Source organism: Saccharothrix stipae, from assembly GCF_054781895.1.
Genome location: NZ_BAAGTN010000001.1, coordinates 1 through 113911, shown reverse-complemented (window position 1 = coordinate 113911; position 113911 = coordinate 1). Strand labels below are relative to the sequence as shown.

At 72.2% G+C, this 113911-nt stretch carries 96 protein-coding genes and 3 pseudogenes (1 of these 99 cut by a window edge); 50 read left to right on the top strand and 49 right to left on the bottom strand.

Translation table 11 applies throughout. The features are described from left to right. Together ACYVLT_RS00495 and ACYVLT_RS00490 are read left to right on the top strand one after the other, a co-directional pair. Nucleotides 1-879, top strand: the 3' portion of a protein-coding gene (locus ACYVLT_RS00495) for an acyltransferase domain-containing protein (RefSeq protein WP_461118039.1). It extends 66 nt beyond the left edge of the window; the window shows 879 of its 945 coding nt (coding positions 67-945); the start codon falls outside the window, past its left edge; its stop codon occupies nt 877-879. Between the two features lie 151 nt (nt 880-1030). After that, nucleotides 1031-1864 carry a hypothetical protein gene (locus ACYVLT_RS00490; RefSeq protein WP_461118038.1) on the top strand — a complete coding sequence of 278 codons (834 nt, stop codon included), beginning with the start codon at nt 1031-1033 and terminating at the stop codon, nt 1862-1864. 204 nt (nt 1865-2068) lie between these two features. Here ACYVLT_RS00490 and ACYVLT_RS00485 read toward each other — a convergent pair whose 3' ends face one another. The 5 genes from ACYVLT_RS00485 to ACYVLT_RS00465 all read right to left on the bottom strand — a co-directional run bounded on the left by ACYVLT_RS00485 (nt 2069) and on the right by ACYVLT_RS00465 (nt 6672). Next, a complete protein-coding gene (locus ACYVLT_RS00485; RefSeq protein ID WP_461118037.1) occupies nt 2069-2554 on the bottom strand; it encodes an SRPBCC family protein in 486 nt (161 codons plus the stop codon). Next, nucleotides 2547-2924 carry a metalloregulator ArsR/SmtB family transcription factor gene (locus ACYVLT_RS00480; RefSeq protein WP_461118036.1) on the bottom strand — a complete coding sequence of 126 codons (378 nt, stop codon included), beginning with the start codon at nt 2922-2924 and terminating at the stop codon, nt 2547-2549. The genes ACYVLT_RS00485 and ACYVLT_RS00480 overlap by 8 nt, the downstream gene beginning before the upstream one ends. After that, nucleotides 2914-3345: an SRPBCC domain-containing protein gene (locus ACYVLT_RS00475; RefSeq protein WP_461118035.1), complete on the bottom strand. Its 432-nt coding sequence runs from the start codon at nt 3343-3345 to the stop codon at nt 2914-2916. Before ACYVLT_RS00475 ends, ACYVLT_RS00480 begins: the two co-directional genes overlap by 11 nt. Nucleotides 3346-3449: 104 nt before the next feature. After that, nucleotides 3450-6527, bottom strand: a complete 3078-nt coding sequence (locus ACYVLT_RS00470; protein ID WP_461118034.1) for a BTAD domain-containing putative transcriptional regulator — start codon at nt 6525-6527, stop codon at nt 3450-3452. A gap of 4 nt (nt 6528-6531) precedes the next feature. Further along, nucleotides 6532-6672 carry a hypothetical protein gene (locus tag ACYVLT_RS00465; RefSeq protein ID WP_461118033.1) on the bottom strand — a complete coding sequence of 47 codons (141 nt, stop codon included), beginning with the start codon at nt 6670-6672 and terminating at the stop codon, nt 6532-6534. A 182-nt stretch (nt 6673-6854) separates the two neighbouring features. On the opposite strand from ACYVLT_RS00465, the gene ACYVLT_RS00460 reads away from it, so the two are divergent. Beyond that, nucleotides 6855-8657, top strand: a complete 1803-nt coding sequence (locus tag ACYVLT_RS00460; protein ID WP_461118032.1) for a Crp/Fnr family transcriptional regulator — start codon at nt 6855-6857, stop codon at nt 8655-8657. 90 nt (nt 8658-8747) lie between these two features. On the opposite strand, the gene ACYVLT_RS00455 is transcribed toward ACYVLT_RS00460, so the two are convergent. Next, nucleotides 8748-9971, bottom strand: a complete 1224-nt coding sequence (locus ACYVLT_RS00455) for an FAD-binding protein (RefSeq protein ID WP_461118031.1) — start codon at nt 9969-9971, stop codon at nt 8748-8750. Between the two features lie 114 nt (nt 9972-10085). Between ACYVLT_RS00455 and ACYVLT_RS00450 the strand changes: the two genes are divergently transcribed. Continuing rightward, on the top strand, nt 10086-11699 hold the full coding sequence (locus tag ACYVLT_RS00450; RefSeq protein ID WP_461118030.1) for an outer membrane protein assembly factor BamB family protein: 1614 nt from the start codon (nt 10086-10088) through the stop codon (nt 11697-11699). 104 nt (nt 11700-11803) lie between these two features. Here ACYVLT_RS00450 and ACYVLT_RS00445 read toward each other — a convergent pair whose 3' ends face one another. Then, complete coding sequence (locus ACYVLT_RS00445) at nt 11804-12829, bottom strand: ArsR/SmtB family transcription factor (protein WP_461118029.1); 1026 nt, start codon at nt 12827-12829, stop codon at nt 11804-11806. A 249-nt stretch (nt 12830-13078) separates the two neighbouring features. On the opposite strand from ACYVLT_RS00445, the gene ACYVLT_RS00440 reads away from it, so the two are divergent. After that, the gene (locus ACYVLT_RS00440; protein WP_461118028.1) at nt 13079-13630 is read left to right on the top strand and encodes a peptidase inhibitor family I36 protein; all 552 of its coding nucleotides are present in this window, start codon (nt 13079-13081) and stop codon (nt 13628-13630) included. Between the two features lie 161 nt (nt 13631-13791). Here the strand turns inward: ACYVLT_RS00440 and ACYVLT_RS00435 are convergent, their stop codons facing one another. Both ACYVLT_RS00435 and ACYVLT_RS00430 read right to left on the bottom strand, forming a co-directional pair. After that, entirely contained in the window at nt 13792-14571 is a 780-nt protein-coding gene (locus ACYVLT_RS00435; RefSeq protein WP_461118027.1) for a class I SAM-dependent methyltransferase, read from the bottom strand. After that, nucleotides 14568-14780 carry a hypothetical protein gene (locus tag ACYVLT_RS00430; protein WP_461118026.1) on the bottom strand — a complete coding sequence of 71 codons (213 nt, stop codon included), beginning with the start codon at nt 14778-14780 and terminating at the stop codon, nt 14568-14570. The genes ACYVLT_RS00435 and ACYVLT_RS00430 overlap by 4 nt, the downstream gene beginning before the upstream one ends. A 307-nt stretch (nt 14781-15087) precedes the next feature. Between ACYVLT_RS00430 and ACYVLT_RS00425 the strand changes: the two genes are divergently transcribed. Then, nucleotides 15088-16107, top strand: a complete 1020-nt coding sequence (locus ACYVLT_RS00425; protein ID WP_461118025.1) for a Gfo/Idh/MocA family protein — start codon at nt 15088-15090, stop codon at nt 16105-16107. Nucleotides 16108-16152: 45 nt separating this feature from the next. After that, nucleotides 16153-17058 carry a M20/M25/M40 family metallo-hydrolase gene (locus ACYVLT_RS00420; protein ID WP_461118024.1) on the top strand — a complete coding sequence of 302 codons (906 nt, stop codon included), beginning with the start codon at nt 16153-16155 and terminating at the stop codon, nt 17056-17058. Between the two features lie 22 nt (nt 17059-17080). Here the strand turns inward: ACYVLT_RS00420 and ACYVLT_RS00415 are convergent, their stop codons facing one another. The 8 genes and pseudogenes from ACYVLT_RS00415 to ACYVLT_RS00380 form a co-directional block, all read right to left on the bottom strand. Further along, nucleotides 17081-18631 (bottom strand): right-handed parallel beta-helix repeat-containing protein, encoded by a 1551-nt coding sequence (locus ACYVLT_RS00415; RefSeq protein ID WP_461118023.1) that lies wholly within the window; start codon nt 18629-18631, stop codon nt 17081-17083. A gap of 38 nt (nt 18632-18669) precedes the next feature. Then, the gene (locus ACYVLT_RS00410) at nt 18670-19029 is read right to left on the bottom strand and encodes a NucA/NucB deoxyribonuclease domain-containing protein (RefSeq protein WP_461118022.1); all 360 of its coding nucleotides are present in this window, start codon (nt 19027-19029) and stop codon (nt 18670-18672) included. Beyond that, complete coding sequence (locus ACYVLT_RS00405) at nt 19026-19586, bottom strand: hypothetical protein (RefSeq protein ID WP_461118021.1); 561 nt, start codon at nt 19584-19586, stop codon at nt 19026-19028. The genes ACYVLT_RS00410 and ACYVLT_RS00405 overlap by 4 nt, the downstream gene beginning before the upstream one ends. A 25-nt stretch (nt 19587-19611) precedes the next feature. Next, nucleotides 19612-20487, bottom strand: a complete 876-nt coding sequence (locus ACYVLT_RS00400) for an LLM class flavin-dependent oxidoreductase (protein ID WP_461118020.1) — start codon at nt 20485-20487, stop codon at nt 19612-19614. A 161-nt stretch (nt 20488-20648) separates the two neighbouring features. Beyond that, nucleotides 20649-21332, bottom strand: a pseudogene (locus tag ACYVLT_RS00395) (endonuclease I family protein); the annotation flags it as partial. 90 nt (nt 21333-21422) lie between these two features. Beyond that, nucleotides 21423-21764, bottom strand: a pseudogene (locus tag ACYVLT_RS00390) (DUF6359 domain-containing protein); the annotation flags it as partial. Nucleotides 21765-21976: 212 nt separating this feature from the next. Next, complete coding sequence (locus ACYVLT_RS00385) at nt 21977-22513, bottom strand: hemerythrin domain-containing protein (RefSeq protein WP_461118019.1); 537 nt, start codon at nt 22511-22513, stop codon at nt 21977-21979. Further along, nucleotides 22485-23192: an alpha/beta hydrolase gene (locus ACYVLT_RS00380; protein WP_461118550.1), complete on the bottom strand. Its 708-nt coding sequence runs from the start codon at nt 23190-23192 to the stop codon at nt 22485-22487. Before ACYVLT_RS00380 ends, ACYVLT_RS00385 begins: the two co-directional genes overlap by 29 nt. Before the next feature lie 158 nt (nt 23193-23350). Here ACYVLT_RS00380 and ACYVLT_RS00375 point away from each other — a divergent pair, with 158 nt between their 5' ends. Then, nucleotides 23351-23998 (top strand): HemK2/MTQ2 family protein methyltransferase, encoded by a 648-nt coding sequence (locus tag ACYVLT_RS00375; protein ID WP_461118018.1) that lies wholly within the window; start codon nt 23351-23353, stop codon nt 23996-23998. After that, the gene (locus ACYVLT_RS00370) at nt 23982-24173 is read left to right on the top strand and encodes a CDGSH iron-sulfur domain-containing protein (RefSeq protein WP_461118017.1); all 192 of its coding nucleotides are present in this window, start codon (nt 23982-23984) and stop codon (nt 24171-24173) included. The genes ACYVLT_RS00375 and ACYVLT_RS00370 overlap by 17 nt, the downstream gene beginning before the upstream one ends. A 57-nt stretch (nt 24174-24230) precedes the next feature. Here ACYVLT_RS00370 and ACYVLT_RS00365 read toward each other — a convergent pair whose 3' ends face one another. From ACYVLT_RS00365 to ACYVLT_RS00350, 4 genes are all read right to left on the bottom strand, one after another. Continuing rightward, nucleotides 24231-25823, bottom strand: coding sequence for an RCC1 domain-containing protein (locus ACYVLT_RS00365; protein ID WP_461118016.1), 1593 nt, complete (start codon nt 25821-25823; stop codon nt 24231-24233). 307 nt (nt 25824-26130) lie between these two features. Beyond that, nucleotides 26131-27129 (bottom strand): iron-containing redox enzyme family protein, encoded by a 999-nt coding sequence (locus tag ACYVLT_RS00360; RefSeq protein ID WP_461118015.1) that lies wholly within the window; start codon nt 27127-27129, stop codon nt 26131-26133. Beyond that, nucleotides 27126-28199 (bottom strand): carboxylate-amine ligase, encoded by a 1074-nt coding sequence (locus ACYVLT_RS00355; protein WP_461118014.1) that lies wholly within the window; start codon nt 28197-28199, stop codon nt 27126-27128. The genes ACYVLT_RS00360 and ACYVLT_RS00355 overlap by 4 nt, the downstream gene beginning before the upstream one ends. Further along, complete coding sequence (locus tag ACYVLT_RS00350; RefSeq protein WP_461118013.1) at nt 28199-29707, bottom strand: FAD-dependent oxidoreductase; 1509 nt, start codon at nt 29705-29707, stop codon at nt 28199-28201. Before ACYVLT_RS00350 ends, ACYVLT_RS00355 begins: the two co-directional genes overlap by 1 nt. A gap of 61 nt (nt 29708-29768) precedes the next feature. Here ACYVLT_RS00350 and ACYVLT_RS00345 point away from each other — a divergent pair, with 61 nt between their 5' ends. Both ACYVLT_RS00345 and ACYVLT_RS00340 read left to right on the top strand, forming a co-directional pair. Beyond that, on the top strand, nt 29769-30209 hold the full coding sequence (locus ACYVLT_RS00345; protein WP_461118012.1) for a DUF6098 family protein: 441 nt from the start codon (nt 29769-29771) through the stop codon (nt 30207-30209). A gap of 90 nt (nt 30210-30299) precedes the next feature. After that, complete coding sequence (locus tag ACYVLT_RS00340; RefSeq protein WP_461118011.1) at nt 30300-30779, top strand: hypothetical protein; 480 nt, start codon at nt 30300-30302, stop codon at nt 30777-30779. A gap of 13 nt (nt 30780-30792) precedes the next feature. Here ACYVLT_RS00340 and ACYVLT_RS00335 read toward each other — a convergent pair whose 3' ends face one another. Further along, the gene (locus tag ACYVLT_RS00335) at nt 30793-32799 is read right to left on the bottom strand and encodes a neutral/alkaline ceramidase (protein WP_461118010.1); all 2007 of its coding nucleotides are present in this window, start codon (nt 32797-32799) and stop codon (nt 30793-30795) included. 168 nt (nt 32800-32967) lie between these two features. Between ACYVLT_RS00335 and ACYVLT_RS00330 the strand changes: the two genes are divergently transcribed. Together ACYVLT_RS00330 and ACYVLT_RS00325 are read left to right on the top strand one after the other, a co-directional pair. Continuing rightward, on the top strand, nt 32968-34476 hold the full coding sequence (locus tag ACYVLT_RS00330) for an SMI1/KNR4 family protein (protein ID WP_461118009.1): 1509 nt from the start codon (nt 32968-32970) through the stop codon (nt 34474-34476). 9 nt (nt 34477-34485) lie between these two features. Continuing rightward, complete coding sequence (locus tag ACYVLT_RS00325; protein WP_461118008.1) at nt 34486-35448, top strand: GlxA family transcriptional regulator; 963 nt, start codon at nt 34486-34488, stop codon at nt 35446-35448. Here ACYVLT_RS00325 and ccsB read toward each other — a convergent pair. The 5 genes from ccsB to ACYVLT_RS00300 all read right to left on the bottom strand — a co-directional run bounded on the left by ccsB (nt 35430) and on the right by ACYVLT_RS00300 (nt 38441). Next, nucleotides 35430-36308, bottom strand: a complete 879-nt coding sequence (ccsB, locus tag ACYVLT_RS00320; protein ID WP_461118007.1) for a c-type cytochrome biogenesis protein CcsB — start codon at nt 36306-36308, stop codon at nt 35430-35432. The genes ACYVLT_RS00325 and ccsB overlap by 19 nt on opposite strands. After that, entirely contained in the window at nt 36301-36681 is a 381-nt protein-coding gene (locus ACYVLT_RS00315; RefSeq protein ID WP_461118006.1) for a hypothetical protein, read from the bottom strand. The genes ccsB and ACYVLT_RS00315 overlap by 8 nt, the downstream gene beginning before the upstream one ends. A 69-nt stretch (nt 36682-36750) precedes the next feature. Then, on the bottom strand, nt 36751-37632 hold the full coding sequence (locus ACYVLT_RS00310) for a M56 family metallopeptidase (RefSeq protein ID WP_461118005.1): 882 nt from the start codon (nt 37630-37632) through the stop codon (nt 36751-36753). Beyond that, nucleotides 37629-37946: a BlaI/MecI/CopY family transcriptional regulator gene (locus ACYVLT_RS00305; RefSeq protein WP_231648311.1), complete on the bottom strand. Its 318-nt coding sequence runs from the start codon at nt 37944-37946 to the stop codon at nt 37629-37631. Before ACYVLT_RS00305 ends, ACYVLT_RS00310 begins: the two co-directional genes overlap by 4 nt. Nucleotides 37947-38033: 87 nt before the next feature. Further along, nucleotides 38034-38441 carry a VOC family protein gene (locus tag ACYVLT_RS00300; RefSeq protein WP_461118004.1) on the bottom strand — a complete coding sequence of 136 codons (408 nt, stop codon included), beginning with the start codon at nt 38439-38441 and terminating at the stop codon, nt 38034-38036. Between the two features lie 79 nt (nt 38442-38520). Here ACYVLT_RS00300 and ACYVLT_RS00295 point away from each other — a divergent pair, with 79 nt between their 5' ends. Then, a complete protein-coding gene (locus ACYVLT_RS00295) occupies nt 38521-41022 on the top strand; it encodes an nSTAND1 domain-containing NTPase (protein ID WP_461118003.1) in 2502 nt (833 codons plus the stop codon). Next, nucleotides 41019-42470 carry a hypothetical protein gene (locus tag ACYVLT_RS00290; RefSeq protein WP_461118002.1) on the top strand — a complete coding sequence of 484 codons (1452 nt, stop codon included), beginning with the start codon at nt 41019-41021 and terminating at the stop codon, nt 42468-42470. Before ACYVLT_RS00295 ends, ACYVLT_RS00290 begins: the two co-directional genes overlap by 4 nt. Before the next feature lies 1 nt (nt 42471). Here ACYVLT_RS00290 and ACYVLT_RS00285 read toward each other — a convergent pair whose 3' ends face one another. After that, nucleotides 42472-43284, bottom strand: a complete 813-nt coding sequence (locus tag ACYVLT_RS00285) for a GntR family transcriptional regulator (protein WP_461118001.1) — start codon at nt 43282-43284, stop codon at nt 42472-42474. Nucleotides 43285-43463: 179 nt separating this feature from the next. On the opposite strand from ACYVLT_RS00285, the gene ACYVLT_RS00280 reads away from it, so the two are divergent. Genes ACYVLT_RS00280 through ACYVLT_RS00260 form a run of 5 tightly spaced genes read left to right on the top strand, consistent with a single transcriptional unit; the run spans nt 43464 to nt 49401 of the window. Continuing rightward, a complete protein-coding gene (locus ACYVLT_RS00280) occupies nt 43464-44723 on the top strand; it encodes an extracellular solute-binding protein (protein WP_461118000.1) in 1260 nt (419 codons plus the stop codon). Nucleotides 44724-44725: 2 nt separating this feature from the next. Beyond that, a complete protein-coding gene (locus ACYVLT_RS00275) occupies nt 44726-45679 on the top strand; it encodes a carbohydrate ABC transporter permease (protein WP_461117999.1) in 954 nt (317 codons plus the stop codon). Next, entirely contained in the window at nt 45676-46497 is an 822-nt protein-coding gene (locus ACYVLT_RS00270) for a carbohydrate ABC transporter permease (protein WP_461117998.1), read from the top strand. The genes ACYVLT_RS00275 and ACYVLT_RS00270 overlap by 4 nt, the downstream gene beginning before the upstream one ends. Nucleotides 46498-46515: 18 nt before the next feature. Further along, entirely contained in the window at nt 46516-48000 is a 1485-nt protein-coding gene (locus ACYVLT_RS00265) for a beta-N-acetylhexosaminidase (RefSeq protein ID WP_461117997.1), read from the top strand. A gap of 18 nt (nt 48001-48018) precedes the next feature. Beyond that, complete coding sequence (locus ACYVLT_RS00260; protein WP_461117996.1) at nt 48019-49401, top strand: cellulose binding domain-containing protein; 1383 nt, start codon at nt 48019-48021, stop codon at nt 49399-49401. On the opposite strand, the gene ACYVLT_RS00255 is transcribed toward ACYVLT_RS00260, so the two are convergent. Beyond that, entirely contained in the window at nt 49353-50159 is an 807-nt protein-coding gene (locus ACYVLT_RS00255; protein WP_461117995.1) for a 5-formyltetrahydrofolate cyclo-ligase, read from the bottom strand. The two genes, ACYVLT_RS00260 and ACYVLT_RS00255, sit on opposite strands and share 49 nt — an antisense overlap. A 10-nt stretch (nt 50160-50169) precedes the next feature. Further along, nucleotides 50170-51336, bottom strand: coding sequence for a helix-turn-helix transcriptional regulator (locus tag ACYVLT_RS00250; protein WP_461117994.1), 1167 nt, complete (start codon nt 51334-51336; stop codon nt 50170-50172). 207 nt (nt 51337-51543) lie between these two features. On the opposite strand from ACYVLT_RS00250, the gene ACYVLT_RS00245 reads away from it, so the two are divergent. Genes ACYVLT_RS00245 through ACYVLT_RS00230 form a run of 4 tightly spaced genes read left to right on the top strand, consistent with a single transcriptional unit; the run spans nt 51544 to nt 55175 of the window. Further along, nucleotides 51544-52119 (top strand): bifunctional DNA primase/polymerase, encoded by a 576-nt coding sequence (locus ACYVLT_RS00245; protein WP_461117993.1) that lies wholly within the window; start codon nt 51544-51546, stop codon nt 52117-52119. Continuing rightward, nucleotides 52116-52484 carry a hypothetical protein gene (locus ACYVLT_RS00240; protein ID WP_461117992.1) on the top strand — a complete coding sequence of 123 codons (369 nt, stop codon included), beginning with the start codon at nt 52116-52118 and terminating at the stop codon, nt 52482-52484. Before ACYVLT_RS00245 ends, ACYVLT_RS00240 begins: the two co-directional genes overlap by 4 nt. A 31-nt stretch (nt 52485-52515) precedes the next feature. Next, nucleotides 52516-53778, top strand: a complete 1263-nt coding sequence (locus ACYVLT_RS00235; protein ID WP_461117991.1) for an MFS transporter — start codon at nt 52516-52518, stop codon at nt 53776-53778. Next, nucleotides 53775-55175: a pyridoxal phosphate-dependent decarboxylase family protein gene (locus ACYVLT_RS00230; protein WP_461117990.1), complete on the top strand. Its 1401-nt coding sequence runs from the start codon at nt 53775-53777 to the stop codon at nt 55173-55175. The genes ACYVLT_RS00235 and ACYVLT_RS00230 overlap by 4 nt, the downstream gene beginning before the upstream one ends. 50 nt (nt 55176-55225) lie before the next feature. Here ACYVLT_RS00230 and ACYVLT_RS00225 read toward each other — a convergent pair whose 3' ends face one another. Then, nucleotides 55226-55771, bottom strand: a complete 546-nt coding sequence (locus ACYVLT_RS00225) for an EF-hand domain-containing protein (RefSeq protein WP_461117989.1) — start codon at nt 55769-55771, stop codon at nt 55226-55228. A gap of 226 nt (nt 55772-55997) precedes the next feature. Here ACYVLT_RS00225 and ACYVLT_RS00220 point away from each other — a divergent pair, with 226 nt between their 5' ends. Continuing rightward, complete coding sequence (locus ACYVLT_RS00220; RefSeq protein WP_461117988.1) at nt 55998-56792, top strand: SDR family NAD(P)-dependent oxidoreductase; 795 nt, start codon at nt 55998-56000, stop codon at nt 56790-56792. 220 nt (nt 56793-57012) lie between these two features. Here the strand turns inward: ACYVLT_RS00220 and ACYVLT_RS00215 are convergent, their stop codons facing one another. Both ACYVLT_RS00215 and ACYVLT_RS00210 read right to left on the bottom strand, forming a co-directional pair. Next, nucleotides 57013-58374, bottom strand: coding sequence for a glycoside hydrolase family 43 protein (locus ACYVLT_RS00215; RefSeq protein WP_461117987.1), 1362 nt, complete (start codon nt 58372-58374; stop codon nt 57013-57015). Nucleotides 58375-58438: 64 nt separating this feature from the next. Beyond that, nucleotides 58439-59911 (bottom strand): family 43 glycosylhydrolase, encoded by a 1473-nt coding sequence (locus ACYVLT_RS00210; protein WP_461117986.1) that lies wholly within the window; start codon nt 59909-59911, stop codon nt 58439-58441. Nucleotides 59912-60407: 496 nt separating this feature from the next. Between ACYVLT_RS00210 and ACYVLT_RS00205 the strand changes: the two genes are divergently transcribed. From ACYVLT_RS00205 to ACYVLT_RS00155, 11 genes are all read left to right on the top strand, one after another. After that, complete coding sequence (locus ACYVLT_RS00205; RefSeq protein ID WP_461117985.1) at nt 60408-60623, top strand: MbtH family protein; 216 nt, start codon at nt 60408-60410, stop codon at nt 60621-60623. 141 nt (nt 60624-60764) lie between these two features. Continuing rightward, nucleotides 60765-66578 carry an amino acid adenylation domain-containing protein gene (locus tag ACYVLT_RS00200; protein ID WP_461117984.1) on the top strand — a complete coding sequence of 1938 codons (5814 nt, stop codon included), beginning with the start codon at nt 60765-60767 and terminating at the stop codon, nt 66576-66578. Beyond that, the gene (locus tag ACYVLT_RS00195) at nt 66575-69745 is read left to right on the top strand and encodes an amino acid adenylation domain-containing protein (protein ID WP_461117983.1); all 3171 of its coding nucleotides are present in this window, start codon (nt 66575-66577) and stop codon (nt 69743-69745) included. Before ACYVLT_RS00200 ends, ACYVLT_RS00195 begins: the two co-directional genes overlap by 4 nt. Then, nucleotides 69742-71079, top strand: a complete 1338-nt coding sequence (locus ACYVLT_RS00190) for an FAD-dependent oxidoreductase (RefSeq protein ID WP_461117982.1) — start codon at nt 69742-69744, stop codon at nt 71077-71079. Before ACYVLT_RS00195 ends, ACYVLT_RS00190 begins: the two co-directional genes overlap by 4 nt. Further along, nucleotides 71079-71756 (top strand): DUF6875 domain-containing protein, encoded by a 678-nt coding sequence (locus ACYVLT_RS00185; RefSeq protein WP_461117981.1) that lies wholly within the window; start codon nt 71079-71081, stop codon nt 71754-71756. Before ACYVLT_RS00190 ends, ACYVLT_RS00185 begins: the two co-directional genes overlap by 1 nt. Further along, the gene (locus tag ACYVLT_RS00180; RefSeq protein ID WP_461117980.1) at nt 71753-75007 is read left to right on the top strand and encodes an amino acid adenylation domain-containing protein; all 3255 of its coding nucleotides are present in this window, start codon (nt 71753-71755) and stop codon (nt 75005-75007) included. The genes ACYVLT_RS00185 and ACYVLT_RS00180 overlap by 4 nt, the downstream gene beginning before the upstream one ends. After that, nucleotides 75004-76341 carry an MFS transporter gene (locus ACYVLT_RS00175; RefSeq protein ID WP_461117979.1) on the top strand — a complete coding sequence of 446 codons (1338 nt, stop codon included), beginning with the start codon at nt 75004-75006 and terminating at the stop codon, nt 76339-76341. Before ACYVLT_RS00180 ends, ACYVLT_RS00175 begins: the two co-directional genes overlap by 4 nt. Continuing rightward, entirely contained in the window at nt 76338-80771 is a 4434-nt protein-coding gene (locus ACYVLT_RS00170) for a non-ribosomal peptide synthetase family protein (protein WP_461117978.1), read from the top strand. Before ACYVLT_RS00175 ends, ACYVLT_RS00170 begins: the two co-directional genes overlap by 4 nt. Nucleotides 80772-80773: 2 nt before the next feature. Next, nucleotides 80774-81769: a class I SAM-dependent methyltransferase gene (locus tag ACYVLT_RS00165; protein WP_461117977.1), complete on the top strand. Its 996-nt coding sequence runs from the start codon at nt 80774-80776 to the stop codon at nt 81767-81769. Between the two features lie 109 nt (nt 81770-81878). Then, entirely contained in the window at nt 81879-82757 is an 879-nt protein-coding gene (locus tag ACYVLT_RS00160; RefSeq protein WP_461117976.1) for a bile acid:sodium symporter family protein, read from the top strand. A 184-nt stretch (nt 82758-82941) separates the two neighbouring features. Further along, nucleotides 82942-85227, top strand: coding sequence for a PQQ-dependent sugar dehydrogenase (locus ACYVLT_RS00155; RefSeq protein ID WP_461117975.1), 2286 nt, complete (start codon nt 82942-82944; stop codon nt 85225-85227). 54 nt (nt 85228-85281) lie between these two features. Here the strand turns inward: ACYVLT_RS00155 and ACYVLT_RS00150 are convergent, their stop codons facing one another. Together ACYVLT_RS00150 and ACYVLT_RS00145 are read right to left on the bottom strand one after the other, a co-directional pair. Next, nucleotides 85282-87552 carry a catalase gene (locus ACYVLT_RS00150; protein ID WP_461117974.1) on the bottom strand — a complete coding sequence of 757 codons (2271 nt, stop codon included), beginning with the start codon at nt 87550-87552 and terminating at the stop codon, nt 85282-85284. A gap of 70 nt (nt 87553-87622) precedes the next feature. Further along, nucleotides 87623-88015 carry a GNAT family N-acetyltransferase gene (locus ACYVLT_RS00145; RefSeq protein WP_461117973.1) on the bottom strand — a complete coding sequence of 131 codons (393 nt, stop codon included), beginning with the start codon at nt 88013-88015 and terminating at the stop codon, nt 87623-87625. Between the two features lie 133 nt (nt 88016-88148). On the opposite strand from ACYVLT_RS00145, the gene ACYVLT_RS00140 reads away from it, so the two are divergent. Continuing rightward, nucleotides 88149-88856 (top strand): hypothetical protein, encoded by a 708-nt coding sequence (locus ACYVLT_RS00140; RefSeq protein WP_461117972.1) that lies wholly within the window; start codon nt 88149-88151, stop codon nt 88854-88856. A gap of 600 nt (nt 88857-89456) precedes the next feature. Here the strand turns inward: ACYVLT_RS00140 and ACYVLT_RS00135 are convergent. Continuing rightward, complete coding sequence (locus ACYVLT_RS00135) at nt 89457-91613, bottom strand: ATP-binding protein (protein WP_461118549.1); 2157 nt, start codon at nt 91611-91613, stop codon at nt 89457-89459. Nucleotides 91614-91868: 255 nt separating this feature from the next. Further along, nucleotides 91869-92420, bottom strand: coding sequence for a TetR/AcrR family transcriptional regulator (locus ACYVLT_RS00130; protein WP_461117971.1), 552 nt, complete (start codon nt 92418-92420; stop codon nt 91869-91871). 93 nt (nt 92421-92513) lie between these two features. Here ACYVLT_RS00130 and ACYVLT_RS00125 point away from each other — a divergent pair, with 93 nt between their 5' ends. Continuing rightward, nucleotides 92514-92990, top strand: coding sequence for a DoxX family protein (locus ACYVLT_RS00125; RefSeq protein ID WP_461117970.1), 477 nt, complete (start codon nt 92514-92516; stop codon nt 92988-92990). Between the two features lie 13 nt (nt 92991-93003). Here the strand turns inward: ACYVLT_RS00125 and ACYVLT_RS00120 are convergent, their stop codons facing one another. Further along, nucleotides 93004-93375 carry an STAS domain-containing protein gene (locus ACYVLT_RS00120; RefSeq protein WP_461118548.1) on the bottom strand — a complete coding sequence of 124 codons (372 nt, stop codon included), beginning with the start codon at nt 93373-93375 and terminating at the stop codon, nt 93004-93006. A gap of 221 nt (nt 93376-93596) precedes the next feature. On the opposite strand from ACYVLT_RS00120, the gene ACYVLT_RS00115 reads away from it, so the two are divergent. Next, nucleotides 93597-93944 (top strand): VOC family protein, encoded by a 348-nt coding sequence (locus ACYVLT_RS00115; protein WP_461117969.1) that lies wholly within the window; start codon nt 93597-93599, stop codon nt 93942-93944. Between the two features lie 4 nt (nt 93945-93948). Here the strand turns inward: ACYVLT_RS00115 and ACYVLT_RS00110 are convergent, their stop codons facing one another. From ACYVLT_RS00110 to ACYVLT_RS00095, 4 genes are read right to left on the bottom strand one after another with little or no spacing between them, the layout of a single operon-like run. Next, nucleotides 93949-94446 (bottom strand): SRPBCC family protein, encoded by a 498-nt coding sequence (locus ACYVLT_RS00110; protein WP_461117968.1) that lies wholly within the window; start codon nt 94444-94446, stop codon nt 93949-93951. Further along, nucleotides 94443-94796, bottom strand: a complete 354-nt coding sequence (locus ACYVLT_RS00105) for a metalloregulator ArsR/SmtB family transcription factor (RefSeq protein ID WP_461117967.1) — start codon at nt 94794-94796, stop codon at nt 94443-94445. The genes ACYVLT_RS00110 and ACYVLT_RS00105 overlap by 4 nt, the downstream gene beginning before the upstream one ends. A gap of 29 nt (nt 94797-94825) precedes the next feature. Next, nucleotides 94826-95911, bottom strand: a complete 1086-nt coding sequence (locus tag ACYVLT_RS00100) for a M20 family metallopeptidase (RefSeq protein ID WP_461117966.1) — start codon at nt 95909-95911, stop codon at nt 94826-94828. Nucleotides 95912-95948: 37 nt separating this feature from the next. Beyond that, nucleotides 95949-97337, bottom strand: a complete 1389-nt coding sequence (locus ACYVLT_RS00095; protein WP_461118547.1) for an MFS transporter — start codon at nt 97335-97337, stop codon at nt 95949-95951. Between the two features lie 147 nt (nt 97338-97484). Here ACYVLT_RS00095 and ACYVLT_RS00090 point away from each other — a divergent pair, with 147 nt between their 5' ends. Both ACYVLT_RS00090 and ACYVLT_RS00085 read left to right on the top strand, forming a co-directional pair. Next, nucleotides 97485-97826: a hypothetical protein gene (locus ACYVLT_RS00090; RefSeq protein WP_461117965.1), complete on the top strand. Its 342-nt coding sequence runs from the start codon at nt 97485-97487 to the stop codon at nt 97824-97826. After that, nucleotides 97823-98059: a DUF6343 family protein gene (locus ACYVLT_RS00085; protein ID WP_461117964.1), complete on the top strand. Its 237-nt coding sequence runs from the start codon at nt 97823-97825 to the stop codon at nt 98057-98059. The genes ACYVLT_RS00090 and ACYVLT_RS00085 overlap by 4 nt, the downstream gene beginning before the upstream one ends. A 54-nt stretch (nt 98060-98113) precedes the next feature. On the opposite strand, the gene ACYVLT_RS00080 is transcribed toward ACYVLT_RS00085, so the two are convergent. From ACYVLT_RS00080 to ACYVLT_RS00070, 3 genes are all read right to left on the bottom strand, one after another. Continuing rightward, complete coding sequence (locus tag ACYVLT_RS00080; protein WP_461117963.1) at nt 98114-98983, bottom strand: isocitrate lyase/PEP mutase family protein; 870 nt, start codon at nt 98981-98983, stop codon at nt 98114-98116. A gap of 83 nt (nt 98984-99066) precedes the next feature. Then, nucleotides 99067-100515: a flavin-containing monooxygenase gene (locus tag ACYVLT_RS00075; RefSeq protein ID WP_461117962.1), complete on the bottom strand. Its 1449-nt coding sequence runs from the start codon at nt 100513-100515 to the stop codon at nt 99067-99069. A 40-nt stretch (nt 100516-100555) separates the two neighbouring features. Then, complete coding sequence (locus ACYVLT_RS00070) at nt 100556-101182, bottom strand: cysteine hydrolase family protein (RefSeq protein ID WP_461117961.1); 627 nt, start codon at nt 101180-101182, stop codon at nt 100556-100558. Between the two features lie 380 nt (nt 101183-101562). On the opposite strand from ACYVLT_RS00070, the gene ACYVLT_RS00065 reads away from it, so the two are divergent. The 3 genes and pseudogenes from ACYVLT_RS00065 to ACYVLT_RS00055 all read left to right on the top strand — a co-directional run bounded on the left by ACYVLT_RS00065 (nt 101563) and on the right by ACYVLT_RS00055 (nt 103191). Then, complete coding sequence (locus ACYVLT_RS00065) at nt 101563-101829, top strand: hypothetical protein (protein WP_461117960.1); 267 nt, start codon at nt 101563-101565, stop codon at nt 101827-101829. Between the two features lie 186 nt (nt 101830-102015). Continuing rightward, nucleotides 102016-102192 (top strand): hypothetical protein, encoded by a 177-nt coding sequence (locus ACYVLT_RS00060; protein WP_461117959.1) that lies wholly within the window; start codon nt 102016-102018, stop codon nt 102190-102192. A gap of 110 nt (nt 102193-102302) precedes the next feature. Beyond that, a pseudogene (locus ACYVLT_RS00055) lies at nt 102303-103191 on the top strand (IS5 family transposase). Between the two features lie 9 nt (nt 103192-103200). Here ACYVLT_RS00055 and ACYVLT_RS00050 read toward each other — a convergent pair. Beyond that, nucleotides 103201-104376: a serine hydrolase domain-containing protein gene (locus ACYVLT_RS00050; protein ID WP_461117958.1), complete on the bottom strand. Its 1176-nt coding sequence runs from the start codon at nt 104374-104376 to the stop codon at nt 103201-103203. A 383-nt stretch (nt 104377-104759) separates the two neighbouring features. On the opposite strand from ACYVLT_RS00050, the gene ACYVLT_RS00045 reads away from it, so the two are divergent. Then, nucleotides 104760-105725: a pentapeptide repeat-containing protein gene (locus ACYVLT_RS00045; protein WP_461118546.1), complete on the top strand. Its 966-nt coding sequence runs from the start codon at nt 104760-104762 to the stop codon at nt 105723-105725. A 94-nt stretch (nt 105726-105819) separates the two neighbouring features. Here ACYVLT_RS00045 and ACYVLT_RS00040 read toward each other — a convergent pair whose 3' ends face one another. Next, entirely contained in the window at nt 105820-105990 is a 171-nt protein-coding gene (locus ACYVLT_RS00040) for a hypothetical protein (RefSeq protein WP_461117957.1), read from the bottom strand. A gap of 55 nt (nt 105991-106045) precedes the next feature. Next, entirely contained in the window at nt 106046-106519 is a 474-nt protein-coding gene (locus ACYVLT_RS00035) for a cupin domain-containing protein (protein ID WP_461117956.1), read from the bottom strand. Between the two features lie 569 nt (nt 106520-107088). On the opposite strand from ACYVLT_RS00035, the gene ACYVLT_RS00030 reads away from it, so the two are divergent. Then, nucleotides 107089-107334 carry a hypothetical protein gene (locus ACYVLT_RS00030; RefSeq protein WP_461117955.1) on the top strand — a complete coding sequence of 82 codons (246 nt, stop codon included), beginning with the start codon at nt 107089-107091 and terminating at the stop codon, nt 107332-107334. A 52-nt stretch (nt 107335-107386) separates the two neighbouring features. Further along, a complete protein-coding gene (locus ACYVLT_RS00025; RefSeq protein ID WP_461117954.1) occupies nt 107387-108646 on the top strand; it encodes an MFS transporter in 1260 nt (419 codons plus the stop codon). A 227-nt stretch (nt 108647-108873) separates the two neighbouring features. Here ACYVLT_RS00025 and ACYVLT_RS00020 read toward each other — a convergent pair whose 3' ends face one another. After that, entirely contained in the window at nt 108874-111045 is a 2172-nt protein-coding gene (locus tag ACYVLT_RS00020) for a putative bifunctional diguanylate cyclase/phosphodiesterase (protein ID WP_461117953.1), read from the bottom strand. A gap of 314 nt (nt 111046-111359) precedes the next feature. On the opposite strand from ACYVLT_RS00020, the gene ACYVLT_RS00015 reads away from it, so the two are divergent. The 3 genes from ACYVLT_RS00015 to ACYVLT_RS00005 all read left to right on the top strand — a co-directional run. Next, nucleotides 111360-111779 (top strand): hypothetical protein, encoded by a 420-nt coding sequence (locus tag ACYVLT_RS00015; protein WP_461117952.1) that lies wholly within the window; start codon nt 111360-111362, stop codon nt 111777-111779. Between the two features lie 253 nt (nt 111780-112032). Beyond that, a complete protein-coding gene (locus tag ACYVLT_RS00010) occupies nt 112033-112392 on the top strand; it encodes a tetratricopeptide repeat protein (protein WP_461117951.1) in 360 nt (119 codons plus the stop codon). Nucleotides 112393-112848: 456 nt separating this feature from the next. Next, a partial coding sequence (locus ACYVLT_RS00005) for an alpha/beta hydrolase family protein (RefSeq protein ID WP_461117950.1) occupies nt 112849-113911 on the top strand: 1063 nt, incomplete at its 3' end.

Genomic DNA, 113911 nt, shown 5'->3' with positions numbered 1-113911 from the left:
CTCGCCGGCGACCGGCCGTCGGCCCCGCTGCCCGCCAAGGCCGACGCGACCGCGATCCTCGACCGGCTCGCGGTGCCGCCGGACGACGCCGCCGAGATCATGGCGGGCTGGCCGGACCCCGGCTCTCCACTGTGGACTCCGGAGCTGCGCTGGCTGCTCGACCGCTCGACCGCCCTGGTCCGCGCCGATCTCGGGGGCCACGGCTGGCTGCCGCCGGGTCCGGAGCTGCCGCGCGAGCGCGGTCCCGCCTGGCGGCACCTCTACGTGTACGCGTACCTGGCCCTGGTCGACGTCGTGCGGGCGTACCACCGCGACCACGGGATCACCGACGCCGTGTCGTGGGCGACCCTCGCCGACCTGGGCCGCAACCTCGCGGTCGATCGGCGGATGCGCGGCGAGGGCTGGCCGATCATGCAGAGCTGGCTGACCCTGCACGCGCGCGGCGGCGTCTACGAGCTGGGCCGGTTGCAGTACCAGCGCGGCAGCACCGCCATCGGGCTGCACATCCCCGATTCGGGGCCGATGACCCCGGAGGCGGTCTCGGCGTCGCTCGACGAGGCCCGTGCGTTCTTCCCGCGCCACTTCCCAGACGAGCACTACACCGCGTTCTCCTGCGGCTCGTGGTTGCTGGACCCGCAGTTGCTGGAGTACCTGCCCGAGGACTCCAACATCGCCCGCTTCCAGCGGAGGTTCGAGCTGGAGCCCTACGAGGAGCCGGAAGGGCTGGACGCGGAGGTCGAGGTCCGGCGGTTCGTGTTCCGCACCCTGAGCACGCCGCTCGACCAACTGCCGCGCCGCACCGTGCTCCAGCGCGCGATCGTCGACCACCTGAAGGCCGGCCGGCACTGGTACTGGCGCACCGGCCGCTTCCCGATCTAGCGCAAGACCGGCACCGATCGGACGGCCCGCGCAGCCGACGACCACGGGCATCGTGGCCACAACCGGATGACAACCGCACGACAACCGCGCGCGCAGACGCTGGGGACGGTCAACCGGCCACCATCTCCAGAAGGAGTCTCCGACAATGTCAATGCGTGGTATCGGACGGTTACTGGTCGCGGTCGGGGTGATCGCCGCGGCTGCCGTCACCGGGTCCACCCAGGCGGGCGCGAGCCCCTACGGTGGGACCTTCGCCTCCTGCTCCTCGTCGTCGAACCTGACCGAGAAGTTCTGGATGAACATGTCGTGGTCCTCGTTCGTGGCCAAGGACGACGAGTACTTCGCCGACGGCCTGCGCGTCACCCAGCTCGACATCGAGGGCAACGACATCACCGCGACGTGGAACCCGGGGTCGGGCACCCAGCGGGTGCACTGGGACATGTCCCTCGACCGGTTCGAGGAGCTCGACGACCAGTACTTCGCCCAGGGCCTGCGCCTGGTCGACGTGGACGTGGACGACGGCGACTGGGCGGCGGTCTGGCGGCCCGGCTCCGGCGCGCAGTACTGGCGGTCGGGCATCCCGTCCTGGACCGACTTCAAGAACCAGGACGACGTGTACTTCGACCAAGGGCTCCGGCTGGTCGACGTGATCATCACCGCGGACGACGACATCACCGGGGTGTGGCGCGGTGACCAGGGCACCGGCGGGCAGCTGTGGAGCTCGGGCGTGATCGGTACCGGGGTCGACGCGAACAACGACAGCGCGTTCGACAGGCTCAACCGGGCTCGCAAGCAGGCGGGTTACGAGCTGCGGATCCTCAAGACCCACCCGGACGACCGCTACATGATGGGAGTGTGGAGGTACCGGGGCGGCACGTTCAACCAGGCCACGGAGCTGTTCCTGCCGAACGCGACGGCGGTGGCGAACATGCGGGCCTACTGCCTGGAGCGCGGCATGCGCCTGGTGACGGTGGACGCGAGGTAGCGGCTTTGCCGGCGGCACGGCCCGGGCGATCCGTCCGGGCCGTGCCGCCGCGTCGGTCCGGTTCGGGTGGGTCGGTCCGGGCCAGGCGGGTCGATCAGGGTCAGGTCGGTCGGTCCGGGCGTGCGCGGGGCGTCGACGGCACGGGGTCGAGGGTCGGGGAGGCGGTGCCCGTGGCCGCCTTCGCGGTGGACCAGCGGCCCGCGTTCACCGGGTCACCGCCGCTGCCGGCGCGGGGACGCCGTTGCGGTCGCCGCTGTTGGGCGCGCCCTCGCCGGTGGTGATCCGGCCGCGCAGGCTGGAGCCGACGTAGAAGCTCCACGCGTTGGCGCAGACGTCGAAGCACTCGAAGTCGGGGACGAGGCCGTGGTGGGTGAAGCGGAGCTCGGTCCGGCCGTCGCGCTCGGTGATGTCGAACGTGACCGCGGTGCCCTCCCACTCGGCCTGGTCCTGCACGAAGCTGAAGTGGTTCTCCAGCACGAGCCAGGCCACCTTGCGACCGGGCACGGCGTCGGTCACCCGGATCCGGGTGCGGTGCAGGTCCTGGTAGTGGTAGTCGAACTCGGCGCCCGGTCGGTCGGTGGCGCCCTCGATGTCCTCCGACCACCAGCTCCGGACGTCGGTGACGGCGTCGTAGACCTCCGCCGCGGTCTGCTCCACCGTGAAGGTGGTGGTGAATCCGTGCTCAGCCATGGTGTCCCCGGGTTCGGTCGGGTGGGTCCGCAGCGGGTGCGCCGCGGTCGAGGTGCTCCTTCAACGCGCTGAGCGGGCCGTCCCAGTCGCGGGCCAGCGCGGCGAGGTACTGCTGGGCGACCTGCATGGGCGCCGAGCGCAGCCGGAACCGCACCCGGCGCCGCTCCCCCGGCTCCGCCGTCACCAGGCCGGTGTCGGCGAGCAGGGCGAGGTGTTTCGCGATCGCCTGCCGGGTGATGGGCAGGCGATCGGCCAGGTCGGTGGCCGTGGCCGGACCCCCGGCCGCCAGCGCGGCCAGGATCGCGCGGCGGGTCGGGTCGGCCAGGGCGGTGAAGACCTGTTCGGCGACGGCCTCGACGTCAGGCGGCATCGACGTAGTCGACCAGCTCACCCAGCTCGTTCGTCCAACCCACGGTGTGGGCGTCGTAGGCCTTCTGGTGCAGGTCGTCGGGGAGTTGGGCGAACCCGGTCTCGACGACCTTCAGGCGGGTGCCCTCGCCGAGCGGTTCGAGCGTGAACTCGACGTAGGTGCGGCGCGGGTCGTCCTCGGGCATCTCGAACAGGCGCCAGGTGTAGGCGAACACGGTGGGCTCCTCCACCCGCTCCACGCGCAGCTCGGTCGACTGCCCGTCGGACCAGCTGAGCCTGGCGGAGCCGCCCGGGCGCAGGTCGATCGTCGCCTCCTGGCCGAACCAGGTGCCCAGACCCTCGGCCGTGGTGAGCGCCGCCCACACCTTGGCCGGTGGTTGGGCGAACTCCACGGTCCGCTCGATGCGGTCCGGAAAAGCCATGTCAGCCTCCAACGAGTAGCAACCGTTCAGTTGCGACTCTAGGGAAACCGATCGGTTGCGTCAACCGCGCGGGCGGCGGCGGGACAAGACGGTCGTCGTGGTGGCTAGGAGCCGGCGCGGACCAGCGCGATGGCGTCGGCGCGGTCGAGGGCCACGCCGGTGGCGTACGCGAGGTCGTAGGCGGCGTCGCCCACGTCGGCGCGCAGGCGGGCGGCGAGGCGGGCGACCTCCGGGTTGCGGGCGTCGGGCGCGCCGCGCAGTTGTTCGGCCGCGCCGAGCACCTTGGCCGCGTGGGTCGGGTTGCCGTGGTGGGTGTGCCGGGCCGCCTCGGCGACCGCCACCGCGGCCAGCACCGGCATGTCCTTGGCCGACATGGCGTGCTCGACGGCCGCGCCGATCGCGTCCGCGGCCTCCTGCCGGTCGCCCCGCTCCACCGCGAGGTGCGCGTGCGAGGTCATGATCCGCGCGTGGAACTGGGGCACCACCAGCGGCTCGTCGACGATCGACGTCAGGGCGGCCTCGTACTGCCGTTCCGCCTCCGCCAGGTCGCCCTCGTACCGGGCCAGGTCGCCCAGCACGAGCCGGGCGAACGCGACGGCGCGGGCCGACCACGGCTGCGCCGTCGGCCTGGTGAGCGCCAGGCAGTCCGCGCGTGCCCGGGCCACCTCGCCCACCTGCACGTGCGCGGTGGCCAGCAGGATGCGTTCGTGCGCGGCGTCGTCGTCCGGGTCCAGCTCGGCGAGCAGCCGGATCGACTCGTCCAGCGCCGCCGTGGCCGCTTCGGGCTCGCCGAACACCAGGTGCGCCTCGGCCACCTGGGTCAGCGCCTGCGCCAACGCGAACCGGTCACCCACCTCGCGCAGCCCGGCGATCGCGGTGGCGAGGTCGTCGCGCGCGCCGCGCAGGTCGCCCTCGTTCTCCCGCACCGCGCCGCGCACCAGCCACAGCGCGGCCCGGGTCCACGGGTCCGGCACGTCCAGCCGCCGATCCACCGCCGCCAACGCCCGCTCCGCGTCGTCGAGGAACAGCTCCAGCATCGGTTCCAGCAGCACGAGCACCGGGTGCTCACCGGTGGACTCGGCGGCCAGCACGGCCAGCTGCGCGATGTGGTCCTCCAGGCCGCCGAAGCCGCCCGAGACCGCGTTGTTGACCAGCAGGAACGCCGACGCGACCTGCCTGGCGGTGGTCGGCGCGCCACCGGGCACGGCCAGCGCCAGGCGCAGCCACGGCACCGACTCGGCGCGCTTGCCGCGCATGGTCCAGTACATGCCCATCGCGGCGGCCAGCCGCACGGCGGTGTCGGCGTCGCCGTTGTCGGCGGCGAAGTGCAGGGCGGCGATCAGGTTGTCCCGCTCGGCGTCCAGCCGGGCGATCCAGGTCAGCTGGTCCTTGCCGCGCAGGTGCGGCTCGGCGGTCTCGGCCAGGTCGCGGAAGTACGCTGCGTGCTCCGCCCTGGCGGCGGCCACCCGGCCACCTTCGGCCAGCCGTTCCAGGCAGTACTCGCGGATCGTCTCCAGCATCCGGTAGCGGCCGTCGACCACCTGCACCAGCGACTTGTCCACCAGGGCGGTGAGCAGGTCGAACGCGTCGCGGCCCGCGAGCCGTTCGGCGGCCTCCAGGTCGAGGCCCGCCGGGAACACGGCCAGCCGCTCGGCGAAGTCCCGCTCCGCCGCCGACAGCAGGTCCCAGCTCCACGCCACCACCGCGCGCAACGTCCGGTGCCGCGGCATGGCGGTGCGGCTGCCGCCGGTGAGCAGGCGGAACCGGTCGTCCAGGCGGGCGGCCAGCTGTTCGACCGACAGCGCGCGGAGCCGGGCGGCGGCCAGTTCGATCGCCAGCGGCAGACCGTCCAGGCGGCGGCACACCTCGGCCACGGCGTCGGCGTTGTCCGGCGTCACGGCGAACCCGGGCCGCACCGCCGCGGCCCGTTCGGCGAGCAGCCGCACGGCCGCGTCACCGTCCAGCGGCGGCACCGGGCTGACCACCTCGCCGTGCACGCCGAGCGGTTCACGGCTGGTGGCCAGCACCCGCAGCCGCCGGCACCGGCCGAGCAGCTCGTCGGCGAAGCGGGCCGCCGCGTCGACCAGGTGCTCGCAGTTGTCCAGCACGATCACGGCCTCGGTGCGCGACAGCGCGTCCACCAGCCGGGTCATCGGGTCGGCCTGCGCCACCGCGCGGTCGACCGAGCGCTGGTCGCGCAGGCCGAGCGCGCCGAGGACGGCGGGCGCGACGTCGTCCGGGTCGGTCACCGACGCGAGTTCGACCAGCCACGCGCCGCCGGGCAGCCCTCCGGCGACCGTGGTGGCCAGGCGGGTCTTGCCCGCGCCGCCGGGTCCGACCAGGGTGACCAGCCGGTGGGCGGCGAGCTGCCCGGTCACCCGTTCGACCTCGGCGGATCGGCCGATCAAGCCGGTCAGCGGCGTGCGCAGGTTGCCGGCGCGCGGCTGGTCGGCGGGCTCGGCGCGGAGGATCTCCCGGTGCGTCGCCCGCAGTTCGGGTCCGGGGTCGGCGCCCAACTCGTCGGCGAACCGGCGGCGGATGTCCTCGTAGGCGGCCAGGGCCTCCGCCGGGCGGCCGGTCGCGACGAGGGCGCGCAGCAGCAGGGCCTGGAGCCGTTCGCGCAACGGGTGGCTCGCGGCCAGGTCGGTGAGTTCGGCGACCAGGTGCTCGGCCCGGCCCCGGGCCAGGCCGGCCGTCGCGCCGTCCTCCAGCACGCCGAGCCGGGTCTCGTCCAGACCGGCGACGTAACCGACCGCGAACGGCGCGCCCGCCGCGTCGGCCAGCGCGGGCCCGCGCCACAGCGCCAGCGCCTCCGACGCCAGCCGCCCGGCGGTCGTCGGGTCACCGGCGGCCAGCGCGGTGCGCGCCTCGCGGGCCAGCCGGTCGAACCGGAGCGCGTCGACGGCGTCGGCGGGCAGGTCCAGCCGGTAACCGCCGTGCGCGGACCGCAGCACGTCGACGGGCAGGGCGCGGCGCAGGCGGGACACCAGCGACCGCACCGCGGCCACCTCGTCGGCCGGCTTGTCCTCCGGCCACAGCGCGTCGGCCAGCTCGTCGGTGGTGACGACCCGGCCGGCGGCCACCGCCAACCGGACCAGCAGCGCGCGCACCCTGGCGCCACCGACCTCGACCGCCGTGCCGTCCGCCGTGACCTCCAGCGGCCCCAGCACCCCCACCCGCATGTGATCACTGTGCCACGCCTGCCACGGCACGGCCGCGCAGGCCACGGGCCATTTCCGCGCAATCCTCACGTACCCGGCCGAACACGTCCCGGAAGGCAAAAAACTTGCCCGGTTTTCCGCATTTTTGCGGATATCCGTCGGACATCCGACCATTCGTAACGTAACAATGTCAGGTATGGGCTAACGAATGTCCGGAGCAACCGATATCGCCGCTATGGACGAGGATTCCACTCCGGCGGCACGAGTCCTCGCGTCCGAACGCCGGAAGACGGCGTCCGAACGCAGGAAGCGCGCCGTCGCAGACCGAGCAACCACCTGGGGTGCCGGATGAACAGCCGAATGGTCGAACTCGAAGCAGTCCTGGCCCGGTCCGCGCCGGACCGGCAGGCCGCCCGCCGCCTCGCGGTGGACCTGGCCCGCTCGCTGGACGCGCTCAGCGCGCGCCGCGACGTGGACCGCCTGCTGCGCTGCGCCGCGGGGCTGACCCGGATCGGCTCGGCCGACGCCGCGGACGCGCTGCTGATCGCCATGCTGGCGCTGGTGGACCCGACCGGCCCGGAGGCGTCACGGGTGCGCGACCAGCAGGCGTTGGCCTCGGTGGCCCGGGGCCGGCGGGAGCCGGGCACGATCGCGCCGCGCCAGGTGCGGCGCCGGGCGCCGAGCGCCGCGTTCGGCCGGGGCGCGACGCTGCGACAGGTGGTCGGCGACTTCCTGGACCCCGTGCCGGTGGCCGACCCGGTCGCGGTCGGTTCGGTCGCGGTGGCGGTGGAGCCGGCGAAACCGAGCGAGACGGGCGCGCTGGAACTGGCGTTACAGCGCAACGCGGCGGTCCTCGGCTCCAACCACCCGCAGACGTGCGTGCTGCGGCTGAACCTGATGTGCGCGCGGTTCCGGATCGCCCGCGACCACGGTGACGCCGAGGAGGTCTCCGAGTCGCTGACCGACCTGCGTGACGCCACCGACCGGGCGCTGAACGTGCTGGGCACGCACCACCCGCGGGCGCTGGTGGCCCAGGCCAACCTGGCGTCCGCGGAGTTCGAGCTGGCCAGGGTGCGCCGGTCCGCCGAACGGGCCCGGCTCGCGCTGCCCAGCCTGCGGTCGGCCGCCGACCGCACCGCCACCCGCCTGGGCGCCGACCACCCGCACGCGGTGATCGCGACGTCGAACCTGGCGTCCGCGGAGCTGGAGCTGGCCCACCTCGACGGCACCCGCGCCCAGGCGCAGCGGCTGGTGGACGTCGTGCGCGACGCCTCGATGCGGGCGGTGCCCGCGCTCGGCGCGGACCACCCGGCGGTGCTCGCGTTGGACGAGCAGCGGCGGGCGTGCGAGGCGTTGCTGTCCGGGGTGGGTCCCGACCCGTCGTTCGAGCGCGGTTACGCGTCGTTCGCCGACGCGGGCCGGTCGCTGGCCACGACGAAGCCGAGCACGCCGTCGGTGCGGCAGAGCGTGACGACGCCGGAGTGGCCGCAGAGCACCCTGCTGGCGCGGCTGCGGGAGAGCAGCAGGCAGGAGCTGCTGTCGCTGGGCACCACCGTCCGCTACGCCGCCGACCGGGAGATCATCGTCCAGGACGCCACCGACACGCACGTGTTCCTGCTGCTCGAAGGCGTGGTGAAGGTGCTGGTCAACGACGCGAGCGGGGACACCGCGGTGCTCACCGTGCGGGTCGCGGGCGACCTGGTCGGCGAGCTGGCCGCGCTGGACCACAAGCCGCGGTCGGCGACGGTCGTGACCTGTGGTGACGTCACCGCGAAGCTGATCACCAGCGCCGAGCTGCACGGGTTCCTGCACCGCCGCAACGACGGGTTCGTCGAGCTGATCGGGGTGATCGACGACCAGCTGAGGTGGGCCAACCGGCGCCGCCGCGACTTCCTGTCGCACACCGCCGCCGAGCGGGTCGCGCGCGTGCTGGCCGAGCTGGTCGGCGCGCACGGCAGGCAGGAGGTCGGCGGGTGGGTGCTCGGCATCCCGCTGACCAAGGTGGAGCTGGCCTCGATCGCCGGGATGAAGCCGCGCACCGCCGAGAAGGCGTTCGCCGACCTGCGCAAGGCCGGCGTGGTGGTCAGCCACCTGCGGCGGGACGTGGTCGTGCCCGACCTGGAGGGCCTGCGGCGGTTCGCGCGCCTGTGAACGCACCTGTTCGTCGGCCCGGTGGCCGGGCGAGGCGTCGGCGCGGGCCGCCGCCGGGTATTCGTCGGACGGTCGCCGCGCGGTGCGGGCTTATCCGGTAAACCAACCGTCGACGAGGGGGTTGCGGAATTTGCCTGCGGGGTCGAGTCGGCCGCGCAGCGCGGCGAACCGGGCCCAGTGCGGGTAGCGCTCGCCGGGGTCGGCCAGCTCGAACACCTTGCCCCAGTGCGCCCGCGGCCGCCACGGGCTCAGCGCCGCCTCGACCTTGCGGAGCACGGCGCGCACGGCCGCGTCGTCCGGGTGCCAGGTGAAGTGGAACGCGACGCTCGGCCGGTCGTGCACCGGGCTGAGCCACTGGGTGTCGGCCGCGATCGTGCGGACCTCGGAGGTCAGCAGCACGGGCCGGACCTCCGCGGCCAGGTCGTTGAGCGCCCGCAGCGCGTCGGCCGCGTGCTCGCGGGCCACGAAGTACTCCGACTGCAGCTCACGGCCGACGCTGGGGGTGAAGTCGGCGCGGAAGTGCGGCAGCCGTTCGTGCCAGGGACCGGGCACGCCGAGCTGGGTGGTGCAGTGCGGGGTGGGCTGGCCGGGCACGGGGTGCACCGGCTCGGTGGCGGCCCTGGCTCCGGTCCAGGCCAGGTCGTGCCTGGTGTCGGTGGTGCGGTGCTTGGCGAACACGTGGGCCACGCCCTGCCAGGTGGTGAAGGCGCTGACGCTGTAGGCGCTGGAGAAGACGGCGTCCACGTTCTCGACCAGGGTGTCGAAGGGCATGTCCTGGTAGACGCGCTGCTCGACGTCGAAGGTCGGGACGACGTCCAGCTCGACCGCCACCACCACGCCGAGCGAGCCCAGCGACACCACGGCGCCGTCGAAGTCGGCGTCCCCCCTGCTCAGGGTGATGAGTTCGCCGTCGGCGGCGACCAGGTCGAGCGAGCGGACCAGGCCGGCGAGCGACGGGATGTCGTTGCCCGAGCCGTGGGTGGCGGTGGCGCACGCGCCGATGATCGTGATGTGCGGCAGCGACGGCATGGCGGGCAGCGCGAGGCCGGCGGCGTGGAGCCGCTCGGCCAGCCGCGCCAACCGCGTGCCGGCGCCCACCCGGACCGCGCCGTCGCGCACCTCGAACACCTCGGGCATCCGGTCCAGGCTGATCAGCGTGCCGGTGGTGTCGGCGATCGTGCTGAACGAGTGACCCGCGCCGACCACGCGCGCCGACTCGGCGGACCTGACCGCGTCCCGAACCTCCTCGACCGAGGTCGGGTGTGCGGTCCGCGTGGCGGAGAAGGTGAAGTTGCCTGCCCAGTTGGTGCTCACCGGCCAGATTCTGCCCCATGGCGGGCGCCGTCCGGCCCGGGCGAGGTGTGCTCGTCGTGGCACCGGGCGGAACGGATCGCCGGCCGTTCCCGTCCCACGCCCGGAGGTGCCGGGATGTCGCGCTACTTGGCGTTGGTGGGTGCGTTGTGCGTCGGGTGCGGTCCGTTCCTGTCGGGCGGGGTGCCCCGGCCGGAGGTGGACGCCACCGTGATCGCGCTGGCGGTGGGGCTGGTGCTCGCGGCGGCGTTGGCGGTCGGTGGCGGGCGTCGGACACGGGTGTTCGCGGCGGTGTCGGGCACGGGGCTCGCGGTCGCGGTGTGGTGGCTCCTGGTGTCGGACGTGGTGACCGGTCTGACCGGTGACGACCTGCCCGTGATGGCGGTGGGGGCGCTCGCCGTCGCGGTGGGTGCGGTCGGCTTGGCGGTCCGCTCGGGGGACGACCCGCGACCGACCGGTTCGGCGCAGCCCGTGTCGTCGGCCGGACAGCGGTGGCGGGTCCGGCCGGTCGGTGTGGTGGGGGTGGTCGTGGTGGTGGTCGCGGCCGTCTTCGCACCGGTGGCGGCCGACGCGGTGGTCGTCCGGTCCGAGCCGCGCGACGCCCGCGACTTCGCGCCGGAGCCGGTGGCCGAACGGCCCGGCGGCCGGCAGTGGGCGTGGCAGCCGCCGGCCGACGTGGTAGACGTCGTGCCCGCGTTGCACGGGGTCGCGGTGGCGATGCGCGACGGCTCGGTGGTGGCGTTGAACGGCTCCGACGGGCGGGTGGAGTGGCGGTACGCGCGGCCCGGGGCGGTGGTCGGCAAGCTGGTGGCGTCGATGGACCGGCGGACGGTGGCGGTGTCGTTCGGATCGCTGCGCGACACCAGGGCGCAGTCGGTGGTCGTGCTGGACGCGGACACCGGCTCGCCGCGCTTCGAGGTGGTGGTGCGGTCCGTGCTGATCCAGGCCGACCAGCTCATGCCGGGCTCGCGGACGTTGACGACGCGCGACCACGAACTCGTCACCGGCTACGACATCGTCACCGGCGAACCGCGGTGGCGGTGGTCGCCGCCCGCCGGGTGCACGTCGTTGTTCGGGCAGGTGGTGTGGGGTCGCACGACGGTGCTCGTGCCGGTGGAGTGCGCGGACACGTTGGGCGTCACGGCGCTGGACGAGGAGACCGGTCGGGAACGGTGGCGGCACGAGGTGCCGCGCGGCGACTCGGGCGGAGAGCGGCAGGACATCCGGTTGCGCGCCACGCCGGACGGTTCGAGCGTGCTCTTCCAGACCTTCGGCGCGCAGGACACACCCGACGCGGTGCCGTACGGCCTGCTGGACGCCGAGACCGGCCGGGTGCTGGTCAGGCCGGAACGACCGTGGACGATCCGCACCGACGCGGGCGTCGTGCCGTTGGCGGAGGAGCAGGAAGGGGGTCGGAGCACCGAGATCCACGCGCTCGACCCGGCCACCGGCGCCACCACGCAGCTCTCGGTCGAAGCCTGCCCGCAACGCTCGGCCGACCTCACCACCAGGACCGACTACGTGCGCGCGTGCGAGGACAACGGCCGCGAGCTGACCGTCGTGACGCAACCACTCGACGGCTCACCACCCACCTCGACCCCGGTCCGCCTGGACGGCTCCGGCTCGCGCACCACCCGCGCCCTCCGCCTCGTGGCCGCACCCGGCGCCATCGTGATCGCCCGCACGGCCTCCGGTGGCACCCCGGCACCGGTGGTCGGTTTGCGGAGCTGAGGGCCACGAGTCCGGCGGCGTACCTGCCGCCCGGCCGCGCGTGCCGAACTCCGGGAAGTGCCCGGTGAAGCGGCCGCGCCACGGCGGTCGACGATCCCGGCTCCTCACCACGGCGCGGTCGGGCCACTCGTTGCGTCGAGGCTGTTGTGGTGCAGCAATCGGCGCCCCAACGGCGTGAGCGTGTGCAGCACAGCCGGTCCGTGCCGGTTGGTGGCGATGAGGTCGGCGGCACGCAGGACGGCCGCGTGGCGGCTGGCGGCGGCGGGTGAGATGCCCAGGACCCGAGCCAGTTCCGTGGTGCCGGCGCCATCCCCGATGCTGTCGAGCAGGTTCGCGCGGTTGTGACCGAGCAGGTTGCGGAGGGCGGACCGGCGGTGGCCCGCGGTCGCGTGCGGCCACCGGTGCTCGGCGGCGATCGGGTAGATCAGGACCGGGGGCAGTTCCGGGTCCGCCAGGCTCACCGGCGAGTCCTCGCAGAAGAACGACGGGACCAGGCGCAGGCCACGTCCGCGCAGGTGCAGGTCTTGCGACACGTCGTAGCGGACCAGCAGGACCGGTGGTTCCCACCGCATCAGCGGGCGCAGGCCGTTCAGCATGCCCTCCACGCCACCCGAGGTCAGGTCGCGGACCCGCTGGGCCAGGTCGGCGTCGACAGCGGCTTTGACGATGTCGTCATAGGGGCTTATCGCGGCGCTGTGGTAGTCGCGCAGTCGCGTGACCACGTGTCCGAGGGCCGTGGCGCTGTCGGTGATCAGGGGGCGCAGCCTCGACGGCGCCGTCGGGCGCCCGCGGGTGGCCAGGAGGTCGAGTTCGCGGACCAGGCGTCGGCGAGGAGTGCTCATGATCGCTTCAAGACCCTCGTCGAGCCCGGAGCGCCCTGCGTCGGGGGTGAGGAAGTCGGGGAAGTACGGGCCGATGGGCGCCAGGCCGCCCAGCAGTCGAACGGCCGGGCCGATGTGGCTGTGCCACCTCGGATCGCGGCGGACATGTCCCGCCCAGTGGCGCGCGAAGGCCGGTTGGTGCTTCGAGTGGAGCTTGAAGTTGCTCAACAGGATTTCCCAGAACGCGTCGGCGCCCGCGGCGATGGTGGTCCGGGCGATGTCCTCGGCGGTGAAGTGGATGCGCAGCATCACAGCCCCCCAGGCTGTCTCGAACGGTACCGGCGGACCGGGCGTCGTGCCCTTCAAGACCTCCACCGACGGCGGTGGATACCGGATCCGCGGTGGCCCTCACCGGACACGTCGAGGGGAATGCGCTGACCACGGCTATTGCGCTGGAGGTCAACGGCCTGGTTCCGAGCGGAAGGGCTCACGGATGATTTCGACCGTCGTCGACGAGCCGTGAGGGGCACGGTGGAACGACGACGAGGGGGAACAGCGATGTTGAGAAAGATCCAACTCGTGGTGACCGCGGTCGCCCTCGGTGTGCTGACGGCCGTGGCACCGGCCGCCGCCACGAGCGACGAGAGTCTGCTCGGGAGGCAGGCGACCTCGACCGCGGAACTGCAGGCACAGGTCGACCTGCAACTGGAGGTGGCGCCGGGCGGCACTCAGATCTCGGCGAACGAGGTCAGCTACGACGGCGGGCGGTTCGTCGTCACGTTCGCCGAGCCCGGGGTGCGTGCCCTGGGCTCACCGGACTGCCCCAGCGGGTGGTTCTGCTTCTACGAGTACACCGGGTTCGGGTACCCCCGGGGCAAGCTGAGCGACACCGGGTGGCAGGACCTCGGGGCGTACGGCTGGCACGACCGGACCGCTTCGGTGCACAACAACACCGGCACGGCGGTCGACTTCGACAACCACACCGTCGGCGGGCACGAGAACGACGTGTACCTGTTCTGCGTGGGCGCCCGGTCGTCGGACTCGGACGTGTCGCCGCACCGGGATCGAGCGGACCACGTGTACCGCTACTCCAGTTTGACCACCTGCTGAGCGACCCGCAGGTCGGGGTGCCAGGGGTCGTCCTTCGGGCCGACCACTGGCACCCGTCGGGTCGGAACCCGCCCGACACCACCGCGCGGACCGACGAGGTGTCCGCGGTGGACGCCAGGGCCGCTGTCCGACGCGAGATCGTGGGCGCCAGGGCGCCGCGGTCAGCGTCGAGGTGATGCGGGCCGGCGCCCGTGCACGGAGTAGACGACCGGCGAGGTGGCCAGGAACCGCTCGTCGGCGAGCAGCTCGCGCACGGCGGCGAGTTGTCCGTCGCTCATGCCCGCCCCGATCAGCTTGTCCCGCAACATGTGCGTGGTGTGCGCGAGCAGCCGCACGCCCGGCGACCCGGCCCGCCACGTGTGCACGACCACGCGCGGGTCCACGTCGACCAGCCCGGCCTCGGCCATGGCACCGGCCGCCTTGCGACCCCACGCGCCGTCCACGCCGTAGGCGTCGAACACGCTGTCCCTGACCGCCAGGAACGTCTCGTACAGCGCCGCGGCCTCCCGGTCGGGCGCGCGCAGCACCGGGCTGTAGGAGTTGTCGAACTCGTCCACCTGCAACCACCCGCCCGGTTTCAGGGCGGAGACGAGCTTGCGCAGCACGGCGTCGCGCTCCGGCAGGTGCCGCAGCACCAGCCGCACGTGCACCAGGTCGAACGCGGCGTCAGGCAGCGGGTCGCACACGATGTCGTGCCGCAGCACGGTGAGCCGGGGCGCGGGCGGCACCTGTTCGGGCTGCACGTCGGTGGCCAGCACCCCGGCGCACCGCGCGGCCAGCCAGTGCGCCACGCTGCCGCCGCCCGCGCCGACGTCCAGGCACCGCCAGCCCGACCGGATCCCGGTCTGCGCCAGCCGGGACAGGGTCACCGGGTCGTAGGCGGCGGCCAGGCAGCGGTGCTGCTCGGCCACGTGCGCCCGGTCGAACACATAGGTGGTCACGTCCACCGCCCGGTGCCGCGGGTCTCGGCACGGCCGGCCAGCCGGGTGAGCAGGTCGAGCCGGCGCGCCGGGCCGGCGGGCGCCACCCGGTCGCCGCGCCGGTCGCCCAGCTCGCACCGCCGGCCCGCCGCCTCGCGGACCAGCCCGGCCGGCTGCGGCACCGATTCCAGGGGTTCGCGCCCGCGCGGGCGCTTGCCGTTCTCCCCCACTTCCACAATGTGCCGTCGCGTTATCGGCCACAATTCCGGGAAAATCGCCGATTGCGTCAAGAATGGCACGGTCAGCGCACTCACCTCCGCGGTCACCGCTTCCGGATCCGAGCGTATGGCAGGTCACGGGGCCGGCGTCGGGGCACCGGGCAGTTCACTCTTCCTGGTCAACTCGCCCACGCCGAGTTGACAGGCCTTCGCGCTTGGGACAGCGTCGGGGCCATCAATTGAGAGCGGACATCGCTCATTCCCGATGCCTTCGAGACCGGACGAGACAAGACGGGGCTCACTAGTGCGCACACTCGTCGTGGGACTGGGCCGAGCCGGTGCGGACGTGCACCTGCCGGTGCTGGCCAGGGCGCGGACCTCGCTGCGGCAGCTGTTCGACGACCGACCGATCGTGGCGTGCGACCCGCGGCGGCTGCCGGTGGAGCGCCCGGGACTGGCCATGGTCGGCAGCCTCGCCGAGGCCGCCACCCTGCTCGACCCGGGCGACACGGTGGCGCACCTGTGCACACCGCCGTCCCTGCGCGCCGAGGTGCTGGCCGAGCTGGCCGAACGCGGCTTCCGCAACGTGATCGCGGAGAAGCCGCTGGCCGCCGACACCGACGACCTGGCCCGGGTGATCCGGCTGCGCCGCAAGCACGGCCTGCGGATCGCCGTGGTCGAGCCGTGGTTGACCAGCACGCTCACCGGGCGGCTCACCGAGCTGCTGCGCGGCGGCACGCTCGGCGAGCCGAAGTCGATCTCGATCGTGCAGAACAAACCGCGCTTCCGCCGGTCGATGACCGGGCCGAACCACCTGACCGCGTTCGACGTGGAGCTGCCGCACGGCGTCGGCCTGGCGCTGCGGCTCGCGGGCAGCGCGCGGGTCACCCACGCGGCCGGGCACGACCTGACCGTGGGTGACGTGGTGGTGCCCCGGATGGGCGGCGCGCGGATCGGCCTGCGGCACAACAGCGGGGTGCGCACCGAGATCAGCTCGGACCTCACCTCGCCCGTGCGGGAACGCCGCATCACCGTGGAGTTCGAGCGGGGCAGCGCGGTCGGCCACTACGCGGTCAGCGACGACGACGACCACTCGCAGCTCACCGTCACGGTCAACGGGCGGCGGGAGCACGAGGTGCTGCGCGACGACTCGCTCACCGAGTGGATGATCCGCGCCTACCGGCTGTTCCACGCGGCGGGCGACCAGCACTCGCGCGGGTTCGCGTTCGCCACCGACGTGGTGCAGCTACTGTCGGTGGCCAAGAACATCTGCGCCGAGCCCGTGGTGCCGGCCGCGCGTGGTGAGGCGCCCGGCCCGGTGGCCGCACATGTCCGCTGAGCCGGAGCCGGTCGAGGCCGGTCGCGCGACGGCCGGGCTGGTGCGGTGATCGGGGAGGACCGCGACCTGCTGCTGCGGCTGCTCGACCTGCCGACCGCGGGCCCGTTGGAGACCACCGACGACGTGCGCCTGTGGGACGCCGTGCACCTGTACTCGGAGGCCGCCGAGGGCTTCGGGATGCGCACGGTGCACCTGGGTCCGGCGCGGGCGGCCGACGTGCTGCGGCACGACGTGCCGGCGGTGGTGCGGGAGGCGATCGCCGCGGACCCGTGCTTCCTGGAGTGCCAGCCGAGCCTGGTGCTGCGGGTCGGCCAGTCCGGGCCGGTGGTGATGTTCAACGTGCACCTGGACACCGTCGCGCCGTTCGAACCGGCCGGGTTCGACGGCGTCCGGTTCCACGGTCGCGGCGCGATCGACGCCAAGGGACCCTCGGTGGCACTGCTGGCCGGTGTCCGCGCCGCGATGACCGACCCGGCGGTGGGGCGGGACGTGAGCGTGCTGATCCAGGCGGTGTCCGGTGCGGAGGGCGGCGCGATGGGTGTGTTCGGCACCCGTCCGCTGGTGGAGGCCGGCTACCACGGCAGCCTCAACCTGTTCTGCGAGCCGACCAGCCTGCGCTACCTGCCCCGTTCGACGGCCGCGATGACCGCGTCCGTGCAGGTCCGCGGCGAGGACGCGGTCGACGACCACCCCGCCCCGCCACCACAGGACGTGCCGCTGCTGGACGGCGTCGTGCCGCGATGGCCCGCGCACGAGCCCGCGTTCACCTGCGACGCGATCTGGCCGGCCGACGTGCCGGGCGCGCACACCGCCATCCTCGGCCCCGGGTCGCTGGAGGACGACAACGCCCACGCACCCGGCGAGCACGCCGACGTCGCCGACCTCGACCGGTTCGCGGACGTGGTGCGGGACATCGTCGTGCGGTTCGCCCGGACCGGGGGAACGGCCTGAGCGCTCCAGCCGCACTCGGTTCTCAGGGGATGACCACGGCCGTTCCGCCCACGTCCTGACCGTAGGCGGTCCACGCGGCCCAGGTGTGCCGGTAGCTGCCGTTCCAGGCGAATCGCCTGGCGTTCAGGCCGCCGTCGGCCGCCGGAATCCGGTAGTCGTTGCCGATGAACAGGTTGTCGCCCTCGGCGGTGAAGGTCCCGCCCCAGTACGGCGGTCGGTCCGCCCGCTGGTCGCTGACCACGCCGGCCAGGCCGAGGCCGAAGTCGTTGGCGCACCTGGTGAGGTCGACGGTGTTGTCGGCCACGCGGAGGTGTTGCAGGTGGAGTTCGCGCCCCCGCCGTTCCTGGCCGCCGATGGCGTTGTGGTTGCGGCTCACGACGTTGTTCGAGACCACCACCCGGACCGACGAGTTGATGTCGATGCCGGCGCCGTCGGGCAGACCGGCCACCGCCTGGGGTCCTCGGCGGCCGAGCAGGTCGCAGCCGTTGTCGGTGACCGTGTTGCCGGAGATCCGGCCGCTGCTGCTGATCTCGAAGCGCACCCCGTCGGCGGAGTTGCGGACGATGCTCGAATTCTGGAACCGCAACGAGTCCACCACTGCCGGATCACCGGCCTGGCCGTCGGCCCACAGGCCGATGCCGAAGTTGTCGTGCACGTTGGCGCGGTCGACCACGCCGGTCGCTCCGTTGGTGACCTTGATGCCACCGGACTCCCAGTCGCTGACCCAGTACAGCGCCTGGGCGTTGTTGTGGTCGATCTCGACGTCGGTGATGGTGAAGTCGCGACCGCGGTTGACGCCGCCGCCGAGCTGACCGTTGTAGGACGACCGACCCGCCGTGAACGACGCGTCGTTGCCGCTCACCTTGAACCCGAGCGCGTGGTTGTAGCTGGTCTCCACGCTGAACACCGTCCACCGGTGGCCGAGTTCGAGCGCGCCGAGCTGGCTCGGTGACGCGAAGTGCCGCACCCCGAGATCGCGGATCACCACGTCGGTCGCGCCGCCGACGGTGTTCGCCGCCGGGGTGCGGCTGATCTGCATGGTGGCCCCGACCGGGTTGTCGCGCACGTAGACGCGGTTGGCCGCGTAGTCGGCGTAGAAGCCGCCGGGTCCCAGCTGCTCCAGGCCGGCGACCCGGAGCAGTTGGGTGCTGTTGCGGAACACGTCCTCGAACTTGTGGCAGAGGTTGGTCGAGAGGTTCTCGCACTGGCCGTTGCGGTCCTCGTACGACGGCGGCAGGAACCCGCTGGCGTACCAGTTCGCGCCGGAGGCCACCCAGCCGGTCATCGCCCGCGCGCCGGAGAGCATGGTGCCCAGCGTGGGCGACGGGCCCGCACCCCACAGCGTGTCGCCGGTCTTGAGCGTCAACGGCGCGGGCAGTCGGTAGAGGCCGGCGGCGAGGCAGTACGTCGTTCCGGCCGGGTTCGCGTTCACCGCACTCTGGATGTCGGCGCCGAGTGGGACGCCCACTCCCGAACAGGTCGCCGCCGCCGGCGGGGCGGCCTGGCTCGTGGTGCTCCCGAGGAGCATGCCGGCGGCGAGCGCCACGACCGTGGTCATGCCGCGATAGCGCATGTGTTTCATGATCCCTCTCAGGACGTGGGGTGTGGTTCCTACCTGATGTGGACGTAGAACGCGTCACCGTCGAGCAGGTGCTCGGTCCGCAGGAACGCCTGGTAGATCTCGCCCGCCTTCTTGTTGTGGGATCGGCTGATCGCTGCCGCGGCGAAGTTCCACATCGTGTTCTCGTCGACCAGCGCCGCGTTCTCGTAGGTGGTGGCGAACGGGTACTCGTCGCACTCCCGAGGCGTGCCGGGGACCGAGGTGGCGTAATTGACCCCCCAGTACTTGCGGCAGACGGTCTGGGTCTTGCGGCGTGAGCCGCGGATCTTGTTGTTCGGGTCGTGGTCGCCGAAGAACCGGTGCAGCGGAGCGCCGTCTTCCTCACGGCCGGGAGCTTTCTTGCCGTTCACGTTGGGCCTGGTGAGGACGATGTCGAGCTGGGCTGCGCGGATGAGAGGAAGTCGAACCGGAAGTTGCCCCGACCGACCTCGACCTCCACGCCGTCCTTGATCACCCGGTAGGAGTAGGTGTATCGGTCGCCCCAACACGCCTCACGCGTGCCGCGCGCCACCACGACGGACTCCACGAACCGGCCGTAGAACGCCGCGCAGTGCTTGGCGCACAGCGCGGTATGCCCACCGGCCACCTTGGGCGTGTTGCCGAAGCCGCAGTTGCCCAGGTCGATGCGCTCGGGCGAGTACCCGAGCCGGAAGTCGTCACCCGCCACCAGGCCGTGCCGCTCCAGGATCGGCCGCACCACCTCGTCGGTGGTGCCGGGGAAGCTGGTCGACTCCAACACCGCCAGGGTGCCCGGCCGCAGGTGGTCGGACACGGCACGTGCGGCGGCACGCACCGCGCCCAGGTCGGGTCGGGCCGGGTCGATGTCGTACCCGGCCACCGCCATGCCCGCCGCCTCCAGCGGCAGTGCTACGTGGCCCACCCCGACCACGACCAGGTCGAAGGACACCCGCGACCTCTCCACCACACCGCTGTCAGGACAACGTCGGCAACACGTCCGCGGCCACCGTGTCGAGGATCGCCTCATCACCCGCGAACGGACCCTCCGCCCGCGGCCACGGTGCCAGTACGTCCGTGAAACCCAACTCGCCCGCACGCCCCAAGAAGTCGCGATAGCACTCGACGCTCGACAACGAGAACACCGGCGCCGCATCGGTCTGCAGGAACCGCCGCACCCCCGCCGGGTCACGCGAACCGGCGGCCAGCGCCTCGTCGAACCGGGCCGACAGCTCGGCCAACGACGTCCACCACGCCTCCAGCGAGTCGCGCGCCGTACCCAGGGTCACCCACCCCTGACCGTGCTCGGCCGCCAAGGCCAACGCCTTGGGCCCGTTCGCGGCGAGCACGAACGGCACCCGCGGGCGCTGCACGCAACCCGGCGCGTTCCGCGCACCCACGGCCGAGTAGTACTCCCCCGCGTAGTCGACCCGGTCCCTGGTCAACAAGGCGTCCAACAACTCCACGAACTCCGCGTACCGGCGCGACGGGCTCGCCACCCTGGTGGTGCCGCCGAACACCTCCACGTCGTAGCCGCCCACCCCACCCGCCCCGACACCCACCGTGAGCCTGCCGTCCGACAGGTCGTCCAGCCCCAGCACGTCCCTCGCGAACGGCACCGGGTGGCGGAAGTTCGGCGACGCCACCATGAAACCCAGCTCGATCCGCGACGTCACCAGCGCCGCCGCGCCCAACGTCGGCACCGAGCCGAACCAGGTGGCGTCCACCAGCGGGCCCCAACCCACGTGGTCGAACGTCCACGCGTGCGCGAACCCGTACGCCTCCGCCGCCTGCCACCTCGGCTTCGCCTCGGCCCAGCGGTACTCCGGCAGGATCGTGATCCCAGCCCTCATGTCGCCCCCTCATCGCACAAGCACTGTGTTCATCCGAACAGAATGCAAGTGAGTGGTCAACACCCGATACGGTGGTCCGGTCCCCCGCGAACCGCGAAACGCCTGTCCCCGACCCTCCGAACCGAGGTCGAGGACAGGCGTCCGCCGCCGAACCCGCGCACCTAGCCCCAGATCGACGCCGCCCACTCCGGGTGGTCGATGAACGGGTTGCGGTTGCGCTGGTAGCTGTCGTAGATCACCTGGTTGCGACGCTTCTCGAACGCGTCCGGCGGATCCTGCGCGTTCCACTGCAACAACACCGACAACCTGCCGTGGTACGGCGCGGTGCCGTTGCTGACGCTGTTGTTCATCTCCAGGTTCGGGTAGCCGTCGCCACCCTCGTACCGCACGGCCATGTAGAACAGCATCCGCGCGACGTCGCCCTTCACCGCGTTGCGCGGCTCCCACGAGTCGGCGTCGGTGTAGTTGCCGGGCGCCTCCGCCACCGGCGAGCCGCCCAGGTCGAAGTCCTTGTTGCCCCGCGTCGCGTTCACCGACACGTCGGTGGGCCGCAGGTGGTGGATGTCGGTGCCCGGACCGGTCGCCGTGCCGAAGTCCCCGTGCGACTTGGCCCAGACGTGCTCCCGGTTCCAGTCGTCCGGGTCACCACCGTTGGTGGTCTTGCCCTGCGAACGACCGGTGTACAGCAGGATCACGTTGGCGCTGTTGTCCGGATCCTGGTCGGTGACCTTCAACGCCTCCCACACCTGGTCGTACGACAGCTTCGCGTTGGTCCGGATGATCCCGTTCAACGCCGTCTTCAACGACGCACCGGTCTTGCCGAGGGCGTTGCGGTAGTACGTGTCGTCGTAGCCGCCGCCCGGGGTGGACGTGACCGTGGACGTGGCGGTTGAGGTGGACGTGGGCGACGTGCCCGCGTTGGCGAACGCCGTCGGCGACGTGAGGCCGGGGTGGGAGAAGTAGGCGTTGAGCGGACCGGTGACGTCGATCCGCGCGCCGAGCAGGCCCGGGTTGCTCCGCAGGCCCCACTGGGCCCGGAACGCCGACGTGATCTGCACGTAGATCATCTGGCTGGTGCTCGTCTGACCGGGCGAGTCGGCCAGCGCCAGCGCGTAGTCGGACGGGAAGCCGGACCTCACCACCGTGGTCGTGGCGGTGGGCTGCCCGACCACGTAGCCGCGGACGGTGGCGGACGCGCCGTTCTGCTGCCCGACGGCCTGGGCGACGGTGATCGGCGTGGCGCCGGCGGCCGCGGTGGGGATCAGCAGGGCCGCCACCACGGCGACGACGGAAACGACAACGGCAACGGGATTCAGCAGGGGGCGTACTCGCACGATGGGGTGTCTCCTCCCGGCGCGGCGGCGCAGGGTGGCCGCACGCAGGCAGGATCGCACGAAAAATCACACGTCAGAGTGAATGATCAACGAACTTTCGTCACGAGACGAGATCGCTCTTTAGTCAACACTGAAGCTATTAAAGGGACCGCTGGTCAAGGTGCGTCCGACACGGTGGTGGCGCGCGTGATCAGTTCCGCGTCCGTCGGGCCGAGCCGCCCGGTCAACGCCGACAGCACGTCCGCGATCTTGCGCTCCTCGTAGGTGAAGTGCGTTTCCACCAACGCGGCCACACCGTCCAACTCCCTCCGCAGCACCGCGGGGTCGGCGTCGCCCAACTCCCCCAGCGCCCGCAGCGCGTCGGACACGATCCGGTGATCACGACCGAGCTCGTCCAACACCGGCCGCAGCTCGGGGTGCTCCCGGGCCAGCACGGGGAACACGCCGTCGTCCTCGGCGGTGTGGTGCCGCTCCAGGGCGGCGCAGAACGACAGGCAGTGCGACCACAGGTCGGAGACCCCGACGCCCTCGGACAGGCCGTCCCTCAAGGCTTCCAGCCGCTCGCGCAGCGCGATGTGGGCCTGCACCAGCTGGTTGCCGAACGCCACCAGGCGCGACGACGGTTCGATGGCGTGCTCACCTCCGGTTCCGCCGTCGATCTTCTCACGCGGGCGCGGGCACCCGTTCCGCATTCCGCGCCCAAGCGGCGAGCCGCGGCGCGAGCAGCCGGTACACCTCAGGGTCCAAGCCCATCCCGGTGTGCGTGCTGTTCACCTCGACGCAGTCCGCACAGGGGTCCGCGCACAGCTCCCAGGGCGCGATGAGGTCGTTGCGCGAGAACACCGCGATGGCAGGCACCCGCAGCGGCTGCGCCATGGCGGCGGAGTTGGTGTCGTAGCACGTGCCCGCGAAGCAGTCCTCGGTCAGCAGTCCCGGGATGCCCGCCCGCGACAGCCGGGCCAGCGTCCGCGCCACCCGCACCACGCTGGGGTGCGCGCCGAGCTGGTCGAGCACCGGGCTGGCGAGCATCACCAGGCCGCGCACCAGTTCCGGCCTGCGCACGGACAGCAGCCTGGCCAGGCCGCCGCCGCGGCTCTGCCCGAACAGGACGACCGGGCCGCCGGTCGCCTCGACGTGCGCCTCCAGCCTGCGTTCCAGGCGGTCGACCAACTCCGACGTGCAGCCGACATTCAGACCGATGCGCGCGCCGATCGGCACGTAACCGCGCTTGCGCAGCCAGGTCCTGGTCAGGTGCAGGCTCCGGTCGCCGAAACCGAACCCCGGCACCAGCAGGACACCGAGCCCGCACCCTTCCCTCGGGTCGACGGCGCGCCACGCCTGGTGCGCCAGGAGTCGGGGAATGCCGAGCATCGCCACCAGGACCTGTTCCCGCGCCACCGCCCGAGTCGCCTCGACCACGCCCATCCGACCTCCCGCATCAAGGACCACCTGGATTCCCCGGTCCGCAGCGGTCCATTCCTGTCGGCTCGGCCTCGTTTGCGGGGCGAAGCGCCGGGAACCACAGTCCTATGTGGTTGTGGAGGCCGCCGGGCGTGTACCGGCCCCAAGAGGACACGTGGTTGATGGCCGAGGCGCTGGAAGAGGCCGGGATGCCGCGCGGCGGGCGGGTGCTGGACGTGTGCACCGGCACCGGCGCGTTGGCGATCGCGTCCGGGTTGGCGGGCGCGGGCGAGGTCACGGCGGTGGACCTGAGCAGGCGCGCCCTGGCCGCCACCCGCGTCAACGCCCGGTTGCGCGGTCTGTCGGTGCGGCTGAGACGCGGTGACTTCGGTGATCTCGTCGGCGAGGAGGAGTTCGACGTCGTCACGGCGAACCCGCCCTACGTGCCGAGCGCCACGGTGCCGGCGCGGGGCGCCGCACGGGCCTGGGACGCCGGGCTGAACGGGCGTTCCGTGCTCGACCGGCTGTGCGCGGTGCTGCCGTTGTTGTTGGCGGACAAGGGCATGGGGCTGATCGTGCACTCCTCGCTGTGCGATCCGGACATCACCCTGCGGCAGTTGCGCGGTGGTGGGTTGAAGGCGTCGGTGGTGGCCCGCCGCACGATCGCGTTCGGGCGGGTCATGCGCGGACGCGCGGACTGGTTGGCCCGGCGCGGCCTCATCGACGCCGACCAGGCGCACGAGGAGCTGGTGGTGGTCCGTGCCGACGCCGCGTGAGGCCAGGGTGGTGACCGTCGTGCCGGGTGAACCGGTGCTCGTGGAGGGGCCCGTCGAGGTGCGGACGGAGGACGGCGAGGTGGTGTGCTCGGACCGGTTCGTCGTCGCGGTGTGCGCGTGCCGCCGCAGCAAGCGTTACCCGCTGTGCGACACGAGCCACCGCAAACGACGTTGACCGCGCTCGCCGGGAAACCCGGGGTCGGGTCCGGCGGTTCGGCCTGACGGACGTGCCTCAGCCCGGGACGACCGCGAAGTACCCCAGGCCGCCGGCGGCGACGTCCGAGGCGTGGTCGACGAGGGTCCGCACCGGCGTGCTCGACTCGCAGTTCTCCCGCACCGCGGACGAGGAGCAGGAGCCCGGGGTACCGGTGCCCAGGTTGCCCGCCTCGTCGTTGCGGCCCCACGCCCACACCGCGCCGTCCGAGCGCACCGCGTAGGCCGTCTGCGCACCGGCCGCGATCGCGGTGATCCTGGTCGTGCCCGGCAGCGGCAACGAGACCCGCACCGGCGTGCCAGGCGGGCAGTCCTCGGTCGGGCAGACGCCGTCGCCCAGGTTGCCGAAGGCATCGGTGCCCCACGCCCACACGGTGCCGTCGGACCGCAACGCGTACGCCGTCCAGTCGGAGGCGGCGATCGCCGTCACCTCGGTGAGGCCGACCACCCAGGTCGGGTCGCCCTGCTGCTCCCAGCCCCACATCCAGACCGTGCCGTCGGACTTCAGCGCGTACCCCGTCTCCACACCGGCGGCCACCGACGTCACGCCGGACAGCCAAGGACGGCGGGACGGCGTCGCGCCGTACCGCAGCCGACCGCCCCACGCGTGAACGCAGTCGGCGACGCAGCCGGGCGGTGTGGCGAAGAAGCCGGCCAGGTCGACGATGAGGTCCACCGAGCCCGCGTTGTTGTACAGGGTCATCCGCGCGTCACGGCCCAGCCCGACCACGGCGCCGTTCGACGTGTCCCGGCCCGGCGGCAGGTTCAGGTTCGACGTGCTCGGCCTGGCCGTGCCGACCGGGTACGCCGAGACGTACGTCGCCTCGGTGACGTTCGTGCCGGTCAGGTTCACCACGGCGGCGGCCGCGGTGGTCGGGATCCGCGCGGAGGAGGCGACGTCCCTGGTCCAGCCCGCTCGGAGGGGGTCGTGGAGGGTGCGCGTGTCGGCGGCGCGGACCGGCGACAGCGGGTAGAACCGGTGGCCGCGATCGGTGGCGTAGTACCCGGCCAGGTCCGCGAGCAGGTGCGTGCTGCCCGCGTGGTTGTACAGCCGGACGGGGCGGTCGGCGCCCAGCGCGACGGTCACGAGGTTCGGGCTGGTCTGCCCCGGTTCAAGGTTCAGGTTCGACACGACCGGCCGGGCCGCGTCGGACGGGTGCGCGATCACGTGCGTCGACGCGGTCGGCTCGGTGCCGGTCAGGGTGAACGTCACCGCCGTGGCCGTGGCCGGCACGCGCGCGGACAGGTCGACCTCACGAGTCGTCCCCGGCCCGAGCGCGGTGGTCGTGCGGGTGTCCAGCACCCGGGTGGGCGACGACGTGGTGAACCGCGACGCGGGGTCTGCGGTGTAGTAACCCGCCAGGTCGGCGAGCAGGTGCACCGCGCCCGTGTGGTTGTGCAGGTACAGCCGCGGCTGGTCCGGTCGCAGCGGGACGGTGACCTGGTTGGCCCTGGTCTCGCCGCGCACGAGGTTGAGGTTGGAGACCTCCGGCACCTCGTGCTCGTCCGGCGACACCCGGACGTGCGTGGCCGCCGTCGGAGCGACACCGGTCAGGTTGAGCACCACCGCGCGCGCCGTCGCGGGGACCTTCGTGGTCAGGTCGAGCGTCATCCGGCCCTGGACCGGGCCGACCGTGCCGCCCGGTGCCGTCCCTGGTGTCCAGCACCCGCAACGGCGGCCTGGGCACGAAGGCGAGGCCCTCGTCCGCGGGCGCACCGGCGGACACCGCCGCGCCAGCCGGATCGCCCTGCGCCATCACGGCCGGATCCGCCTGCGCCGCCACGGGTTGGACCCCGAACACGGCCGACACGCACACCAGAAGCACGATTCGCCAACGCATGGCGCTGCCCCCCACGTCCCCCACTTCGAGGTGGACCAGCCTATGGCGTGGGTGGGGAACTGGGTACGCCCAGCAGCACTAGAGCGGCAGGCGCAACGCCGTCCGCCCCTCCTTCCAGGCGCCCAGCAGGTGGTCGCCCAGCCGTTGCTCCAGCAGTTCCGTGGCCTGCACCCCGAACACCACCGACTCGGTCAGCTCCGGCTCGCGGGCCAGCAGGTCGCCGATCACGTCCCGGCGCATCACCTGTTCGTGCACCGCGTCCGCCTCGATGTGCTCGGTGAAGAACTCCACGCAGTCGGGGTGCGCGTCCAGCCGTTCCAACGCCTTGGCCATCCGGGTCGCGCTCGGCGCGGTGGTGATCTCGGCCGCGGCGAAGTGCCCCACCAGCGAGCCGCGCAACGAGCGGTGCAGCCCGCACAACGACATCAGGTTCACCGTCGCCAGCACCACGGCGGGCGCGTGCTCCAGGTACCGCAGGTAGCCTTGGTCCAGGCCGGCGCCGACGAGCAGGTCGGCGAACAGCCGGGAGTGCATGCGGTCGCCGCGCCCGCCGCCGAACTCGTCGAACTCCACGGCCACCAGCGCCGCCTTCGCGGTGCCGCGCAGGCGCGGGATCACCCACGCGTGCGGGTCGGCCTCCTTCAGGTGGTAGATCGAGCGCAGCGCCATGTACTCGCGCATGTGCCACCACTCGCCCTCGTCCTTGAGGAAGTGGCTCACGCCGACACCGTCGACCGGCTCGACCAGCAGTTCGTCCAGCACGCCACCGATGTCCGCGCCGCCGGGCACGTCGGCCCGCAGCGCGTCCAGGAACACCCGCTCCAGGCCGGCGCGCAGGCCCAGCAGCCCCGGATCCCACTCCCAGTCGTCCGACACGCCTTCGAAGCCCTGGTAGTGCAGCTCGTAGCAGACGTGCAGGGCCAGTTGCAGGTCTTCGCCGTACGGGTCCGCGGCCACGTGCGACGGCAGACCGACGGCGGGCGGGTCGCCGCGCAGGGCGTCCAGGACGGCGGCGGACAGGGGGCCGCGCGACGCGGGGAGGACGGCCCGGTCCAGAGCAGGGTCCACGGTGGTCATGCCCGTGGACTACCCGTTCCGGCCGGTGTGCACGCGAGCAGGTCGACGGCGGCCTCGGGTGAGCCCGCTCTCAGTTGCCGTTGCGCGCCCGTGCCGTTCTCCAGCACGCCGCGCACCAACGCGCGGACGAGCTCGCGGTCGTCGCCCAGCGCGTCGGACACGTGCTCCAGCAACGCCTCCACCAACTCGACCGCGGGCACCTGCCGTGCGGTGAAGGGGTCGACGCCCGGACCGGACAGCCCGTGCCGGGCCGCCGACCACACCGCGGCCGCCAGCACCTGCTCGTCGGGCTCCGGTGCGGCACCGGCGAACCTGGCGGTGTCGACGAGGGCGTTGGTGAGCGCGGCCTGGAGCAGCGCGTCGTCCACCGTCGCGGCGGTGTCCGCCGCCCGGACCTCGACGGTGGGGTACCGCTGTGACGGCCTCGCCAGCCAGAACGTCTGGTTCGCGTCCACCAGCGCACCGCAGTCCACCAGTCGGGCCACGCGCGCGTCGTGCTCGTCGGCCGTGCGGCAGAACGGCGGCACGCCCGAGCCGGGGAACGGGGCCTGGTGCATCATCCGCCAACTCGCGTACCCGGTGTCGCGGTCGCGGTCGAACGGCGAGTTGCCACCCAGCGCCAACAGCGTCGGCAACCACGGCCGCAGGTGGTTGACCACGTGCACCGCCGTCTCCCGATCGGGCACGCCGACGTGCACGTGGCAGCCGCAGCACTGGTAGTCCCGCACCTGCGCGCGGTAGATCGCCTCGATCCGCTCGAACCTCTCCCCCACGCTCAACGCCGGTCGCGGGTCGGCCAACGGCGGTGAACCCGACGCGACCAACCACAAGCCCTCGGCGCCGGCCGCCTCGGCCAGCGCGCGTCGGCCCGCCACGAGTTGGTCGCGCAGCTCTTCCAGCCCCGCGCACACACCGGTGGCCAACTCCACCTGCACGCCGCTCAGCTCACGGTGGACGTGTGCGCCCGGGGGCAGGTCGCGCACGCGTGCCACCACGTCCGCCGCACGCGCCACCGGACGACGCGTCGACGGATCCACCAGGAGGAACTCCTCCTCGACACCGAGGGTCATCAGGCGGGATCGCGGCGGGGCAGGGGCTTGGTCGCCGGCCCTTCGAGCACCGCGCCGTCCACGTCGAACCGCGACCCGTGGCACGGGCAGTCCCAGCTGCGCTCGGCGGAGTTGAACCGCACCAGGCAGCCCAAGTGCGTGCAGCGCAACGACACGCCGTGCACGCCGCCCTCCTCGTCGCGGTACACGCCGGCCTTGCCCGTGCCGTCCTTCACCACCCGCGCCTCGCCCACCGGCACGTCCGCGACCGTGTCTACCTCGGCCGACTTCAGCCGGTCACCGACGAGGTCCACGGCCACCTTCGCGTTCATCTTCGCCAGCTTCGGCGTCGCGCCGGGTGTCAGCCGGTGCGGGCTGAACCGCGCGGTCAGCGGGTTCTCCCGGCCCACGACCAGGTCGGTCAGCAGCTCGGCGGCCATGGTGCCGTTGCTCAGGCCCCACTTCATGAACCCGGTCGCGCCGTACAGCGTGGTGGAGCCCGGGAGGTACGGACCGATCATCGGCAGGTTGTCGTAGGACGTCGGGTCCTGCGCGGACCAGCGGTGGGTGACCTCGGCGACGTCCCAGCGCTCGGCGGCGAACTTGGTCAGCTCCTCGTACGGCTCGCCGGGCGACGAGCCGGTCGCGTGGCCCTGACCGCACACGATCAGCAGGTCCCCGGAGCGCGACAGCGACCACGACGGGCTGCCCGCGCTGATGGACAGCCCGGTCGGCGGCGTGCCCGACGCGAGCCGCACCGCGATGCAGTAGGACCGGATGGGCTCCAGCCGGGCGAAGTACAGGCCGCGGTCCAGGATCGGGTAGTGCGTGGCGACCACGACCCGTTCGGCGACGACCGTGCCCTGCTCGGTGTGGACCCGGCTCGGCTTGCCGTCCTCGATCCGCAGCACCCGGCTGCCCTCGTAGACCCGGGAGCCGTCGCCGTCCACGGCCTCCGCCAGGCCACGCACGTACTTCACCGGGTGGATCAGCAGCTGGTCGTCCAGCCGCACCGCGCCCGCCACCGGGAACGGCACGCCCATCAGCTCACCGCCGTCGCGCACGACCGGCAGCCCGGCCCGGCTCGCGGCCTCGGCCTCCTGCTCGACCGCAGGGAGTTCCCCCTCGTCGAACGCGTACGTGTAGGCGGGCATGCGGCGCAGGTCGCAGGCGATGTCCAGTTCGGACACCAGCGCGGCCACCCGTTCGACGGCGGCGGCGTTGCCGGTGGCGTAATCGGCCGCCGCCTCGGCGCTGTGCTTGCCCAGGATCTTGGAGTACACAGTGGACTGCAGGGCGGTCACCTTGGCGGTGTTGTTGCCGCTCACGCCGCCGCCCACGCGATCGGCCTCGACCACCGCCACCCGCAGGCCCGCGCGCTTGAGCAGCAACGCGGTGGTGATCCCGGTTATCCCGCCGCCGACCACCGCCACGTCCACCGTGGTCTCTCCGGTGAACACGGGGAACCGGCCGTGCGGGATCGCCTCGGACCACAGCGAGTGGCGGGCGGTCGTGGTCGCTTGCGTCATGCTTTAGCTGGTACCCGCACCATTCGTGTTCGAACCTCCGCCGACGCGGTAACCCGGACCCATGCGCACCTTCGCCGATCTCTCCGACTTGGTCACCTTGGTCGAGGACCGCGCGCCCGCGCGCGAGCTGTACGTGCGCTGGTCGCAGGGGCCGGACGCGGACAGCGACCGGTGCAGTCGCGACGGGCTGAGCGGCGTGCGGCTGCCCGGCCTGTCGGCGAACTCGCTGGCGGTCGAACCCTGGTGGGGTGGCAGGCCGCTGCGGCTCTGGGTGGCCCGCCGCCTGCACGACTACCGCCACCTGCGGGAACGCCGCGGACCGGGCACGCGACCGTGGGTCTTGGCGGGCGTCGAGGTGGGGCGTGGGCCGGACAACGAGCCCCTGGTCGAGTGTCGTCAACCGATCGGGTGGATCGCCGACGACGTGCTGACCGAGTGCGAACGCCTGGTCGACGAACACGCCGCCACCAACTGGGGCTCACTGGACCGCGAAGGTTCCTGACGCGACAGCGTTGTCCCCCAATGGAGTGACAAGCGCGCGACCGGCCGCAGCGTAGCGTGAGAGGCCCTCTGGAGACGGGAGGCCCCCGACGTGTCCATCCTCCTGAACAAACCCAGTCCGAGCGATGCCATCAAGTCCTCGACGCTGAACCTCACCAAGTGGGCCACGTACCTCGTCACCACCATCGGCGGCCTCACGGCTGTCATGGGCGTGGCGGCGGAGGTGAGCACCAATCAGGACAACCAGCAGGCGGCCGCCGTGGTCGACGAGGATCCGTTCGGCTTCAACGACTCCCAGCGGCTGGTGATCATCGTGGCGTTGGTCGCGTCCCTCACCATCGTGTACGCCGCCGACCTGATGGCCCGCGCCGTGGCCACGTCGCGGATAGCGTCCTCTCCTGTACACGCCTTGACCAACATCCCCGCCGCCAGCACGGGCACCGAGCCCAATCGGGTCAGCGGCTACGTCGTGGCCATTCGGTCCGGTGACAGCGCGATGCTCTTCCACGACTGGGACAACCCAGGAAACGGCGGGGTCTGGGTCCTCCCCCAGGACATCGACTTCGATTGAGCACGCCGGCCGCTCAGCCGACGGTGAAGGTCCTGGTCGTGCCGCTGAACGGGGTGATCGCGCCGGTCCAGCCGCTCTTCCAGTCGCCGTGGTGCACGATGCGGTACGTGCCCGCCGGGGTGTCGGCCGGGATGGTCCACGTGATCGTGGCGTTCGAGTTCGCCACCCCCTCGCGCTGCCAGCGGTACCGGGTGGACCAGTCGCCGTCGTCGGCGTGCCGCTGCCACGTGCCGCCGACCAGGCGCTGGACCTCCAGGAACGTGCCGTTGCGGTGGAGGTCGTTCTTCGGGTGCCCGGTGACGAACACCGCCGTGGCGGTCTGCCCGCGCGCGTAGGTGGCGGCGGGCTGGGTGAGCACCTGGCCGAAGGAGTGCCACGGCGCCTTGTCGTCGAACACCACCCCGGTCTGGAGGTTGATCTCGGTGAACGGCGGCTTGGTCGGCGTCGCACCCGGCGCGAGCGGTGTGCCGGCGCGCAGGGACGCGGCGAGTGCGGCGAACTCCTGCTGGTAGGCGGGCAGCGTGTGGCGGCCGAACAGCGTCGAGCCGCCCTCGTACTGCTGGAGGTCGTACTCCTCCGGTGTGGTGACGTACTGGCTGTAGTCGTTGGCGTAGCCCTGCACCAGCACGTTCTCCAGCGGCACACCGGCCTCGGCGGCGACCGCGCGGCGGATCCGCAGGCCCGCCACGATCGTCACCTCACCGGGCACGGCGACCAGGTGCAGCGGTCCGATCTTCACGATCTGCAACGGCAGCACGTTCGGCGTGGCCTGCACCAAGCCGGTCGGCACCAGCGAAGCCTTCGGGTACTGGCAGTCCCGCAGCCACTGCGGCACCTCGACGTCCAGCGGCTCGAACAGGGCCTTCAACGGGCTCGTCATGCCCTCGCGGAAACCGGGGATCGCCGGACCGTCCTCCACGCTGCCCGCCATCGTGGACGCGCCGACCACACCCGGGCACGTGGTGCCCGGCCGCCCGTCGGTGGTGTACCGGCCGTCGACGGTGACCGCGGCCATGTCCACGAACCGCATCCGGTAGTCCACCGACCCGGTCACCGGCGTCTGCGGACCGGCGAACACCTGCTGCGCCTTGCGGTTCTGCCGCTCGCCGATGATCCGGGTGTTCTCCACCTCGTCCTCGGTCGGGCCGGATCCGGGGCGCAGGTTCAGGTTCGGCGACATGTCGCCCGCGTTGGTGTTGGGGAACGCGGCGACGAAACCCGGCCGGTCCTCCAGGTACCGCACGCCCCGGTCGTCGTGCTCCCACTGGTAGGACGCATACCCCTTGTTGTCCGGGCTGATCAGCGTGTTCTTGTTGGTCATCGACGTGTTGTGGGTGGCGAACCAGCTGATCGCGCCGACGTCCGCGCCGTTGCGCCGCAACCGCAGCACGGTCATGGCCGGGTCGATGGCCAGCGGGAAGTGGCCCTTGTCCGGGTTGCGCTCGAACGCGACCCGCGAGCGGTTCACGCTGGCGTCGGTCAACTCGCCGCGACCAAGGGACAGCTGCCCCGGCTGGAGGTCCTCGTGCGCCCGCACGACCGATTCCGTGATGCCGTCGGTGATCGCGGCCAGCGTCTGCGGCTGCATGCCGAGGATCGAGAGGTTGTAGGCGAGGTTGTGCGAGTAGCCGCCGGGTCCGGCGTGCGTGTGGGTGGCGGACAGCAGCACGTTCTCCCGCGTGTAGAGCGTGCCGTAACGGGCCTGGAGCTTGGCCAACACCTCTTCCTGTACCGCCCGGAAGATCATCGCGAGGTCGGCGCTGACGTACGCGACGCGCTTGCCGGTGGCCTGGTCGACCACCACGTACGCGCGTGAGCGCTGGCGCTGGTGGATGCCGGTGGTCTTCTGGTCGAACGCCGAGTACCCCATCATCCCGTTCTCGGCGGCCGGCCCGGTGACATCGGAGATGCCTCGACCCACCAGGTACGGCTCCGGCGCGGCGTCCGCCACCGGCAGTCCGACCACGACCAGCGCGCCGACCAGCGCCGTTGCCGCCAACGACCGTCGAGACACCCGCATCCGCACTCCTAGAGCCGTGATACGCGAAACGTCTTCACCTTACTCGACGGTAGGTGATCCAGGCCACTCCGGCAAGCCGTTGCCGGGTGCCGCGGCTCGGGCACGGGCGCAGCGGGACTCCGGGCGTCAGCGGGCGTCGCCAGGATTCCGACCCGATCTTGGGGGAATGTGGACGACGTCATCGTGGATCTGTGCCGCGCGCTGTTCGGGAGAGCCGGGGGGCGGTGGCGGCAGATCGTCTACCGGGCTTCCTTCAGCGAGGGCGCCATCTCGTCGCGGGCGGAGTTGGACGGCGACGGGAAGCTCCGCCGGGATCCGGACCCATTCGGCGACGGCCCGGGGAAGGCGTTGTTCGAGCGCTTCGGCGACGCGGCACTGGAGCTGCGGGTGAACCCGGACAACACCTACGAGGCCGTGGTGGTGCAGGGCATGTCCCAGCACACCGCGACCTTGCCACCCAGCTACGTGCGGGTGCTCGACCCGGCCCGCAGGCCGACGGCGCCGCCGCTGCCACCCTCCGCGCTCCCCCCGGCCGGTGACCCGGCGCGGGTGCCGGACCTGGTCGCCGAGTACGCCGCGCTGTTCGAGTCGATCACCGGCACCGCACCGCGGACCGAGCCGCCCGCCACCGAGCAGGCGCTGGTCGAGGTCGAGGAGCGGTTCGACGTCGTGCTCCCGGCCGACCTCCGCGCGCTCTACCTGCTCGGGAACGGCACCGGCGAGCCGCCCGGGCCGTTCGGTCTCCCGCTCCTGCCCTTGGACCGGGTCGAGGGCGCGCGCAGCGCCATGGAGTGGACCGGCGGTTTCCACGACTTCCACCCGGACGAGTGGGCCGGGGAGGTCGTGTACGACGGCCCGGCCGACGCGGTCCGGACCGGTTGGTGGCACCCCGGCTGGGTGCCGGTCGCGAGCAACGGCCACCTCTTGTTCGTCGTGGTCGACCTGGCGCCGGGACCGACCGGCCGACCGGGACAGGTCCTGCTGGCCGACACCCAGGACGGGCACCTGCGGTACCTCGCTCCGTCGGTCACCGCGTGGCTGGAACAGGTCCTCGACCGGTGCAAGGCGGGGGAATACCGGCGGCTGCCCGACGACGCCGGGTTCGTCCCCACCTGGCTGCGCCCGCCCGACACCGAGCTGCGCCTGTCGTTGGGCGGGACGGACCTCGCCACCGCGCCGGCGCCGACCGAGGACCTCGACGAGGTGCGGACCGTGACGCTGGTCGACGCGACCGGCGCCGACCTGACGCCCCTGGCCGCGCTGCCCCGCCTGCGGCACGTGTCGGTGACCGCCTCGGACATCGACCTCACCCCCCCTCGCGGGGCTGCCACTGCGCTCGGTGCGCATCCGCGGCGGCGCGGTGGTCGAGGTGCCCGCCTGGTCCGACCTGGTCGAACTGGAACTCGGCGGCGCGACGGCGACGAACCTCGGCTCGCTGCCCTCGGCCGCGTACCTCGTGCTGCACGACGACCAGTGGCGACGGCTGCCCGTCCCGCCCGAGGGCCTGGCCGCCGCCGCGTTGGTCGGGCAGGACTCACTCGCCCGTGCCGCCGAGTGGGCGGAGTGGCTCGGGGCGCCGGTGCCCGCCGACGTCCTGCGCGGGACGTTCTAGCCGACGCACCCCGCCCGCCGCCCGAGCAGGCCGACGCCGTCCGCCGTCCGGACGGGCGGCGCTAGGGTCTCGGCATGCGCACGGTGGCCGTCCTCGCCCTCGACCGGGTCGTCCCGTTCGACCTGGCCACGCCCATCGAGGTGTTCACCCGCACCCGGCTGCCCGACGGCGACCCCGCCTACCGCGTGCTGGTCTGCGGCGCCACCCCGACGGTCGACGCGGGCGCGTTCACCCTCCAACCGCCGTGGGGCCTGGACGCGCTGGCCGACGCGGACACCGTGATCCTGCCCGGCTGCGCCGACGCCACCGCGCCGATCCCGGACGAGGTGCTGGACGCTCTCCGGCGCGCCGCCGCCGGTGGGGCGCGGATCGCCTCCATCTGCTCCGGCGCGTTCATCCTCGCGGCCACCGGGCTGCTCGACGGGCTCCGCGCCACCACCCACTGGGCGGGCGCCGCCGCGCTGGCCGCCCGCCACCCCGAGATCGACGTCGACCCCGACGTCCTCTACGTGGACAACGGCCGGCTGCTCACCTCGGCGGGCGCGGCCGCCGGGCTGGACCTGTGCCTGCACCTGATCCGCCAGGACCACGGTTCCGCGGTCGCCGCCGACGCCGCCCGCCTCTCGGTGATGCCGCTGGAGCGGGAGGGCGGGCAGGCCCAGTTCATCGTCCACGAGCAGCCGCCCACACCACGCGGCTCGGTGCTGGAACCCGTGCTGCGCTGGATGGAGGACAACTGCGCGCGCGACCTCGGCCTGGAGGAGATCGCCGCGCACGCGGGCATGAGCACCCGCACCCTCAACCGCCGCTTCCGCGAGCAGACCGGCACCACTCCGGTGCGGTGGCTGCACCGCACCCGCATCCGCCGGGCGCAGCACCTGCTGGAAGCCACCGACCACCCGGTCGACCGGATCGCCGCACGGGTCGGCTTCGGCTCGCCCACCGCGTTCCGCGACCGGTTCAAGCGCGTCGTCGGCACCAACCCCCACGCCTACCGCTCCGCCTTCCGCGGTGCGGCTCAGTCGACCCCCGCGTAGGAGTGCAGGCCGACCGCGACCAGGTTGACGAAGAACAGGTTGAACAGCACCACGACCATGCCGACGACGTTGAGCCACGCCGAACGCCGGCCGCGCCAACCCGCCGTGGCGCGGGCGTGCAGGTAGGCGGCGTAGCAGACCCACGACACGAAGGCGACCGTCTCCTTCGGGTCCCAGCCCCAGAACCGGCCCCACGCCTGCTCCGCCCACACCGCGCCGGTGATGATCGCGAACGTGAGCGTCAGGAACCCGACCGCGCCGGTGCGGTAGGCGATCTTGTCCAGGTGCTCCGCGGGTGGCAGCCGGGGGTTCGGCCCACCCTTCCGGGTGAACTCGCCCGAACTGGCCAGGTGCAGCGCGCTGACCACACCGGACAGCAGGAACACACCGCCGGCCATGATCGCCGCGGCGACGTGGACGACGATCCAGAACGAGCGCAGCGGCGGCACGAGCGGCGCCGCCTCGGCGTAGAGCCGGTTGCCCGCCAGGAACAGCAGCGACGCGATCGGCAGCAGCACGAACACCGACAGCCGGCGCACGTCGTACCGGGACACCAGGTACAGCCACGCGACGATGGCGATCAACCCGACCGCCGACAGGTACTCGTACATGTTGCCCCACGGCACGCGGCCCGTCGCGACACCGCGCAGCACCACCGACCCGAGGTGCAGCAGTCCGCCCAGGACGGCCAAGGCGACACCGCAACGCCCGAGCCGCACGGCGAACGCGGGCGGGTGCGCCGCGTGCCGGGTCAGGGCGTACTCCGCCGAGCCGAGCAGGGCGGCGAGCATGTAGACGCCGAACGCGCTGGTGAACAGCCAGTCGCTGAGCAGGGCCGACCCGACGAGGCGGTCACCCATGGCCGGCCCACAGCTGGTTGAGCCGCAGGATCATCACCGGCACGCTCAGGCAGGTCACGGTCAGCACCCCCGCGCCCCACCGGGACCGCTCGGCCACCGACCACACGGCGCCCAGCGGCAGCACGACCGCCACCCCGACCAGGTAGCCGACGAACGTCGCCCGGTCCAGCTCCCGGTCCGAGCCGAGCATCGCCACCACGCCGGCCGCGGCCTGCACGAGCAGCCCCGCCTCCAGCAGCAGGACCACCCCCGCCAACCCGAGCGTCGGCTTGGTGCGCAACGTGATCGGGTGGTCGAGCACGGCCAGCACCAGCGCCCAGGCCGCGGCGGCCAACGCGACGACCGTCAACGCGGTCGCCAGGACTTCGATCATCGAGCAATCCCTCCCCACTGACTACTACGCAACGTAGCACTACACGTTGTAGTAGTCGGCGGAGAGGGGTCACCACACCAGGAAGCTCACCGGGGTCGAGACCAGCACCAGCCCTGCGACCACCGCGGACCACCGGAATGCCGCGGGCAACGGCGGCAGGCCGGCCAGGCGGTCCAGCCGTGCCGCGACCGCGACGTCGGCCGCACCCAGGGCGCCCTCGGGCGGGCGCGCCGAACCGAACCTGCGCAGCGCCGCGGCGAGCGGCTGGGCGCCGTGGCGCAGGCTCGCGCTCTCGTCGGCCCGCATCTCCACCAGCAACGCCACCGCCCGCGCGACCGACCGCACCAGCCGGACCCTCGGCAGCACCGAGCACAACGCGCTGAACGGCAGCAGCACCAGGTCGTGCCGCTCACGCCCGTGCGCGTGCTCGTGGCCGAGCACGGCGTCCACCTGGTCGCGGGTCAACGCGGTCAGCGCGCCCGAGCTGAGCACGACGGCCGACCGCGCGCCGGGGACGCAGTAGGCGACCACGTGCGGGTGGTCGAGCACGAAAGCGCCGGGCGCGGCGTCGTCGCGGCGGGCCACCAGCGCCAGCACGTCGCGGTGCCGCCGCCGGACCCGCAGCACCGAGCACCACGTCCACAGCAGGCCGATCACCAGGTCCAACGCGGACAGCAGACCGAGCACGACCAGCACCGCGAGCGGCGTGACGTCGCCGCGCACCGCGTCGTCCGCCCACCGTCCCAAGGCGATCGGGATCGGCGCGTCGTAGGGCGCGAGGCCGAGGGCGAGCAGCAGCCCGACCGCGGACAACGCCCACGACAGGCCGAGCAGCTGCCACAGCAGGATCCCGGTGCGCGGTGCGCGCCAGACCCACCGGGCGCGGGCGAGCGGGCCCGCCGCCGCCACGCTCAGCACCAGCGTCGCCGCGAGGTGCAGCGCGGCGTTCACCGCTCGTCCAACGCCTGGCTCAGCGCTTCCGCCTCGGGCGCGGTCATCGACTGCGCGAAGTGCGCCAGCGCCGTCTCCCGGTCGCCGGTCAGCGACAACGCGTCCAGCATCAGCCGTGCGACGTACTGCTCGCGGCTGGCGACCGGCGCGTAGTACCAGGCGCGCCCCTCCCCCGCCTCGCGTCGGACGAACCCCTTCTTCGCCAACCGGTTCAGGACCGTCATCACGGTCGTGTAGGCGAGGTCGCGGTCGGCCAGCGCGCGCACGACGTCGCGCACCGCGACCGGCTCGCCGCGGTCCCACAGGACGTCCATCGCGGCCCGTTCCAACTCGCCGAGCCCCTTCACCGCCACCCTCCAGCCGTCACGTGGCGATGGTACGAGGCACGGCGCCGGGCGGGATCACGCGACGCTGATGTTGACCATCCAGAAGACGCCGAACCGGTCCTGGCAGGAGCCGTACTCGTCGCCCCACATCTGCTTCTCCAGCGGCATCGTGACGTTCCCGCCGTCGGCCAGCTTCTCGAAGTAGCCGCGCAGCTCGTCGGCGTCGTCGCCGCTGAGGCAGATGGTGACGTTGTCGCCGGGGTTGTGCGGCATCCCGGGCGGGGTGTCGGCGCCCATCAGGGTGTAGCCGCTGGGCGTCTCCAGCTGGCCGTGCATGATCTTCTCCGCCTCGGGCGCGCCGGCCTCGCCGTACTCGCCGTACGTGTTGAACGTCAGCGTGCCGCCGAAGACCGATTCGTAGAACTCCATCGCTTCGCGGGCGTTTCCTGCGAAGCTGACGTAAGGGTTGAGCAGTGAGGTCACGGTGTCCTCCTCGGGTCGTTCGAGCGGGCTCATCCTGGCAGCACGGACCGACAATCGCAGGGCGAGGGAAGGTTCCGGGGTGGGCAACGCGATCACCGTCTACGTGTCCTCGCCCGGCGACGTGCCCGACGAGCGGGCGGCGGTGCTGGAGGTCGTGCGGCGGCTGAGGTTCGACCCGTTCCTCGACCCCGGCACGGACCTGCGGGTGGCCAGCTGGGACAACCCCGACGCGCCGGTGCCGCTGCTGGTCTCCGAGCACCCGCAGGACACCGTCGACTCGGTGCAGGGGCTGCCGTCGGACAGCGACATCGTGGTCGCGGTGCTGTGGTCGCGGCTGGGCTCGCCGGCGCGGGGCGCGGCGTCGGGCACGGTCTGGGAGCTGGAGGACGCGCTGCGCCCCGGCGGGCCGGACGTGCTGGTCTACCACAAGACCGCGCCCGCGACCGTGGCGTTGGGGGACCCGGACTGGCACGCCAAGGCACAGCAGTACCAGGCCCTGCGCGGCTACCTCGACACGCTGCGCGAGCGCGGCGTGGTGCAGGAGTTCGCCGATCTCGGCGAGTTCCGGTCCCTGGTGGACGCCCACCTGCGCAGTCTGATCGCCCGCCGGACCCGCCCCGCCGGGCCGCGGCGACCGCGCTGGGACGCGACCCGCTCGCCCTACCCGGGCTTGCAGGCGTTCACCACGGCGGACGCCGACACGTTCTTCGGGCGTGACCGCGAGGTGGACGCCCTGGTCGAGCTGGTCCGGGCGCACCGGCTGGTCACCGTGATCGGACCGAGCGGCTCGGGCAAGTCGTCGCTGATCGGCGCCGGGCTGCTGCCGAGGCTGGCCGACACGGGGTGGCGCACGCCCGGTCACGACGGCGGCACGTGGTCGGGCCATCGGATCACGCCGCGCGGCATCGCCGCCGGGCAGGAGCTGCCCGCGCCCGCCGATGCCCGCACGGTGGTGTTCGTCGACCAGTTCGAGGAGGTCTTCGGCCCGGCCGCGCAGCCGCACCGGCAAGCGCTGCTCGACCGGCTGGTGGAGCTGGCCGACTCGGGCGGCGCGACCGTGGTGGCGAGCCTGCGCGCGGACTTCCTGGGCTCGGCGCTCGACCACGAGGGGCTGGCGCGGCACCTGCGGGCGGCGATGCTGCCGCTGGGCCCACCGGACCTGTCGTCGGTGACCGAGATCATCCGCAGGCCGGCCGCGCTGGCGGGGCTGCGGTTCGACCGCGACCTGCCCGAGCTGCTGCTCGTGCACGCCCGACAGGAGCCGGGCCGGTTGCCGTTGCTCGCGTTCGCGCTCAACGAGCTGCACCTGCGCCGCGACGGCGACCGGTTGACCATGGCCGCGTACGAGGAGATCGGCGGGGTCGAGGGCGCCATCGGACAACTGGCCGAGCGCGCGTTCCAGGCGTTGCCGCAGGACGTGCGCGTCGAGTTCGGCCCGGTCCTGCGCAAGCTGGTCGAGGTGGACGAGGTCGGCGGGCCGGTGCGCGGCCGCGCGGCGTTGGCCGAGCTGTCCGCGCCGCGGCGCAAGGCGTTGGTCGACGCGCTGGTCGACGCACGGCTGCTGGTCACCGGGCACGGTCCCGAGCCGTTCGTGGAACTGGCGCACGAGGCGATCTTCCGCGGCTGGCCGAGGTTGACGCGCTGGCTGGACGCCGGGCACGAGGACATGCTCGCGGTCAACCGGATGCGGCGCGCGGCGGCGGACTGGGCGCGCAGCGGGCGCGACCCGCTGTTCCTGTGGCCGCAGGAGCGGATCGAACCGGTCGCGGCGGCGGTGCACAAGCTCGACGCCGCGCTGGACGAGCGGGAACGGGAGTTCCTGCGGCCCGAACCGGAACGCCTGCTGGAGGAGCTGACCACACCCGACCTGCCCCACGCGCGGCGGCGCGAGGTCTCCGCGCGGCTCGCCCGGTTGGGCGATCCACGCCCCGGTGTCGGCGTGGTGGACGGCCGGCCGGACATCGCGTGGTGCCGGGTGCCCGGCGACCCGCCGCTGTGGATCGCGCGGTACCCCGTCACGGTGGCGCAGATCGACGCGTTCCGGCGCGGCCAGTACCGGCCGACCACCGCGCAGCCGACCGGGCTGGAGGGGTACCAGGCGAACGCGCCCGCCACCGGCACGTGGGGCGAGGCGGTGTCGTTCTGCCAGTGGGTGAACCGCTGGGCCGACCCGGCGTGGCCCGAGGGATGGGTGGTGCGGCTGCCGACCGAACGGGAGTGGGAGCGCGCGGCGGGCGGCGGGTCGAGCCCGTACCCGTGGGGCGACGACTGGCGCGACGACCACGCCAACACCGTGGCCTCCGGGCTCGGCGGGCCGATCGCGGTGGGCATGTACCCGCTCGGCCGATCCCCGGCGGGTGGCGCGTCGGACATGATCGGCTCGGTCTGGGAGTGGTGCGAGGACGGCCCGGCCGCGCCGACGACGGAGGGTGTGCACGTGCTCAAGGGCGGTTCCGCGAGGGAGCACCCCGACCGGTGCGTGGTCCGCGCGAGGCGGGTCATGCGCGGCGACGTCGTGCGGGACGACCGGGGTTTCCGACCGTGCGTCGGCCCGCCGCTCTGGTCCGGTGGTGCCGGGTGAGGGAACCACTCGTGCCCGTCGACCGGGTCGAGCTCGTCCCGGGCGGGGTGCAGGCCACCGTGTACACCGACCGGGTGAGCACGGGCGGCGACCGCGAGGAGGAGGTCTGGGTGCTCGCCACCCGCGGCCTGGCGGCGCTCGACGCACCCGAGGTGGTCATCGCGGTGCGCCGGGACGGCCCGCCGCCCGAGCAGCTGTTCGACCTGTTCCGGTCGATCCACGACCACGCGACGCGTGGCACGACACTGGCGTCCGGCGGCGCGCTGGAGGTCCGCCCGGGCACCTTCGACCTCGATCCCCGGATCAGCGGATTCCTGTGCCTGCCCTACCGGGCGCACGACCCGCGGCTGCCCGTGATCGAGGGCCACGGGCGGACGCCGCTGCTGCTGGTCCCGCTGCTGGACGGCGAGTACGAGGCCGCGGAGCGGTACGGCCACCTCCGGGTGTTGGCGCTGCTGGGCAAGCTGACCCGGGTGTTCCCGCACCCGTGGTGGTTCGACAGCCGCCGCCCGGTCGTGATCGAGCCGGAACCGACGCACCCCGGTGCCGCCACCCTGTTGTCCCGGTACGACCTGCCCACGGCGCACGTGCCCTACCTCAACGTGGTCCACGTCGGACCGCAGGTGCGGTTGTCGCTGTCCGAAGGGGACTGCGCGCGGCTGCACGCCCTGCTGTCCGGCGCGCCCGACACGCTGCTGCTCCTGCCCGGTCCGGGCGAGTCCGAGGACGCCCGGTTCGTCTGGCGGGCGGGCCAGACCGGGCCGGAGGCGATCATGTTCGCCACCGACGACTCGGTCGTGCACGGCGACCTCGTCATCGGGGTGAACTTCCTGGTGCTGCTGCACGGCGACATCGAAGTCGGTGCGGTGCAAGAGGAGGACGGGTACACGCTGATGATGCCCGCCGAGCTGTGGCGGCGGTTCCTCGACGCCCTGGCGGACCGGCGCGAGTTCACCTGGCGCGCGTCGGGCCGGGAGATGGTCCTGGAGCCCTACCCCCAGCGGTACGTCTCGCCGTTCGGGGTGGTCATCGAGAGCCCGGACGGCTATCCGCCGTACCGCCCCAAGCCCAGGGCGCGCGAGCGCAACGGCCTGACCGTCCCGCTGTACAACATCCGGCTGGACGCCATCCACCTGCTGACCGACCAGCACGTCATGGAGCGCGAGGTGTCGGCCGACGAGGTCGTCCGGTTCATCCAGGACGCCTGCCAGGTGGTCGACGACGCGCTGGACGGCGTACCGCACCGGCTCCAGGCGATGCTCCTGCACTTCCGGCTCGCGCCGGGCGCGCCGTCGTGGATCGGGCTGGCGGTGCGGCCGGACGAGTCCGAGGTGCTGCCGCAGGACCTGGCCGACCACGTGCTCGCCCGGTTGAACGCACTGCCCGCGCCGGCCGTGCGCCACCACGAGGTCCGGTTCGAGGCACGACTCGACGTGGTGCGCGACTGAGCTACTGGACGTCGCCGGTGGTGGCCGAGCGGACCGGGCCCGAGGACAGGTCGCCGGGCGGGATGCCGGGGTGGTGGCCGGTCCGCGCGCCGGGAGCGGGGGCGGTCGGTGCGAGGGACAGGCGGGAGACGATCCGGTAGCGGTCGCCCCGGTACAGCGAGTGCACGTACTCGACCGGGCGGCCGGTGGTGTCGTTGGTCAACCGCTCGAACAGCAGCGCGGGCGCGAACACCGGCACGCCGAGCAGTTCGGACTCGGCGTCGTTGGTGACCGTGGGCTCGATGGACTGCACCGCGTCGCTGACGCGCACGCCGTGGTCGGCCAGCCGGTCGTAGAAGTTGCCCGACTCCATGTCCTCGACCGTGAGGCCGGGTGCGACGGCCACCGGGACGTGCAGGTACTCGATCGCCATCGGCGCGCCGTCGACCAGGCGCAGCCGGGCGACGTAGGTGATCTCGGCGGCCGGTGAGACGCGCAGCCGGCGGCCGACCCGCGCGCCGGCCGGGATGCGGGCGTGCTCCAGCACCCGGCTCGTCCAGGCGCCGCCCGCCTGCGGCAGGGTCATCGCGCGGTCGGCCGACACCAACTCCTGGGTGATCTTGGCGGGCGCGACGAACGTGCCGCGGCCGTGCTGGCGGATCAGCAGGCCGGTGTTGACCAGTTCGTCCACCGCCGAGCGCAGCGTGGGCCGGGACACCGAGAGCTGTCGGCACAGCACGCGTTCGGCCGGGATAGGCGCGCCGGGCGCGTGCGTCTCGATGAGTTCGAGCAGGTAGTCGCGCACCCGTTCGCGTTTGAGGATCGGTTCGGCCATGCCGCCTCGCTTCGTCTTGCCGGTCGCCGACAGTATGTCAGACCAGTGGTCAGGTCTGGTCTGACGCAGCTGGAGAACGCTCTCACGGCCGTGAACTGGGTGTTGACTGCCACATTGGTCTATGCCATCTTCGACAGGCTCCACCCAGGTTTACCAATTGGTCAGCTGAGAGGTGAGACGTGCCGAACCGACCCGCCACCGTCGTCCTCGCGTCGTTGCTCGCCCTGTCCGCCTGCGGTTCCGACCCGGGCGCGTCCGGCGGGAAGCAGGACATCACCGTCTGGCTGATGAAGGACTCCGCCACCGACGACTTCGTCAGCCGATTCGAGACCGAGTTCGAGCGCGAGCACCCCGAGCTGGACCTCGAAGTCCAGATCCAGGAGTGGAACGGCATCACGCAGAAGGTGACCAGTGCGCTGGCGAGCACCGACCCGCCGGACGTGATCGAGGTCGGCAACACCCAGGTCGCCCAGTACGCGGCCAGCGACGGGGTCACCGACCTGTCCGGCAAGGTCGCCGAGCTGGGCGGCGCGGACTGGATACCCGGTCTGGCCGAGCCGGGCGCGGTCGGCGGCAGGCAGTTCGGCATCCCGTTCTACGCGGCGAACCGGGTCGTCATCTACCGCAAGGACCTCTTCGAGGCGGCCGGCGTGACACCGCCGAAGACGCGCGACGAGTGGCTGGCCACCACCGCCAAGCTGGACGAGGGCGACACGCAGGGCATCTACCTGCCCGGCCAGAACTGGTACGTGCTGTCCGGCTTCGTCTGGGACGAGGGCGGCGACCTCGCCCGGAGGGATGGACAACAGCAAGGCGGAGAGGAGTGGTCCGGGGCGTTGAACACGCCGGAGGCGTTGGCGGGCGCGGACTTCTACCGGCGGTTGCAGGCGCTGGGCGACGGGCCCAAGGACTCCGACGAGGCCAAGCCCCAGCAGACCGACGTGGTCGCGGGCGGGCAGGTCGCGCAGTTCATCGCGGTGCCCGGCGCGGCGAAGCTGGTCGCCAAGGCCAACCCCGAACTCGCCGACAAGCTCGGCTTCTTCCCCATCCCCGGCAAGACCGCCGCCACGCCGGGCGCGGTGTTCACCGGCGGCTCCGACCTGATCGTCCCCCTGGCCTCACCGCGCCAGGACGGCGCGTACGCCGTGGTCAAGGCGCTGGCCGGGGAGAAGTGGCAGGTCGAGCTGGCCAAGGCGATGAACTACGTGCCGAACCGGACGTCGCTGGCGAGCGCGGTCGGCGACGACCCCGGCGCGGCGGCGATGGCGGCGGGCGCGGTCAACGGGCGCGCCACGCCGAACTCGCCGAACTGGGCGGCGGTCGAGGCGCGCAACCCGATCAAGGAGTTCCTGACCGCGGTCCTGACGGGCGCCGACCCGGCGACCGCCGCGGCCGAGGCGGACAAGGTGATCACCCAGGCGCTCAACTCGGGCGCGTAGCCGTGACCACGACGCTGACGCGGGCGGTCGAGCACCGCCCGCCGTCGAACCCTCCCCCGTCGCGCCGCCGCCGCACCTCCTGGTGGCCGTACCTGCTGATCGCGCCGACCGTGCTGGCCACGGCGTTCCTGCTGCTGTACCCGCTGGTGCGCAACGTCGTCATCTCGGTGCAGGACTTCGGGCTGCCCCAGCTGGTGCGCGGTGACGCGCGGTTCGTCGGCCTGGCGAACTACGCGCGGGTGCTGGGCGACCCGGAGTTCTGGGCGGTGGTGCGGCGGACGCTGGTGTTCACCGCGATCAACGTCGTGCTGATCATGGTGCTGTCCACGCTGGTCGCGCTGCTGCTGGTGCGGCTGGGCAGGTGGACGCGGCTGCTGGTGATGTCCGGGCTGGTGCTGGTGTGGGCGACACCGGTGATCGCGGCCACCACCGTGTTCCAGTGGCTGTTCCAGTCCCGGCTGGGGGTGGTCAACTGGGTGCTGGTGCGCCTGGGGTTCGAGGGCTTCCGCGACTACGCGTGGTTCGCCGACGGGCCCGCCACGTTCACCATCCTGGTGGCGTTGATCGTGTGGCAGTCGGTGCCGTTCGCGGCGCTGTCGCTGTACGCGGCGATGGTGACGATCCCGGCCGACCTGTACGAGGCCGCGCGGATGGACGGCGCGGGCGCGTGGCGGGTGTTCGCCTCCATCACGTTCCCGGTGCTGCGGGCCATGTTCGGGCTGATCACCTGCCTGGAGGTGATCTGGGTGGTGAAGGCGTTCGTGCAGATCTGGGTGATCTCGCAGGGCGGTCCGGGGCGGGCGACCACGACGTTGCCGGTGTACGCGTTCCAGGTCGCGCAGTCGTTGCAGCGCTACGACCTGGGCGCGGCGGTGTCGATGCTCATGGTGCTGCTGCTCGTGCTGGTGCTGCTGGCGTACTTCCGGCAGATGTACCGGCAGGAGGACGTGTCGTGACCGGCCGGGTGCTGCGCGCGGCAGCGGCGCTGGCGGTGTTCGTGGTGTCGGCGTTCCCGGTGTACTGGATGGTGCTGACCGCGTTCAAGCCGACCCGGGACATCCAGGCGCGGACGCCGACGTTCCTGCCGCTGTCGGTGACGTTCGAGCACTTCGGCACGGCGGTGTCGGCGCGGGGGTTCTGGTCGTTCTGGCGCAACAGCCTCCTGGTCGCGAGCGGTGCCGTGCTGCTGGCGCTGGTGGTCGCGCTGCTGGCGGCGTTCGCGGTGGCGCGGCTGCGTTGGAAGGGGCGGCGCGGGTTCATCCTGATGGTGTTCGTGGCGCAGATGACGCCGTGGGAGGCGCTGCTCATCCCGATCTACGTGATCGCGCGCGACACCGGGATGCTCGACACGCTCTGGATGCTCACGCTGGTCTACTTCATGATCACGCTGCCGTTCACCGTCGTGACCCTGCGCGGGTTCCTCGCCGCCGTGCCGGTCGACCTCGAAGAGGCGGCGCTGGTGGACGGGTGCTCGCGGGCGCAGGCGTTCCGCCGGGTGGTGTTCCCGCTGCTCGCGCCCGGTCTGCTGGCGACGTCGCTGTTCGGGTTCATCACCGCGTGGAACGAGTTCGCCTTCGCCAACGTGCTGATCATCAAGGACCAGGACGACCGGACGCTGCCGGTGTGGCTGTCGTCGTTCGGCAACACGTTCGGCACGGACTGGGGCGCGACCATGGCCGCCTCGACGCTGTTCATGCTGCCCGTGCTGCTGGTGTTCCTGGTGCTCCAGGGGCGGGTGACCACCGGGATCGTCGGTGGCGCGGTCAAGGGCTGACACTTCGGGGGGTTATCGGTGATCGTGCCACGACCGACGCGGCTGATCCGGCGGCACGGCCGGTTCGCGTTCGACCGCGACACGGCGATCCGCGCCACGCCCGGCGCTCAGGGCGCGGCCCGGTTGTTGCGCGCGCTGGTGCGGCCGGCCACCGGGCTGCCGCTGCCGTCGCACGAGGACGGGCGTGTGGTGTTCGCGTTGGACGAGCGGCTGGTGGGGCTCGGCGACGAGGGTTACGCGCTCACGGTGAACGAACACGCGGTGGTGCTGCGCGCGGCGACGCGCCACGGGCTGGCGCACGGCGTGCAGACCATCCGGCAGTTGTTCACGCCGACGGTGCTCGGCTCGCGACCGGTGTCCGGTGTGGACTGGGCGTTGCCCGGTGTGGACGTCCGGGACGCGCCGCGGCTGCCGTGGCGCGGGGTGCTGCTCGACGTGGCCCGCCACTTCCAGCCGGTCGCGGTGCTGCGCCGGTTCGTCGACCTCATGGCCGTGCACAAGCTCAACGTGCTGCACCTGCACCTGACCGACGACCAGGGCTGGCGGATGCCGGTGCCGCGCCACCCGCGTCTGACGTCGGTCGGCGGGTGGCGGGCGGAGACCATGGGTGACGGCGTGCCGCACGGCGGTTCCTACACCCGCGCGGAGTTGGCCGGGCTCGTGTCCTACGCCGACGAACGCGGTATCCGGATCGTGCCGGAGATCGAGCTGCCGGGGCACGCCCGCGCCGCGCTGGCCGCGTACCCGGAGCTGGGCAACTTCCCCGCGCGGCGGCTGCCGGTGTGGACGCGGTGGGGCGTCAGCGACGCGGTGTTCGGGGTGCACGACGCCGCGCTGGACCTCTGCCGGGACGTGCTGGACGAGGTGGTGGACGTGTTCCCCGGTCCGCACGTGCACCTGGGCGGCGACGAGTGCCCCACCACCGAGTGGGAGTCGAGCCCCAGCGCGTTGCGGCGGGTCCGCCGGGAGGGGTTGGCCGGGCCGCACGAGCTGCACGGCTGGTTCCTGCGCGCGATGGCCGACCACGTGGTCGGGCGTGGGCGGGTGCCGGTGTCGTGGGAGCCGATCGGTGACCCGCGGGTGGTGGTGATGCCGTGGCGTGACGCGGCGGACGCGCGGTCGGCGGCGGACCTCGGGCACGACGTGGTGATGGCGCCGCACCGGTCGACCTACCTCGACTACCCCCAGTCCGACGACCCTTGCGAACCCGCCGGACAGCCCGGCCTGGTCGTGACCGCGCACGACGTCTACCACCTGCCCCTGCCGGACGGCGTGCTCGGCGCGCAGTGCGCGTTGTGGACGGAGTACGCGCCGACCGCGCACGACCTGGAGCGGCTGGCCTACCCGCGACTCGCGGCGCTGGCCGACACGCTCTGGGCGCAACGACCGTCCTGGACCGACTTCACCGAACGGATGCGCGCGCACACCGGCCGCCTGAGCGCGCTGTCCGTTCCCCTCTCGAGGAAGGAGGACGACGCCCGCTCCCCTGTCCCACCCTGCTGACTTGAGGAGAGAACCGAAGTGCACGCACGCATGATCGCCGCGATCGGAGCCGCCGCGGTGTCCGTCGCCGCGCTGGTGGCCGCACCGATGGCGTTGGCCGCCGACTCGGTCACCGCCCAGTACCGGACCAGCGCGTCCGGTGCGACGACCGACCAGGTCGAACCGTGGTTCAAGCTGGTCAACACCGGCGGCACGACCGTGCCGCTGGCCGAGCTGAAGGTCCGCTACTACTTCAAGAGCGAGGTGCCCGACGTCGGCTACCGCTTCGCGTGCTCGTGGGCGGTGCGCGGTTGCGGCAACGTGACCGGCACGTTCGGCACGCTGACCGGCGGCGCCGCCGACCGCTACCTGGAGGTCGGGTTCACCGGGGGCGCGGGCTCGCTCGGCCCGGGCGCCGACACCGGTGACCTGCAACTGCGGTTCTACCGGTCGAACTGGGGTCCGATCACCCAGTCCGACGACTACTCGTTCCGCGCGGCCAGTGCTTACTCCGCGTGGTCCCGGGTGACCGTGCACCGGGGCGCCACCCTGCTGTGGGGCACCACGCCCGGAGGGACCGGCCCCACCACCACGACCACCTCGTCGACCCCGCCGAACCCGAACGGCCCGGCATTGTTCGACGACTTCGGCTATACGAGCTCCAGCGACTCCCGGATCGCACAGCGCGGGTGGACGGTCCGCTCGGGCGGCGGAGGTCCGGGCGTGCCGGGCGCGGTGTGGGACCCGGCGCTGGTGACGTTCCCGACCGTGGACGGCCAGAAGTCGATGCGGTTGGAGTCGTCCAACAACGGGTCGTCGGCGCGCCAGACCGAGCTGTACCACCAGCGGAAGTTCTTCGAGGGCACCTACGCGGCCCGGGTGAAGTTCTCCGACGCGCCGGTCTTCGGGCCCGACGGCGACCACGTGGTGCAGACGTTCTTCACCATCACGCCCCTCAACAGCAACATGGACCCGAACTACGGCGAGATCGACTTCGAGTACCTGCCCAACGGCGGGTGGGGCGAGCCGGCCAACATCCTGTACGAGACGACCTGGGAGACCTACCAGAACGAGCCGTGGATCGCCGACAACATCCACACGGAGCAGCGGCGGAGCTACGCCGGCTGGCACGACCTGGTGATCCACGTGTCCGGTGGCCGGGTGAGGTACTTCGTGGACGGTGCACAGGTGGCCGACCACGGCGACAAGTACTACCCGGAGACACCGATGTCTCTCAACTTCAACCTGTGGTTCATCTCCGGCGGCCTGGTCGGCACCCCCGGCGACCGCGCCTACCAGCAGCACGTGGACTACGTGTACTTCGCCAAGGACCAGGTCCTGACCCCAACCCAAGTCCAGTCCCGCGTGAACGCCTACCGCTCCTCGGGCATCGACCACGTCGACACGGTGCCCGCCTCGTAGTCCCGGCCGGCGGGTCGCTGCCCCTGCTCGACACCGCGGCGACCCGCTCTCCGGCGTATTGCCAACGCCGGGATCGCCTTGATCCTCTCGGCCGAGAGCTCATCCCAGAACAGACCGCGTGGTCGCCTCGGCTCCGGGCATCGGATGACGGCCTGCGGCGTGATGATCGCATCAACGCTGAAGTCGTGCTCCGTCTCAGGCAGTTCGCCGCCCACGACCTGGAGTTGGTGCACCGTCGTCACGATCCTGGTGTCCGACTTGATGAGCCCGGCTTCTTGGAGCAGTGCCACCTCGATGTCGGAGTACCCGGCACCCTTGCCGAGCCGCACGCCGCGGTGGTTGACCGCCACGCTGCCGCAGACGATGAGGTCGACCGGTTGCATCGTGTCGACGTCGACCGGTAGCCCGACCCGCGCCGCGATGTGCCGATTGGCGGCTTCCTCGGGCGAAACCGGCAACGTGGCCGGGTCGAGCAGGTAGAAAGGCTGCTTCTCGGCCAGCTTCGGCACGGCCATGTAGACCAGCTTGCCCTCGCGGAGGGCACGAGCCCGGACCGGTTCCTGGGCGGTGTCCGGCACCGCCTTGATCACCCGTGCGCCGTGCCACTCCGGGAGTTCGGCGAGTCGCCCGGCGGCTTCATCGGCACCGAAGAATGACGGAATGCGGCCGTGGACACCGACAGGAACGGCGCCTTCGCGTTCGAGCAACGCCCAGACGCGCTCACGTGCGGTCTGTTTAACCTGGTCGACCTCCGCCACGCCGGGCCTCCTACTTCGTTGCCATGAGGGTCATCACGCGGTCGTACACATCCTGCACGTCACCCTCTTGCCGCCACGGTCGCATTTCACGGCACGCATCGAACAGGACGTTCAGCCCACCACCACCCCAGGTCAGTTCGATCACGTCCATCGCTTTGTGCAACGTCCCGGCGGCCTCGTCCACCCTTCCTTGTCGAAGGTGGGCCAGGCCGAGGTTGCCGAGCACGATGGCCTCGGACTTCGAACGACCGTGCAGCCGGGTTACGGTGGCTTCCAGTATCAACGCGGCCTTCTCGGCCTGGCCGAGGAACAGGTAGCACGAGCCGGCCAACCGACCGTGCTGAGTCGGTGAGAACAGATCGAGCGCCACGTCATCGCCGTCGATCTGGGCGAAGCGCAGTTCAGCCTCTCCCAACGCGCGTTCGCAGTCAGCGAGCTGCCCCATCATTGCGTGGGCTTCGGCAGCGTGGAGCGCCGCGAGACCGCTGAGTACCCGGCTTGTACCCGCGGCCGTCGCGGCCGCCTGCATCGTCAGTGCGAGGCCGGTCCGAGGATCAGCCTCGCCGTACAAGGCCACATAGCTCTTGCGGAGAAGGGCGAGCCCTTCGGCTGCCGCGTCGCGGACTCGACGGGCCGCGGCGCGCGCCTGGTCGAAGTACCGGTGCGCGGTCCGGTGATCACGGCGCTGAGAGGCATCCCAGACCAACTGCCCCATGAGCGTGGCGCTCTCGGCCTCGACCGTACCCAGCTCCCGCCGGACGCGGTGCGCGTTGGCGTGGATGTTGAGGAACGCAACCTGGCCGAGGGTCTGCCCAGTCTCCGCGAGCAATGACGTCGACGGCGCACGGTCGTACCGTTCGTCGAGTTCATGGACCCACTCGCGCAACCGCGCAACCGCCGTCAGGTCGACGGAACCCGGCTGCCGCAGGGAATGGGTCAGGTGTTCGTCCGCCTCGCCTTCGCCATGACCGCCGTCCACGAGCAGCTGATCAAGCTTGTCGAGAGATACCCGCAGGAGACGAGCGAGCTTCGGGCGCTGGTACGGGAGCGGCTCTCGGACACCGGCCTCCCAACGCACCACCGTCGAGCGCTCGACGTTGGCCGCTTCGGCGAACGACTCCTGGGTAAAACCAGCCGCCTTTCGCGCACGAGCAAAGGCGGTTCGCCGTACTGCCATCGGGTGACCTCCTGGCGTCGGCGTGTGGAAAACGTGATAACGATTCGACCAGGTCAAGAGTACCGCTGCCCCTCTATGGCCTCATGAGCGCGCCGCTGTGGCTCTGTCGTGCGCCCCTGACGGATTCCATCCTTGATCACGGCGCTCAACGCCAGATGGCGCACGAGGGCCCCCTCACCATGATCCCCTCAGCAGAAAGGTGAGGCCGTGCCAAGCAGCACGCCCGAGATCCGGCAGACCACAACATTGCAAGCCGCCCTGGAGTACGCCGCATTGGGGTGGCCGGTCATCCCTGGAGCGATCTGGCACGACGGACGCTTCGCCGACCCGGTGGACGAACTGCCCGTCGCCGGTCCCTGCCTACGACCGATCCGCGAGGCGACCACCGATGCCTCGCTGGTGCGCGAGTGGTGGTCGAGGCCCGGACTGCACGAGCCCAACGTCTTCACCGTGACCGGTCCGGGGTTGGGGGCGTTCGCGTTGACCGAGTCGCTGGTCATGGCGTTGGCGGAGGACCCGTGGTTCGCGGGCCTGCCGACGCCGGTGCTGGCCCTTCCGCACCTGCCCATCGCCTACCTCCTGGTCCGCCCGCCGCTGCCCGCGGTGCTCTTGGGCGACGACGCGAGGGTCGTGGATGCCGGAATGCCCCTACCCCTGCCGCCGAGTGCCTTCGGCACCACGCCGGTGATCTGGCTGGTCACCCCCGAACAAGCGGGCAATCGGCTGATTCCCGGCGACGCGTTGGCGGACCTCGTCCAGAGTTACGAGAGGAAGAGCGCATGACCGGGCCGGCTGGGCGGACGGCGTCCACCAGGTCGGCACCGCTGTGGAATGCGGAGGAGTTCGCCAGGCTGATGTATCGGTTGGCGACGGACCAAGCACCGAGGTTGTTCGCGATCGTGGAGGAGTACGGCGAGGCAGAGGACGCCCGCGTCGCGGGTTACGGCCTGGCCTACGAGGGCCGTGCCGACGTCAACTCCGTGGAAGGCGACTTCGTGCTGAACTCCCCGAGCCCGGAGGCTGCCCGGGCGCTGTTCGAGGTCAGCTCTCGATCGGCAGGGGTGCGGCGGGTGCACGTGGTGTGGTTGGACGAGGCGGCGTCCGCGGGCTGTCCTGCCATCCGGTCTCCCGAAGTCTCTCTCGCGTAGGTAGAGGGTCGAATGCGAAACTCTTCCGCCTATGCCGCAGATCACTCGTGGGACGCGGGCGGGGTATGCGACCGGGTCGTTCGTCACCGGTGCGTTCGGTACGGTGCCCGGCCTGCTGTTGCTGCCGTACCTGACCGACAGCCTGGCCGTGCCCGCCGCGGTCGCCGGGCTGCTGGTGCTCGTGCCGAAGGCGTGGGACGTGCTGTTCAACCCGGTGGCCGGTCGGATCAGCGACCGGGCCGGGGTGCGGCGGCCCTTCCTGCTGCGCGGAGGCATCGTGACGGCGGTGTTGTTCGCGCTGCTGTTCGCCGGGCCGTTCACGGGGCCGGGCGCGGCGGTGTACGTGGCGGTGGTGTTCCTGGCTTGCGCGACGGCGTACGCGTTCTTCCAGGTCCCGTACGTGGCGATGGCCGCGGAGATCACGGAGGACTACGACGAGCGCACCCGGCTGATGGCGTGGCGGATGGCGTTTCTGGCGCTGGCGATCCTGGTCAGCGGTGCGGGCGCGCCCGCGGTGCGTGACGCCATCGGCTACCCGGGCATGGGTGTGGCGGTCGCGGCGCTGATGGTGGTCGGCACGCTGGCCACGGTCGCGGGCACGCGCGGTGTGCCGGCGTCACGACGGGTGTCGACGGCGGCCGGTGTGGGTGAGCTGGTGGCGGCGGTCCGTGGGTCGCGGCCGTTCCGGCTGCTGTTGATCGTGTTCGTGGTGCAGGCCGTCGGACTGGGCACGATGCTCGCCGGCGTCGACTACTTCGCCCGCCTGGTGCTGGGCGAGCAGGGCTTGCAGACCGCGCTGTTCGCCGGGTTCGTCGGGCCCGCGCTGCTGGTGATGCCGCTGTGGCAACGCGTCGGCCGGCGGCACGGCAAGCGGGTCGGGTTGGTCGCCGCGTCGGTGCTGTTCGCGACCGCGGTGGCCGGGCTGACCGCCGCACGGGTGCTGCCGGTCGCGGCGGTGCTGGCGCTGATGGCCGTGATCGGCGTGGGTTACGCGGGCATGCAGGTGTTCCCGCTGGCCATGCTGCCGGACGTGATCACCGCCGAGGAGCGGCGGACCGGCGCCACGCGGGCGGGCCTGTTCTCCGGGGTGTGGACGGCCGGTGAGACGTTGGGGCTGGCGCTCGGCCCCGGCGTGTACGGGCTGGTCCTCGCCGCCGGCGGGTACGTCGCGAGCACCGACGGCTCGGTCGTGCAGTCCTCCGGCGCGGTGACCGCCGCGCTGCTCGGTTTCACCGTCATCCCGGCCGTGCTGGCGTTGGCGGCCCTGCCCCTGCTGCGCGAGGAGACCGCGTGACCGACGACCTCTTGGCCGAGCTGCGCGCCCTGCGGGCCGGCGACCTGCCCACGCACGGCGGGCGGACGTTGGCCTACGTGTACGACAGCGCGCTGCCCGGCCTGGACGAGTTGGCGGCGTCCGCGCACGCGCTGGCGGCGTCGGTGAACGGGCTCGACCCGACCGCGTTCCCGAGCTTGCTGCGGCTGGAGAACGACGTGGTGCGCACGGCGGCCCGGTTGCTGGGCGGTGACGCCGCTTCCGTCGGCACGGTCACGTCCGGCGGCACCGAGTCTTGCCTGCTCGCGGTGGTCGCGGCCCGGGACTCGCGGCCGGACGTCGCGCGGCCGTCGATGGTGGTGCCGGAGACCGTGCACGCGGCGTTCCACAAGGCCGCGCACTACTTCGGGGTGCGGGTGGTCGCGGTGCCGGTGGACCCGGAGACGTTCCGGGCGGACCCGGTGGCGATGGCGGCGGCGATCGACCCGTCCACGGTGCTCGTGGTGGCCAGCGCGCCGTCGTACGCGCACGGGGTGGTCGACCCGGTCCCCGAGATCGCGGCCACCGCCCGTGAACGCGGCGTGCGCTGCCACGTGGACGCGTGCATCGGCGGGTGGGTGCTGCCGCACGCGTCGGACGTGCCGCCGTTCGACTTCTCCGTACCAGGCGTCACCAGCATCTCGGTCGACCTGCACAAGTACGCGTACTGCCCGAAGGGCACGTCCGTGCTGCTGCACGCGTCGGCCGACCTGCGCCGGTCGCAGTACTTCGCGTCGGCGGCGTGGCCCGGTTACACGATGTTGAACTCGACCACGCAGTCCACCCGGTCCGGTGGTCCCCTGGCCGCCGCCTGGGTGGTGCTGCGGCACATCGGTGACGACGGGTACCGCTCGCTCGCGCGCCAGGCGTTGGAGAGCACCCGGCTGTTGTGTGACGGCATCGCGACGATCGACGGGCTGCGGGTGCTCGGCACGCCGTCGGCGACGTTGCTGGCGGTGGCGGCCGCGCGGGACGACTTCGACGTGTTCACCGTGGCCGACGAGATGAAGGCGCGGAACTGGTACGTGCAGCCGCAGTTCGCCTACCGCTCCTCCCCCGCGAACCTGCACCTCACCGTCACGGCGGCGAACGCCGGGCACGAGTCGGAACTGCTGGAGGACCTGCGGGCGTCGGTGCGGGCCGCGGTGGAGGCCGGGCCGGTGCGGGTGGCTCCCGAGATCGTCGAGTTCATCGGCGGGCTCCAGCCGGACTCGCTCACGCCCGAGGAGTTCGGCGGGCTGCTCGCCGCGGCCGGCATGGGCGGAGCCGGGAGCGTGCTGCCGGAGCGGATGGCGACGGTGAACGCGCTGCTCGCGGCGGCGAGCCCGGCGTTGCGGGAACGGCTGTTGGTGGAGTTCCTGGGCGCGCTGTACTCATGAACATCCGAGTGTTCGCACCACGGGGCGGTAGTGGGCCGGGACCCTCGCCGTCAGTCGCCGCTGACCATGTGGGTGCCCTTCGCGGACTCGTCGGTCGCCGTGAACAGGCCTCGCGCGTGCGCGGACAGCTCGTTCCAGTCGAGGCGGCCGTCGGCGTCGACGTCCATCGCCCCGAACGCCGTCTCGGCCACCTTCCGGTCCGGGATCCCCGCTCCCCGGTAGATGGCGACGAAGGCCTCCAGGTCGATGTAACCGTCACCGTCGACGTCGGCCACCTCGAAATTCCCGTGCGTCGCGGACAGCCACCTCTCGACCAGCACCTCGGTGGTCACCGTCCCGGACGTGTGGGCCTCCCGGAATTCCGCCGCACCCACCACGCCGTCGACGTCGAGGTCCGCGCCGCGGAGGTGGTCCCAGATCCCCTCGTACTTCGCGATCAGGCTCCTGGCCTGCGGCGCGTTCTCGTCGAGCCCGAACTCCCTCGCCACCCCGGCCCCCATCGAGGTGAAATCGGCCTTGCTGATCCCACCGTCGCCGTCCACGTCGAGAATCGCGAAAACCCGGTCGATGTTGTCGAGCAGAACCCGGTCCGACATGAGGATCCCTCTCCCAATCCATGACACGACTTGTCCGCGAACCGCAGCCTACTGACGGATCATCACCACCAGGCAGCGGCAGAACGGGTTCGACTCTCACTCGACAGGGTTTCCTCCCGCATCTTGACAACGACCGAGAGTGGAGATCACCGCACGAATCGCGTCGACACGGCGGCGGTCGTCGGGCGAACGGCGGCGTCACGCCGTTCGCGCGATCATGGTGGCCATGCACCTGGATCTGAGCGGGAAGACGGCGCTGGTCACCGGTTCGACGCAGGGCATCGGCGAGGCGATCGCGACGGCGCTGGCGCGGGCCGGCGCGCGGACGGCGGTGAACGGGCGCAAGCCCGACGCGGTGGACGAGGCGGTGGCACGGCTGCGCGCGGTGGTGCCGGGGGCGGACGTGCTCGGTGTGGCGGCGGACGTGTCGACCGTCGACGGCGCGGCCGCGCTGGCCTCGGCGCTGCCGGAGGTGGACGTGCTGGTGAACAACGTCGGCATCTTCGGCGCGCGGCCCGCGTTGGAGATCAGCGACGACGAGTGGCGGCGGTACTTCGAGGTGAACGTGCTGGCGGCGGTCCGGCTGACCCGCACCTACCTGCCGGGGATGCGGGAGCGCGGCTGGGGGCGCGTGCAGTACATCGCCAGCGACTCGGCCGTGGTGATCCCGGCCGAGATGATCCACTACGGGGTGTCGAAGACGGCGCTGCTGGGCGTGTCGCGGGGGTTCGCCAAGGAGGCGGCGGGCAGCGGGGTCACGGTGAACTGCGTGATCGCGGGTCCGACGCACACCGGCGGCGTGGAGGACTTCGTCTACCAGCTGGTGGACCGATCGCTGCCGTGGGAGCAGGCGCAGCGGGAGTTCATGCGCCTGCACCGGCCGCAGTCGCTGCTGGGGCGGTTGATCGAGCCCGAGGAGATCGGCAACCTGGTGGTGTACCTGGCCTCGCCGCAGGCGTCGGCGACGACCGGAGCCGCGGTGCGCGTGGACGGCGGCTACGTCGACTCGATCCTGCCGTGACGCCGGACGGCCGGGGATCACCCGGCCGTCCGGCGTGCGGAAGTCGAGCGCAACGACGTCGTCCGCTCGCGACATCACCCACCCCCGGCGTGAATCATGCCTGCTGACGGCCGCGCCGGGGGCGTAATCGCGGTACCGCTCGGCGGACAGGAGAGGGCTCTGCGGGCGCGGCACGCCGCCGAGGTGCCGCGCCCGCAGCCCGATCGGTCCGACCTGTGGGTCAGGAACCGACCTGGAACGTGGCGTCGGCCCGATCCGCGGAGGTGCTGATCGGGTCGACGCGCAGCACGTACCCGGCGTGCCGGAGGTGCCGGTCGGGGAAGTTGTGGGAGCGGAAGGACGTCCACGCGCCGTCGGCCAGGCCGGCGACGCGGTGGAACGTGGCGTCGCCCGCGAACGTGGCCGAGCCGTCGTCCGCCGCCAACACCAGCGCGTAGTTCACGTGGCGCAGGTAGCGGTCCGGGTGGTTGACCGAGCGGAACGACACCCCCGCGGAGGACGCGAGGCCCGGCACGAGCTGCCACATCGAGTCCTGGTAGGGGTCGAACGGGTAGGGGTCGATGCGGGCGACGTTGCCCGCGTGCCGCACCAAGTAGTCGGGGAAGTTGTAGGACTTGATCCGGTTCCACCTCGGCGCGCCCCACCGGGACAGCAGGTCGGCGTGCTCGGTGGCGGTGATGCCGCAGATGGTGGGGTGCTTGGCGTTGAGCGGCTGGGTGTACTGCGCCTTGGTCAGCGGTGACCAGGAGTTGGTGTTGATGTCGCCGCTGCGCCACGCGTACAGCTCGCCGTTGACCGGGGAGAAGGAGTCGCCCCACAGCCACCACTCGTTGCGGGAGTGCGCCTTGACCACGATCGGCGCCTCGATGCCGCCGCTGACGACACCGCTGGTGTAGGTGGTGAAGCTGCGGGGGTTCAGGGTGCTCGACCGGGCGCCGTAGAGGCGGCCGTCGGCGAAGCTCTTGTAGTACAGGTAGTTGGTGCCGTTGCCGACGTGCACCGTGGCGTCGAGGACGTTGAAGCCGGGGTCGAAGAACAGCTGGGGCGAGCCGACGGTGACGAAGTCGCTGGTGTAGTTGACCCAGATCCCGTCACGGCCGCCGCTGTTGGCCGAGTAGACGATGCCGTACTGGCCGCGCGCGGCGTCCCAGAACGCCTCGGGCGCCCACGTGTGGGTCGGCATCGAGTGCATCTTCAGCCGGCGGTACCCCGTGAACGACCGCAGGTCCGCCGAGTCCCAGGCGTGGATGTACTGGTTCTGGCGGGTGAAGTCGGTGCCGGTGAGGTCCGTGGCCAGCACGACGAACCCGCCGTTCTGCTTGCGCATGATGAACGGGTCGCGCAGGCCGCCGGTGCCCGCCGTGGGCGTGGCGACGGGATTGTTCTGGTTCAGCGGGGTCCACGCGAGCCCGTCGGTGCTGACCGCCAGGTGCAGGGCGTAGCGGTCGGCGACCTTGTTCGGCGACTCGGTGAAGTACCCCATCACGTAGGCGGAGTCGCCGGGCGCCGCGGCGGCGATCCCGGACCGGGCCAGGGCCAGTGAGGCGAGTCCTCCGGCCAGCAGCGTGCGTCGTTGCAACATCAGCCGTGTGTGCCTTTCGCGGGGAGCCCCGGGGCGGGCGGGAGACACCCGCCCCGGGGGAGGCTCATTCGCCGGACGGTGCGGTCAGGGTCGTGCCGAGCCGGACCGGGGTGCCGAAGTCGGGCGTGCCGTCGGCGTTCCAGGTGAACTTCTGCGCGCGGGTCGACCGGTTCATGTCGCAGCCGCCGCCCGCGGAGTCGTTGGCGTGGTAGACGATCCAGTCCTCGGTGCCGTCGGGCGACTTGAAGAACCCGTTGTGGCCCGGCGCGAACACGCCGTTGCCGTCGTTGCGCTGGAACACCGGGTTGGGCGACTTCGTCCAGTGGGCGCGGTTGAGCGGGTCGGAGCCGGTCAGGGTGAGCAGGCCGAGCTTGTAGTCCGGGCCCCAGCACGCGCTGGCCGAGTACACGATCATCGTCCGCCCGTTGCGGTACAGCGGCTCCGCGCCCTCGTTGACCGGGGCCGTCTGCCGTTCCCAGGACAGCGTCGGCTGGCTGATCGTGCGGCGCGCGCCGCTGATCGTGTACGGGTTGGACAGCGGGGTGATGGTCAGCGACTGGGTGCCGTCCATCGCGCTGCCCATCAGGTACAGCCGCCCGTTGTGCTGCAGGATGCTCGGGTCGAGCTCCCAGGTGTTGCCGAGGTCGGCCTTGAAGCTGTAAGGGCCCATCGGGTCGGTGCCGGAGCTCTCCAGCACGTGCAACCGCTGCGTCGGGTTGTAGTCCGACACGTTCTGCCCGGCCACGTAGTACAGGTACCAGCGGCCGCCCAGCAGGAAGAACTCCGGCGCCCACATGTTGCAGCACCCGTTGGGCCTGGTCAGGTTGAAGATCACCTGGTCGGCCGCCGTGGACAGCCCGGCCAGCGTGCGCGACCGGCGCATCGTGATCGTGGAGTTCCACGTCGTCGTGGCCAGGTAGTAGTACCCGTTGTGGTACTGCAACCACGGGTCGGGGCCGTTGCGCTTGATCGGGTTGGTGAACGTGCCGGGCGCGGGCGCGCCCAGCCGCACCAACTGCCACTGCTGGTTCGTGCCGCCGGTGTCGGGCCACTGGATGAGCTGCGCGCCGTCCGCGGTGGAGAAGTCCAGCACGTCGACCGCCTTGCCGCTGGCGCGGTTGAGCAACCGGACATAGCCGCCCGCCGAGTCGGCCAGGCGGAACTGCTGGCCGGTGCGGTTGGCGTCGGTGTTCTGCACCAGCCCGGCGCGGTCGGCCGTGGAGGGGAAGTCCAGCACCTTGCCGCTGTGCCGGGACTTCAGCCGGTAGTAGCCGCCGCCGGAGTCCACGAACTGCCACTGCTGCCACGCGCCGTCGTTGCGCGTGTACTGCGAGATCCGGGCGCCGTCGGCGGTGGCCAGGTCGTAGACGTCCAGCGCCTTGCCGCTGTTGCGGTTGACCAGCACGTACGAGGCGTTGGTGTCGACCACGGCCGCCGACGCGGCGGTCGGCACGGCCACCGTGAGCGCTCCGAGCAGCGTGGTGACGGTGGCGAGGACGAGGCCGCCGCGGCTCGCGCGCCGATAAGTCGATCTCATGGTTGCTCTCCCTGCGACGCTGCATGGATGAACACGGTGACCCGCGGGCGTCGAGCCTGGTGCGGGCCGGTGGGACGGCGTGGCGGCGGATCGCGGTGCGGGCGGACGGGGTCGCCGTCTACTCGGCTCGCGCCTGTTAACGCTAACAGCAGGATCGACGACGGTTCAATAGCCGCGTAACATCGCCGGCTGCGCGACCCTCTGTAGTCGAAGATATTCGACAGATTAGGCCGATCGGCCGCATCACCCCTCTCTGTTAGCGATAACAGGTCTCCCGATTCCACGTCTGCCGGGAATTGAGCCGGAGCCGGCCGGGGAAACCCTTCGGTGACCGGTCGAACACGCCGCGCAACGCCATAGGGAGATTCAATAAGTCGCGCCACCCATAGCCAATGAAGGGTTCGACCGTTCAGAGGATTCCACATTACGAGACGCGACGCGTAACGTTGCGCGAACGGCAACCCGCCCGCATCCGCCCAGGGCTGGAGATCACTGCATGAGTGACGAGAACTCGGATAACAATGAATTCCTGGTCGTGCTCAACGACGAGGAGCAGTACTCGGTCTGGTTCGCCGACCGGGACCTCCCGCTGGGATGGCGGGCCGAGGGGACACGCGGCACCAGGGAAGACTGTCTAGCCCACATCGGCCGGGTGTGGACGGACATGCGCCCGCGCAGCGTCCGCGAGCACATCGCCGCGCACCGCGGCTGACACTCCACCCGGATCCACCCTCGCGCATTACGCACACCTGCCTCAAAAGGGCGGTCCAGGCTGCCCGGAATTGGTCTCCGCGAATTCCCGGTGGTCGGTTCGGTCGTGCGCGCCCGAAACACATTCATCGGGGAGGCATTGGTGCACACCGATTCGGTGCCCAGACTCGTGCCCGCGCTGCCGTTGCAGAGCGGAATGATCGCGGCCGGCTTGCGGGACCCGTCGGCCGGGACGGACGTCATCCAGTGCGTGCAGCACTGGCCGCACGGCCTGGACGCGGCGGTCTACCTGGCGGCGTGGCGGGCGGCCGTCGAACGGCACCCCATCCTGCGGACCCGGTTCACCTGGCGCGCGGACGGCGGCATGGAGCAGTGGCCGGGACCGGTCGACGACGTCCCGCTGCTGGTGGACGACTCGGTGGCGGACCTGGACGCGTTCCTGGCGGCCGACCGGCGGGCCGGGGTCGACCCGGTGTCCGCGCCGCCGCTGCGGGTCGTGGCGCTGCCCGGGAACGTCGCGGCGCTGCCGGGGGACGTGGTGGTGGCGACGTTCCACCACGCGATCCTCGACGGCCGGTCGCTGGCCATGCTGCTGGCCGAGATCGACGACGACTACGCGGCCCGGCTCGCGGGCGGCCCGCTGGAGTTCGTGCCACGCCCGGACTTCACCGACTACGCCCGGTGGTACGACGCCCGCACCGCGCCCGAGCACCCGCGCTACCTGGCCGACGAGCGGTTCTGGGCGGCGGAACTGGCCGGCTCGCCCGAGCCCGGTCCCCTGCCGCTGGAGCACGCCGGGCCGGACACACCGGTCATGGCCACCGCCGCGCTCGCCCTGTCCGATGCCGAGACCGAGTCGGTGCGGGCGTTGGCGGCACGGACGGGCGTCACGGTGAACACGCTGGTGCTGGCCGCGTGGGGCTTGGTGCTGACCACGCACGCGCACGCCGACGAGGCCGTGTTCGGGGTGACCAGGGCGGCTCGGCACGACACCGTCGACGGCGCGGCGGACATGCTCGGGCTGCTGCTGGCGACCGTGCCGCTGCGGCTGCCGGTGGACCGCACCGCGTCGGTGGCCGACTGGCTGCGGTCGGTGCGTGCGCGCGACCACCAGTTGTGCCCGCTGCCGGTGATCCAGCGCGCGGCCGGGCACGACGTGCCGCTGATGCGGAGCCTGGTGTTGTTCGAGCACCGGGAACTCGGCACGGTGCTGGCCGCGCGACCGTCCGCACCGCCCGGCAGGAGCGTGCGCATCCTGCGCACCCCCGGTTACGCCATGACGTTGTACGCCTTCGCCGAACCGCGCCTGAGCTTCCAGTTGATCCACGACACCGGCCGGTTCCCCCGGTGGGCCGCGGACGCGGTGCTGGCGCAGGTGCGCGACCTGCTCGCGGACATGGCCGAGGCGCCGGACCGCCCGGTGCGCGAGCTGGGCGGTCCGCGTGACCGGGCCGAGGTGTTGGGGCGGTGGAACGACACCGCGATCGACTACCCGGCGGACGCGACCGTGCCGGACCTGTTCGCCGAGCAGGTGCGGCTGCGGCCGGAGGCGGACGCGGTCTTCGACGGCGACCGGTGGATCGGCTACGCCGAGCTGGACGAGCGGTCGAACCGGCTGGCGCACGTGCTGGTGGCGCGGGGCGCGCGGGTCGACCGGCCGGTGGCGCTGTCGCTGCCGCGGGGTGCGGACTTCGTGGTCGCGGTGCTGGCCGTGCTGAAGACCGGCGCGGCGTACCTGCCGCTGGACCCGGCGAACCCGGCGGCGCGGGACGCGGTGGCGTTGCGCGAGACCGGCACGCCGCTGGTGGTGTCCGACCGGCCGCGCGCGCTGCCCGAGGGCGTCGCGTCGGTGGCGCTGTCCGAAGTGGACCTCACGGCGCAGTCGCCGGTGTTCCCGGTGGTCGCCACGCATCCGTTGGGCGTGGCGTACGTGAACTACACGTCCGGGTCGACCGGCAAGCCGAAGGGTGTGGCCGTGCCGCACCGGGGTGTGGTGCGGCTGGTGACGCGGCCGACGTTCGGGCGGTTCGGGCCGGGGCGGACGTTCCTGCACCTGTCCGCGACCGCGTTCGACCTGACCACGCTGGAGGTGTGGGGCGCGCTGCTGACCGGCGGTCGGGTGGTGCCCGCGCCCGCGGGCCCACCGGACCCGGCGGTGCTGGCCCGGTTGCTGCGCACGCACCGGGTGGACGTGCTGTGGCTGACCGCCGGGTTGTTCCACCAGCTCGACCCGTCGGTGGTGGCCGACGTGGAGCAGTTGCTGGCCGGTGGTGACGTGCTGGCCCCGGACGCGGTGCGCGCGGCGTTGGCGGCGCGCGGCGGCAAGCCGGTGGTCAACGGGTACGGGCCCACCGAGAACACCACCTTCACCACCTGTCACGTGGTGCGGTCGGCCGCGGACGTGGGCGCGACCGTGCCGATCGGCACGCCGATCCAGCGGACCACCGCGTACGTGCTGGACGAGGCGATGCGGCCGGTGGCGGTGGGTGTGCCCGGCGAGCTGTACACCGGTGGCGACGGGTTGGCGCGCGGGTACTGGGGCGCGCCTGCGTTGACGGCGGCGAAGTTCGTGCCGGACCCGTTCTCCTCGTCCGGCGGACGGCTGTACCGGACCGGCGACCTGGCGCGGTGGCGGACGGACGGGGTGCTGGAGTTCCTGGGGCGCGCGGACCGCCAGGTCAAGGTGCGCGGGTTCCTGGTGGAGCCGGCCGAGGTCGAGGCCGTGTTGGCGGCGCACCCGGCGGTCGCCGCGGCGGCCGTGCTGCCGTTCGGCGACGACGACGCCCGGCACCTGGTGGCCTACGTCGTGCCGAACGGCGACTTGGACATCGAGGACGTGCGCGCGCACGTCTCGGAACGGCTGCCCGCCTTCCTCTGCCCGGCGCGGTACGTGCCGCTGGCCGAGCTGCCGCTGAACCGCAGCGGCAAGGTGGACCGGGCGGCGCTGCGGTCGGTCCGTGCCCCGGGCGCGCGGGGCACGGACCGGACCTTGCCGTCGACCGCCACGCAACGGCGGTTGGCGCGGTTGTGGCAGGACCTGCTCGGCGGGTCGGAGGTGTGCGCGGAGGACGACTTCTTCGCGGTGGGCGGCAACTCGCTGCTCGCGGTGCGGCTGGCGTTCCGGGTGCGCGAGGAGTTCGGGGTCGAGGTGCCGGTCGCCGACCTGCACCGGGTCCGGACGCTGGCGGGGTGCGCGGCGGCGCTGGACGCCGCGGCTGGCTCGGTCGGTTCCCCGTCCGCGGGGATCACCCGGCGGGACCGGTCGGCGTACCTGGTGCCCGTGCCGCGCAAGCCCTCACCCGTCGGGCCGGTGGCGGACCACCTGGTGCTGCCGGGTGGCGCCGGTGACTGGGCGGCGTGGCGGTGGGTCGAGCTGCGCGGCACGGGGTTCGGCATCGAGCCGCTGCTGGCCGTGGCGAGCCCGGACGCGGCCCGTGCGGCGGAGGCGGTGACGGCGGCCGAGGACGCGGTGGGCGAGGCCCGGTGGGCGGCGTTCCGGGTGCTGCGGGACGCCGAGGACCGCGCCGGGGGCGAACGGCGGTCGGCGTTGCGGCGGATCGGCAGGCTGGTGCGCAAGGGCCGGTTCGCCGAGGCCCGCGCCACCGTGACCGCCCTGCCGGCCGCGGACCCGGTCGCCGTGGCCGGTGCGGACGCCGTCGACGCCGCGTTGGTCGCGGCGCAGGAGGCCGCCGCACGGCACGAGACCCTGCTCGCCGAGTACACGGCCCGGTTCGAGGCGGGTCGCGCGGCGGCCGCCGAGGTCTTGCGCGTGGTCAGCGGTGACGCCAGGTTCCGCGAGGCGGTGGCGTGGCAGAACCCGCGCGCCCTGCGGACGGCCGTCGACGCGTTGCACGCGGCGCTGTCCGGCGACCGGCCCGCGTCCCGCAACGTCGACTACCGCCGCTGGGAGCACACGGTCGTCAGCTACCTCCAGCGCTACTGCGCCAAGAACGACACCATCGGCTTCTTCGGGCCGGTCGGCTGGGCCAGGGTCGCGGACGACGCACCCGCCGCGATCACCGCGAAACCCGGGCCGGACCTCGTCGACTCGCGCACCACGTACCTGGAGAACTGGGCGGTCCAGCAGCTGGCCGAGGCGTTGACCACCGACGCCGTGCGGCCGTGGGCGGTGCCCCGGCGGATGCCGTTCGTCGACGTCGTGGGCGACACGCTGCACGTCCCGATGACCGGTCCCGTCCGGCTGCCCGCGGTGGACGCGGCGGTGCTGGCCGCCTGCGACGGGCTGCGCCGGGCGCCGGAGATCGCGCACGACCTCGACCGGCCGGTGGCGGACGTGCTGGCGACCCTGGAACGGCTGCGGCAGGCCAAGCGGATCGCGTGGACGTTGGAGGTGCCGCCGGAGGCGTTGGTGCCCGAAACGGCCCTGCGCGACCAGGTCGAGGCCATCGGCGACCCCGAGGTCCGGGCCGGGGCCGAGCGGGCGCTCGGCGAGGTCGAGCGTGCCCGGGACGAGGTGGCCGCGGCCGTCGGCGACCCGGACCGGTTGGTGCGCGCGATCGACGAGCTGCACGAGAAGTTCACCGCGATCACCGGCACGGCCGCCGTGCGGCGACCCGGCCTGTTCTACGCCGGTCGCACGGTGGTGCACGAGGAGTGCCGACGCGACCTCGACGTCACCCTCTCCCCCGCCTTGATGGAGACGCTGTGGACGCCGTTGTCGCTGGTGCTGGAGGCGGCACGGTGGTTCACCTCCGCCGGCGCGGCCCTGTACGGGCGGGCGCTGCGCGAGGTGTACCGGGAACGGGTCGCGGCCACCGGCTCGGACCGGGTGCGGCTGGCCGACTTCTGGCTGTGGGCCAACGACACCATCTTCCGGCTCGACGAGCGGCTGATCGGCCGGCTCGTCCGCAGCCTCCAGGACCGCTGGGCCGGCGCCCTCGGACCGGCCGCGCTGGACGGGCACGAGGTCCACTACCGGGTGCGGGACGTGCGGGACGCCGTGCTCAAGGCGTTCGCCACACCCCGACCGGGTTGGCGTGGCGCGGTCCAGCACAGCCCGGACGTCCTGATCGCGGCACGGGACGAGGACGCGATCCGGGCCGGTGACTACCGGTGGGTGCTCGGTGAGGTGCACCCCGGCGTGAACACCATGCGGTCGGCGTTGTTCGTCTCCCAGCACCCCGATCCGGCCCAGCTGCGCGCGGCGATGAGGCACGACATGGCGGGGCCGCGGGTCGTCCTGGCGACCACCCGCGAGCAGGGCGGCACGCCGCAACGGCTCGCCGACGCGCTGGTCTCGCCGGACGACCTGAAGATCGTGTTCGGGCACGACGCGTGCGGGCCGGGGTTGCGCGACGCGGTGCCGGTTGGCGCGTGCGAGGTGACCGAGGCCGGCGGGCGGCTGGTGGCGCGCAGCCGTGACGGCCGGGTGTGCCACGACCTGGTCGAGCTGCTCAACGAGCAGGTGATGGCGCAGTTGGTGCAGCACTTCCGGTTGGTGCCCGCGGGCGAGCACACGCCCAGGGTCAACCTGGACCGGTTGGTGGTGGCCAGGCAGGGCTGGCGGCTGCCCGCCGCGCGGTCGGCGTTCGCGTTCGCGGCGGACGAGGCGACCCGCTTCCTGCGGGCGCAGGCCTGGCGGCGTGAGCACGGCGTGCCGAGGTTCGTGTTCGTGAAGAGCCCGGTGGAGCACAAGCCGTTCTACGTGGACCTGGAGAGCCAGCCGTCCGTCGAGTTGTTCGCGCACGCGGTGCGCGCGCTGGACCGCGAGAGGCCGGACGCACCGCTGAGCGTGGGCGAGATGCTGCCCGGCCCGGACCAGCTGTGGTTGACCGACGCCGCGGGCTCCCGGCACACGGCGGAGTTCCGGGTCGTGGCGGTCGACCGCAGGGGGTGGCCCGAGGGCACCAGTACACGAGATGCCGGCACACGGGACGCCGGCGCACGAGATGCCGGTTCGACGGGTGTCGGTCCGAGGGGGGAGGGAGCGCGATGAGCGCGGTGATACCGGAGGGTCGGGCGGACGAGGTGTTCCGCTTCCCGGCTTCGTCCGGGCAGCGCAGGTTGTGGCTGGTCGACCAGCTGCTGCCCGCGAACCCGGTCTACAACATCGGCTGGCGCGTCGGCATCGACGGGCCGTTGGACGCCGAGGCGTTGGCGGCGGCGCTGGACGCGCTGGTCGCCCGGCACGAGGCGTTGCGGACGCGGTTCGCGGCCGAGGACGGCGTGCCGGTGCAGGTGGTGTCCGCGTCGGTGACCGTGCCGTTGGTGCGGCTGCCGTCCGGTGACGTGGACGCGGTGGTGCGCGAGGAGGTCGGCCGTCCGTTCGCGCTGCACGGCGGGCCGTTGCTGCGCGCGGGCCTGGTGCGGCTCGGACCGGACGAGCACGTGCTGGTCCTGGTGCTGCACCACACGATCGCGGACGGCTGGTCGTGCGCGGTGCTGTTCGACGAGCTGGCCCTGCTCTACGCGGCCGAGGCCGCCGGTGAGCCGCACGACCTGCCGGACCTGCCGGTGCAGTACCCGGACTACGCGGTGTGGCAACGGGAGCAGGTGGAGGCGGGCGCGTTCGCCGCCGACGCGGAGTTCTGGCGCGAGGCGCTGCACGGCGTGCCGACCGTGCTGCCGCTGCCGACCGACAGGCCGCGGCCGTCGACGCCCACCGGGCGCGGCGCGGAGCTGAGGGCGGCGCTGACCGTGCCGGACGGGTCGTTCGCCCGGCTGTTGGCGGTGTTCCAGTGCGTGCTGCACCGCGTGACCGGGCAGGCGGACTTCCTGGTCGCCACGCCGGTCGCGGCTCGCACCCTGCCGGAGACCGAGGGCCTGGTCGGGTTCGTGGCCAACACCCTGCCGCTGCGGGCGAGGTTCCACGCCGACACGACGTTCGGTGAGGTGGTCGCGGCGGCCGAGGAGGCGACCGTGGCCGCGCTCGCCCACCAGGACCTGCCGTTCGAGCAGCTGGTGGACATCGTCGCGCCGCAGCGGACGCTCGCCCACGCGCCGCTGGTGCAGGTGATGTTCGCGGTCGAGCCCGTGCCACCGGCGCGGGCGGCCGGTCCGATCACGTTGCGCCCCGAGGCGGTCGCGAACGGCGGGGCGAAGTTCGACCTGTCGTTGACCGTCGAACGGGCGGACGGGCGGTGGTTCGCCCGCTGGCAGTACGACACCGAGCTGTTCACGCCGGAGACGGTCGCCGCGCTGCACGCGGTGTTCGCCGCCGCCGTGCACGCCTCCCCCGCCGACCGGGTCGCCGAACTCCCGCTCGGCGACGACGCGCCGCAGGAACCCGCCGTCGACGTGCCCGCGCGGACCGCGGCGGACCTGGTGTTCGCCGCGCTGGCCGAGCACCCGGACGCGGTCGCCGTCGAGGGCGCGCTGACGTGCGGCGAGCTGGACCGCGCGGCGAACCGCCTGGCGCACGTGCTGCTCGCGGCGGGCGCGCGGCCCGACCAGCCGGTGGCGTTGTGCCTGGACCGCGGCGCGCCCATGGTGGTGGGCATCCTCGCCGCGTGGCGGGCGGGCGCGGGCTACCTGCCGCTGGACCCGTCGTGGCCGCCGGCCCGGCTCACCGCCATGGTCGCGGGCTCCGACGTGCCGGTGCTCGTCACCGACGGCGCGTCCCGTGCGACCACCGGACCGCTGACCGGCCCGTGGACCGAGGTGGACCTGGACACCGCCGACCTCGACGCCCGACCGGACACGCCGCCGCCGGCGGTGCCGCAGCACCCCGGCATGCTGGCCTACGTCATCCACACGTCCGGGTCCACCGGCAAGCCCAAGGGCGTGCGGTGCACCCAGGGCGGCCTGGCCGCGTTGCTGCGCGCGATGGGCGAGCTGACGCGGCTGACGCCCGACGACCGGCTCGCGTCCATCACCACGCCCGCCTTCGACGTCTCCACCGTGGAGATGCTCGCACCGCTCATCGGCGGCGCGACGCTCGTGGTGATCCCGGCGGACGACGTGGCCGACGGCGGGCTGCTGCGGGCGCGCATCGCCGAGACCGGTGCGACGGTCGTGCAGGGCGGCCCGGCGAGCTGGCGGATGGTCGTCGCGGCCGGTGGCGTGCCCGCGGGGGTGCGGCTGCGGATCAGCGGCGGCGAGGCGATGACCCGCGACCTGGCCGACGACCTGCAAACCGACGGCGCGACCCTGATCGACGGCTACGGCCCCACCGAGACCACGGTGTACTCGGCGGCCGGTGTGGTCTCGCCCGCGCCGGACCCCGTTCGGCTCGGCCCTGCGGTGCGGGGCACCTCGCTGCACGTGTTGGACCCGCTGATGCGCCCGGTGCCGCCGGGCGTGATCGGCGAGCTGCACATCGGGGGCGCCGGCGTGGCGCGCGGCTACCACGGGCTGCCGGGTCTGACGGCGGACCGGTTCCGCCCCGACCCGTTCGGCGGCACGCCCGGCGGGCGGCTCTACGCCTCCGGCGACCTGGTCCGCCGGCACGCCGACGGGAAGCTGGAGTTCCTGGGCCGCGCGGACCGGCAGCTCAAGGTGCGCGGCTACCGGATCGAGCCGGGCGAGGTCGAGGCCGTGCTCCGCGCCCACCGGGACGTGGCGCAGGCGGTCGTCGTGGCCTGGTCCGCGCACGCCGCCGACGTGCGGCTGGTCGCCTACGCGGTGCCCGCCGACCCGGGCGTGGACGAGGACGAGCTGCGTCGGCGGGTGCGCCCGCACCTGGCCGCGAGCCTGCCCGACTACATGCTCCCCGCCGCCGTGGTCGTGCTGCCCGCGCTGCCGCGCACCGGCACCGGCAAGATCGACCGCGACGCGCTGCCCGATCCGGTGTGGACGACCGAGGACGTCGAACGGGTCGAACCGCGTGACGACCGGGAACGGCGGCTGGCGCAGATCTGGCGCGAGGTGCTGAGCATGCCCGCGGACGCGCCGCTCGGCGTGCACGACAACTTCTTCGCCCTGGGCGGCCACTCGTTGACCGCGACCCAGATGCTGGCCCGCGTCCGCGTCGCGCTGGACGTGGACCTGCCGTTGGGCACGCTGTTCGCCGCGCCCACCATCGCCGAGCTGTGCGCGAACCTCGGCGGCGCCACCGGTGCGGCGGCCCGGGGACCGCTGCCGTTGCTCGACCAGCTCGACGAGCTGTCCGACGCCGAGATCGACCGCCTGCTCGGCGCCCTGGCCGACGAGGACGAGGCATGACCGGGGACGCGCTGGTCGTCGGCGCGGGGCTCGCCGGGTCGCTCACGGCCGTCTACCTGGCCCGGCGCGGGTTCGGCGTGCGGGTGCTGGAACGGCGCGGCGACCCGCGGTCGCCGGGCGTGCGGGAGGAGGGCCGGTCGATCAACCTCGGCCTGTCCCAACGCGGCATCGTCGCGTTGCGGGAGGTCGGTCTGCTGGAGCGGTTGGCGCCGCTGACCGTGCCCATGCGCGGCCGGGCCGTGCACCTGCCGGACGGCACGCTGCGGTTCCAGCCGTACGGGCTGGCCGAGGACCAGATCCTGCACTCCGTGCTGCGGCACGACCTGAACGTGGCGTTGGTGGACGAGGCCGAGCGGCTCGGCGTCGAGTTCTCCTGGGGCCGCCGGGTGACCGCCGTCGACCGGGCGAAACCCGCAGTCACCTCCGACGACGGGACCGTGCACACGGCCGACCTGATCGTCGGCGCGGACGGCGCGTTCTCCGCCGTGCGTGCGCAGCTGGGCCGCGGTCTGCGGATGGACCTGCACCAGGAGTTCCTGGAGTGGGGCTACAAGGAGCTGCTGATCCCGGTCGGTGACGACGGCGAGCCGCGCACCGAGCTGCGCGCGTTGCACGTGTGGCCGGGTGACGACGGCCTGATCGTGGCGCACCCCAACGCCGACGGCTCGCTCACCGCGACCGTGTTCCTGCCGTTCGAGGGCGAGCACGGGTTCGCCGGCCTCACCGAACCCGAGCGGGTGCGGTCGTTCTTCGCCCGCCGGTTCCCGGACACGCCGACCCTGATCCCGGACGTGGTCGAGCAGTTCCTGGCGCACCCGCCGGCCGGTCTGGTCACCGTGCGCACCGCGCCCTGGCACGTCACCACGGACGAGGGACGCGGTGTGGTGCTGATCGGGGACGCCGCGCACGCCGTGTACCCGTTCTTCGGGCAGGGCATGAACGCCGCGTTCGAGGACTGCTCGGTGCTCGACCGGTGCCTGGCCGCACATCCCGACGACCTGCCGAAGGCGTTGGCCGCGTTCGAGAACGCCCGTCGGCCCCACACCGACGTGCTGGCGGAGCTGTCCAAGCGCAACTTCGTGGAGCTGCGCGACAAGCTGCGCTCACCGCTGTTCACCCTGCGCAAGAAGGTGGACCTGGCGCTGCACCGGCTCTTCCCGGGCGCGTGGGTGCCGCTCTACACCCTGATCGCGCACACCACGGTCCCCTACGGCGAGGCGTTGGCGCGGGCCAGGCGGCAGGACCGCCTGCTCGGCGGCGTCACGGCCGCGCTGACCGGTGCGGCACTCGCGGGCCTGACCCACCGGTCCCGGAACAAAAGGCAGGTGAGTTGATGCTGATCCATCCGACCCACCAGGCCCACCCCCTGGTCGAGCCGGCGGACTTCGCCGCGCCTCGGCTTCCCGACGCGGTCGCGGCGCACGAACTGCCGCTGCGGACCGTGTTCGAGTGGGCCGGTGAGTACCTGTGCGGACCGCACCCGGACCTGGGGCGGCGAGGCGCGGTGTGCCCGTTCACCGACACGTCCCTGCAACGCGGGCTGTTCTACCTGTCCGTGCACCCCGGCACCCCGCAGCGGCCCGACGACCTGGCCGCGCTGCTCCTGCACTACCGCGACTGGTTCGCCGAGCTGGAGCCCAGGAGGGGGCCGGGCGCGCAGTTCAAGACCATCCTGGTGCTGTTCCCGGACCTGACCGAGTTCGACGTGGTGGACCGGGCGCAGGCGCTGCTCAAGCCGCAGTACACCCGCGACGGGTTGATGGTGGGCGAGTTCCACCCCGGACCGCCGCAGAAGGCGGGCCTGTGGAACCCCGTCTTCCGGCCGCTGCACAGCCCGGTGCCGCTGCTGGCGATCCGGCACATGGTGCCCACCGACTTCCCGTTCCTGCGGGACGACGACACCACCGTGGCCGCCTACCTCGAACGGTTCGGCGACCGGGTGCCGACGCACCTGCGCGACCACGTGCGCGCCGCCGCCGACCGGCTGACCAGGTCCGGGAGCACCTCATGACCGAGCTGTCGGACACCGACCGCACCACCGCGTCGGCGCGCAAGCGCGAGCTGGTGGCGCAACGGCTGCGCGCCCGTGCCGCCGCCCCCACGGCGTACCCGCTGTCGTTCGGGCAGCAACGCCTGTGGTTCCTGGACAAGTTCTCCCCCGGCAGCGCCGTCTACAACGTGCCGGTCGCGCTGCGACTGCGCGGCACGCTCGACCCGGCCGCGTTGCGCCGCGCGCTGGACGTGCTGGTCGACCGGCACGCGTCGCTGCGCACCACGTTCCCCGACTCCGGCGGTGAGCCGGTGCAGCTCGTCGCGCCCACCGGCGCCGCCGTCCTCACCACCCACGAGTTGCCGGTGCGCGATCCCGCCGGCGGTGACCGGGACGAGCAGGCGCAGCGGTTCGCCGACGAACGCGGCGGCATCGGGTTCGACCTGCACCGGGGGCCGCTGTTCACGGCGAGCCTGGGCCGGTTCGCCGACGCCGACGACGACCACGTCCTGGTGCTCAGCCTGCACCACATCATCGCCGACGCGTGGTCGTTGTCGGTGCTGCTCGGCGAGCTGGGTCAGGCGTACGACGCGGCGCTGGACGGCCGCCGGCCGGACCTGCCCGCGCTGCGGTTGCAGTACCCCGACTTCGCGGTCTGGCAGCGGGACCGGATGGCCGACGACGTCGTCGCCGGTCACCTGGACCACTGGGCGCGGCACCTCGCGGGCGCCCCGGAGCTGCTGACGCTGCCGACCGACCGGCCACGACCACCGGTGGTCACCTACCGGGGCGCGCTGCACTACGGCCACCTCCCCGTCGGCCCGCTCGAAGAGCTGGCCCGCGCGCACGGCGCCACCCTGTACATGGTGCTGCTGGCTGGGTTCGCGGCCCGGCTCGGCCGGTTGGCCGGTCAGGACGACGTGGTGGTCGGCACGCCGGTCGCCGGGCGTGCGCACCCCGACCTGGAAGGCCTGATCGGGTTCTTCGTCAACACGCTCGCGTTGCGCGCGCACGTGGGCGGCGATCCGACGTTCACCGAGCTGCTGGGGCGCGTCCGACAGGTGGTCACGGACGGGCTCGCGCACGCCGACCTGCCGTTCGAGCGCCTGGTGGAGCACCTGAGCCCGCAGCGCAGCACCGGCCACGCGCCGATCTACCAGGCCCAGCTGATCCTGACCAACACACCGCCGTTGGCCATCGCGATGGCCGGGCTGCACGTCACGCCGCTGGTGCCCGACCCGAAGGTGGCCAAGTTCGACCTGACGGTGGCCGCCGACCAGCAGGGCGACGTGCTGTCCCTCGGCGTGGAGTACAGCACCGACCTGTTCGACGAATCGACCGTCGCCGAGTTCACCGACCGGCTGATCGCGCTGCTGACCGCCGCCGCCGAGCACCCGGAACGGCGGATCAGCGCACTGGACGGGCTGACCGGCCTGCGCCGGTGGGAGGTCCTGCGGGGCGACAACGCCACCGACCTGGAGCTGCCGCCCGCCCGCACCGCGCTGGACCTGGTCGCGGGACGGGGCACGGCGGTGTCCGGTGTGGACTCACAACTGACCTACGCCCAGCTGGACGCACGCGCCGAACAGGTCGCCGCGCTGCTGCGAGCGCACGGCGTGGGCCTCGGGTCGGCGGTCGCGCTGTGCCTGCCGCGCTCCCCCGACCTGGTCGCCGCCGTCCTGGGCGTGTGGAAGGCGGGAGCCGCGTACGTGCCGCTCGACCCGGGCTGGCCGGGCGACCGGTTGGCGTCGATGCTCGCCGACTCGGGCGCGGCCGTGCTGGTCACGGGCCGGGAGCTGCCGTTCGGCGGCACGGTGCTGGGCCTCGCCGACGCGGACCGGTTCGAGCCGGAGCCCGTGCCGTCGCCCGCGTCCGGCGAGGACCTGGCGTACGTGATCTACACGTCCGGGTCGACGGGCACGCCCAAGGGTGTGGAGGTGCCGCACCGGGCGGTGGTGAACCTGCTCGTGTCGTTCCAGCGGCTGCTGGCCCTGACCGCCGAGGACCGGCTGGCCGCGGTGACCACGTTGTCGTTCGACATCTCGGTGCTGGAACTGCTGCTGCCGTTGACGGCCGGGGCGGAGGTGCTGGTCGTGCCGCCGGACGTGGCCGCCGACGGCACGGCGCTGCGCGGGTTGCTGAGCCACCGCGAGGTCACCGCGTTGCAGGCCACGCCGGCGACGTGGCGGCTGCTGCACGCGGCGGGCGGGGTGCCCGCCGGGGTCGTGACGCGGATCTGCGGCGGCGAGGCGTTGCCGCGCGACCTGGCCGACGACCTGCTGACCGACAACGCGTTGCTGTGGAACGCCTACGGGCCGACCGAGACGACGGTGTGGTCGTCCGCCGGTCTGGTCGAGCCCTCCCCCGCGCCGGTGGTCCTCGGGCCGCCGATCGGCAACACCCGGCTGTACGTGCTGGGTCCGGGGCTGGAGCCGGTGCCGCCGGGTGTGGTCGGCGAGCTGCACATCGGCGGTGCGGGCGTGGCGCGCGGTTACCACGACCGGCCGGGGTTGACCGCGAGCCGGTTCGTGCCCGACCCGTTCGCCGAGGAGCCCGGACGGCGGCTGTACGCGACGGGCGACCTGGTGCGGCACCGGTCGGACGGCACGCTGGAGTTCCTGGGCCGCGCCGACCACCAGGTGAAGGTGCGCGGGTTCCGGATCGAGCTCGGCGAGGTCGAGGCCGCCCTGCTGGCGTCCGGCGAGGTGCGGGAGGCCGTCGTGCTGGCCGCCGACGACCGCCTCGTCGCGTACGTGGTGCCGGGCGCGGGGGTGGCGCGGGACGGGTTGTGGCCCCGGTTGCGGACGCGGTTGGCCGAACGGCTGCCGGACTACATGTTGCCGGCGGCGGCCGTGGTGCTGGACGCGTTCCCGTTGACGCCCAACGGCAAGACCGACCGCAAGGCGCTGCCCGCACCCGTGTGGGACGTCTCGGGCGAGCGGGTGCCGCCGCGTGACGCGGTGGAGGAGGTGCTGGCGGACATCTGGGTCGAGGTGCTCGGCGTGCCGGACGTGGGCGTGCACGACGACTTCTTCCTGCTCGGCGGCCATTCGCTGCTCGCGGCGAAGGTGTTGGCCAGGGTGCATGCCGTGTTCGCGGTGTCGGTGCCGATCGGCCGGATGTTCGCCGCGCCGACCGTCGCCGGGATCGCCGCCGCGCTGGTGGCGTCGGACGACCCGCCCGGGCGGGTGGCCGCGGTGGCCGAGCTGCGGCGGCAACTGGCCGGGATGTCGGCCGAGGAGGTCGAGTCGATGCTCGGTGAGGCGAGGTGAGCGCGGCGGGCACGGCGGGCACGGCCGGCTTGCGGCGCTTCGCCGTGGTCTGGGCCGGTCAGCTGGTGTCGGTGATCGGCTCCGCGCTGACCGCTTTCGTGCTCGGCGTGTGGGTGTACCTGGGCACGGGTTCGGTGACGACCTTCGTGCTGATCCAGTTCTGCGCGGTGGTGCCCGGCATCCTGCTCGCCCCCTACGCGGGCGTGGTGGCCGACCGGTACGACCGCAGGCGGATCATGCTGGTCGCGGACTGCGGCGCGGGCGTGGTGACGGCCCTGCTGCTGGTCGCGGTGTCGACCGACGCGTTGGCGCTGTGGCAGGTGTACGCGGCCACCGCGCTGACCGCGACGCTGAACTCGTTCCACATCATCGCCTACACGGCGCTGGTGCCGGCCTTGGTGCCCAAGGAGCACCTGGGCCGGATCAACGGGCTGATGCAGATCACGCACGGCGTGCAGATCGCCGCGCCGCTGGTCGCGGGCGCGTTGCTGGGCCTGGTGGGGCTGCGGGGCGTGCTGCTGGTCGACCTGGTGTCGATGGTGTTCGCGGTGGGCGCGTTGGTGCTGGCCCGCCTGCCCGACGACGCCGTGCGACCGGCGGGGTCGTCGGAGGAGAAGCGCGAGGGCATCGGCGCGGGCCTGAGGTGGCTGCGCGGCGCGCCCGGCTTGTTCGCGTTGTGCGCGGTGTTCGGGGTGTGGAACTTCCTGTTCGCCATCGCGGGCGGGTTGGTGCAGCCGTTGATCCTGTCGTTCTCCGGTCCCGCCACGCTGGGCGTGCTGATGGCCGCGGGCGGCAGCGGGCTGTTCGTCGGCGGGCTGGTGATGGGCGTGTGGGGCGGGCCGAAACGCCGGGTGCACGGCATCTACCTCGGGGTGGCGCTGGGCGGGGTGTTCCTGGTGCTGCACTCGCTCGCGCCGTCGCCGTGGCTGATCGGCGTGGCCGCGCCCGCGTTCCTGTTCACCCTGCCGTTGATCAACACGTGTTGCGTGACGTTGTTGCAGACCAAGGTCGACCCGGCGGTGCTGGGCCGGGTGCTGGCCGTGGTGCGGGTGCTGAGCACCGCCGCGATGCCCGTCGCGTTCCTGATGATCGGGCCGCTGACCGACGGCGTGGCCGAACCCCTGATGGCCGTCGACGGTCCGCTGGCCGGTGGCGTCGGCGCGCTGATCGGCGTGGGCGAGGGCCGCGGCATCGCCCTGATCTTCCTGGTCGTCGGCGTGCTGATGCTGGCGCTGGCGGCCTACGCCTGGTCCAGGCCCCGGCTGCGGGCCGTGGACGACCTACCCGACGCGGTGCCCGACGAGACGCCGTCGCCTGAGAGGACACTGGGATGACCGAGCTCTCCGAGCACCGCGAACGCCTGCTGGCGAAGCTGCTCGCGGAACGCGGCCTGGCCGCCGCACCCCGCCGGGCGGTGCCCCCTCGGCCCGAGGGCGCGGTCGTGCCGCTGACGGGCAACCAGCGCGGCCTGTGGCTGACCGGGCGGCTCGGCCTGGACGCGGGCGCGTACGTCATGTTCGCCGCGCTGCGGATCACCGGCGAGGTCGACGAGGACCGGTTGCGCGCGGCCGTGCGGACCGTGATGGGCCGGCACGAGGCGTTGCGCACCCGGGTCGTGGACACCGACGGGGTGCCCGAGCAGCAGGTGCTGGACGACGTGCCCCCGGACGTGGCCTTCTCGTCGGTCTCCGGCGAGGACGAGTTGGACGCGGTCGTCGCGTCCGAGGTGGACACGCCGTTCGACCTGGCCGTCGCGCCGTTGCTGCGGGTACGGGTGGTGCGGGTCGGGCCGGGTGACACGGCGATCGTGTTCAGCGCGCACCACATCGTGTGCGACGACCTGTCGCTCGGCGTGGTGGCGACCGAGGTGGGCGACGTCTACGCGGGCGTGACGCCGGAGCAGGTCGGCGCGCAGTTCCCCGACTACGCGCACTGGCAGGCGGGCCGGCTCGCCGACGGCGAACGGCAGCGGCAGCTGGACCACTGGCACGACCGGTTGTCCGGCGCGCCGGACGTGCTAGACCTGGCGCTGGACCGGCCCCGGACGCCGAACCGCACCACCGCGGGCGGCAGCCACCGGTTCACCGTGCCCGCCGCGCTGGCCGGGAAGCTGGCCGAGGTGACCCGGGCGCACGGCTGCACCACGTTCGCCGGCCTGCTGGCCGCGTTCGGCGTGCTGCTGGCACGCCGGTCGGGCGCGGACGACCTGGTGATCGGCTCGCCGACCACGCACCGGCCGTTCCCCGAGTTGGAGCGCTCGGTCGGCATGTTCGTCACCACCACCGCGCTGCGGCTGGACCTGTCCGGCGACCCCACCGTGGCCGACCTGCTCGGTCGGGCCCGGGCCACCGCGATCGACGCGCTCGACCACGCCGAGGTGAGCTTCGACGAGGTGGCCGCACGGGTCGCGCCGCGCCGCGACCTCGCGCACCACCCGCTGTTCCAGGTGATGCTGGTGCTCAACCGGGGCGGCCGGACCGGCACGTGGGCCGGCATGACCGCGGCGGAGCTGCCGGTCGACCGCGCGACCAGCCGGTTCGACCTCACCCTGCACGTGCGCGAGACCGACGGCGACTGGCCCGCGAACCTCGACTACAGCACGGACGTGTTCGACGCCGACACCGTGGCACGGCTGGCCGACCACCTGGTGGCGGTGCTCGCCGCGCTGCTGGCCGACCCGTCCGCCCGGCTGTCCGCGGTGGACACGACGACGAAAGCCGACCGCCTGGCCGCCGGGCGGCTCAACGGCGAACCGCAGGACGGCCTCGACCCCGGGCTGTCGATCCGCCCGCCCGCCGTGCTCGGCCGGATCGCCGAGCAGGTCGCCGCCCACCCCGACGCCACCGCCGTGCTGGACCTGGCCGACGGCGCGGAGTTGACGTTCGCGCGGCTCGACCGGCGGGCCAACCGGGTGGCGCACCTGCTGGCCGGGTGGGGTGTCGGCCCGGAGACGCCGGTGGGCCTGGCGGTGAAGGCGGGGCCGCACGCGCTGGTGGCGCTGCTGGCCGTGCTCAAGGCCGGTGGCGCGTACGTGCCGCTCGACCCGGCGCACCCGCCGGCCCGGCTGGCCGGGCTGCTGGCCGACTGCGGCGCGCCCGTGGTGATCACCGCGCCGGGTGACCGCGACCGGTTCGGCGGGTTCCGCGGTGCGCTGCTGGACACCGGCGACGACGCGTTCACCGGCGAGGCCGACGCGCCGCCGCCCGCGGTCGTGCCCGTCGACGGGTTGGCGTACGTCGTGTACACCTCGGGTTCGACCGGTGTGCCCAAGGGTGTGCAGGTGCAGCACGACACGTTGGCCAACCTGACCGGGGCGTTCATCGACCTGCACGGGTTCGCGCCGGGGCAGCGGATCCTGATGGTCCCGCCGTTGAGCTTCGACGCGTCGGTGGGCGACGTGTTCCCGGCGTGGTGCGCGGGCGCGGCCGTCGTCCTGCACCCGGAACCGGCGGCGATCGGCGGCGCGGACCTCCTCCGGCTCTGCGCCGACCACGCCATCACGGCGGTCGACTCCCCCGCCGCCCTGTTCAAGCGCTGGGTCGCGGACCTGGCGGGCCTCGACGTCGACCCCGGTCCGCTGTCGGTGATGATGATCGGCGGCGAGGCGGTGCCGCCGGCCGCGGTCGCCGACTGGGCCGCGTCGACCGGCGGGAAGGTGGCGCTGGTCAACCACTACGGCCCCACCGAGACCACGGTCTGCGCCACGGCCTATCGCACGGTCGACGCGAGCGAGGTCGACCCGCGTGCGGCGACGTTGCCGATCGGGCGACCGCTGCCCGGTGTGCGGGCGTACGTGCTGGACTCGAACCTGCGCACGGCGCCCGTCGGCGTGCCGGGCCAGTTGTACATCGGCGGCACCGCACCCGCACGCGGCTACCGGGGCGATCCCGCGCGCACCGCGTCGGCGTACCTGGCGGACCCGACGGTAGTCGGCGGTCGGATGTACGCCACCGGCGACCTGGCACGGCTGCTGCCCGACGGCACGCTGGAGTTCCTGGGCCGGGTGGACGACCAGGTCAAGCTGCGCGGCCACCGGATCGAGCCGGGCGAGGTGCGGGCGGCGCTGCTGGCGCACCCGGCGGTGGCCGAGGCGGCGGTGGCGGTGCGCGGCGACACCCTCGTGGCCTACCTCGTGCCGCGGGCACGGGCGGCCGCGCCCGAACTGGACGACGTGCGCGCGTTCTGCGCCGGACGGCTGCCGGACGCGATGCTGCCCGGCGCCGTCGTGGCGCTGGACGAGTTGCCGCTCACCCGGCACGGCAAGGTCGACCTGTCGGCGCTGCCCGAGCCCGACCCGACGGCCCGGCAGACGCCGTACGAGCCGCCGCGCACACCGGTCGAGCGGACGCTGGCCGAGATCTGGTCCGAGGTGCTGGGCGTGCCGATGGTCGGCCGCCGGGACAGCTTCTTCGGCCTGGGCGGGCACTCGCTGATCGCCGCCGCGGTGCTGGCCAGGGTGCGCTCGCTGCTGGGCGTGACCGTGCCGCTGCGCGCCCTGTTCGCCACCGCGGACCTGGCCGAACTGGCCGAGGTGGTGGAGCAGGCCGCCGCGTCGGACCACACGTTCGCCAAGCGCTACAAGTCCGGCCTGCCGTCCGTGCCGCAGATGCGGGTCGACGCGGTACCACCGGACGACATCGAGGTGCGGCACCCGGTGCGGACGGGGCCCGCGGAACGGGTGCTGCTGACCGGCGCGACCGGGTTCCTCGGCGCGCACCTGCTGGGTGAGCTGCTGTCCCGCACGGACGCCCGGGTGCACTGCCTGGTCCGGGCGGAGACGCCGGCCGTCGCCCTGGCGCGCGTCCGGGCGAACCTGCGGCGTGCGCGCCTCGACGTGCCGGAAGAGCAGTTGGCCAGGGTGGTGCCGGTGGTCGGCGACATGTCCCAGCCGCTGCTGGGCCTGGCGGAGAAGGACTTCGACGCGCTGGCCGAGAGCATGGACGCGATCTACCACAACGGCGCGGTGATGAACTTCGTCCTCACCTACCAGTGGATGATGCCGCCGCACGTGGGCAGCACGGTGGACGTGCTGCGGCTGGCCACCCGGTACGCGACCAAGCCGCTGCACCTGATGTCGACGCTCGGCGTGTTCCTCGGCGCGAACTACGACCGGCAGCTGATCACCGAGGCCGACCGGCCCGAGGACCCGACCGGCCTGGACACCGGGTACCACACCACCAAGTGGGTGGCCGACATGATGGGCGTGCTCGCACGGGACCGGGGCGTGCCGGTGTCGATCCACCGCATCGCCGCGATCGTGGGCGACGTGCGCACCGGGACGGCGAAGACCGAGTCCTACCTGAGCAGGCAGATCGCGACCTGCGCGCACGCGGGCGCGGTGCCGAGGACGCCGGACGTGATCGACATGCTGCCCGTCGACCGGCTCGCGGCCGCGATCGCGGGCATCTCCACCCGGCCGTCGCCGCACGGTGCGGACTCCCCCGGCGGGGACTTCCACTACTACCGGGCCGACGGGTTCAGCTACGCCGACCTGGGCGAGGTGCTCACCGAGAAGGGCTACCCGACCCGGCTGCTGGAGTACGCGGACTGGCGCTCGTTGATGCTGGAGAGCCCGGACAGCGCCTTCGGGCCGCTGGCGTTCGGCCTGACCACCACGCACCGGGCGCACCCGGTGTTCGACTGCTCGGCCACGTGGGACGCCGCGGCGTCGTGCGGGGTGGAGTTCCCGCCCGCCGACGCGGAGATGGTCTCCCGCCACGTGGACTTCCTCGCCGCCGCGGGCGTGCTGCCGGAAAGGGGCTGACCGTGCCACTGCACCTGGGACCGGACGACGCGCCGTCGTCGTTCCAAGACCTGCTCGCCACCGCGGGCTACCGGGCCGTCGCGGCGGGCCTGCGGCTCGGCGTGTTCGCCGCGCTGGCCGACGGCCCGCGCCCGGTCGCCTCGCTGGCCGCCGCGCTGGGCACGGACCCGCGTGGCACCGGGCTGCTGGTCGAGGCGCTGGTGTCGTTCGGCTACCTGACCGCCGGGCCGGACGGTGTCGCCAACACCGACGAGACCGCGAAGTGGTGGGCCGGCGGGTACTCCGACGTGGACGCGTTCTGGTCGGTGGTGCTGTTCGAGTCGTGGGAGGGGTTGGAGGAGTCGGTGCGCACCGGCCGGCCCGCGCTCGACTTCTACGCGTGGTTGGCGCAGCGGCCGGACCTGCTGCGCCGGTTCCAGGGCATGCTGTCCGGGCACGCCGACGCGATCGCGCCCGAGGTGGCGTCGATCGTGCCGGTCGGCGCCAGGTTGCTGGACGTCGGCGGCGGGCACGCCACGCACGCGATCCGGCTGTGCGCCACGCACCCCGGGCTCGAAGCGACCGTGATCGACCTGCCCGACGCGCTTGCGGTGGGCGCGGCGGCGGTCACCGACGCGGGCCTGAGCCGGCGGATCACCTTGCGCTCCGGTGACTATGACCGGCTCGACCTCGGCCGGGACTACGACACCGCGCTGCTGTTCAACGTGGTGCACGGACGGACGGCGGGGGCCAACGAGTCGTTGCTCAGGCGCGTCGCGGCGGCCCTGCGGCCGGGCGGCGCGGTCGTGCTGCTGGAGCACGACGAGCACTCGCCCGACCGCGCGTCCGACGCCTTCGCCCGGGTCTTCAGCCTCAACCTGTTCCACGGCCAGGGCGGTCAGGTCTACGGCGCGGACGTGATCGCCGGGTGGCTGGCGGGCGCGGGTTTCGACGAGCCGGTCACCCACCCGTTGACCACGTCACCGGGCCAGTCGTTGGTGGTCGCGCGCAAGGCGTGACGGCTCCTCCGGACGACGCGCGGGCGCGACCCCCTCCCGATTCGCCCGGTTCTGGGGGAAGATGCGCTCCTCCCGCTCCGGGTTCGACGCAGAAACGCAGGTGATCGCCGTGGACTCCGCACTGACGAGCGTCGGCCTCCCGGTCGCGCTGGCCGTGGTCATGTTCGGCCTCGGGCTGTCGCTGACGGTCGCCGACTTCGCCCGGGTCGCGCGGGAGCCGCGTGCCGTCGCCGTCGCGCTGGCCACCCAACTGGTCCTGCTGCCGGCGGTGTGCTTCGGGCTGGTGGTGGTGCTGGGCCTGGACCCGGTGCTCGCGGTCGGCATGATGCTGCTCGCCGCGTCACCCGGCGGCACGACGGCGAACCTGTTCAGCCACCTGTTCCGCGGCGACGTCGCGCTGAACATCACGCTGACGGCGGTGAACTCGGTGCTCGCGGTGATCACCCTGCCGCTGGTGGTGAACTTCGCGCTGAACCACTTCGAGCCCGCGACCGGGGGCGCGGTGGGGCTGGAGTTCGGCAAGGTCGCCCAGGTGTTCGCGATCGTGCTGGTGCCGGTGGTGCTGGGCATGCTGGTGCGCCGCTGGTCGGCGGCGTTCGCGGACCGCGCGGACAAGCCGGTGCGGATCTTCTCGGCGGTGGTGCTGGTGGCCGTGATCACGGGCACGATCGTCGCCGAACGGGAGAACGTCGGCGGCTACCTGGCCGACATCGGGCTGGTGACGGTGCTGTTCTGCGCGTGCAGCCTCGCCGCGGGCTACCTGCTCCCCCGGCTGGCGAGGGTCGGCAGGCGGCAGGCGATCGCGTCGGCGTTCGAGGTCGGGGTGCACAACAGCACGTTGGCGATCACGGTCGCGGTGACCGTGCTGGGCAGCGAGCAGCTGGCCGTGCCGGCCGCCGTGTACGGGGTGGTGATGTTCCCGCTCGCCGCCGCGGCCGGGTTCCTGCTGACCCGGGCGAAGTCCGAGCACGACACCGTCGTGGGCTGAACGCCGACCGCGCATCGACCGGACGGATCATCCCTCAGCCGATTTTTCGGGGTAACCGATACTCCGCTCGAATGAGACCGGGTAGTCCTCCGCTACCCACCCGCCAAAGCAGTGCGTAACCGGCAACCCGCATGTAACCCTTCCGTGCTCACCCAAAGGTGTCACGAAGGGAACAAACCGGACCATGCGTTTACTCCGCCGCACGCAATTCCCGACGCGTTCCAGACGCGCGATCGTCGTGGTCGCCGCGACCCTCGTGGTCGCCGCCACCACGGTGGCACTCCCGCCCACCGCGACCGCCGCCGTACCGGCCGGCTTCACCGACACCCTGGCCATCGGCGGCCTCACCAACCCCACCGCCGTCTCCTTCGCACCGGACGGCCGCGTGTTCATCGCCGAGAAGAGCGGCCTGGTCAAGGTCTTCGACTCGCTCGCCGACACCACCGCGACCGTGTTCGCCGACCTCCGCCCGCAGACGCAGGACTTCTGGGACCGCGGCCTGCTCGGCCTGGCCGTCGACCCGCAGTTCCCCACCCGCCCGTACGTCTACGTCGCCTACGCCTACGACGCGGTGCCCGGCGGCACCCACCCGCGCTGGGGCGACCAGTGCCCGACCCCGCCCGGCGCCACCAACCAGGGCTGCGTCGTCACCGGCCGGGTGTCCAAGCTGACCATGGGCTCCGGCGGCACGATGACCGCCGAGCAACCGCTGGTCACCGACTGGTGCCAGCAGTACCCGAGCCACTCCATCGGCACGGTCGTCTTCGGCCCCGACGGCGGCCTCTACGTCGGCGGCGGTGACGGCGCGAGCTTCAACTTCACCGACTACGGCCAGGTCGGCAACCCGTGCGCCGACCCGCCGTCGCCCGCGGGCACCAACCTCACCTCGCCGACCGCGCGCGGCGGCGCGTTGCGCTCGCAGTCGATCCGCCGACCGGCGGGCGAGCCGGTGAGCCTCGACGGCACGATCATCCGCATCAACCCCGACACGGGCGCGGGCCTGGCCGGCAACCCGTTCGCGGGCAACGCCGACGCCAACGCCAAGCGCGTCGTCGCCTACGGCCTGCGCAACCATTTCCGCTTCGCCTTCCGCCCCGGCACCGACGAGCTGTGGGCGGGCGACGTCGGCTGGAACGTGTGGGAGGAGATCAACCGGATCGCGGACGTCAACGACACGACCGCGGAGAACTTCGGCTGGCCGTGCTACGAGGGCGCGGCGCGCCAGGGCGGCTACGACGGCGCGAACCTGACGCTGTGCGAGTCGCTGTACACCGGCGCCGGCCAGACCGCGCCCTACTACGCCTACAACCACTCGGCCAAGGTGGTGGCGACCGACCCGTGCCCGACCGGTGGTTCGTCGATCTCGGGCATCGCGTTCGAGTCGACCAGCAACTACCCACCGGCCTACGACGGCGCGTTGTTCTTCGCCGACAGCTCCCGCGGCTGCATCTGGGCCATGCAGACCACCGCCGGCCAACCGGACCCGGCGAAGCTGGTGCCGTTCGTGACCGGGGTCAACGTCCCGGTGCAGGTCACCACCGGCCCCGGCGGCGACCTGTTCTACATCGCGCTGGGCGCGGGCCAGTTGCGCCGCGTCGGCTACCCGACCGGCAACCGGGCGCCGACCGCGGTCGCCACCGCCACCCCGCAGTCCGGGCCCGCGCCGCTGGCCGTGCAGTTCAGCGGCACCGGCTCGACCGACCCGGACGCCGGCGACACGTTGAGCTACGCGTGGGACCTCGACGGTGACGGCCAGTACGACGACTCCACCTCCGCCACCCCGACCCGCACCTACACCACCCAGGGCGCGGTGACGGTCAGGCTCAGGGTGACCGACCGGGCCGGCGCGTCCGGCACCACCTCGGTCACCGTCACGGTCGGCACACCGGTCGCGGAGGACCCCGTGCCGGTGATCGACACGCCGACCGCGCCGCTGAACTGGACGGTGGGCCAGAACGTGCCGTTCTCCGGGCACGCCACCGACCCGCAGGACGGCGCGCTGGCCGCGTCGGCGTTGAGCTGGAAGCTGAGCGTCCAGCACTGCGCGACCGGCGGCTCGTGCCACGAGCACGTGGTGCAGACCTGGTCGGGCGTGGCCTCGGGCTCGTTCGTCGCGCCCGACCACGAGTACCCGTCCTACCTGGACCTGACGCTGACCGCCACGGACTCGTCGGGGCGCACCAAGAGCACCACGACCAAGCTCGACCCGCGGACGGTGGCGCTGACCTTCACATCGAACCCGAGCGGCTTGCAGCTCAGCGTCGGCGGCACGGCGCAGACCACGCCGTTCACCCGCACGGTGATCGTCGGGTCGAACAACTCGATCAGCGCCCCGAGCCCGCAGAGCGGACCGCTCGGACTGCGCTACCGGTACGGCAGCTGGTCCGACGGCGGCGCGCAGACGCACAACATCGTCGCGCCGGCGAGTGCCACCACCTACCGGGCGAACTACTCGTCGTGCCTGTGCTGAGGTGACCCGACCGGCCGCGGACACCCGTCCGCGGCCGGTCCCTCCTCGCTGAGGTCAGGCGATGGTCGCCGGGAACCTGTCCCACACCCGGTGCGCACCGAGGAGCGCCTGCACCTCGGCGAACACGCCGGCCGGGTCGTCGCCGACGACGATGCCCAGGTCGCCCGCCGAGCACCCGGCCTCCACCAGGGCGGCCTCGCCGTTGCCCCAGACGCCGATCGCCTTGGCGTGCCGGTAGCACTCCTGGACCATCAGCACCACGCGCGGGTCCACGGTGACACCGGGCGCCCCGGCCTTGGCGTCACGGCTCGGCAGCGCGTCCGGGCCCGGCGGTGGTGCGGCGGCCAGCAGCAGGGCGTCGAACTCGACCGAGCGGGCGGTGAGGAACGTCCGCTGCGCCACCAGCCCGTCCTCCAGCACCCCGCCGCGCGCCGCGATGACCAGCGGCACCATGCCCTCCGCGCTGATCGCCTGGCGCAGGGTGTGCAGACCGTCCAGGCTCGCCGGGTCGTCCACGTCCACCACGATGCCGATCAGCCGACCGTCGGGCGGCCACACCTGCCCGATCTGCGACAACGCCGGGCTGGGCACGACCTCGCCGAGGGGCTCGGTCGGCTCCGGCGCGGGCAGGCCGAGACCGGCCGCCACCAGGGCGCACAGCTCGGCGTCCACGTTGGCGAGCACGCGCAGCTCACGTTCCTTGACGGCCTGCTCGTAGCACTTGCCCAGCTCGAACGTGAACGCCCGCACCAGGTGCTCCTTCTCCACCGGGCTCAGGCTCCGGTAGAACAGCCGGGGCTGGGTGTAGTGGTCGGCGAACGACGCGGGCGCGCGACGCTCCTTCACCGACTCGGCGACCGGCTGCGGGAACTCCACGAACGCGCCGGTCGCCACCCCCGCCATGAACGGGCAGCCGCCGTCGAGGGTGTTCGGCTTGTACGGCGCCACACCGCTGTGCACGGCGTGCTGGTGGAACCCGTCGCGCAGCATGTCGTTGACCGGCGCGTGCGGCCGGTTGATGGGGATCTGGTTGAAGTTGGGCCCGCCCAGCCTGCTGAGCTGCGTGTCGATGTAGGAGAACAGGCGCGCGTGCAGCAGCGGGTCGTCGGTCACGTCGATGCCCGGCGGCAGGTGCCCGACGTGGAAGGCCACCTGTTCGGTCTCGGCGAAGTAGTTGGTCGTGTTGCGGTTGAGCGTGAGCATGCCGATCGGCTGCACCGGCGCCAGTTCCTCGGGCACGATCTTGGTCGAGTCGAGCAGGTCGATGCCCTCGAACGTCTGTTCCGGGGTGTCCGGGAAGACCTGGACGCCCAGCTCCCACTGCGGGAACGCGCCGGACTCGATCGCGTCGAACAGGTCGCGCCGGTGGAAGTCCGGGTCGACGCCGGCGATCATCTGGGCCTCCTCCCACAGCAGGGAGTGCACGCCCAGCTTCGGTTTCCAGTGGAACTTGGCCAGCGACGTCCGCCCCTCGGCGTCGACCAGCCGGAACGTGTGGACGCCGAAGCCTTCCATGGTCCGGTAGGAGCGTGGCACGGCCCGGTCCGACATCTGCCACATCACGTGGTGGGTGGCCTCGGTGTGCGTGGAGACGAAGTCCCAGAACGTGTCGTGCGCGCTCTGCGCCTGCGGGATCTCGCGGTCCGGGTGGGGTTTGGCGGCGTGGATGATGTCCGGGAACTTGATGCCGTCCTGGATGAAGAACACCGGGATGTTGTTGGCCACCAGGTCGAACGTGCCCTCGTCGGTGTAGAACTTCGTGGCGAAGCCGCGGGTGTCACGCACCGTGTCCGCCGAGCCGCGTGAACCCACGACCGTGGAGAACCGGGTGAACACGGGCGTGGTCACGCCCTCCTTGAGGAAACCGGCCTTGCACACCTGCTCCGCGGTGCCGTAGCCGACGAAGACGCCGTGCACGGCGGCACCTCGCGCGTGGACCACCCGTTCGGGGATGCGTTCGTGGTCGAAATGAGTGATCTTCTCCCGCAGGTGGTGGTCCTGCAGCAGTGTCGGGCCGCGCGCGCCGGCCTTGAGCGAGTGGTCGGTGTCGTACAGGCGCGTGCCCGTCGACGTGGTCAGGTACTCGCCCTGCTGTTCTCTGGTGTCGGCCGCGGCGCCGGTCTCCGCGCCGGTCGCGGTCCGCGTCTGGGGGGACGCCTGGTCCGGTTTGCGCGGGAGCGGCCCTTGGGGCTCGCTCGGCGGGTCCAAGGGCGGTGGCGCGCTCCCGGGCGTGCCCGGGACCGGCGGTGTGACCAGGTCGGCGACCTTCTCCACCGCCTTCTCCAGGGCTTCCTTCACGACTTTGGCGGGCTTGCTCGCGTCCACGTGCGCCTCCTCGTCGGCAGTCCCACGCCGACTACCCGCGTCGGGGCGACCTACACGCCGCGGCCTCCGATCAGAGTGCGATGAGGCCCGCGTTTGTGGGCTGGAACCCGCAGCTGTCGAAGTAGAACGGCTTGAGGTGGTCGTCGAAGTCGACGTGGAGCCACTCGCACCCGGCGGCTCGGGCGCCGTCCACTGCCGTGGCGACGAGGTGACGTCCGACGCCGTGCCGCCGTTCGGGTGCGGTGACGAGGGTGTCGAGGACGAACGCGTGGATCGCGCCGTCCCAGGCCACGTTGACGAACCCGATCAGGTGACCGTCGCGGCGTGCGGTGACCCAGCCGAGGCTGTGCCGGGTGACCTGCCCCCACCAGTCGTCGTCCAGTGGCCGGTGGTCGAACTCCTCCGCGTGCAGGCCGTTGACCTCGGGGTTGTCGAACCGGCCGCGCCACTCGTATTCGATCATCGAGCCAGCGTACGGAGGCGGGTATTGCGGAGGCCCGCGAATTCCGGCTCCGCGGATCCGACCCTGGTCTGATCACCAAGTCCGGACCTCGGACCGATCCGCACCCCCGGCGCCCTCCGGCACCTTTAGCCCCATGACAAGCCACTACACGTTCCCCGGTCGCTGGGTCGCCGCCGGCGCGATGATCCTCGGCCCGGTCCTGCTTCTCGTCGGCACGCTGCTGCGGTGGCCGTTCCACTACTTCTTCCCACAGCAGTTGGCCGCCGTCGCCGAGCAACCGGGCCTGATGACCGCCGCGCACACCGCCGTCATGGCCGGGACCGTGCTTCTCGCACCCGCCGTTGTCGCGCTAGCCCACCAAATCGGCCGTACGCGCCCCGTCCTGGCGACCTGGGGCGCGGCACTCGTGCTGGTGGGCCTGTTCGAACGCACCTTCCACGCGGGCATCGACCAAGCCGCCCACGGCCTCGTACGCCGGCAGGGCGCGGAGGCCGCGACGTTACTGGTCGGACAGTCCTACCAGGACGTCCACCTGTTCAGCTTCCTGTCGTTCACCATCCTGTTCGGCTGGCCGATGCTGGCCTTCGCCGCCTACCGCAGCCGCGCACTGGGCTTATTCCGCTCCCTGGCCCTAGCCTCCATGTGCCTGCTGCCGCTGGGCGTCCTGAAGGGCACCGAGGTCACATCTGTCATCGCCGTTGTCGGCCTGTGCGCAGCCTTCCTCCCCAGCGGCGTACGCCTGGCGCTCGGCGGCCCCAAACCAACCCGCAAATCGATCCTCCTCACCCTCGCCACCACCCCCGCCCTCGGCGCCCTGGCCTACGTCAGCACCCTGGGCTAACCCCACACCAACACCTCCCACCAACCCAACAAGCCCAGCCGCTACCCAACTCGGCACCGGCAACGCCGCCAACGTTGCCGACCCACCACTGGACGCACCAGGCTCCGACGGCGTACCACCGGCACTCGGCGGCCCCAAGCCGGACCACAGCCCGCAGACCGCTCCCACCGGCAGCGAGCTCAGGCACTGTCCAGGTCGGCGCCAGCAACGTCGCCAAGGATGCTGACCCACCACTGCGCACGCCAGGCGCCGACGGCCTGCGACGGGCACTCGGCGGCCCCCGACCGAACCACAGATCGGTCCTCCACCCTCGCCACCACGCCCGCGCGCAACGCACTGCCCTACGTCAGCCTGTGCTAACCCCGTGCCAACACCCACCGAACCGGCGAGCCCAGCCGCTGCGCAGGTCCGCAGCGGTAACGTCGCCAAGGTCGCCGAGCCACCACTGGACACGCCAGGAGCCGACGGCGTACGACCAGCCTTCGGCGGCCCCGAACCAAACCGCCGAGCCGCCCTGCTCGCCCTCGCCACCTCGCCCGCGCGCAGCGCACTGGCCTACGTCAGCACCCTGGGCTGGCACCTTGCGCCGAGTCGATGGGCTCAGGCGCTGTCCAGGTCTGTGGCGGTGAGGTTGTCGAGATTGTCGAGCCGCCACTGGACGCGCTGAGCGTCGGTGTCGCGCCCTTGCTCCCGGTACAGCTCCATCGCCTCCTGCCAGACCGCCCGGGCCTGCTGGGGTTGTCCGAGAGAAACATGCGGATGGCCCACGCTGTCGAGGGCATCCGCTACCTGATAGGTGTTGCCGAGGGTGCGGTACAGGGTGAGGGCTTGGACGTAGTGGTCGACGGCCAGGCGGTGGTCGCCGGTCTGGTGGGCGATGAGGCCGAGACTGTCCAGGGCATCCGCCTCGCCCGCCGCGTTATGGTGGCGTCGGTGCAGGGTGAGGGCGGCGTGGCAGTGGTCGTGGGCGGTGTCCAAGTCGCCCAGGCGGGCGGCGTACCAACCCACCGCGTTGAGCGCGTCGGCCTCGCGCACGGGGTGGTCGAGGATGCGGTGGAGGTCGAGGGCGTGTCCGGCGTGGTCCAAGGCCCGACGATCATCCCCTCGTCGTGCCCAAACGAACGCGAGCACCTGGTGGGTGTGGGCCTGTTCGGTGGGGTCGCGGTGGGCCACGGCCAGTTCGAGGGCACGGTCCAAGTGCCCGGTGGCCTCCTCGTGCAGGCCTAGCAGCGAGTAGGCGTTGCCGAGGAACCGGTGGGCACGGCTGCGGGTGGCGGGGTCGGGCAGGTGGGCGGCGGCGTCCAGCGCCGCCCGCCACGAGGCGAGCCCGTCATGTCGATGCCCACGCCGGGTGTGGAAGGTGTTCAGCGCCTCGGCGAGGTGCCATACAACGTGGTGGCGGCCAAGGGCGACCGCAGCACGCTGGGTGGCCAGGAGGGTGGGGTGCTCGGCCTCCAGCCAGGCCGTCGCAGCCGCGGTGTCGGGCAGCGGGTGCGGGTGGGCGCCGGGCGCGGGCGGGTCGGGTCGCAGGCGTTGGCGGTGAGGTTCCAGGAGGCGGTCGGCGGCGTGGGCGGTGTGCAGGTGGAAGTCCATCACCCGTGCCAGGGCCGTCTCCCGCACGTCGTCGGGTAGGTCGTGGGCGGTGGTGGCGGCGTAGGCGCGGACCAGGTCGTGCATCGCGTACCGGCCGCCCGGTCGCCGTTCGACCAGGGACGCCTCCTCCAGCGCCGCCAGCGCCCTGCGTGCGCGGACTCGGGGCAGGTCGGTGAGGGAGACGACGGCGGGCAGGGTGGTGTCGGGGCCGGGGGCGATACCCAGCAGTCCGAACGCGGTGCGCTGTTCGTCGGTGAGCCGGCGCAGGGACCAGGACAGCACGGCGGGCAGGCTCGCGGCGGGGTCGGTGTCGTGGTCGAGCACCTCCAGGCCCAGTTCGCGCAGTTCGGCGGCGATCTCGGCCAGGGCGATCCCGGGACGGGTGGCGGCGTTGCGGGCGGTGATCGACAGGGCCAGTGGGTAGTTCCCGCACAGGTCGACCAGTTCGTCGACGGCGTCGGGCTCGGCGGCGGCGCGGTCCGCGCCCAGGCGTGCGGTCAGCAGGACGCAGGCCTCGGCACGGGTGAGGACGCCCAGGGGCAGGTGGCGGACGCCGTGCCGGTCGATCAGGGAGGCGAGCCGGTGGCGGCCGGTGATCAGGACGGTGCAGGTCGGGCTGCCCGGCAGCAAGGGGACGACCTGCTCGCTCGTGGCGGCGTTGTCCAGCACGATCAGCATTCGCCTGCCCGCGACCAGGCTCCGGTACAGGGCGGCCTGCGCGTCCAAGTCCGCCGGGATCCGGCCGGGTTCCACCCCCAGGGCGTCGAGGAATCCGCGTACCGCCACGGCGGGGTCTATCGGCTCTCCCGCAGGGCTGAACCCGTGCAGGTCCACGAACAGCTGTCCGTCGGGGAACCGGGGCAGGTGGCGGTGCGCCCAGGCGAGCGCGAGCCAGGTCTTGCCCATTCCCCCGGCCCCACCGATCGCCGAGACCATCGCCGTCGCGCCCTCGAACGACAGGTCGGCGCAGGCCTGTCCCCGCACGGCCGTGTCCGGTCCGCCCGGTACGGCGTCGGTCAGGGCAAGGTCCAACCCGGCCAGCTCGGCCACCCGCCCCGCGACCAACCGGGGCGCGGCGGGCAGCTGACGCGGCACCACCGGCGTGGGCGGAAGCGGTGCCGCGTGCAGATGCACCCCACCGTGCACGACACCGGCCTGCACCATCCCACCCACGACACCGGACGCCGTGTTGCGCACACCGGGACCGCCCGCGCCGGCGGGCTCGGAGGCAGGGTCGTCGGGCTGTTCCGGCTCGGACAACACCACGACACCTCGCTGATCAGGTCCACGGCTGGGCGACCCCAGCGTTCCACCGCCCCACCGTCACACGGACCGGCATCGCCGGAGTTCACCCGACCGCACCGACCCGCCCCGAACCACGCCGCCGGAGCAGCGGCCAGCGGGAACGGGCAGGTTCGGCTAAGTCCGCGTCAGGTAGCCCGCGACGGCACGCCCCAGTTCCACGGGATCCTGCCCCGGACGCGTCAGAGCACCGGCGTTCCAGAGCGTCGCGAAGCCGTGCACGATCGACCAAGCGGCGGCCGAGGCGAGGCTGGGGTCCGACCGGTCCGCGACACCGCCCGCCAGGACCGCCCCCGCGCGGTCACGGGCGAGCGTCACCGCCGGGTCGTCCGCGTGGTACAGGTCGGGGCGGAACATCACCTCGAAGTGGGCGCGGTGCTCGATCGCGAAGCGCACGTAGGCCGTGCCGACCTCGACGAAGTCGCCGCCCGCCGCCTCGGTCGCCTCCAGGTCCTCCGCCAAGAGCGTGAAGCCCTCGGTCGCGAGCGCGGTCAGCAACCCCGCCTTGTCCTTGAAGTGGTGCACGGGTCCGGCATGCGACACCCCGACCCGTCGGGCCAAGTCGCGCAGACCGAGGCCACCGACACCGTGCTCGGTGATCGCCTCGACGGCGGCGTCCAGGACGGCGCGGCGCAGGCCGCCGTGGTGGTACGGGCGTTCGGCTGTCACGGGCACAGCCTAACCGCGATCTAGTCATTGACAACATCACGGGCGCGAGGCAATCTTGCCAATGTAAAGTTCGCGATCCCGGAGGAGTCCGCCGTGGCCCCGCTCGTCATCCTCGTGCTCGTCACGCTCGTTCTGGCGGGCCTGCGCGCCCTCGGCGTCACCCGCGTCCCGGCCTGGCCGTTCGCCGTGCAGGGCGGGGTGGCGGCGATGTTCACCGCGACCGGCCTGGCCCACTTCATCGGCATGCGCGAGCAGCTGATCGCGATGGTGCCGCCGGCGGTGCCCGCGCCCGACCTGGTGGTCACCGTGACCGGCGTGCTCGAACTCGCCGGTGCCGCGGGCGTGCTGTGGCGACCGACCGCGCCGTGGGCCGCGGCCGGGTTGACCGCGATGCTGGTCGGCATGTTCCCAGCGAACGTCCACGCCGCGGCGGAGGGCATCTCCCCGTCGTTCGGAGACGCCCTGCTCCCGCGCACGTTGATGCAGGTGGTCTTCCTGACGGCCACCGTGACCGTCCTGGTCCACTACCTGCGCCTGCGCAGGCAGGCGCGCACCCACGTGCGAGTGTGAGGAACGGCCCGGGTCAGGTGGCGGGCAGGGCGAAGCGCCGCGCGCCCTTCGGGGCGTGCACGACCAGGGCTTCCGCCAACGTCGAGCACGGCGGGATCTCGCGGTCCAGCCCGCTGATCCGGAACGGCCGCAGGACGTGGCGACGGCCGGCCACCACGCGCAGTTGCACGCCCGCCGCCTTGGCCGCCACGAGGCCGCGGTAGATCTCGTTCAGGCCCGCGGCGGCGAAAAACTCGACGTCGCTGAGGTCCACCACCACCGGGGCGGGAGGGGTGGCCAGCGCCAGTCCCACGGCGATCTCGTGCTTGAGCTCGCGGACGGTCAACGCGTCCACCTCGCCGGCGACGCGCACCACCACGGCGTATCCGTGCACTTGGCGCTCCACCCTGAACGGGTGAACGAACGGTTCTGTCCTCACGGCCCGCAGCCTCCTCGGGGGTCGAAGAAGGCAGTGGCTGCTGGCTCAACCCGCTGCGCTGTTCGACCGTACTCCCTCCCGGTAAAACCCGCAGATCAGCGCCGTGCCGGTCGGCGCGCCGAAGCCGTCACGCGCGAGAACGCCGCCACCGGCCGCACGGCCGCCGCCACATGGTCGACAATGGGCCGATGGCGCACATCGGCAGCGTGGTCCTCAAAGTCACCGACCTCCACCGGGCGGCGGAGTTCTGGACCGGAGCCCTCGGCTACGAGTTGCACGGCGGTCCGATCGGTGACGACAGCCCGGTCCTGGTGCCCAAGCACGGCGCCGGCACCGCCATCACGCTGGACGAGTCCGATCGGACGCACCTGGACCTGCACGTCGCCGACGAGGCCGAGTTGGCCGCGGAGGTCGAACGGCTGGTGTCCCTCGGCGCGGAACGCGTTCCGTGGGACTACCCGCCGGACGCCGCGTTCGTCGTCCTCGCCGACACCGAGGGCAACCTGTTCTGCGTGGTGAACACCGGCCGGGGTTGACCGGTCAGCCGACGGCCAAGGCCTCGAAGTAGGGCTTCTGCGACGGGTAGTAGTCGTCGAAGGCAGGCAGCGGCGCGCCGGCGCGGGAGGCGACCAGCATGTCCAGGTAGTACTCCCACCCGGGCCCGACCTCGCCCATGCCCTCCTCGGTCGAGAGGTGGTGCACCAGGCGCAGCTCGGTCACGCCGTCCACTTCGGACAACAGCAGTTCCAGCCGCCAGGTGCCCGCCTCGTCCACCATCGACAGCGCCAGCCGCCGGGGCGGGTCGCAGGCATCGATGCGGACCTCCGCCCACGGTTCCTGCTCCTCGAAGACCAACTGCACCTTCACCGTGCGGCCCGGCGCGCCCTCACCTTCCCACGGGCCGAACCACCGGGCGGTGCGCTCCGGCTCGGTCAGGCTCGCCCACACGTCGTCGGCGAGCGCGCGGAACGTCCGGGTGAGCACCAGGTCGCTGCCCGCCTCGGTGCGGAACAGGCGGCCGGTGGGGGTGGGGGTCATGCGGTGTTCTCCTTCGGTTCGTCGGTACGGCGTTCCCGCCGGGTGCGGTGGACCTCGGTTTCCAGCGCGTCGAGGTGGTGCGCCCAACCCGAGGGCCGGTCGAAGCCCGCGAGCCAGCGCGCCAGCGGCGTCAACCGGGACGCGTCGAGCACGTAGAACCGCTGCCTGCCCACCAGTTCGTCGCGCACCAGCCCGCTCTCGCGCAACACCCGCAGGTGTCGGCTCACCGCCGGACGGCTGATCGCGAACCGCTCGGCGATCTGCCCGGCCGACAGCCGCGCGTCCCCACGCAGCATCTCCAGGATCTCCCGCCGCACCGGGTCGGCGATCGCGCCGGCCACCTCGTCCACACCCGGAAGCGTAACCACTGGGTTACGCGTTAGGCAATGCCCTCCAGGAACGCGGTCAACGCCCGCCGGTAGGGCTCCACCGTGGTCAGGTCCGCGTACTCGTCCGGACCGTGCTGCCCGTCCCCGCCCACACCGAAGATCACCGCGTCGATCCCCCGCTGGAAGTAGAACCGGGCGTCGGCCGCGCCGTGCTTGCGCAACAGGTCGCCCGAGTAGCCCTCGGCACGCGCCGCGCGCCGCAGCACCCGCAGGTCCGGGCCGTCCGGGTCGGCCCGGTGCGGTGGCTCGACGTGGTCGACGGCGGCCGTGACGCCGGGCGGGCACAGGGCGGTGAAGTGGGCGGCGACCTCCTGCGGCGTGCGGCCGACGAAGTCGGCGTCCTCCGGCGGGAACCGGACGTCCAGCCACGCGGTCGCGTCCGCGGGCACCTGGTTGAGTGCCTGGTTCCCGGACGAGATCCGCGCGACGTTCACCGTGGTCCGCCACTCCTCCCCCGCCGCCACCGGGTACGCGGCCAGGACGCCGTCCACCGCCCGCATCACCTTGAGCAGCGCGTTGTCGCCGAGCCACTGGTACGCGCTGTGCGCGGCCCGTCCCACGGCGTGCAACCGCACGGTGATCAGCCCTTTCGACTCGGCCACCACGCGCAGCGCGCTGTGTTCCCCGATCACCACGAACGACGCCGTCACGCCCTGCTCCAACTGGTGCAGCGTGCCGTGGCGCCCGCCCACCTCCTCGTCGGTCACGAGTTGCAACCCGATCGGGTAAGGAAGTCGGGCGGCCGTGTCCCGGAACACCGAGGCCAGCACCAGCGCGGACAGCTTCATGTCCTGCGCGCCGCGGGCGATGAGCCGATCGCCGTCCCGCCGGGGCCGGAACTGCTCGTCCGCGCCCGGCACCACGTCCAGGTGAGCGTTGAAGATCACCCGGAAGTGCGGGCGGCGTTCACCCCGGTAGACGAGCGCGCTCGGCTTGCCGGCCGCCTCGAACCGCTCCACGGTGAAACCCGGGCCCACGACGTCCAGCACGAAGTCCAACGCCCGGCGCAGGTCGTCCGGCCGGTCGGCGGTGGAGCGGATGCCGAGCAGCTGCTCGGTCAGCGGCAGCAGGTCCATCCCGCCATCGTGCCCGCACCGCGCCGGTCGGCACAGCTCACGGCGCGTCCGGGATCGCCTCCGGCAGACCGTCCACAGCGGACGGACAACGCGGCCGGGCGCGCACTTCCACGATCGCCACCACCAGGGCCGCCGCCACCGCCACCGTCGCACCGCCCACGGCGACCGCCACCGCCACCGGGAAGTTCCGCCCGGACGCGGCCAGCACCGTGTAGAAGACGCCGGTCAGCGCCGCCGTGCCGATCGCCGACCCGATGCGCTGCCCGGTCTGCAACGCCCCACCGGCCGCGCCCGCCATCGAGACCGGCACGTACCGCAGGGTCAACGTGGTGTTTGGCGAGATCACCCACCCGCCGCCGACGCCCGCCAGCAGCAACGCGGGCGCGACCGCCCACCCGGCCACGTGCGGCGGCGCCACCAGCAGCACCAGCGCGGTCACCGCGAGTCCCACCACCACCATGCTCAACCCGGTGACTGTCAGCTTGCGGCCCCACTTCTCGACCATCCGCCCGCCGGCGACCGCGGACGCCGCCGAACCCACCGCGAACGGCGTCACCGCCAGCCCGGACTCCAGCGGCGAGTAGCCGAGCCCGTTCTGGAAGAACAGCGCGAACACCAGCCAGATGCCGGCGAACCCGACGAAGTACACCATCCCGAGCAACGCACCCGTGCCGTAACCGGGCGTGCCGGTGAACAGGGCGATGTCCAGCATCGGACTGCGGCCACGCGCGGCGACCTGCCGTTCCCACCCCACGAACACCACCAGCAACGCCGCACCGAGCCCGAACAGCCACCACAGCCGCGCCAGCCCGCCCGCCTCGGCCAGCACCAGCGGCAGCATCACGGCCAGCACACCGGTGCCGAGCAGGGCCGCGCCGACGAGGTCGAGGTGCCCGCGCGGGCCACCGCGGGCGCGGGGCAGCAGGCGGGCCGCCAGCACCAGCGCGACCACGCCGATGGGCACGTTGACGTAGAAGATCCACCGCCAGCCATCGTCCCCGCCGGCCACGGCCAGGATGACGCCGCCGATCACCGGCCCGATCGCGGTGGAGACGCCGACCGTGGAGCCGAAGACCCCGAACGCCCGACCGCGTTCCGCACCCCGGAACAGCTGCTGGATCAGCGCCGAGTTCTGCGGCGCCAACGCACCGGCCGAGATGCCCTGCGCCAGGCGTGCCACGATCAGCACCTCGGTCGTCGGCGCGAGCCCGGCCAACGCGCTGAACAGCACGAACCCGCCCAGTGCGACCAGGAACATGGTCCGTCGCCCGATCGCGTCACCGAGCCGCCCGGCGGGCACCAGGGCGAGGCCGAACGCCAGCGCGTACCCCGAGACGACCCACTGCGCACCGGCCGGTGTGGTGCCGAGTCCGTGCTGGATGGACGGCAGCGCCACGGACACGATGCTCACGTCGAGCAGGCTCATGAACCCGGCCACGAGCGTGACCGTGAACGCCTTCCACCGTCGGGGGTCCGGCTCGTAGGCGCTGGTCACCACCCATTCCTACCCGGCGGCGCGATCGACCGCACGCCCACGACGTGTGGTCGGGGTGGGAGTGGTTACCCCTTGGCCATGGACGTGGAGGCGAACGGACTGTCGGATGAGGATCTGCGCCGGTTCGTGCTGGACCGGCTCGCCGAGGACGAGGAGCGGCTCGCCAGGGAAGAGCTGCCGTTGCTCGACGAGGCCGAGCGCCGCGGCCGGCTGCGGATCCTGCGGTCCGACGACGGCCGGGAGCTGCTGCTCGTGCCCCACGAGGCGCAGGCCCAGGACGAGCGCGCGCCGGTGCCGTTCGCGGAGAAGGCGCGGTGGCTGCGCAAGGAGGTCGAGAGCGGGCTCGACCGGTCGGTGCTCGAACTGCTCGCCGCCGCCTACGACACCCCCCACGGCTGGCAGGAGGAGTGGCGGACGTGACCGGCTCCGGTCACCCGGACGACGACCTGCCGCCACCGGCACCGCCACGCAGCGCGCTGACCCTGCGCCTGTGGCTCGCCGGGTTCGGCATCGTCTTCAACGGCGTGGCCGCGGTGCTGTGCGTGCGGGCGGGGCTGACGTGGTTGGCGGTGCTGCTCGCGGCGCTCGCGGTCGGCCTGGTCGTCGACTTCGGCTGGGTCGTGCACCGCAAACGGCGCGGCGACCCCGGCTGACCCCCACCCGTCTCCGACCCGATCCCGACCTGTCCCCGTCCTGACCCGGCTCCGTCAGCGCGTCATGGCCGGCTGGGACGCGCGCGGAGCGGGCACGTCGTGGTGGCGGCTGATGTTCCGTTCGAGCAGGGCCTGCGACTCGGCGACCCCGATCGAGTCCTCCGGCAACACGCCGTCACCCTCCTTCAGCCGGACCATCGCGTCCTCGATGGCCGCGTGGGCGGCGAACAGGCACGGCGTGCTGTAGATCGCCGCGTCGACACCCAGCTCCGTCAGCTCGCGCAGCGACAGCTTCGGCGACCGGCCGCCCGCGATCTGGTTGAACAGCAGCGGCTTGTCCCCCACCACCTGCCGGACCCGCCGGATCACGTCGACCGACGGCATGCCCTCGACCAGCACCACGTCGGCGTCGGTCTCGGCGAACGCGGCGGCCCGCCGCAGCATCTCGTCCTCGTCGGTGGCGTCGGTCCGCGCCACGACGACCAGGTCGGTCCTGGTCCCCAGCACGAGGTCCAGCTTCTCCAGGTACTGCTCCAGCGGCAGCACCCGCTTGCCACCGACGTGCCCGCACCGGCGTGGCCGCTGCTGGTCCTCCAGCATCACGCCGGACGCGCCGACCTGCTCCAGCGCACGAACGACCTGGCAGGCCACCTCGGGGTCGGTGTACCCGTCGTCGATGTCGACCAGCAGGTGCTGCCGGGGCAGCGCCAGCCGCAGCCGCTGCACGAACCCGACCACGTCGGGCCAGGCGATGAAACCGACGTCGGGCAGGCCGTAGTGCGAGGCGGAGAAACCGAAGCCGGAGACGAACAGCCCGTCGTAGTGCCGGGCCGCGATCGACGCCGACAGCATGTCGAACACACCGATCAGCGGCGTCGTCCCGGGTGCCGCGACAGCCTCGCGCAGTGCCTTGCCATAAGCCATGGGACGAACGTAGGCGGCCGTGCCGAACGCGGTCGAGATATCGGAAGGATGAGATCCACTCACCCGGGCCGCAGCGCCCGCGCTCAGCCCGACCTCGTCAGGCCCCGGTAGCGGTGGGCGACTCCACCCGGGAGGAGGTACTCGGCCAGCACGTTGCCCGCGCGGCGCGACGGCAGGCCCATGTCGTGCATCAGCTCGTCCGCGCAGTGGATGTCGTAGGGGCCGAAGTCGTAGCCGCCGGTGCCCGGGAGCACCTGCTCCTGCCAGGCCAGGCGGGCGTCGACGGCGTCCCGCATCCCCTGCTCGTCCGGGGTGGCGCGCAGCGTCCCGAGGAAGTGGCGGACCAGCCAGTGCGCGCTGAGCTCCACGCCCATGATGTTGTTGAAGACCTGGCGGAACCCGACGAACCCCAACCGGTCGACACCCGGCGGCACGATGCCCCGGTAGAGCCGCAGCCGACCGGCGTCGTCGTGCACCGGCAGGTCGAGGAACGGGAAGACCCGGCGGTGACCGGTGGCGAGCACGACCACATCGGCCGCCACGTCCCGACCGTTCGCCAGGCGCACCCCGTCCTCGGTGAACTCCTGCACCGCGCCCACCTCGGCGGCGAGCCGGCCCTCGCGGACGGCACGCACGTAACCGCGTGGCATCACCCCCGCGTGGGCCAGGTGCCACGGCAGCGGCCGAGCCGGGCGCAGCCGCCTCGGCAGCCGGTGGAACCCCGCGGAGACCAGCATGTCGCGGGTGATGACCCACCACAGGGCCCGCTTGACCCGCTCGTCGAGGCGGTCGACCGGGCGGACGCAGGACGGGTCGTGGTAGCGGGGCAGCAGCGCCTCGCCGAGCCGGGTGAACAGGATCCACTTGTAACCGACCGTGCCGAGCAGGAGCCGTTCGGGGATCATCCAGTTGACCTTGCGCTGCACCAACGTGGCCGAGGCCGCCTCCCCCGCCGCCCGCGTCGCCAGGTCCAACGCGGACTTGCCGCCGCCCACGACGACCACGCGCTTGCCGGTGAACGTGCCGGACCGCACGTCGTTGGAGTGCAGCACGGTGCCGCCGAACGACTCACGGCCCGGCAGGTCGGGCAGGTGGACGTGGTGGTGCGCGCCGCTGGCGACGACGACGTGGTCGAACGTCTCCCGGCGGACCGGCGCGCCCTCGTCCCCGGTGGGCCGGGACTCGACCGACCAGCCCGAGGCGCCCACCCGCCCGGGCCCGGGCACCGGCCGGATCGAGGTCACCTCGGTGCCCGGTCGGAGGCACGCGAGCACACCGAACGCCTCGGCGTAGTCCTCCAGGTAGCGGTGGCTGTCCGCCGCGCTGGCGAAGTGCAGCCGGTTGGCCAGGTCGGCGAACTCGAACAGGCGGCGCGCGGACTGGTTGGCCAGGCCGTCGTAACAGCCGCCCGGCGACCAGACCCCACCCACCCGCTCGTACTTGTCGAGGACCGTGACGTCGAAACCGTTCTCCACCAACACCTTGGCCGTCACGATCCCCGCCGGTCCCGCTCCGACGACGCACGCTCTCACAACCGCCACTCCCCCCGGTGATCGGCGCCGGTCGCAAACCCTAGTCCCGGGTCACCGACAGCGCCTCGATGACGTCGTCCGCGGAGACCGGCAGCGAGAACATCGGGAAGTCGAAGCGCAACGCGTTGTCGTGCTCCTCCTGCGAGGTGGCGGCGACGCAGTCGGTCAGCGTGACGACCTTGTAGCCGTTCTCGTAGCCGGAGCGCATGGTCGACTCGACGCAGCAGTTCGTCAGGAACCCGCCGAGCACGATCGTCGTGATGCCCTTGCTGCGCAGGATGAAGTCGAGGTTCGTGCTGGCGAACGTGTCCAGCCCGCGCTTGCCCTCGACCACGATGTCGCCCTCACGGGGCGCGAGGTCGTCCACGATCGCCGCACCCCAACTACCCTTGACGAACGCCTTGCCGTCCACCACGCCCTTGAGGATGCCGTACGGGTGAGCGGAGATCTCGTGGTACCCCTCGGCGAACGTGATCGGCGCGTGCATCACCACCACCCCCGCCGCACGTGCCGCCTCCACCAGCGCCACGGTCTTGGGCAACATGCCCGTATTGCCCATCACCTCGCTGACGGCACCGTGCAACACGCCGCCCTCACTGGTGAAGTCGTTCTGGTACTCGATCAGCACCACTGCGGTCGTCTTCGGATCAAGCACCAGCTCGGTCATCGGTAACTCCTGTTGTTCGGCGGTCGCGAACCCGATTCAACGGCCCCACGCCCACCCCCGCAATGCGGCGTACGGGTTCACTCCCACCAACCCACGCCCCCGCGCCGCCCCACCCACGTGCCGGTGTCGATCCGGGTGCTGCACGTAGGCGGCGCACCGGTGGCCCGTCGCGATCCGTTCGGCGGGCCTGCGTTGACCAAGCACACCATGATCGCGATTCCAGCCCCGATCCGACGCCGAGACCGGGTTCAAGGGGCGGGCGAGAAGGTGCTGCTGGCGGCGGTGCCGTCGCTGTCAGCACCGGTGATCCACGGTCCGGAGGTGCTGGAGCGCCTGCGGTTGACACCACAGGACCTGCTGGAGGTCTGGCCGCGCCCACGGTGCCCACGTTCGAGCAGTTGGTGCCGACCGTGGTCGAGGCGATCCCGGAAGCGTCCAGGGCCGGGCATCGTGGCTATCTGGGACGATTCGTCGCCGTCCAAGGTTCGCGTCGCCTCGACGAGGTGGACGTCAAGGATGTGGTCGGGTTCCTGACGTTGGTTCGGGAGACCGCCGAGGTGCGGGTGTCGAGATCGGTCCGCCGACGGTTCAGGGCGTCCGTCCGCTGTTCGGTCACGTTGGCACCCGTCCGCTCAGACCATGCGTGAGGTGTGGTCGGCAGGGGTGATTACGGCTGCCCGTGTCCTGTGCCGGCGCTCCCCCATCGTCGGCGCAGTCACCGATGCCGGACGGCTGTCGGCAGGCTTTCTTGGAGGCTGTTGCAGTGGTTGGAATACTGGCGGTGCGAGCTGATGCGCATTTAATTAACCTTCGTCCACACTGAATTTATCAAGGTGAGTGAGATGTGCTCGCCGTATGCGCCCGGCCTCGACCTGGCCGACACGCCGACCTCGCGCGACGTGGCCGACGGATTCGAGTTCATGCGCGAAGCGATTGCCAACCTCGGCCTGGCGTGCTGGCCATCTGGTCACGCCAGTCCTCCAGCCGAGACCTGGGGATCGGCCTGGTGATGGCGGTGATCGTCTGGCGGCGAACTGGATTCGGACCGCCTGGTGGCGCGACTGAGCCGCTAGGGCCTGTCCTCAAAGTGGGTGCGGGTGATCTGCTTTGATCTTGGGTCGTGATTCGCAGGCACGAGTTGACCGACGAGCAGTGGCAGGCGATCGCGCCGTTGCTGCCCGCCTCGGGCGCGAAAGGTCGTCCGCGGGTGGACGACCGTCGGGTGATCAACGGGATGCTGTTCAAGGCCAAGACGGGTGTCGCATGGCGGGACCTGCCGGAACGGTACGGGCCGTGGAAGACGGTCTACAACCGGTTCTGGCGCTGGTCGCGCAACGGCACCCTGACCACGCTGGTCGGGAAGGTACGGGTGGTGGCCGAGGCGATCGACGAGTTGGACCGCGAGGTCTCGGTGGATTCCAGCATCGTGCGCGCCCATCAGCACGCCGCCGGCGCCCGCCGCACGGGCACGACCGGCTCCCACACAGGGGGCGGACGGATCGTGCGGCGGGCACAGCGAGCCAGGTGATCATGCCATCGGCCGCTCCCGCGGTGGACCCACGACCAAGATCCACCTGGCCTGCGACGGCCACGGCCGACCGTTGTCGGTCGTGCTGACCGCCGGCAACGTCAACGACTGCACCCGGTTCACCACCGTCATGGCCGGCGTCGAGTTCCGGCGACCGGGTCCGGGCCGCCCGGCGACCCGACCCACGCGCGTGATCGCGGACAAGGGCTACTCGACCAAGGCCATCCGCGCCCACCTGCGCAAACGTGGCATCCCGACCACGATCCCGGAACGCCGTGACCAGCAGACCAACCGCAAACGCAAAGGCCGGGCAGGCGGACGTCCACCGGCCTTCGACCGCACCGCCTACAAACGCCGCAACGTGGTCGAACGCTGCTTCAACCGGCTCAAGCAGTTCCGCGCCATAGCCACCCGCTTCGACAAAACCGCCCTGTCCTACCGGGCCGTGATCGACCTCGCCACCCTGCTCATCTGGCTTTGAGGACAGGCCCTAGGGCAGCGTCGGGCCGAGGTAGGGGATGTCGGCGGCGGTCGTCGTGGACATCGGGACCTCTTCGCACAGGGCGGTCGGGACCACCGTGAGGAGCATGTTCTCGTGCGCGGCGGCTGGGGCGGTGCTGTCCTGGTTCATGCCGGCGGACACCTGGCGGGTCAGGTCGGTGGTGTGCAGGCTCCATGTGTTGTAGCCGGGTAGGTCGCCACCGTGGCCCCACCAGTCTTCACCGCCGCAGGGACTTGGCCAGCGCATGAGGCCGAGGCCGTAGCCGAACGGGCCGATCGACCGGGGGCGGGCATCCTTCATCTGCGCGAGCAGGTCGTCGGGCAGCAGGTGGCCGACGAGCAGCGCGTGGAAGAACCGGTTCAGGTCGTCGGGGGAGCTGATGAGGTTGCCGGACGCCCACAGCCGCGACCACACGTAGGTGGTGACGTCGGTCAGCGGGGCGGTCTCGCCGTAGAGGCGTTCGTAGCCGCGCGCCACCGGGTTCACGACGAACGGCTGGTAGGTGGGGAACGAGGTGTCCCACAGGTGCAGCGGCCGGAAGACGCGCCGCTCCAGCTCGCCGGCCAGTGAACGGCCGGTGACGCGTTCGACCAGCATGCCGAGGACCGTGTAGCCGACGTTGGAGTACGAGAAGCCGGTGCCCGGCGGGAACAGCAACGGCCGGCCGTCGGTGGCCAGGCGCACCAGCTGGGGCGGTGTGAAGGTCTCCCACCGCTTCGTGTCGACCTCTTCGAGGGTCTGCCAGTGCGCGATGTCACGAGGCACGCCGCTGGTGTGTCCCAGCAGCTGGCGGACGGTGATCGGCTCGGCGTAGGGCAGCAGGCCGGGTAGGTGGTCGGCCACCGGGTCGTCGAGCCCGAGCCTGCCCTCGCCGACGAGTTGGAGCACCACGGTGGCGACGAACGTCTTGGTCACGCTGGCGACGCGGATCCGGCCACGCGCGTCGGGCGCCTGCCCGGTGCGCAGGTCACCGACTCCCGCCGAACCACGCCAGGTGTCGCCCTCGTCGACGACGGCCGCGTAGGCACCGGGCACTCCGCTCGCCACCACCTGGCCGAGCGCGTCGCGCACGGGCGAGCCGGGACTCGCCTGCGCTCCGGGCACCAGCCCGGCGGCCAGCGCCGCCACCAACCCGACAACGACACCAGCCCGCCTCATCCCCATGGCCTCAGCCTGCCCGACGGGCCCAGCGAGAGCTACCGCCTTACGACACAACCGGCCGAGGGACGCGCGCCCCCGCGTGGTTCGCACGGCCGAATCCGCGTGCCCGTGGTGGGGCCAAGCGTGCGGGATCCGCGAAACCGTGTGCGCGAACCCGTGAACTCGCGGCCGGTGGTAGGGCTGGCACCTACGTACGGTAACCACCGTTACGCGGAGAGGCTCACTGAGGAGCACCTCAACCTGAAGGTCGGGTATGCGCCCTCACTCAACGAGCGGCCGGTTGCCGACGTTCGCTTCCCCGATAGCTGCAACCGCGATACCGCCGTTCGACGAGGGACTGATCAAGATGAAGCGTTTCCCACGGCCGTAGCGATGATCCATCTGTGATGAACTCGAGCGGCTCGCCTGCCGCACGGTCCGGCCAGGACCTGCCGGCAGTGCTGTCGGGTAAGTGGATGGCGTTATTGGCTTCGAGCGTAGCCACGGCGACAGTCGTTGCCGTGGTTGCACTCTGGTGGGCCGGCACCAGTGGCCTGACGGGACACGAGTTGATCACCGCGAGGTTCGATGCCGTGAAGATCGGGTTGAGCATGGGCCTCGGAGGCGGAGGGGTGCTCGCCCTCTACCTCGCCTGGCGGCGGCAACGCTCCATAGAGATCGGACTGCGACAGAAAGACCTCGAGCACAGGCATCAGGAGCGTGTCGCCGAGATTACCGAGAACGATGCGAGGCAACGTCGCATCACCGAGCTCTACACCAAGGCAGCCGACCAGCTCGGGTCCGCCGACGCCGCGGTACGTCTGGCCGGGCTCTACGCTCTCCAGCGCCTGGGCCAGGTCGAGGCGGAGCAACGCGAGATCGTCCTCAACGTCCTCTGCGCCTACCTCCGCATGCCTTACCCGCCCGCTCCCACCGCCTTACCCGACGACGCGGCGCCGGACGAACGCGAGCGCTTCGACAACACGGCCACCGTGCGGGCGCAGGAGCGTCAGGTCCGGATCACCGCCCACCGCATCCTTGCCCGCCACCGACGCCCCTCGGACATCGAGAACTTCTGGCGGACCCAGTCCATCGACCTGGCCGGTGCCTACCTGTATGGCGCGAACCTCAGCGACGTCGACCTGAGCGGAGCCCACCTGGCCAACGTGAACCTGCAGGGCGGCAACCTCCGGAACATCACGCTCAGCGGCGCCTACCTCGCACGTGCAAATCTGTCGATGACGGACCTGCGCGACGCGCGGCTCGACGGCGCCGACCTCTTCGGGGCCGATCTCGGCGGCGCGGTGACGCTCGGAGCCAACTTCACCGCTGCTCGAGGTCTTCCCCTGGACGCAGTGGACACCGCGCGATAACTCTCATGCAGTGGCCGACCTGCCGCGGGGCGAGCACTGACGACGGATGTCCACGCACCTGTTCCCCGCGGGTTCACCAGGTAGCCCGCAGCGGTCAGGACGAACTGCCGGGTCGGGGTTGCGGCGCGGTGCACAGCGTCCGCGCGATCGGCCCGACGACCTGGTCGTTCGGCGCGCGCAGGGCGCTGTCACAACCCCACACGTTCGACGTGGACGGCTTGGCCGACGACGCCACCTGCCGACCCGACGAGTCGGTGAGGTTCATCGTGGTGCCCGACGCTCGAAGGTCGAGACTCAAGCTAGCGGCCGGCGGTCGGTCCTCAGCGCTGGGGTGGGAGCCGAAACTGCATGCCGTAACGTTCGCCGACCGCCGCGATCCGTTCCAGGTCCGGCGGTGAGTCCGGCGGCGGTGGGACCTCTCTCGTCCGCGCCGGTTCGCCGATCTCGGCGAAGAACCGGTCCATGCCGCCCGGCAGGTAAGTGGTCAGGATCCGCACGGTGTCCGTCACGGGCTCGTAGGTCTCCAGTGTGCCTGCCGGGAAGTAGAAGAAGGCTCCCGGTCCTCCCTCGACGGTCTCGTCGTTGATGTATGCGCGCACCCTTCCTTCAAGGACGCGAAGGGCCTCGGCACCCGGGTGGGTGTGCGGCGGTGGGCCCATGCCGGCCGGAACCGTCATCTCCATGATCGTCATTTCGCCGTTGGTCTCGTCACCGGCGACCCTGACCTCGTAAAGCCCGCCCAGCACCCAGTAGGCGTCACCCTCACCCTGCTCGCGCACGACTGTCTTAGCCATTCGATGCTCCCTCCACAGAGGACGCGGATGGTTCCCACTGTCCTCCTGAAACGGCACGCGGGCCAGGGGCGGGAGGCGGAATTTCCACCTGCAATTCACCCTGGGCGACCAACGCCGATGCCGTCGGGGGGAGATCATCGGCTGTGCCCGTGGTAGGCGTGAGAAGCGCCCTGGCGGCCTGCCTGCTCCCCCGCGCGCGCTTTCCCCGACAGCCGCTCGCCGCGCCGGATGTCCGCTCACGGCTAGCGTCACCGACCCCACCGCTATAGGGCGGCACCTAGGTCCAGTACAGCTGGTAGATCACAGTCTGGTCTGATCCAGGGCGGATCGCCGAGGACGGTCAGCATCGGCGAGACGAGCGGCAGGTCGTCGGCCGCGACGGCATGTCGCACACCGACTGCCTCCCGAGGCCACGGATCTTCATCTTCACCGGAAATCGATCGGTCGCGAGCGGAGGGAGGGGCGGCCAGATCAGGCACGGGCCACACGGCCGGCAACCACGGCAGCACAGGACGGGATGGCTGACGTGAACGATCGTCAGGGAAGGAAGAACGTACGACCGAGCGGCGATGATCACCATCTCCCGCAACTGGCCCGACCGGCAGATCGTCCGCTTCCAGGACATCCTCATCGACAACGGCCGCGTCGAGATGCTCCCGGTGGAAATCAGGTACGCCTGGCCCGCGGAAATCGACCTCATGGCCCGGCTCGCCGGCCTGACCCTCGAAAAGAGAACGGCGGGGTGGCGCGGCGAAGAATTCGACTCGGAATCCGGCATGCATGTCTCGATCTACAAGAAATCGATAACGCGCTGACAGCCACCCGCTCGGTCGACCCGTTGACTCATACAGACATGGAACCCCTGACATGGCCAAACGGAGTACGGCACCCCTGAAGGAGCGGAAGTTCCGCATGCTTTTCCTGGGGCGCGTTGTCAACGCCCTGGGCTCCAGCGTCGCGCCCATCGCGTTGGCGTTTGCCGTCATCCAATCAGGGGGTTCCGGTACGGACCTCGGGCTGGTCCTCGGGTCGTACATCATTCCCCAGGTGTTGTTCCTCGTACTGGGGGGCGTTCTGGCCGACCGCTTCTCCAGGATCACGATCGTCGTCTCGGCGAACATCGTCTCCGCCTGCGGCCAACTCTTGATGGCGTTGGTCCTGGCGTCCGGCGGATCGCCGCTGTGGCAGATCTGCGCGATCTCGGCGCTCAACGGTTGCGCGGTGGCGTTCTTCCTGCCCGCATCCCAGGGACTGCTGCCGCAGACCGTCCCCCAGCACCAACTCCGAGAAGCCAACGCGTTGATCAGGCTCGCTCTGAACATCGTGCAGGTCGCTGGTCCGGCCATCGGCGGCGCGATGATCGCCTGGGTCGGACCCTCGTGGATCATCGCCTGGGACGCGGCCACGTTCGCCGTCGCCGCGGTCGTCTTCGCGTTCATGCGCATCCCACGGACCACGATGTCGACGGACTCGTTCGTCAGAGACCTGCGCGACGGCTGGTCGGAGTTCTGGTCACGTACCTGGCTGTGGGCCATCGTCGTGCAGTACTCACTGGTGAACCTCATCTGGGTCGGCGGCTTCCAGATCATCGGCCCCGTGGTCGCCGACCGGAAATTCGACGGCCCGGTGACCTGGGGTTTCGTGATGGCCGGACTCGGTGCGGGTCTCATCATCGGTGCGCTGATCGCCACGTGGCGCAGGTTCTCGCGTCCGCTGGTGGCGTCCTCCCTGGCGACGCTGACGAAGATCGCTCCGTTCGCCGCCTTCGCCGCGGGTGCTCCGGTGCCTGTTGTGGTGGCCGGCGCGGTCATCGCCGGTGTCGGCATGGAGATCTTCGAAGTCAGCTTCACCACGGTCGTGCAGGAGCAGATCCCCCTGGAAAAACTCAGCCGGGTGTTCTCCTACGACATCCTGCTCGGTGTCGGCTTGGCACCCTTGGGCTACATCGCGGCCGGCCCGGCGGCCGACGTGTTCGGAGTCGACACCACCCTGTGGGTGGCATCGGTGATCGTGGTGTTGTCGACGGTCGCGGTACTGCTGTCCCGGCAGGTGCGGACGACAAGGCACGCGCACTCCCCCGAGGCGGACCCGTCACGGGTCGAGGACGCGCCGGAGCCGGCACGATGACCTCGTGCCGAGCCGCCACGACGGCGACTCCGATGCGCCTTCTCCCGCATCTGGCCCGCAATCGAGGCCGAGGCCGTGAAGCGACCTGCTCACCATGGGTGGCGGCAAGTTTGACCACGAGACGCACTCTGCGCCGATGCTGCGCGTGCACGGCGAGGTCGGCGAGGTCGGCGAGCTCGCCCTCGACCTGACCTCGTCGGAAGAATCGCGCGCGACGGGACTCGTTTTCAGATGCGTGGAAGGGAGGGGGCGCCGGTGAGCAGGTCGGGGTGCCAGTCCTCGACCGGTCCGGGTCTGCCGAACAGGTAGCCCTGCAGGTAGTCGCAGCCGGCGTCGCGCAGCCAGTGCGCCTGCTTCGCTGTCTCGACCCCCTCGGCGACCGTGCGGGCTCCCAACGCGGTGGCGAGGTCGATGATGCACCGCACGACGCCCCCGGTCCGATCGTCCTCGCCCAGGCCGTCGGTGAACGACTTGTCGATCTTGACCAGGTCGAACGGGTAGCGGCGCAGGTAGCTCAGCGACGAGTAGCCGGTGCCGAAGTCGTCCAGCGCCACGCGCACGCCCAGTTCCCGCACGGCCATCAGCAGTCGCATGGCGTTCTCGTCGGCCCAGACCGACTCGGTGACCTCGACGGTGAGCCGCTCCGGTTCCAGACCGGTGGCCGACAGCAGCTCTCCGACCTCGTGGGGGAACCGGTTGCCGCTCAGCTGGCCGGGTGAGACGTTGACGGTCACGCCGAGCCGGTGTCCGCGGTCGCGCCAGCGCACAGCCTGCTCACATGCGGTACGGAGCACGTGCCCGCCCAGCGGCACGATGAGCCCGGTCTCCTCGGCCAACCCGATGAACCGGTCGGGCCCGAGCAGGCCGCGCCCGGGGTGCTGCCACCGCACCAGCGCCTCGGCGTGGGTGGTCCGCGCCGAGGCCACGTCGATGATCGGCTGGTAGTGCACGACCAGCTCGTCGCCGGCCAGCGCCGAGGTGAGAGCGGCCTTGTCTCGTTGGCGCGCCGCGACGTCCTCGCCCATCTCGCGCCGGAACAGCTGGACCTTGCCCCCGCCCTCGCGCTTGGCCACGTACATCGCCACGTCCGCGTCACGCAGCAGGTCCTGCGAGGTGCGGCCGGTGCCGGCGCGGCCGGGCACGGCGACGCCGATGCTCGCGCGGATGGTCGTGCCGTCGCCCGCGGCCTCCGGCTCGGCCAGTGCGGCGAGCACGTGGCGAGCCAGGCGGACACCGTCGTCACCGGGCGAGGTCAGCACGGCGAACTCGTCCCCGCCCAGGCGCGCGACGATGTCGTGCCCGCCGGTCGCGGTCCGCAGGCGTCGAGCCGCCTCGACCAGCCGCAGATCGCCTGCCTGGTGCCCTTGGACGTCGTTGACCTCCTTGAACTGGTCCAGGTCCAGCAACAGGAGTGCGACGTCGCCACCGCCGGCGAGAGCCCGGTCCACCAGTTCGAGGAAGTGCCGCCGGTTGGCCAGCGCGGTCAGCTCATCCTGCTCGGAGCGCTCCCGGAGCACGTCCTCCCACCGGCGCCGCGCGGTGACGTCGACGACGGCGACCATCAGCCCGCCGGCCCGGTGCCCGTCCGGGATGTCGACGGGGTGCAGGGTGAGCGTGGTGCCGGCGCGCTCGAGCCGCAGCTCCACCGGCTCCGGACCCGGTCGGGCGCAGCCCTGCGGGCAGGCGGTGATGTCAGGTCGGTGCGGGCACGGGACGGTGCCGGGTTCACCCCAGCCGAGCAGGTCCGCGGCGCGGCCGTTGAACAGCTCCGGGCGGCCCTCTCCGTCGAGCAGCACGAGCCCCACGGGGCTGGCGTGCACGGCGGCCTCGGCGGTCCGGTGCGCCCGGTCGGCACGGAGCCGGGCCGCGTCGGTCAACCGCGCCGCACGCGCGGTCTCGTACAGGGCCACCGATCCGACGACCAGCCCCACCAAGGGCATCAGCGCCGGCACGAGCACCCCCGGGGAGAACGCGAGCCGACCGCCCAGCACCGACACGCCAAGGCCCAGCAAATAACCGAGCACGGGCAACACAGCCCGCACCGGGAAGCGGTAGTCACCATCGAGCAGCATCCGGCGGACGGTGGCGCCGAACAGGAAGCCGAGCACCGGCTGCGGGAAGGGCAGCACCAGGATTCCGGTCACGACAACGGCGGTCTCGGCCGCGACGCCCCACCTGTCGTGGCCCGGTCGCAGCACCCACCCGCACAGCACCAGCACCACGGCCAGCGCGGTGATGCCACCGACGAGCGCGGTGCCGGCGATCGCCAACTGCGCGGCGAACACGACACCGCCGATCCAAGCGAAGGCCGTGGTCCACCGCCGCACTCGGCGAAGGCCTGTCCGCACTCCCGCGACGTCATCGGACAACGCGCCGATCGCGCCGGTTCCGCGTGCCACGTCCCTCCCCGAACACCTCGACCGTGCACCGGAACCAGAACGCATCCACCCAGTCGCCGACCGGAGGGCCCGGACCGCCGCGTGAGCCTAACCGAACGGCGATCACCCGGCCACAAACCGGGAGCACCACTCACATTCCTCGACTGTGCCGAGCCCCTTCCCGATCAACTGATCGACGCAGCGGGCACCCACCGACACCGGCGGCGATCAAGACGCTCGTGTTACGACTCACCACGGAGAAGCCTCGGCGGGGCACCGACGGATTCGGGAGCCTGCCCGTCACCGACGTGACCGCCCACCCGGCACGAGAATGGATGGTCCGGCAGGACGGGAACTCCGCCGCAACGCCTTGGGCCTGCCTCACCGTCGTCGCCCTCGCCGCCGAGGCAGGCGTCCACCGCATGGCGCTCATCAAACGCCACGCCCACCTGAAGAACGAGTTCTACGAACGCGTCCGCAACGAGACCAAGCAGATCCCGGAAGCAGTAAAACGGCTCCGAGAGACCATCGCCAAACTCAAGAAGACCATCGCCGACCAGAACGTCGAGATCGACGAACTTCGCCGCCAGGTCACCAATCTCACCCTCGCCGGCACCGTCCTCACCCACCGGATCGACACTCAGGACCAGCCTCGCCCCATACCCGACAACGTTGTTCCCATCCATCCCACCCTCCCGGTGCGAGCGGGCTGCCCTGGCCGTTCCAGTCGGACAGGCTCACCCACAGCGCCATGAGGATCGGCAGGACCAGGAAGAGTCCGAGCACGACGATGACGGGTGCGACGAAGACCTGTTGGTAGTGCTCAGAGGCGTCGACGGACCGTCCGGCCTGGTGCAGGGCCGCCCCGTGCCCGTGTACGCATGGCGGCCGGTGCATCGACTGGGGCGGAGGCATCACTACCCGCTCGTGGACGCAGTACAACTCGCACTGCGGCTGACCACGGCTGGTGGCTGACCAGCACCCACCGCCTGAGCTGCTTCCTGGAAGTTGGACTGGAATTCAGTCCTGTCTTCCGGGAAGCAGTTCGACACCTACCGGCAGCTCGCGGCCGCCTGGGAACGCAGGGAGGACGACCGACGGGCGCTGAACCACGCCCGACACGCCCTCGATCTCTACCGCAGCCTCGACGAACCGGTGCGGGAAGCCGACGCGCTCAACCAGGTGGGCTGGTACGCCGCGCGCCTGGGCGAGTTCCACACCGCCCGTACCCACTGCCACGCCGCCCTCGCCCTGCACCGACACCACCACGACCCCGAAGGGGAGGCCCACGCCCTCGACAGCCTCGGCTACATCGCCCACCACACCGGTGACCACCACCAAGCCTCGACCAGTACCACCAGGCCCTGACCCTGTTCCGCAGCCTCGGGAACGCCTATCAGGTCGCGGTCACCCTCGACAGCATGGGCCACACCCACACCGCCCTCGGACAGCACGCGCAGGCCCGCGAGATGTGGAGTGAGGCGCCGGCGCTATACCGGGAACAAGGCCGCAACGCCGACACACAACGCGTCCAAAAGCAGCTCGACGACCTCGATGACACCAGCAGACCGCCATCCGGACGGAGCCGCTGAACCTTCGCAGGCGCCCAGGCAGAAACGATCACCGACAACCACCGCCAGCCCGACCCGATCGCCGGAGGTGGCGGATCCACCATCCACCGATCGGTGGATGCCCGGGTCGTCACGGTGGTCGGACGTCCCGCCGAGCGGCCACCGGAGGGGGCGGCTACGTCGGCGGGCGTAGGCACCGGGCGCGCTCTGCGGCGGATGCCGCGCGGTCGGTCCGACCGCGAGCATCGGTGCCATGTTGCTCACCGGAACACTTGTCACCGCGCTGGCCTTCGCCGGTGTCGCGCCCACGGAGGACGTACGCGTCCACACCGGCGTCATCGACGGGGCACCGTACCGCGTCGAGGTGCCGTCCGACTGGAACGGCACGGTGCTGCTCTACAACCACGGCTTCTACACGTCCGGGTACACGCCCGAGGAGGTGGACTTGACCAACCAGCCCCAGGCGAAGGCGCCACTGCTCGCCGAGGGCTACGCGTTGGCCGCGTCGCAGTACGCCAACCCGCACGGGTACTCCGTGCCCGACGCGTTACGCGACCAGACCGCGCTGCTGGACTGGTTCCACGATAACGTCGGCGCACCGCAGCGGGTCCTGACCTGGGGTGAGTCCGGCGGCGGTCTGACCTCCGTGCTGCTGGCCGAGCACGACCCGCACCGGATCGACGGGGTGCTGGCCATGTGCGGGCCGGTGGGCGGCGGTGGCGCCTTGTTCAACCAGGTGCTGGACCTGGGCTTCACCGTGCGGACCCTGCTCGCGCCGGAGTTGGAGGTGGTGCGCCTGACCGATCCGGCGGCCAACGAGGCCAGGGCGCTGCAGGTGCTGCAAGCGGCGAAGAGCACGCCGGCGGGGCGGGCGCGCCTGGCGCTGGCCAACGCGTTCGCCAGCGTGCCCGGCTGGTCGCGCTCCTTGCAGGCGCGGCCGACCGACGTTGCCGGGCAGATCGACCAGCAGGTGAAGTACGACGAGACCATCGTGCGGTCCCTGGCGTGGGGCTCGAAGCGGGCCGACATCGAGGCGCGGGCCGGCGGCAACCCCAGCGGCAACGTCGGCGTCGACTACCGCGACCTGCTCCGACGTTCCGCTGAACGGGACCTGGCGCGGCAGGCCTACCAGGACGCGGGGCTGGACCTGTCGGCGGACCTGGACCGGCTGGCCGCCGCGCCGCGCATCGCCCCCGACGGCCCCGCCGTGCGGTGGCTCACCCGCAACGGCTCGCCGACCGGCCGCGGCACGGCCCCGGTGGTGACGCTGCACCCCGTGGGCGACGTGGTCGCGACCGGGCACGAGCGGGCCTACG

What these genes read in the sequence shown, in the direction of transcription:
- ACYVLT_RS00445 (WP_461118029.1), bottom strand. Translation starts at nt 12,829, where the DNA reads ATGCTGCGCATCCACTTCACCGCCGAGGACATCGCCCGGACCACCATC.
- ACYVLT_RS00035 (WP_461117956.1), bottom strand. Translation starts at nt 106,519, where the DNA reads ATGGCTAAGACAGTCGTGCGCGAGCAGGGTGAGGGTGACGCCTACTGG.
- ACYVLT_RS00210 (WP_461117986.1), bottom strand. Translation starts at nt 59,911, where the DNA reads ATGAGATCGACTTATCGGCGCGCGAGCCGCGGCGGCCTCGTCCTCGCC.
- ACYVLT_RS00440 (WP_461118028.1), top strand. Translation starts at nt 13,079, where the DNA reads ATGTTGAGAAAGATCCAACTCGTGGTGACCGCGGTCGCCCTCGGTGTG.
- ACYVLT_RS00145 (WP_461117973.1), bottom strand. Translation starts at nt 88,015, where the DNA reads ATGATCGAATACGAGTGGCGCGGCCGGTTCGACAACCCCGAGGTCAAC.
- ACYVLT_RS00315 (WP_461118006.1), bottom strand. Translation starts at nt 36,681, where the DNA reads ATGATCGAAGTCCTGGCGACCGCGTTGACGGTCGTCGCGTTGGCCGCC.
- ACYVLT_RS00045 (WP_461118546.1), top strand. Translation starts at nt 104,760, where the DNA reads ATGAACTCGAGCGGCTCGCCTGCCGCACGGTCCGGCCAGGACCTGCCG.
- ACYVLT_RS00050 (WP_461117958.1), bottom strand. Translation starts at nt 104,376, where the DNA reads ATGGGGATGAGGCGGGCTGGTGTCGTTGTCGGGTTGGTGGCGGCGCTG.
- ACYVLT_RS00195 (WP_461117983.1), top strand. Translation starts at nt 66,575, where the DNA reads ATGAGCGCGGTGATACCGGAGGGTCGGGCGGACGAGGTGTTCCGCTTC.
- ACYVLT_RS00485 (WP_461118037.1), bottom strand. Translation starts at nt 2,554, where the DNA reads ATGGCTGAGCACGGATTCACCACCACCTTCACGGTGGAGCAGACCGCG.
- ACYVLT_RS00305 (WP_231648311.1), bottom strand. Translation starts at nt 37,946, where the DNA reads ATGGACGTCCTGTGGGACCGCGGCGAGCCGGTCGCGGTGCGCGACGTC.
- ACYVLT_RS00400 (WP_461118020.1), bottom strand. Translation starts at nt 20,487, where the DNA reads ATGAGGGCTGGGATCACGATCCTGCCGGAGTACCGCTGGGCCGAGGCG.
- ACYVLT_RS00450 (WP_461118030.1), top strand. Translation starts at nt 10,086, where the DNA reads ATGTCGCGCTACTTGGCGTTGGTGGGTGCGTTGTGCGTCGGGTGCGGT.
- ACYVLT_RS00080 (WP_461117963.1), bottom strand. Translation starts at nt 98,983, where the DNA reads ATGGCTTATGGCAAGGCACTGCGCGAGGCTGTCGCGGCACCCGGGACG.
- ccsB (WP_461118007.1), bottom strand. Translation starts at nt 36,308, where the DNA reads ATGGGTGACCGCCTCGTCGGGTCGGCCCTGCTCAGCGACTGGCTGTTC.
- ACYVLT_RS00380 (WP_461118550.1), bottom strand. Translation starts at nt 23,192, where the DNA reads ATGCTCGGCATTCCCCGACTCCTGGCGCACCAGGCGTGGCGCGCCGTC.
- ACYVLT_RS00220 (WP_461117988.1), top strand. Translation starts at nt 55,998, where the DNA reads ATGCACCTGGATCTGAGCGGGAAGACGGCGCTGGTCACCGGTTCGACG.
- ACYVLT_RS00240 (WP_461117992.1), top strand. Translation starts at nt 52,116, where the DNA reads ATGACCGGGCCGGCTGGGCGGACGGCGTCCACCAGGTCGGCACCGCTG.
- ACYVLT_RS00415 (WP_461118023.1), bottom strand. Translation starts at nt 18,631, where the DNA reads ATGCGCTATCGCGGCATGACCACGGTCGTGGCGCTCGCCGCCGGCATG.
- ACYVLT_RS00350 (WP_461118013.1), bottom strand. Translation starts at nt 29,707, where the DNA reads ATGACGCAAGCGACCACGACCGCCCGCCACTCGCTGTGGTCCGAGGCG.
- ACYVLT_RS00285 (WP_461118001.1), bottom strand. Translation starts at nt 43,284, where the DNA reads ATGGCCGAACCGATCCTCAAACGCGAACGGGTGCGCGACTACCTGCTC.
- ACYVLT_RS00235 (WP_461117991.1), top strand. Translation starts at nt 52,516, where the DNA reads ATGCCGCAGATCACTCGTGGGACGCGGGCGGGGTATGCGACCGGGTCG.
- ACYVLT_RS00170 (WP_461117978.1), top strand. Translation starts at nt 76,338, where the DNA reads ATGACCGAGCTCTCCGAGCACCGCGAACGCCTGCTGGCGAAGCTGCTC.
- ACYVLT_RS00250 (WP_461117994.1), bottom strand. Translation starts at nt 51,336, where the DNA reads ATGGCAGTACGGCGAACCGCCTTTGCTCGTGCGCGAAAGGCGGCTGGT.
- ACYVLT_RS00025 (WP_461117954.1), top strand. Translation starts at nt 107,387, where the DNA reads ATGGCCAAACGGAGTACGGCACCCCTGAAGGAGCGGAAGTTCCGCATG.
- ACYVLT_RS00015 (WP_461117952.1), top strand. Translation starts at nt 111,360, where the DNA reads ATGGTCCGGCAGGACGGGAACTCCGCCGCAACGCCTTGGGCCTGCCTC.
- ACYVLT_RS00205 (WP_461117985.1), top strand. Translation starts at nt 60,408, where the DNA reads ATGAGTGACGAGAACTCGGATAACAATGAATTCCTGGTCGTGCTCAAC.
- ACYVLT_RS00100 (WP_461117966.1), bottom strand. Translation starts at nt 95,911, where the DNA reads ATGGACCTGCTGCCGCTGACCGAGCAGCTGCTCGGCATCCGCTCCACC.
- ACYVLT_RS00365 (WP_461118016.1), bottom strand. Translation starts at nt 25,823, where the DNA reads ATGACGCTCGACCTGACCACGAAGGTCCCCGCGACGGCGCGCGCGGTG.
- ACYVLT_RS00470 (WP_461118034.1), bottom strand. Translation starts at nt 6,527, where the DNA reads ATGCGGGTGGGGGTGCTGGGGCCGCTGGAGGTCACGGCGGACGGCACG.
- ACYVLT_RS00335 (WP_461118010.1), bottom strand. Translation starts at nt 32,799, where the DNA reads ATGCGGGTGTCTCGACGGTCGTTGGCGGCAACGGCGCTGGTCGGCGCG.
- ACYVLT_RS00030 (WP_461117955.1), top strand. Translation starts at nt 107,089, where the DNA reads ATGATCACCATCTCCCGCAACTGGCCCGACCGGCAGATCGTCCGCTTC.
- ACYVLT_RS00215 (WP_461117987.1), bottom strand. Translation starts at nt 58,374, where the DNA reads ATGTTGCAACGACGCACGCTGCTGGCCGGAGGACTCGCCTCACTGGCC.
- ACYVLT_RS00070 (WP_461117961.1), bottom strand. Translation starts at nt 101,182, where the DNA reads ATGACCGAGCTGGTGCTTGATCCGAAGACGACCGCAGTGGTGCTGATC.
- ACYVLT_RS00040 (WP_461117957.1), bottom strand. Translation starts at nt 105,990, where the DNA reads ATGAACCTCACCGACTCGTCGGGTCGGCAGGTGGCGTCGTCGGCCAAG.
- ACYVLT_RS00360 (WP_461118015.1), bottom strand. Translation starts at nt 27,129, where the DNA reads ATGACCACCGTGGACCCTGCTCTGGACCGGGCCGTCCTCCCCGCGTCG.
- ACYVLT_RS00375 (WP_461118018.1), top strand. Translation starts at nt 23,351, where the DNA reads ATGTGGTTGTGGAGGCCGCCGGGCGTGTACCGGCCCCAAGAGGACACG.
- ACYVLT_RS00115 (WP_461117969.1), top strand. Translation starts at nt 93,597, where the DNA reads ATGGCGCACATCGGCAGCGTGGTCCTCAAAGTCACCGACCTCCACCGG.
- ACYVLT_RS00490 (WP_461118038.1), top strand. Translation starts at nt 1,031, where the DNA reads ATGCGTGGTATCGGACGGTTACTGGTCGCGGTCGGGGTGATCGCCGCG.
- ACYVLT_RS00465 (WP_461118033.1), bottom strand. Translation starts at nt 6,672, where the DNA reads ATGTCCGACGGATATCCGCAAAAATGCGGAAAACCGGGCAAGTTTTTT.
- ACYVLT_RS00345 (WP_461118012.1), top strand. Translation starts at nt 29,769, where the DNA reads ATGCGCACCTTCGCCGATCTCTCCGACTTGGTCACCTTGGTCGAGGAC.
- ACYVLT_RS00180 (WP_461117980.1), top strand. Translation starts at nt 71,753, where the DNA reads ATGACCGAGCTGTCGGACACCGACCGCACCACCGCGTCGGCGCGCAAG.
- ACYVLT_RS00475 (WP_461118035.1), bottom strand. Translation starts at nt 3,345, where the DNA reads ATGGCTTTTCCGGACCGCATCGAGCGGACCGTGGAGTTCGCCCAACCA.
- ACYVLT_RS00155 (WP_461117975.1), top strand. Translation starts at nt 82,942, where the DNA reads ATGCGTTTACTCCGCCGCACGCAATTCCCGACGCGTTCCAGACGCGCG.
- ACYVLT_RS00385 (WP_461118019.1), bottom strand. Translation starts at nt 22,513, where the DNA reads ATGCGGAACGGGTGCCCGCGCCCGCGTGAGAAGATCGACGGCGGAACC.
- ACYVLT_RS00110 (WP_461117968.1), bottom strand. Translation starts at nt 94,446, where the DNA reads ATGACCCCCACCCCCACCGGCCGCCTGTTCCGCACCGAGGCGGGCAGC.
- ACYVLT_RS00135 (WP_461118549.1), bottom strand. Translation starts at nt 91,613, where the DNA reads ATGGTGCAGGCCGGTGTCGTGCACGGTGGGGTGCATCTGCACGCGGCA.
- ACYVLT_RS00355 (WP_461118014.1), bottom strand. Translation starts at nt 28,199, where the DNA reads ATGACCCTCGGTGTCGAGGAGGAGTTCCTCCTGGTGGATCCGTCGACG.
- ACYVLT_RS00480 (WP_461118036.1), bottom strand. Translation starts at nt 2,924, where the DNA reads ATGCCGCCTGACGTCGAGGCCGTCGCCGAACAGGTCTTCACCGCCCTG.
- ACYVLT_RS00090 (WP_461117965.1), top strand. Translation starts at nt 97,485, where the DNA reads ATGGACGTGGAGGCGAACGGACTGTCGGATGAGGATCTGCGCCGGTTC.
- ACYVLT_RS00190 (WP_461117982.1), top strand. Translation starts at nt 69,742, where the DNA reads ATGACCGGGGACGCGCTGGTCGTCGGCGCGGGGCTCGCCGGGTCGCTC.
- ACYVLT_RS00140 (WP_461117972.1), top strand. Translation starts at nt 88,149, where the DNA reads ATGACAAGCCACTACACGTTCCCCGGTCGCTGGGTCGCCGCCGGCGCG.
- ACYVLT_RS00225 (WP_461117989.1), bottom strand. Translation starts at nt 55,771, where the DNA reads ATGTCGGACCGGGTTCTGCTCGACAACATCGACCGGGTTTTCGCGATT.
- ACYVLT_RS00325 (WP_461118008.1), top strand. Translation starts at nt 34,486, where the DNA reads ATGCGCACGGTGGCCGTCCTCGCCCTCGACCGGGTCGTCCCGTTCGAC.
- ACYVLT_RS00095 (WP_461118547.1), bottom strand. Translation starts at nt 97,337, where the DNA reads ATGAGCCTGCTCGACGTGAGCATCGTGTCCGTGGCGCTGCCGTCCATC.
- ACYVLT_RS00460 (WP_461118032.1), top strand. Translation starts at nt 6,855, where the DNA reads ATGAACAGCCGAATGGTCGAACTCGAAGCAGTCCTGGCCCGGTCCGCG.
- ACYVLT_RS00185 (WP_461117981.1), top strand. Translation starts at nt 71,079, where the DNA reads ATGCTGATCCATCCGACCCACCAGGCCCACCCCCTGGTCGAGCCGGCG.